This window comes from Bacillus sp. ISL-57, from assembly GCF_018613135.1.
Classification (GTDB): domain Bacteria; phylum Bacillota; class Bacilli; order Bacillales; family DSM-1321; genus Peribacillus; species Peribacillus frigoritolerans.
On sequence record NZ_JAGGQV010000002.1, the window covers coordinates 1 to 115,343 of the forward strand.

General features: G+C 38.7%; 93 protein-coding genes and 13 pseudogenes (1 of these 106 running past the window's edge). 29 read left to right on the forward strand and 77 right to left on the reverse strand.

What is annotated here, in order from left to right; all coding sequences use genetic code 11:
- Positions 1-350: 350 nt before the first annotated feature.
- On the forward strand, positions 351-1,736 hold the full coding sequence (locus tag J7I90_RS03260) for a cytochrome P450 (protein WP_214768415.1): 1,386 nt from the start codon (positions 351-353) through the stop codon (positions 1,734-1,736).
- A gap of 225 nt (positions 1,737-1,961) precedes the next feature.
- Here J7I90_RS03260 and J7I90_RS03265 read toward each other — a convergent pair whose 3' ends face one another.
- Positions 1,962-2,513 (reverse strand): GNAT family N-acetyltransferase, encoded by a 552-nt coding sequence (locus tag J7I90_RS03265; protein ID WP_214768416.1) that lies wholly within the window; start codon positions 2,511-2,513, stop codon positions 1,962-1,964.
- A gap of 234 nt (positions 2,514-2,747) precedes the next feature.
- The gene (locus J7I90_RS03270; protein ID WP_214768417.1) at positions 2,748-3,299 is read right to left on the reverse strand and encodes a hypothetical protein; all 552 of its coding nucleotides are present in this window, start codon (positions 3,297-3,299) and stop codon (positions 2,748-2,750) included.
- 390 nt (positions 3,300-3,689) lie between these two features.
- Here J7I90_RS03270 and J7I90_RS03275 point away from each other — a divergent pair, with 390 nt between their 5' ends.
- Positions 3,690-4,760, forward strand: a complete 1,071-nt coding sequence (locus J7I90_RS03275; RefSeq protein ID WP_214768418.1) for an SDR family oxidoreductase — start codon at positions 3,690-3,692, stop codon at positions 4,758-4,760.
- A 34-nt stretch (positions 4,761-4,794) separates the two neighbouring features.
- Here the strand turns inward: J7I90_RS03275 and J7I90_RS03280 are convergent, their stop codons facing one another.
- Together J7I90_RS03280 and J7I90_RS03285 are read right to left on the reverse strand one after the other, a co-directional pair.
- Positions 4,795-5,175: a winged helix-turn-helix transcriptional regulator gene (locus J7I90_RS03280; RefSeq protein ID WP_214768419.1), complete on the reverse strand. Its 381-nt coding sequence runs from the start codon at positions 5,173-5,175 to the stop codon at positions 4,795-4,797.
- 640 nt (positions 5,176-5,815) lie between these two features.
- Positions 5,816-6,213: pseudogene (locus J7I90_RS03285) on the reverse strand (heavy metal translocating P-type ATPase); the annotation flags it as partial.
- A gap of 163 nt (positions 6,214-6,376) precedes the next feature.
- Between J7I90_RS03285 and J7I90_RS03290 the strand changes: the two are divergent.
- A pseudogene (locus J7I90_RS03290) lies at positions 6,377-6,791 on the forward strand (DDE-type integrase/transposase/recombinase); the annotation flags it as partial.
- 255 nt (positions 6,792-7,046) lie between these two features.
- Here the strand turns inward: J7I90_RS03290 and J7I90_RS03295 are convergent.
- Both J7I90_RS03295 and J7I90_RS03300 read right to left on the reverse strand, forming a co-directional pair.
- Positions 7,047-8,237, reverse strand: a complete 1,191-nt coding sequence (locus J7I90_RS03295) for a M20 metallopeptidase family protein (protein WP_214768420.1) — start codon at positions 8,235-8,237, stop codon at positions 7,047-7,049.
- Between the two features lie 210 nt (positions 8,238-8,447).
- Positions 8,448-9,704, reverse strand: coding sequence for an MFS transporter (locus J7I90_RS03300; RefSeq protein WP_214768421.1), 1,257 nt, complete (start codon positions 9,702-9,704; stop codon positions 8,448-8,450).
- 223 nt (positions 9,705-9,927) lie between these two features.
- Between J7I90_RS03300 and J7I90_RS03305 the strand changes: the two genes are divergently transcribed.
- The gene (locus J7I90_RS03305; RefSeq protein WP_214768422.1) at positions 9,928-12,036 is read left to right on the forward strand and encodes a helix-turn-helix domain-containing protein; all 2,109 of its coding nucleotides are present in this window, start codon (positions 9,928-9,930) and stop codon (positions 12,034-12,036) included.
- 355 nt (positions 12,037-12,391) lie between these two features.
- Here J7I90_RS03305 and J7I90_RS27175 read toward each other — a convergent pair.
- From J7I90_RS27175 to J7I90_RS03320, 4 genes and pseudogenes are all read right to left on the reverse strand, one after another.
- Positions 12,392-12,552 (reverse strand): annotated as a pseudogene (locus J7I90_RS27175) (IS6 family transposase); the annotation flags it as partial.
- A gap of 157 nt (positions 12,553-12,709) precedes the next feature.
- Positions 12,710-13,315: pseudogene (locus tag J7I90_RS03310) on the reverse strand (IS110 family transposase); the annotation flags it as partial.
- 141 nt (positions 13,316-13,456) lie between these two features.
- Positions 13,457-14,521, reverse strand: coding sequence for a sulfite oxidase (locus J7I90_RS03315; RefSeq protein WP_214768423.1), 1,065 nt, complete (start codon positions 14,519-14,521; stop codon positions 13,457-13,459).
- 189 nt (positions 14,522-14,710) lie between these two features.
- Positions 14,711-14,926, reverse strand: a complete 216-nt coding sequence (locus J7I90_RS03320; protein ID WP_214768424.1) for a hypothetical protein — start codon at positions 14,924-14,926, stop codon at positions 14,711-14,713.
- Positions 14,927-15,472: 546 nt separating this feature from the next.
- On the opposite strand from J7I90_RS03320, the gene J7I90_RS03325 reads away from it, so the two are divergent.
- Both J7I90_RS03325 and J7I90_RS03330 read left to right on the forward strand, forming a co-directional pair.
- Positions 15,473-15,943: a hypothetical protein gene (locus tag J7I90_RS03325; protein WP_214768425.1), complete on the forward strand. Its 471-nt coding sequence runs from the start codon at positions 15,473-15,475 to the stop codon at positions 15,941-15,943.
- Between the two features lie 213 nt (positions 15,944-16,156).
- Positions 16,157-16,609 carry a hypothetical protein gene (locus tag J7I90_RS03330; protein ID WP_214768426.1) on the forward strand — a complete coding sequence of 151 codons (453 nt, stop codon included), beginning with the start codon at positions 16,157-16,159 and terminating at the stop codon, positions 16,607-16,609.
- A gap of 266 nt (positions 16,610-16,875) precedes the next feature.
- On the opposite strand, the gene J7I90_RS03335 is transcribed toward J7I90_RS03330, so the two are convergent.
- From J7I90_RS03335 to J7I90_RS03345, 3 genes and pseudogenes are all read right to left on the reverse strand, one after another.
- On the reverse strand, positions 16,876-17,190 hold the full coding sequence (locus J7I90_RS03335) for an MTH1187 family thiamine-binding protein (protein WP_057276246.1): 315 nt from the start codon (positions 17,188-17,190) through the stop codon (positions 16,876-16,878).
- Between the two features lie 341 nt (positions 17,191-17,531).
- Positions 17,532-18,700, reverse strand: a pseudogene (locus J7I90_RS03340) (MFS transporter).
- A 263-nt stretch (positions 18,701-18,963) separates the two neighbouring features.
- The gene (locus tag J7I90_RS03345; protein WP_214768427.1) at positions 18,964-20,340 is read right to left on the reverse strand and encodes an aminotransferase-like domain-containing protein; all 1,377 of its coding nucleotides are present in this window, start codon (positions 20,338-20,340) and stop codon (positions 18,964-18,966) included.
- A gap of 160 nt (positions 20,341-20,500) precedes the next feature.
- Between J7I90_RS03345 and J7I90_RS03350 the strand changes: the two genes are divergently transcribed.
- Complete coding sequence (locus tag J7I90_RS03350) at positions 20,501-21,403, forward strand: DMT family transporter (RefSeq protein WP_214768428.1); 903 nt, start codon at positions 20,501-20,503, stop codon at positions 21,401-21,403.
- A gap of 444 nt (positions 21,404-21,847) precedes the next feature.
- On the opposite strand, the gene J7I90_RS03355 is transcribed toward J7I90_RS03350, so the two are convergent.
- Both J7I90_RS03355 and J7I90_RS03360 read right to left on the reverse strand, forming a co-directional pair.
- Entirely contained in the window at positions 21,848-22,060 is a 213-nt protein-coding gene (locus tag J7I90_RS03355) for a hypothetical protein (protein ID WP_214768429.1), read from the reverse strand.
- A gap of 293 nt (positions 22,061-22,353) precedes the next feature.
- Positions 22,354-23,013, reverse strand: coding sequence for a GyrI-like domain-containing protein (locus J7I90_RS03360; RefSeq protein WP_251025090.1), 660 nt, complete (start codon positions 23,011-23,013; stop codon positions 22,354-22,356).
- A gap of 520 nt (positions 23,014-23,533) precedes the next feature.
- On the opposite strand from J7I90_RS03360, the gene J7I90_RS03365 reads away from it, so the two are divergent.
- On the forward strand, positions 23,534-24,625 hold the full coding sequence (locus J7I90_RS03365) for a GerAB/ArcD/ProY family transporter (protein ID WP_214768430.1): 1,092 nt from the start codon (positions 23,534-23,536) through the stop codon (positions 24,623-24,625).
- Between the two features lie 217 nt (positions 24,626-24,842).
- Here J7I90_RS03365 and J7I90_RS03370 read toward each other — a convergent pair.
- The 5 genes and pseudogenes from J7I90_RS03370 to J7I90_RS03390 form a co-directional block, all read right to left on the reverse strand.
- A pseudogene (locus J7I90_RS03370) lies at positions 24,843-25,221 on the reverse strand (transposase); the annotation flags it as partial.
- Positions 25,222-25,230: 9 nt separating this feature from the next.
- A complete protein-coding gene (locus tag J7I90_RS03375) occupies positions 25,231-25,647 on the reverse strand; it encodes a hypothetical protein (protein WP_214768431.1) in 417 nt (138 codons plus the stop codon).
- A gap of 648 nt (positions 25,648-26,295) precedes the next feature.
- Positions 26,296-27,444 (reverse strand): serine hydrolase domain-containing protein, encoded by a 1,149-nt coding sequence (locus J7I90_RS03380; protein WP_214768432.1) that lies wholly within the window; start codon positions 27,442-27,444, stop codon positions 26,296-26,298.
- Between the two features lie 641 nt (positions 27,445-28,085).
- Entirely contained in the window at positions 28,086-29,420 is a 1,335-nt protein-coding gene (locus tag J7I90_RS03385) for an erythromycin esterase family protein (RefSeq protein ID WP_214768433.1), read from the reverse strand.
- An 826-nt stretch (positions 29,421-30,246) separates the two neighbouring features.
- Positions 30,247-31,610 (reverse strand): annotated as a pseudogene (locus J7I90_RS03390) (erythromycin esterase family protein).
- A gap of 475 nt (positions 31,611-32,085) precedes the next feature.
- On the opposite strand from J7I90_RS03390, the gene J7I90_RS03395 reads away from it, so the two are divergent.
- Both J7I90_RS03395 and J7I90_RS03400 read left to right on the forward strand, forming a co-directional pair.
- Positions 32,086-32,664, forward strand: a complete 579-nt coding sequence (locus J7I90_RS03395) for a sensor domain-containing protein (protein WP_214768435.1) — start codon at positions 32,086-32,088, stop codon at positions 32,662-32,664.
- A 138-nt stretch (positions 32,665-32,802) separates the two neighbouring features.
- Entirely contained in the window at positions 32,803-34,596 is a 1,794-nt protein-coding gene (locus J7I90_RS03400; RefSeq protein WP_214768436.1) for a helix-turn-helix transcriptional regulator, read from the forward strand.
- A gap of 655 nt (positions 34,597-35,251) precedes the next feature.
- Here the strand turns inward: J7I90_RS03400 and J7I90_RS03405 are convergent.
- Both J7I90_RS03405 and J7I90_RS03410 read right to left on the reverse strand, forming a co-directional pair.
- Complete coding sequence (locus tag J7I90_RS03405; protein WP_214768437.1) at positions 35,252-35,818, reverse strand: RBBP9/YdeN family alpha/beta hydrolase; 567 nt, start codon at positions 35,816-35,818, stop codon at positions 35,252-35,254.
- 1,040 nt (positions 35,819-36,858) lie between these two features.
- Positions 36,859-37,393: pseudogene (locus J7I90_RS03410) on the reverse strand (GNAT family N-acetyltransferase).
- Between the two features lie 487 nt (positions 37,394-37,880).
- Here J7I90_RS03410 and sda point away from each other — a divergent pair.
- The 3 genes from sda to J7I90_RS03425 all read left to right on the forward strand — a co-directional run bounded on the left by sda (position 37,881) and on the right by J7I90_RS03425 (position 39,790).
- Positions 37,881-38,030 carry a sporulation histidine kinase inhibitor Sda gene (gene sda / locus J7I90_RS03415; RefSeq protein WP_214768438.1) on the forward strand — a complete coding sequence of 50 codons (150 nt, stop codon included), beginning with the start codon at positions 37,881-37,883 and terminating at the stop codon, positions 38,028-38,030.
- 290 nt (positions 38,031-38,320) lie between these two features.
- Complete coding sequence (locus tag J7I90_RS03420) at positions 38,321-38,635, forward strand: hypothetical protein (RefSeq protein ID WP_214768439.1); 315 nt, start codon at positions 38,321-38,323, stop codon at positions 38,633-38,635.
- 33 nt (positions 38,636-38,668) lie between these two features.
- Entirely contained in the window at positions 38,669-39,790 is a 1,122-nt protein-coding gene (locus tag J7I90_RS03425) for a type II asparaginase (RefSeq protein WP_214768440.1), read from the forward strand.
- Between the two features lie 190 nt (positions 39,791-39,980).
- Here J7I90_RS03425 and J7I90_RS03430 read toward each other — a convergent pair whose 3' ends face one another.
- The 4 genes from J7I90_RS03430 to J7I90_RS03445 form a co-directional block, all read right to left on the reverse strand.
- Positions 39,981-41,417, reverse strand: a complete 1,437-nt coding sequence (locus J7I90_RS03430; protein WP_214768441.1) for an amino acid permease — start codon at positions 41,415-41,417, stop codon at positions 39,981-39,983.
- 135 nt (positions 41,418-41,552) lie between these two features.
- Positions 41,553-43,004: an aldehyde dehydrogenase family protein gene (locus tag J7I90_RS03435; protein WP_214768442.1), complete on the reverse strand. Its 1,452-nt coding sequence runs from the start codon at positions 43,002-43,004 to the stop codon at positions 41,553-41,555.
- Between the two features lie 59 nt (positions 43,005-43,063).
- Positions 43,064-44,104: a homoserine dehydrogenase gene (locus J7I90_RS03440; protein ID WP_214768443.1), complete on the reverse strand. Its 1,041-nt coding sequence runs from the start codon at positions 44,102-44,104 to the stop codon at positions 43,064-43,066.
- Positions 44,105-44,141: 37 nt separating this feature from the next.
- A complete protein-coding gene (locus J7I90_RS03445; RefSeq protein ID WP_214768444.1) occupies positions 44,142-45,359 on the reverse strand; it encodes a cystathionine gamma-synthase family protein in 1,218 nt (405 codons plus the stop codon).
- Between the two features lie 532 nt (positions 45,360-45,891).
- Between J7I90_RS03445 and J7I90_RS27185 the strand changes: the two genes are divergently transcribed.
- Entirely contained in the window at positions 45,892-46,536 is a 645-nt protein-coding gene (locus tag J7I90_RS27185) for a GntR family transcriptional regulator (RefSeq protein WP_214770033.1), read from the forward strand.
- A gap of 291 nt (positions 46,537-46,827) precedes the next feature.
- Here J7I90_RS27185 and J7I90_RS03455 read toward each other — a convergent pair whose 3' ends face one another.
- From J7I90_RS03455 to J7I90_RS27190, 3 genes and pseudogenes are all read right to left on the reverse strand, one after another.
- Entirely contained in the window at positions 46,828-47,055 is a 228-nt protein-coding gene (locus tag J7I90_RS03455) for a hypothetical protein (RefSeq protein WP_214770214.1), read from the reverse strand.
- Positions 47,021-47,602 (reverse strand): type 1 glutamine amidotransferase family protein, encoded by a 582-nt coding sequence (locus J7I90_RS03460; RefSeq protein WP_214768445.1) that lies wholly within the window; start codon positions 47,600-47,602, stop codon positions 47,021-47,023. The genes J7I90_RS03455 and J7I90_RS03460 overlap by 35 nt, the downstream gene beginning before the upstream one ends.
- 636 nt (positions 47,603-48,238) lie before the next feature.
- Positions 48,239-48,618: pseudogene (locus J7I90_RS27190) on the reverse strand (alpha/beta fold hydrolase); the annotation flags it as partial.
- Between the two features lie 283 nt (positions 48,619-48,901).
- Between J7I90_RS27190 and J7I90_RS03470 the strand changes: the two are divergent.
- Entirely contained in the window at positions 48,902-49,618 is a 717-nt protein-coding gene (locus J7I90_RS03470) for a vanadium-dependent haloperoxidase (protein ID WP_214768447.1), read from the forward strand.
- Positions 49,619-49,776: 158 nt separating this feature from the next.
- On the opposite strand, the pseudogene J7I90_RS03475 reads toward J7I90_RS03470, so the two are convergent.
- Positions 49,777-49,978 (reverse strand): annotated as a pseudogene (locus tag J7I90_RS03475) (IS3 family transposase); the annotation flags it as partial.
- 486 nt (positions 49,979-50,464) lie between these two features.
- On the opposite strand from J7I90_RS03475, the gene J7I90_RS03480 reads away from it, so the two are divergent.
- Complete coding sequence (locus J7I90_RS03480) at positions 50,465-51,160, forward strand: exosporium glycoprotein BclB-related protein (protein WP_214768448.1); 696 nt, start codon at positions 50,465-50,467, stop codon at positions 51,158-51,160.
- A 192-nt stretch (positions 51,161-51,352) separates the two neighbouring features.
- Here the strand turns inward: J7I90_RS03480 and J7I90_RS03485 are convergent, their stop codons facing one another.
- Complete coding sequence (locus tag J7I90_RS03485) at positions 51,353-52,102, reverse strand: hypothetical protein (RefSeq protein ID WP_214768449.1); 750 nt, start codon at positions 52,100-52,102, stop codon at positions 51,353-51,355.
- A gap of 1,453 nt (positions 52,103-53,555) precedes the next feature.
- On the opposite strand from J7I90_RS03485, the gene J7I90_RS03490 reads away from it, so the two are divergent.
- A complete protein-coding gene (locus J7I90_RS03490) occupies positions 53,556-54,401 on the forward strand; it encodes a helix-turn-helix domain-containing protein (RefSeq protein ID WP_214768450.1) in 846 nt (281 codons plus the stop codon).
- Positions 54,402-54,773: 372 nt separating this feature from the next.
- The gene (locus J7I90_RS03495) at positions 54,774-54,971 is read left to right on the forward strand and encodes a hypothetical protein (protein WP_214768451.1); all 198 of its coding nucleotides are present in this window, start codon (positions 54,774-54,776) and stop codon (positions 54,969-54,971) included.
- 164 nt (positions 54,972-55,135) lie between these two features.
- Here J7I90_RS03495 and J7I90_RS03500 read toward each other — a convergent pair whose 3' ends face one another.
- Positions 55,136-57,070, reverse strand: coding sequence for a peptidase G2 autoproteolytic cleavage domain-containing protein (locus tag J7I90_RS03500; RefSeq protein ID WP_214768452.1), 1,935 nt, complete (start codon positions 57,068-57,070; stop codon positions 55,136-55,138).
- A gap of 369 nt (positions 57,071-57,439) precedes the next feature.
- Here J7I90_RS03500 and J7I90_RS03505 point away from each other — a divergent pair, with 369 nt between their 5' ends.
- The 4 genes and pseudogenes from J7I90_RS03505 to J7I90_RS27200 form a co-directional block, all read left to right on the forward strand.
- Positions 57,440-57,766 carry a hypothetical protein gene (locus J7I90_RS03505; protein ID WP_251025091.1) on the forward strand — a complete coding sequence of 109 codons (327 nt, stop codon included), beginning with the start codon at positions 57,440-57,442 and terminating at the stop codon, positions 57,764-57,766.
- Positions 57,767-58,334: 568 nt separating this feature from the next.
- A complete protein-coding gene (locus tag J7I90_RS03510; RefSeq protein ID WP_214768453.1) occupies positions 58,335-58,511 on the forward strand; it encodes a YolD-like family protein in 177 nt (58 codons plus the stop codon).
- Between the two features lie 9 nt (positions 58,512-58,520).
- A complete protein-coding gene (locus J7I90_RS28025; protein ID WP_396020143.1) occupies positions 58,521-58,679 on the forward strand; it encodes a YolD-like family protein in 159 nt (52 codons plus the stop codon).
- 54 nt (positions 58,680-58,733) lie between these two features.
- Positions 58,734-58,886: pseudogene (locus J7I90_RS27200) on the forward strand (site-specific integrase); the annotation flags it as partial.
- Between the two features lie 116 nt (positions 58,887-59,002).
- Here the strand turns inward: J7I90_RS27200 and glnA are convergent.
- The 4 genes from glnA to hflX all read right to left on the reverse strand — a co-directional run bounded on the left by glnA (position 59,003) and on the right by hflX (position 63,509).
- On the reverse strand, positions 59,003-60,337 hold the full coding sequence (gene glnA / locus J7I90_RS03520) for a type I glutamate--ammonia ligase (RefSeq protein ID WP_034313424.1): 1,335 nt from the start codon (positions 60,335-60,337) through the stop codon (positions 59,003-59,005).
- Positions 60,338-60,373: 36 nt separating this feature from the next.
- Entirely contained in the window at positions 60,374-60,778 is a 405-nt protein-coding gene (locus tag J7I90_RS03525) for a MerR family transcriptional regulator (RefSeq protein ID WP_034313425.1), read from the reverse strand.
- Positions 60,779-60,974: 196 nt separating this feature from the next.
- Complete coding sequence (locus J7I90_RS03530; RefSeq protein WP_214768455.1) at positions 60,975-62,243, reverse strand: methionine gamma-lyase family protein; 1,269 nt, start codon at positions 62,241-62,243, stop codon at positions 60,975-60,977.
- A 12-nt stretch (positions 62,244-62,255) separates the two neighbouring features.
- Positions 62,256-63,509 (reverse strand): GTPase HflX, encoded by a 1,254-nt coding sequence (hflX, locus tag J7I90_RS03535; protein WP_214768456.1) that lies wholly within the window; start codon positions 63,507-63,509, stop codon positions 62,256-62,258.
- 168 nt (positions 63,510-63,677) lie between these two features.
- On the opposite strand from hflX, the gene J7I90_RS03540 reads away from it, so the two are divergent.
- A complete protein-coding gene (locus tag J7I90_RS03540; protein WP_214768457.1) occupies positions 63,678-64,286 on the forward strand; it encodes a trimeric intracellular cation channel family protein in 609 nt (202 codons plus the stop codon).
- Positions 64,287-64,323: 37 nt separating this feature from the next.
- Here the strand turns inward: J7I90_RS03540 and spoVK are convergent, their stop codons facing one another.
- The 3 genes from spoVK to miaA form a co-directional block, all read right to left on the reverse strand.
- Positions 64,324-65,280, reverse strand: coding sequence for a stage V sporulation protein K (gene spoVK / locus J7I90_RS03545; RefSeq protein WP_034313433.1), 957 nt, complete (start codon positions 65,278-65,280; stop codon positions 64,324-64,326).
- A 397-nt stretch (positions 65,281-65,677) separates the two neighbouring features.
- Positions 65,678-65,911: an RNA chaperone Hfq gene (gene hfq, locus J7I90_RS03550; protein WP_034313436.1), complete on the reverse strand. Its 234-nt coding sequence runs from the start codon at positions 65,909-65,911 to the stop codon at positions 65,678-65,680.
- Between the two features lie 3 nt (positions 65,912-65,914).
- Positions 65,915-66,835, reverse strand: coding sequence for a tRNA (adenosine(37)-N6)-dimethylallyltransferase MiaA (gene miaA / locus J7I90_RS03555; RefSeq protein ID WP_251025135.1), 921 nt, complete (start codon positions 66,833-66,835; stop codon positions 65,915-65,917).
- A 512-nt stretch (positions 66,836-67,347) separates the two neighbouring features.
- Here miaA and J7I90_RS03560 point away from each other — a divergent pair.
- A pseudogene (locus tag J7I90_RS03560) lies at positions 67,348-68,338 on the forward strand (transposase).
- A 160-nt stretch (positions 68,339-68,498) separates the two neighbouring features.
- Here the strand turns inward: J7I90_RS03560 and J7I90_RS03565 are convergent.
- The 7 genes from J7I90_RS03565 to J7I90_RS03595 all read right to left on the reverse strand — a co-directional run bounded on the left by J7I90_RS03565 (position 68,499) and on the right by J7I90_RS03595 (position 76,131).
- Positions 68,499-69,749, reverse strand: a complete 1,251-nt coding sequence (locus J7I90_RS03565; protein ID WP_251025092.1) for a sensor histidine kinase — start codon at positions 69,747-69,749, stop codon at positions 68,499-68,501.
- A gap of 609 nt (positions 69,750-70,358) precedes the next feature.
- The gene (locus J7I90_RS03570; RefSeq protein WP_214768459.1) at positions 70,359-72,293 is read right to left on the reverse strand and encodes an FtsX-like permease family protein; all 1,935 of its coding nucleotides are present in this window, start codon (positions 72,291-72,293) and stop codon (positions 70,359-70,361) included.
- On the reverse strand, positions 72,271-73,047 hold the full coding sequence (locus tag J7I90_RS03575) for an ABC transporter ATP-binding protein (RefSeq protein WP_214768460.1): 777 nt from the start codon (positions 73,045-73,047) through the stop codon (positions 72,271-72,273). Before J7I90_RS03575 ends, J7I90_RS03570 begins: the two co-directional genes overlap by 23 nt.
- Before the next feature lie 98 nt (positions 73,048-73,145).
- The gene (locus J7I90_RS03580; RefSeq protein ID WP_214768461.1) at positions 73,146-74,207 is read right to left on the reverse strand and encodes a sensor histidine kinase; all 1,062 of its coding nucleotides are present in this window, start codon (positions 74,205-74,207) and stop codon (positions 73,146-73,148) included.
- A complete protein-coding gene (locus J7I90_RS03585; RefSeq protein ID WP_214768462.1) occupies positions 74,204-74,911 on the reverse strand; it encodes a response regulator transcription factor in 708 nt (235 codons plus the stop codon). The genes J7I90_RS03580 and J7I90_RS03585 overlap by 4 nt, the downstream gene beginning before the upstream one ends.
- Positions 74,912-74,983: 72 nt before the next feature.
- Positions 74,984-75,439 (reverse strand): SMI1/KNR4 family protein, encoded by a 456-nt coding sequence (locus tag J7I90_RS03590; protein ID WP_214768463.1) that lies wholly within the window; start codon positions 75,437-75,439, stop codon positions 74,984-74,986.
- A 398-nt stretch (positions 75,440-75,837) separates the two neighbouring features.
- Complete coding sequence (locus tag J7I90_RS03595) at positions 75,838-76,131, reverse strand: hypothetical protein (RefSeq protein WP_214768464.1); 294 nt, start codon at positions 76,129-76,131, stop codon at positions 75,838-75,840.
- Between the two features lie 301 nt (positions 76,132-76,432).
- Between J7I90_RS03595 and J7I90_RS03600 the strand changes: the two genes are divergently transcribed.
- On the forward strand, positions 76,433-76,858 hold the full coding sequence (locus tag J7I90_RS03600; protein WP_214770042.1) for a helical membrane plugin domain-containing protein: 426 nt from the start codon (positions 76,433-76,435) through the stop codon (positions 76,856-76,858).
- A 38-nt stretch (positions 76,859-76,896) separates the two neighbouring features.
- On the forward strand, positions 76,897-78,078 hold the full coding sequence (locus tag J7I90_RS03605) for an NAD(P)/FAD-dependent oxidoreductase (RefSeq protein WP_214768465.1): 1,182 nt from the start codon (positions 76,897-76,899) through the stop codon (positions 78,076-78,078).
- 72 nt (positions 78,079-78,150) lie between these two features.
- Here J7I90_RS03605 and chbG read toward each other — a convergent pair whose 3' ends face one another.
- The 5 genes from chbG to J7I90_RS03630 are packed head-to-tail and all read right to left on the reverse strand — an operon-like array spanning position 78,151 to position 82,245.
- Complete coding sequence (gene chbG / locus J7I90_RS03610) at positions 78,151-78,882, reverse strand: chitin disaccharide deacetylase (protein ID WP_214768466.1); 732 nt, start codon at positions 78,880-78,882, stop codon at positions 78,151-78,153.
- A complete protein-coding gene (locus J7I90_RS03615; protein ID WP_214768467.1) occupies positions 78,879-80,222 on the reverse strand; it encodes a 6-phospho-beta-glucosidase in 1,344 nt (447 codons plus the stop codon). The genes chbG and J7I90_RS03615 overlap by 4 nt, the downstream gene beginning before the upstream one ends.
- Positions 80,219-80,566 carry a PTS sugar transporter subunit IIA gene (locus J7I90_RS03620; RefSeq protein ID WP_214768468.1) on the reverse strand — a complete coding sequence of 116 codons (348 nt, stop codon included), beginning with the start codon at positions 80,564-80,566 and terminating at the stop codon, positions 80,219-80,221. Before J7I90_RS03620 ends, J7I90_RS03615 begins: the two co-directional genes overlap by 4 nt.
- 16 nt (positions 80,567-80,582) lie before the next feature.
- The gene (locus tag J7I90_RS03625) at positions 80,583-81,932 is read right to left on the reverse strand and encodes a PTS sugar transporter subunit IIC (protein WP_214768469.1); all 1,350 of its coding nucleotides are present in this window, start codon (positions 81,930-81,932) and stop codon (positions 80,583-80,585) included.
- A 4-nt stretch (positions 81,933-81,936) separates the two neighbouring features.
- Positions 81,937-82,245: a PTS sugar transporter subunit IIB gene (locus J7I90_RS03630; protein ID WP_048684685.1), complete on the reverse strand. Its 309-nt coding sequence runs from the start codon at positions 82,243-82,245 to the stop codon at positions 81,937-81,939.
- A gap of 281 nt (positions 82,246-82,526) precedes the next feature.
- Here J7I90_RS03630 and J7I90_RS03635 point away from each other — a divergent pair, with 281 nt between their 5' ends.
- The gene (locus tag J7I90_RS03635; RefSeq protein WP_251025137.1) at positions 82,527-83,243 is read left to right on the forward strand and encodes a GntR family transcriptional regulator; all 717 of its coding nucleotides are present in this window, start codon (positions 82,527-82,529) and stop codon (positions 83,241-83,243) included.
- A gap of 399 nt (positions 83,244-83,642) precedes the next feature.
- A complete protein-coding gene (asnB, locus tag J7I90_RS03640) occupies positions 83,643-85,526 on the forward strand; it encodes an asparagine synthase (glutamine-hydrolyzing) (RefSeq protein WP_214768471.1) in 1,884 nt (627 codons plus the stop codon).
- An 83-nt stretch (positions 85,527-85,609) separates the two neighbouring features.
- Here asnB and J7I90_RS03645 read toward each other — a convergent pair whose 3' ends face one another.
- The 5 genes and pseudogenes from J7I90_RS03645 to J7I90_RS03660 form a co-directional block, all read right to left on the reverse strand.
- A complete protein-coding gene (locus tag J7I90_RS03645; RefSeq protein WP_214768472.1) occupies positions 85,610-86,218 on the reverse strand; it encodes a methyltransferase domain-containing protein in 609 nt (202 codons plus the stop codon).
- Between the two features lie 110 nt (positions 86,219-86,328).
- Positions 86,329-86,637: an SDR family oxidoreductase gene (locus tag J7I90_RS27205; protein ID WP_251025093.1), complete on the reverse strand. Its 309-nt coding sequence runs from the start codon at positions 86,635-86,637 to the stop codon at positions 86,329-86,331.
- 79 nt (positions 86,638-86,716) lie between these two features.
- Positions 86,717-87,004 (reverse strand): annotated as a pseudogene (locus tag J7I90_RS27210) (SDR family oxidoreductase).
- Positions 87,005-87,271: 267 nt separating this feature from the next.
- Positions 87,272-87,637, reverse strand: a complete 366-nt coding sequence (locus J7I90_RS03655; RefSeq protein ID WP_214768473.1) for a PqqD family protein — start codon at positions 87,635-87,637, stop codon at positions 87,272-87,274.
- Positions 87,627-89,519 carry an OPT family oligopeptide transporter gene (locus J7I90_RS03660; RefSeq protein WP_214768474.1) on the reverse strand — a complete coding sequence of 631 codons (1,893 nt, stop codon included), beginning with the start codon at positions 89,517-89,519 and terminating at the stop codon, positions 87,627-87,629. Before J7I90_RS03660 ends, J7I90_RS03655 begins: the two co-directional genes overlap by 11 nt.
- A 332-nt stretch (positions 89,520-89,851) precedes the next feature.
- Here J7I90_RS03660 and J7I90_RS03665 point away from each other — a divergent pair, with 332 nt between their 5' ends.
- Positions 89,852-90,505, forward strand: a complete 654-nt coding sequence (locus tag J7I90_RS03665; RefSeq protein ID WP_214768475.1) for a cupin domain-containing protein — start codon at positions 89,852-89,854, stop codon at positions 90,503-90,505.
- A gap of 513 nt (positions 90,506-91,018) precedes the next feature.
- Here the strand turns inward: J7I90_RS03665 and mutL are convergent.
- The 21 genes from mutL to yfmH all read right to left on the reverse strand — a co-directional run.
- Positions 91,019-92,959, reverse strand: a complete 1,941-nt coding sequence (gene mutL / locus J7I90_RS03670) for a DNA mismatch repair endonuclease MutL (protein ID WP_214768476.1) — start codon at positions 92,957-92,959, stop codon at positions 91,019-91,021.
- Between the two features lie 22 nt (positions 92,960-92,981).
- Positions 92,982-95,585 (reverse strand): DNA mismatch repair protein MutS, encoded by a 2,604-nt coding sequence (mutS, locus tag J7I90_RS03675; protein ID WP_214768477.1) that lies wholly within the window; start codon positions 95,583-95,585, stop codon positions 92,982-92,984.
- 217 nt (positions 95,586-95,802) lie between these two features.
- Positions 95,803-96,342: an outer spore coat protein CotE gene (locus J7I90_RS03680; protein ID WP_034313495.1), complete on the reverse strand. Its 540-nt coding sequence runs from the start codon at positions 96,340-96,342 to the stop codon at positions 95,803-95,805.
- Between the two features lie 213 nt (positions 96,343-96,555).
- Complete coding sequence (locus J7I90_RS03685) at positions 96,556-96,984, reverse strand: YlbF/YmcA family competence regulator (protein WP_034313499.1); 429 nt, start codon at positions 96,982-96,984, stop codon at positions 96,556-96,558.
- 1 nt (position 96,985) lies between these two features.
- The gene (gene miaB / locus J7I90_RS03690) at positions 96,986-98,530 is read right to left on the reverse strand and encodes a tRNA (N6-isopentenyl adenosine(37)-C2)-methylthiotransferase MiaB (protein ID WP_048684706.1); all 1,545 of its coding nucleotides are present in this window, start codon (positions 98,528-98,530) and stop codon (positions 96,986-96,988) included.
- 342 nt (positions 98,531-98,872) lie between these two features.
- Positions 98,873-99,913 carry an L-threonine 3-dehydrogenase gene (gene tdh, locus J7I90_RS03695; protein ID WP_214770045.1) on the reverse strand — a complete coding sequence of 347 codons (1,041 nt, stop codon included), beginning with the start codon at positions 99,911-99,913 and terminating at the stop codon, positions 98,873-98,875.
- A 242-nt stretch (positions 99,914-100,155) separates the two neighbouring features.
- Positions 100,156-100,431 (reverse strand): hypothetical protein, encoded by a 276-nt coding sequence (locus J7I90_RS03700; protein ID WP_214768478.1) that lies wholly within the window; start codon positions 100,429-100,431, stop codon positions 100,156-100,158.
- A gap of 155 nt (positions 100,432-100,586) precedes the next feature.
- The gene (locus tag J7I90_RS03705; RefSeq protein ID WP_096338178.1) at positions 100,587-101,453 is read right to left on the reverse strand and encodes a 2-oxoacid:ferredoxin oxidoreductase subunit beta; all 867 of its coding nucleotides are present in this window, start codon (positions 101,451-101,453) and stop codon (positions 100,587-100,589) included.
- Positions 101,440-103,200 carry a 2-oxoacid:acceptor oxidoreductase subunit alpha gene (locus J7I90_RS03710; RefSeq protein WP_214768479.1) on the reverse strand — a complete coding sequence of 587 codons (1,761 nt, stop codon included), beginning with the start codon at positions 103,198-103,200 and terminating at the stop codon, positions 101,440-101,442. The genes J7I90_RS03705 and J7I90_RS03710 overlap by 14 nt, the downstream gene beginning before the upstream one ends.
- Positions 103,201-103,415: 215 nt before the next feature.
- Positions 103,416-104,348, reverse strand: a complete 933-nt coding sequence (locus J7I90_RS03715; RefSeq protein ID WP_214768480.1) for a dipeptidase — start codon at positions 104,346-104,348, stop codon at positions 103,416-103,418.
- Between the two features lie 132 nt (positions 104,349-104,480).
- Positions 104,481-104,741: a stage V sporulation protein SpoVS gene (gene spoVS / locus J7I90_RS03720; RefSeq protein ID WP_029281188.1), complete on the reverse strand. Its 261-nt coding sequence runs from the start codon at positions 104,739-104,741 to the stop codon at positions 104,481-104,483.
- Positions 104,742-104,914: 173 nt separating this feature from the next.
- On the reverse strand, positions 104,915-105,712 hold the full coding sequence (locus J7I90_RS03725; RefSeq protein ID WP_063591644.1) for a TIGR00282 family metallophosphoesterase: 798 nt from the start codon (positions 105,710-105,712) through the stop codon (positions 104,915-104,917).
- A 152-nt stretch (positions 105,713-105,864) separates the two neighbouring features.
- Positions 105,865-107,424, reverse strand: a complete 1,560-nt coding sequence (gene rny, locus J7I90_RS03730; protein ID WP_063231807.1) for a ribonuclease Y — start codon at positions 107,422-107,424, stop codon at positions 105,865-105,867.
- 352 nt (positions 107,425-107,776) lie between these two features.
- Positions 107,777-108,823, reverse strand: coding sequence for a recombinase RecA (recA, locus tag J7I90_RS03735; RefSeq protein ID WP_034313522.1), 1,047 nt, complete (start codon positions 108,821-108,823; stop codon positions 107,777-107,779).
- A 347-nt stretch (positions 108,824-109,170) separates the two neighbouring features.
- The gene (locus J7I90_RS03740) at positions 109,171-110,403 is read right to left on the reverse strand and encodes a competence/damage-inducible protein A (RefSeq protein WP_214770048.1); all 1,233 of its coding nucleotides are present in this window, start codon (positions 110,401-110,403) and stop codon (positions 109,171-109,173) included.
- 22 nt (positions 110,404-110,425) lie between these two features.
- Positions 110,426-111,010 (reverse strand): CDP-diacylglycerol--glycerol-3-phosphate 3-phosphatidyltransferase, encoded by a 585-nt coding sequence (gene pgsA, locus J7I90_RS03745; protein WP_034313524.1) that lies wholly within the window; start codon positions 111,008-111,010, stop codon positions 110,426-110,428.
- A 164-nt stretch (positions 111,011-111,174) separates the two neighbouring features.
- Complete coding sequence (locus J7I90_RS03750) at positions 111,175-112,074, reverse strand: RodZ domain-containing protein (RefSeq protein ID WP_214768481.1); 900 nt, start codon at positions 112,072-112,074, stop codon at positions 111,175-111,177.
- 17 nt (positions 112,075-112,091) lie between these two features.
- The gene (locus J7I90_RS03755) at positions 112,092-112,883 is read right to left on the reverse strand and encodes a DUF3388 domain-containing protein (protein WP_034313530.1); all 792 of its coding nucleotides are present in this window, start codon (positions 112,881-112,883) and stop codon (positions 112,092-112,094) included.
- Positions 112,884-113,125: 242 nt separating this feature from the next.
- Entirely contained in the window at positions 113,126-113,383 is a 258-nt protein-coding gene (locus tag J7I90_RS03760) for a DUF3243 domain-containing protein (RefSeq protein WP_214768482.1), read from the reverse strand.
- 80 nt (positions 113,384-113,463) lie between these two features.
- Positions 113,464-114,189: an elongation factor P 5-aminopentanone reductase gene (gene ymfI / locus J7I90_RS03765; RefSeq protein WP_214768483.1), complete on the reverse strand. Its 726-nt coding sequence runs from the start codon at positions 114,187-114,189 to the stop codon at positions 113,464-113,466.
- Positions 114,190-114,207: 18 nt separating this feature from the next.
- On the reverse strand, positions 114,208-115,343 hold the 3' portion of the coding sequence (yfmH, locus tag J7I90_RS03770) for an EF-P 5-aminopentanol modification-associated protein YfmH (RefSeq protein ID WP_214768484.1). The gene runs 151 nt beyond the window's last position; the window shows 1,136 of its 1,287 coding nt (coding positions 152-1,287); its start codon lies beyond the right edge, outside the window — the gene reads right to left on this strand; its stop codon occupies positions 114,208-114,210.

A 115,343-nucleotide genomic window follows, 5' to 3' on the forward strand; every position in this document is an offset into this window, starting at 1 on the left:
AAGTCTATTTTCATGGTAGTTGCATAAGAAATGGAGCTGTTTCCAACCCCATTTTTGTTAGTTCAACAAGATAATAACTTTTGTAAGGTAGTTCCATACATACCTGCTTTCATTAGTAAAAGAAAGTGACAACCAGGGATGGGTGCCTTTACAATTTCATAAACACTTTGATTTCGTTTATTAATAGTATTCCTTTATACACACTTATAATTTCATTAAAATTGATTAACTATCTTTTTAAAAATATATTGTATTTGTTAGTCGTCTTATTAACAACTTGTCCAAACCAATCAATACTTTCCTCATAGAATGAATACATGTAATTATACCGAAATGGAGGAAACAAACCAATGAGTGACACAAATTTTTCAAATGATTCTCCTGGCCCAAAAGGAAAGTTAATTACTGGCCATTCAAAGGAGTTTATTTCAGATACACTTGGTTTTCTTACCCGTTTAGCAAAAGAATATGGAGAAGTTGCTAAAATTCGTTTTGGACCTTTCCATAATGTTTACCTTATTTCAAATTCAGATTTAATTAAGCAGGTACTTGTAACAAAACAAAAATCCTTCTTGAAATCAAAGGACTTCTCTGCTTTAAAACCAGTACTCGGAGAAGGCCTTCTTACAAGTGAAAAAGAAATTCACATGCGCCAAAGAAGGCTTATTCAACCCTCTTTCAAAAAGTCTCATATTAGCAATTATGGTCAGGATATGATTGATATAACAATGGACTATATTTCCACTTGGAAAAACAGAGAAGAAAGGATTATTACGGAGGATATGATGAGCCTTGCACTGGGTATTATCAGCAAGACCATGTTCAGCATGAACCTCAAAGAAGGATATGGCATGCTCGGGGAACCTATAGAAGCCTTCATGAGAATTGCCGTTAAAAGAATGCGAACACTTCAAATGCCACTATGGGTTCCAACTAAAAACAACCGTGAATATAAAATTGCGAAACAGAGACTTGATAAGGTGATTTATAGCTTTATTGAAAAACGTAGAACAGAGGCAGAGAGACATGAGGATATGCTTGGGATTCTAATGGATGCTCGAGATGATGAGGATGGCTTAGCTATGACAGACAAGCAGTTACGTGATGAGTTAATGACCATTTTCCTTGCCGGTCACGAAACAACAGCAAATGTGCTTTCCTGGACCTTATACTTGCTTTCCCAACACCCTGATGTGGAAACTAAACTTTTCAATGAAATAGATAGCGTAATCGGCAACCGTAATCTAACAACTGGCGATTTTATGAAATTAACATTCACACAAAATGTTATCTATGAATCAATGCGCATATACCCGCCTGCCTATATCATACAACGGGAAGTGGCGGAGGATGTGGTAATTGGAGGGTATCTTTTTAAAAAAGGCGATATGATCCTGTTGAGTCAGTATGTGATGCACCACAAGCCTGAGTATTTTGATAATCCAGATTCCTTTAAACCTGAGCGATTTGAAAACAACTTTATGAAAACCCTACCTCCGTTCGCTTACTTTCCATTTGGCGGAGGTCCGAGAGTTTGTATCGGTAATCATTTTGCAGTGATGGAAGCTGTGCTTGTCCTAGCATGCATTGCTCAACGATATCGGATAAGGCTGGCGCCTGACCATCATGAAGTAAAGCCACTTCCGTCTATTACACTCAGACCGAAGCGTGGATTGCGCATGGTAGTCGAAGATAGAAATATAGGAGGTTTCCAACCAGAAGCTTCTGAAATTTAAATGAATATAAGTATTAATGAACAAAATTGTCACTCTACACCTAAGGTAGATCCTCCTTTAGTTCCATAAAAAAGGCTGCCTCACTCAACCTTCCTTATTGAAGTAAAGCACCCTTTAGTAAAATAAGTTCAGCCAGATATTTCTGGTTGAACCCATTAATTCACCGTCGGTCCACCATTGGCGAATAATTCAGCATATCTCCACCCGAAAAATAAGCAGTTTAAACTATAATTCTTCTGAGTTAATAAATCCATAATATACTAGATCTTCAAATCGATTTTCTTTCCTCACATGGTCAATTAATACCCCTTCTTTTTTCAAGCCTAATTTTTGCATCACTCTTCCTGAAGCTGAATTTGAATTAAAGTAACGGGCAAATACTTTATGGTATTGCTTTTCTTCAAATGCAAAATGTAATATAACTTGCGCTGCCTCTGTAGCATATCCATTTCCCCAAAATTTTTCACCAATCCAATAGGCTATTTCACCATTATTAAACTTTTGGTTGTTAGATAGCGCTATAGCCCCATATAATTCTCCACTTTCCTTATCTGTTATAGCAAATTCATATGATTTATTAGCATTAAAATTATCAAGATGATGCTCAATCCATGATAAAGCATCATCTAAAGAGTATGGATAAGGTAGGTACAATGTATTTTTATAAATATTATAATTATTACATAGTTTAGTAACAGCTACTGCATCAGATTTTTGAAACAGTCTTAATACTAGCCTTTTAGTGGTAATTGTTTTATTTAGATTATCATATATCATAAGCCCCCCCTAATCGATACTAATTCTTACATATATTTACTATAATCACACAAAAGTTCTTATTCAACTATCCTGCCCCGATAGTTCCATAAGAAAAAGCTGCCTTAAAGACAGCTCCAACCTTCAGCTAACGCACCCGTTAGTTCTATAAGAAAAGCGAAACCTCTTCCAGAATCGCTACCCTTTAGTTTAATAAGGAATGAAATTTAATCACCCTTACTTTTAACAATTTAATTATTCCATGTTTGAATCATCCAATCGAATTTCAGCTACTTTTCCATCTTCTACGAGCCAGAATTCAAGAGTCACATGTTGTTTTTGATCAACATAGCCAATGATATCTACTCCTTGTTCAGTTCGTTTATAGTAATGCGACCCATAAACAGAAAGAACATCCTGTTTAGTACTGCCAATTATTATTCCTTTAGCAGTCTGGAGATTGTTTTTCTTCACATATTCTTCGACTTCTCCTATGATTAAACGAACAATTTCCCCTTTCTCTTTTCCAGTGATGATTGAAGCCGTCTCTATTCCGTTTCTCCAATGATAATAATCATACAAATTGTTGTCTTCCCTGTTCAGGGGCACTCCATATCGTTCTAAAAAAGATGGACTATGAATGTTATCGTGGAGTCGTACCTTCCCGAAGGATTCGTTAGAAAGGTCCGTTGAATTTGTATGTTTAAAGTAAAAGCTTCGTCCCTCTGTAAAGAAAGAAATGGTTCGAAAGCTAATAAATCCTACTAAGATAATAGAAACAAGCAAAATAATATATTTGATTTTCATTTTTTCTCCTAATTTATGTATTGTCATTGGAAGTTTATATTTTACCGATTTTTTAAATTGTATTTGTAGAATTAAATGAAACTCATATAGCCTAGAGAAGATGCATCCTTCTTCAACTATCCTGCCCCGTTAGTTCCATAAGAAAAAGCTGTCTTAATGACAGCTCCGATCTTCAGCTAAAGCACCCGTTAGCGTAAGAACGAATAAGAGAAGTGATAGGATTATTTAAAAATTTAGTTTTTGACGTTTTAATACAAAATATTTTTCTTAAGAGCACTGCTGGATTACAAAAAAGTGCTTATAGTACTCCAAAGTGCGTACTTCTCAAGCGTGATTTCTTGATGCAAAATAACAGTGAACAAAGCATATTACAGAAGGAGCTGAAACACTATGAATAATGAATCTCTATCAACACGCAAAGTCGCCTTGGTCGTAGGCGCAAATGGTGTTATCGGACGCAACCTTATTGATCACCTCATTACTCTCCCTGACTGGGACGTAATCGGCGTATCGCGTCGAGGCGGAGAGTCTGTCGGCCGTGTCCGGTATGTGGCTGCGAATCTACTCAATATAGACGACACCCGCGAGAAGCTAAACAGTTTAACTGAGGTAACACACATCTTCTATGCCGCATATCAGGACCGTCCAACTTGGGCCGAACTTGTTCCTCCCAACCTCTCCATGCTAGTGAATACCGTAGAGGCGATAGAACCAATCGCGCCGGGTTTAAAACATGTCAGTTTGATGCAGGGATACAAGGTATACGGCGCACATCTCGGCCCATTCAAGACCCCTGCTCGTGAGACAGACGCTAACCATATGCCACCCGAGTTCAATATTGATCAGCAAGAATTCTTAGAACAAAGGCAAAAAGGAAAGGCTTGGACTTGGTCGGCGCTCCGTCCTTCTGTAGTCTGCGGTTTCTCGCTTGGAAATCCGATGAACCTCGCCATGGTTATTGCGATCTACGCCTCAATTTCGAAGGAGCTTGGACTTCCGCTACGGTTTCCGGGCAAACCAGGTGCCTATGACAGCCTCTTGGAGATGACAGATGCGGGGCTTCTCGCGAAGGCAACAGTATGGGCGGCGACTGAAGAGCGTTGTGCTAATCAGGCATTTAACATCACGAACGGCGATCTTTTCCGTTGGAATGAATTATGGCCGAAAATCGCTCACTACTTCGGCTTGGAGACGGCTCCTCCGCTGCAGATGTCACTGGACGTTGTCATGGCGGACAAAGAGCAACTTTGGAACAAAATGGTCAAGAACCATGGGCTTGCTCGGCATTCCTATCAAGACGTATCCTCCTGGCGATTCGGTGATTTCGTGTTCTCTTGGGATTACGATTTCTTCGCCGACGGAACTAAGGCCCGTCGCTTAGGTTTTCACGAATACGTCGATACCGAAGCGATGTTTATAAATATCTTCGACGACTTCCGCAAACGTAAAGTTATCCCATAAACAAAAAGCCGGCCTAGTATATCAGGTCGGCTTCTTATTTGTTATGTACGTCTTCAAGCTGTGGATTGGCTAGAACGGTAGCCCTTCCCCCGTACTTTCTCTCTAAATGCGAATCCCCCCACCTACACATCAGATGCAGCATCTCCTTTAGACTCCAGCCGTAGTCTGTTAACTCATATTCGACTTTTGGTGGAACCTGATTGTAAGAAATGCGCAAGATGACGTCTTCCTCTTCAAGCTCCCGAAGTTGCTGCGTTAACATTTTTTGAGTAATTGCGGGTATTAAGCTTTTCAATTCATTGTTGCGTTTCTTTCCAAATGTTAGATGAAAGAGAATTGCGGGTTTCCACTTTCCTCCAATCACCTCCAAAGTTGCCTCTACCGCAGTGTTGTAAATCTTATTAGGATCCTTCATTACACACCTTACCTCCCTTTTAAGAATATTCCGACACAGATCACTGGTATACATCATATGAATTGGAGCCATTAAATATCCGTTTTTGAACATTATAACTGCCAGCAAAATATTGCGCTATCCTGCCCCCGTTAATTGAATATTCTTACGATTGATCTCTTCTCTTATTCAAGAATATGGCCCAATTTTGAACAAAGGTCAAACAGCACTTTTTAACTCCCTCAGTTTGATACGAATATTTCTCGAATGCTCACTTATTCGCAGGATTTCATAACCCTTGTAATTAGTCTTACGGTAAATGAAATGAGTTCAAATCAGTTAGGCTTCGTGAAGGCATAGTTAAATAAAGGAGCCAGCTTCCACGCCATATTTTTCTATGTAATGTACATCTCCACGCCACTCCTGGAGGCTTTCCCTCCATGTCTCAACGGGTCAATTGCCCTCTCATTCCTTCGTCATGCCTATCCACGGGGTGGAAGGCCAGTTATGCTAACCTGATGGGTCACAGTGCCCTTCAAGGAACCTGTTACTTCGTAGATATTCTACGAATAAGACAACATTCAAAATTAAAGTTAACTATTTTAAAAGGATACATTTCATATAACTAATGTTTTCTGTTTCATGATTGATTTCATTTTCCTTCGAATAGTTTTAGTTTTCCAGCGTAAAAGATATCTCCTTGAATTGTTGCTTGAACGCCTTTTCCCACGATATTTTTGAATAACTTGCCATTTTTAGGCTGAATTCCTTTTTCCTTTGCATATCCAACAATCGCTTTGGCTATAGAAAATGCAATGGCAGTAATGGCACCTGCTTTTTCTAAGAACGTGCCACTTTTAATTAAGACTCCATTCTCCGCAAGCGTTCCCAATGGCTGATACGATCGCAACAGGCGTAGAAATTACCAAAGCACAAGGACAAGCTACAACTAATAGTTCGAATCCCTTATAAAACCAGTCTCCCCAAGTGCCGAATCCAAGAAGTGGAAGGCAGCACCTTAATTGCCAAAGCTAAAATAAATACGGCTCTGGTGCAAACCTCTAATATTGTCAAAATATAAACAAAAATATAAGTTAAATTACCACATTATAGTCTTACATTCCATAAAAATTTTGAATATTTCTTACTCGAAAAAAAACTGCTCGCATATTAGGTAATATTAATTTTGAGTTAGCTGTCCAAATCATTTTACACCAGAACCCTGTATCGCGCTGTGGATTCTGAAGGAAAAACAATTTACTTTTATTTAAGTAAATCAAGAGATACCAAAGCAGCCAAGCGCTTTTTTCAAAAAAGCCTTGGCTGTTTGTCATTCTACAACACCACGTGTCGTTAGGGTAAATAAAAATCCAGCGTATCCTTTAGCCATGAGCCAGTTAAAAGAGGAAAAGATGATGCCTGAAGGTGTTAAAATCAGACGAATTCGGTAACTTAACAATCTAGTGGAACAAGATCACATAAAGAAGCGAGTCCGTTCTATGCTAGGATTAAAAAAGTTTCGACAGCTAAACAAATCATCTGTGGAGTGGAGATGATGCAAAGGACAACTTCAACAAGGGGTGAAGTCTGTTCAAAGCGTTGAATTCATACATAAATTATTTCGAGCAGCCTCATAATTCATAGATGAAAAGGATATTGAGATTCTAACAGGTCATATTTGCACCGGAACCATCTGTTGGAAGTTCATTGGTTCCAATCAGCAATCCCAAAAAGATATTTTCTTTACTAAGTATTCATTTTCTAAAAAAACTATGTTATTAAGATACTGTATGTTAAATCAATAACACTATTTTTAAAAATCATTAAACCAGTAAAAATATCCTGAAAGTAGGGAAACTTACTAGAAGAAAAGTGATAAATTGTTTCTACCTTTATACTTGTACTTGATCAGGTTTTACTTTCCCATCAGTGAGATAATGAAATGCAGATGAAATAAACAACTTCCCAATTTGCAGAATAGATTTTTCTTCTACATCAAACATTGGATGATGATGCGGATACTCATGTCCCCCGCCAACATGGAAAAAAGTACCCGGCACTTTTTGTAAATAATAAGCAAAATCTTCACCACCCATTGCCTGTGGAATATGGATTACTTTTTCTTGGCCAAAAAGATTATTCGCGAGTTCCTCCACTCTTTTCGATTCTTCTGGATGGTTCCAAAGGGCAGGATAACCTCTACGATAATTATATTTTGAGGTTGCACCAGCCCCTTCACATGTTGTTTTAGTTATTTCTCCAATCGTTTTTTCTATTAAGTCTCTAACATCTTCATCAAATGTTCGAACTGTTCCAGTAATTTTTCCCGTTCCGGGAATAACATTAAATGTTTGCCCACTATTAAATGAACCGATAGTCAATACAGCTGGTTTTATTGGGTTCACACGGCGACTTACAATTTGTTGTAAGTTCAACACTAGCTGGCAGCCTGTTACAAGAGGGTCCACACTTAAATGCGGCATTGCCCCATGTGCGCCTTTTCCATAGATCTCAATTTCAAAAGAATCGTAAGCAGCCATCGAATAACCCTCACGTACACCTACGGATCCTGTTGGAAACGTGGCTGCTACATGAGCCCCATAAATGACATCCACCCCTTCCAGACAATCGTCTTCAATCATGAATTTCGCTCCTCCTGGAAGCTGCTCTTCAGCAAATTGATGGATAAATACAACATTTCCTTCGATTTTGTCCTTCACTTCACTTAATACTTTCGCTACTCCAAGCAAAGCAGCTGTATGAATATCATGTCCGCAAGCGTGCATGACGCCGGGAATTCGAGATTTATATTCTACTTCTTTTTCATCTTGAATTGGAAGAGCATCAAAATCTGCCCTTAATGCTACTGTCTTGCCCCGTTTGCCTCCTTTTAGAAACCCGACTACACCTCTACCACCTACACCTATTTTTACTTCTATTCCTAAAGTTGATAAAAAGGCAGCAATCTTTTTTGGTGTGTTTTCTTCCTTAAAGGATAGTTCAGGATACATATGTAAATCTCTTCTAAAGTTCACTAGGTCTGGATACAGTTCTTCCAATCTGTCAAATAAGTTTTCTAGCATGTTAAAAGCACCCCTTTATATCATAAAATTAATAAGACGGTTTTATAACTACCATTTTGAATGAAAAAGTATTATGTTTTAAAAAAAGCTGATTTATGAAATGGGCTGGATCGAAGCCATTTTCCCTTGCTTAAAATGCTATTCCAGCATATTTTTTCAATTTGCTAGGGGTATATTTCACTTTGCTTTAACCCTTTTCCTTAATAATAGTTATTGGACTGTTGCATTTCTATCTGGGTATTGTTTCGAATGATTATTGGTATTAAGCGTTAGTCCGACAAGTCCTGCAAAAATAGTTGATGCAATCAAGAACCAGAATGCCGCATCATAGGAACCATTGAAAGCACCGATTAAAAATCCAATAGCAAGAGGAGCTACAAACCCTGCAATCTGACCTCCAAAATTAATGGTTCCGATCGCCGTTCCAATTACTTCTGTTGGAAGCAATTTATGAGGGAGAGCAAAAACTGTCGCTAATACAAATGATTTAACGACACTTATCAAGATTGAAAAAGTAATGACAAGGGAAACTGTTGGAGCCTTAAACATAAAATAAAGAAAGACAGCCGTTAAGACGGAACTTGCAACTAAAAAAATTTTTTCACGCCCAGTTATCTTATCTAAAATCCAACCGCCCATAATAGTTGCAAATCCCCCAACAATGGCAGGCAATGCCAATAGCATACCTGATGACATCAAATCAATATTTCGTACTTTAACTAAATAAGTTGGCATCCAGGAAGCAAGTCCCCAGTTAACAATACCGATTCCAAACCAAATGACGATTAACTTCCATACTACTTGCATTTTTAATAAGTCTCTTACTGGTATTACTTTATTTTTAGAAATTTGCACTTTTTCCACTTTTGCTTCTTTTAATTCTTTTACTTCAGAGCGTGGGCGAATAAACAACCAAAATAGAACAGCAACGACAATCCCAAGTACACCGGTAATAAAAAACATGTTTCTCCAGCCATGTGCAACAATTAGTGGTGTCGCAAGAATCGGTGCCAGCGCCCCGCCAAAATAATTCGAAGACATAATCGATGACGATGCCCTTGCCCTTTGCTCCTTCGGAAACACTTCAGCAACTGTCTTTTGACTGGCAGCAGGATAGCCTCCTTCACCTAGTCCAAAAAGAAACCGGATCACGATTAAAGAAAGCATCGACCACGCAAATCCTGTTAAAATGGTGAATAAAGACCATAAGACGACCGACCAAATGAGCACTTTCCTAGAACCGAACTTATCTGCCAACCATCCGCCAGGAATTTGCATGAGTGCATATCCTGCGAAAAAAATGCTAAGGACAGTCCCGTAAGCTTCTGGGCCCAACTGAAACTCTTCACCAATTTGCACCATTGCAATGTTAATTGAAACTCGATCAAGATAAGAGACCATCCAACCAAGAAATAAAAGTGCAAGAATTATTATTTTGTTTTGTCCATTTCCCACTAACCGTTCCATTTTTGACCTCCCATTGCTTTTTAAATAATAGTAGCCTCTGGTTACAATCTAAGAAGAATCTATTTTGAAACGGTTGATTTGCGACAAAGTGCTAAATAAAAATTCGCAGCACAACTCACGTATTGAAATTTTATATTATTCAGAATATTATTACAATGTAGGTTTCTAACGTTTATATTTATGATATGTGTAAATTTTTACACAAAAGGAGGGAAGGAATAAATTGAATATATATGAAAAGATACTTGCCTTTTTCAATACTAAATATATAGACACTTCTTATCAGATTTGGATACGCAAACCACTAGAGGAGAATTTCAATTTAGCTTATAAACAGGGTAAAGAGGATATTGAAAAATTGCCATTAACTGAAATAGATTATGAGCAATCTAAGCTTTTGTATGAAGGGGGAGATACCTATCTGTCATTTTCCTATTTGGAAGATTATCAGGTGATCGTTTGTGTGTTAGATAAAGAGTGTTTTTTCAATGTTAATGAGCTCGACCATTTATATCTGCTTTTTTACTATTTTTTCACACATGAGATGTTCCAAGTAAGAGAGAACGAACTTGAAAAACTAATGGAAGGCATGCAATCTATTAGCTCATCTCTTGATCTGGATGAATTGCTGACAAAAATAGTCGGGAATGCTCTTGCAGTTATTACTGCTGTAGATGCAGGATATTTACAACTTTATGATGCTGAAATTGAACGGTTAGTTCCAAGTGCATCGGTTGGTTTTAACCAGCAGATTCAATATTTTAAAACAAAAATTGGTGAGGGAATTACTGGAAAAGTCTTTATGGATGGAAAAGCCAGAATTCTCAACTCTAATGAAGAAGTTATAAACGAAATGTTTGTTAACAATATGTCAAATGAAAATTTATTCTACATTTCTTCATCCGCGATAAGCTTGGATGTGAGAGCAATCATGTGTGTACCCGTTTCAATTGGGAGTAAGCGAATTGGAATAATGATTGTTCATCAATACGATACAAAAAGAAGATTGACAGAGCGTGACTTGAATTTACTACAAGGATTTGCGGATCAAGCAGCGGTCGCCATTGAAAATGCGCGCCTATACACAAAAGTGAGAATGAGTTTAGAAGAAGTTACTAAATTGAGTAATCAATTAAAGGAGAGAAATCAATTTCTTTTAAAAAGAAATGAAGTTCACGAAACGTTAACAAAGCTTTCACTGCAAAATGAGGGAGTACAAGCTATTATTATGGAATTAAATCGAATGTTAGATACCCAGATTGTTTTTGCTGATTTTTTAGGAAATGAGTTTTATTTCAATAAGCCAGATCAAATTCCTCCGTTAAGCATTGACGAAATATCAATTTTGTTCTTTGAACGTCAGTACCCTGTTTATATTGATGTATATGATCAACAAGCATACAGATATTTTATATACCCCATCATCAATAGAACCGTTTTCTTAGGTTGCTTGATCATTACTCTTCTTAAACCTCTTTCACATCTTGAGCGAATTACCATTGAGCAAGGAGGCTCAACCCTTGCATTAGAATTGGCAAAACAGCATACATTGACTGATGTGTATTACAAAAAGACACATGAATATTTTACCGAGTTATTAGAATATAAAGAGCCAGAACTACTTTTAACAAAAGGGAAAGAACTTGGTTTAAATATGAATTCTATCATGTTTGTCACCTTATTTAAAATAAGATCCTATCAAGATTTGCAAGTTTTAGAAGCTATTATTCATCGATTGGTCTCGATTATTAAACAACAAATGGCTAGAACCGAAAAGATCGTTTATGGCTTTCATAATAAAGTTACACTTCTAATTTCTTTATCAAGTGCAGATCATATTTCTTCAATTACTAAACTGCTTGATTCAATCATTAAAGAATGGAACAGAAAAGACGGACCGACATTGAGTGCCGGAATCGGTAATTCTTATTATGGTGTTGAAAATATCCGGAAAAGCTATGATGAAGCTGGTAAAGCTCTAACGTATTTAACAGAACAGAACAGGCCTGGTATGATAAGATATGGAGAAATTGGACTTAATCGCTTTTTCTTAAATCAAAAGCCCGAAGAAATAGAAAGGTTTTTGAACGAAATATTTTCACCATTATGGTCTCATAAAGCAAAGAAAAATGAATTAGAAAAAACATTGTTAGTCTATACAAATTCAAATCGTTCTGCAATACAGGCAGCCGAAAAATTACATATTCATATTAATACACTGTACCAACGTCTAAAAAAAATTGAAGAAGCCTTAAATCTAAGTTTCAATAACACTGAAGATATGTTGAAAATTGAGTTAGCCTGTCACTTGAAGAGAACTTTTAATGCATAGAGATGAATTTTTTTAAAAGTTTCCTTTTAAAGTCTAAGCTTAAAACAACGTTCAAAAGGTCGGTGTTTTTCAATATATACATTAAGGGGTCCTACCGATGGAATTACCCCATGCCCTTAAAATCATACCTCTTGGGGTTCCTGTATCAAGCTAAGTTAAAATTATACCGTCAAAAAGAAAAAACGCTATGCTAATCGTAAGAAGTTTACGAGAAAGGATGGTGTTTTTATAATGAATCCTATCATTTCAAATGAACTGAATCTTTTCGCACAAGATCTACAATACTTTTTATGGTTCTGGTGCAAAAACTACTCGCTACAGACCTAGAGTATCAATTCCTTTGAATGGCTCTAACTTATGAAGCTAATCCAAATAATTTATGGGTGAATTTTTTTTGGTTTTGCGCAGACTTTTCCCCTTGATGTACCTGCTTCATTTTAATCATTGCTTCGCTTCTATACCACTCAATATGTAAGTAGCTGTACGAAATGATTTTAACCCTAACATCGAACGAACTTATTTGTATGCCTTCTTTTAACTCTTGAATCGCTACGAGATAGGCTGGGCATTTTTCATACCAATCACACCTCTTTTTTAGAGTAATAGTATCAGTATGTCCAAGATTTATAGATTATTGGCAATTGTCTTGAAATTTTCGCACCAGAACCGAACTTCTTATGACGCATAGTACGGCAAGATACAGAGAATGACGTAATCTGCTCGAATACGATTAATGGTTGCCGTAAACTTACCCTATGAGTGAACACTTGGATCTACTCCAGCGAAGGCATCCAGTTTTTTCGGATGATTAAATCGACCGATTTCACCAAATTCAGAGATAATCGTGGCCGCGATTTTTTCTCCGATACCGGGAATCGATTGATGATCTTATATTCTTCCAGTTCATTTGCCAGGGCAACTGTACGGTCTGCCAAATTAGAAAGGTGTCCCTGGTAATCAAAAAGTAACTCCATATACATAAGAAGATTGATTACGTGACTTTCATACACTTTTTTTTGAAATGGATTTTGAGATGCGGAGTCCATTATTTTTTTTGCTTTTTCCATGCCCATTGACCCGATCGGCTTGGACAAAACTCTATAAGACTCTCTGCTAGCTTACTTTCCCCGGCTGTTAATACCGCCTCTGAAGTTGGATATTCATTTAATATCAATAAAGAAACCCTTGAATATAGATCCCCGAAAACCTTCCTGTATTCAGGAAACACCTGATCTAAAATGGTGTGAAACTGAAGTTTGGCTTCCACATACATATTCGTTCTTATTCAGTTCTTTTTTCCATGCCAAAAAACCTTCCAAAACTCTTTTGGAAGGGTTTTATCTCTATACCAAAAAAACGTTATTTGGCTAAATCCAAAAGTTTTTTCAGCCGTTTTCATTTCCTTAAATTAAAATTAAAGTTATTCTACCTTAACCTTTATTTTATCAATGGCATTATACCCATAACCTTTCTTATTCCAAAAAGGTAAATTAGGTTGAATTTGACCAAATGAATCTGTTGCTTTGGATTTAATCGTGTACTCACCTTTTTCTGATATACTCCATTCGAAAGACCAACTAACCCATCCATAACCAACATTCTTACCAGGTAATATATCGGCATTACTCCATGTATAGCCATCATCAATACTAATTTCCACCTTGGTAATAACCCCTTTCCCTGTCCATGCAATCCCTTTGATTAAATGCACACCTGTATTAATTTTTTCCATATCCAGCGGTTTTTGGATAGTCGAATTGATATTTATTGCAGTGACAGGAAATGCATTTTGATCATTGTCTTTATTTGGATAATACATATAATCAATGGTTTGAAAAGGCCCAGTGAAAGGAGTATTAATAACACTTATCTGCTTTATCCACTTAACAGATGCCATTGCATACCACTGCGGAACGATTAATCTCAATGGATAACCATGTTTAAAAGGAATTGGCTGGTTATTATACTCATATGCAATGATTGTATCCTGATGCAGTGCTTTCTCGATAGGCAAACTCCTCGTGTAGGTGTAAACCTCATCCAGATCGGTCCTAAGGCCATAATCATATCCCTCCACGACAACTTCTTGTGCCCCTTCTCCTATTCCAGATATTTCAAGCAACGTCCGTAATGGTACACCTTTCCACTCCCCTTGACTAATGGCCCCCTTTTCCCATTGTTCTCCAAATGTTTTAGGTTCGAAGAGATTACGCTTGTCTCCCGAGCATTCAAGGACAACTTCAACCGTTTTGGATGGATATTGAAGAATATCTTGCATGGACAGCAGTAATGGAACTGATACTACTCCATTTATAGGAAGCCAATAGTTTGAATAAGAAATTGTCGGATAAGTAAAGTGGTTCCTTCTAAAAAATAATTGGTTTACCACACTATCATCATTGATGAATTGAATGGGTGTCTCCTGATTTTCCGGCAGCAAACTACGCGTAGTTAAATAGGGTCTCACTTTTTGAGGTTTTGTCATGATCCCCTCCCAATTAATATGAATCATTATTGATGTATACGTTCATTACTGCCCATTTCATCCTACACAATCTTGTTTAAATCCAGTTTGACTAATCTTACGACCGATCTTATTGATCATATTTGAATGGCTATTTGCTGTGTATTTCCTTGCAACAAATAAGGTAAGGAATCATTTAATTTCCAGTTCTTAGGATATTAATCCAATAGCACTTTTTAGCACTTTCGGTGCCTTTTTAATTCCTTCCGTTCCAATAAAACTGCTCGCACTAGCTATTATTATGCTTGAAGAAATGAATTTGACCACATAAAAAATTCCTGATCCAATAATTAGATCCAGGATTAAAAACCTTTTTATTGTTGAACCTTTTATTATATAAATAACGATTTGGTCGTTTTTCTTCATACTTAGAATTGTCACACCCTTATCTTTTTCTAAATGTTATGACAAAGAGGGGTTGTCATATTCTTCTGTATCTTGTCTTTACCATTTAATAAAACTGATTTTTGTTAGTGGCGGGCATAACAAGCTTCTAAAAAACATACCTTATTTGCTGCTATTTTGTGACGACTCCACATAAAAGGTCGATATGAATGTCTTTCATTCCACCAATCTAAAACCCTTTACGAATTGAATGGGTTCTCCGGATGTGACCCTCTTCTTCTCATTTGTTCGGAATTATGTTTTATTGACAATTAACGTTATATTCCAAGAAACGCTCTTAAAGGGCTCTGGGTTGCTGATGGTTCTATGATTTTTGAAGGAAAAAGCTTTAGCAACCTAATCCAAGTACAAAGTGGAATTCTCACTATGGAAAAATACAAAATGAACAAAACTACTCTACCCAAGTTAAGAAAGAAGAGCTATAGTATAAACTTGATGTAATTGGATAGGGGATTTTAGTGGACCCTCCCCTATAATTAGTGTGGTAATCTACATAAGGAGACAACCATGTATATTTGGAATATTAACAAACTTGTCAAGGCGTTACAGTCGGGAACAATTTCCGGCAAACAAAAGAAAAGATATCGGATAACTTTTTGGTTACTAGTTGCTCTTACAGTGTTTTCACTCCCCGGAGTTTATAACCCTTCATCTATGAATGGATATGATGTTATTGATCTAATTTTATTTTTTATTATCAATGTGATTGCAATCTATCTTTTAGTCAATATTTATAAAAAGAGAAGGAGGAAAGAATTAGATTTCTTCTTGCCCTTTTTTAGCTTAGTGATTCCACTGTTTTTACGTAACAGCTTATGGACCATTCTTTTAACTATCATTGGCTTAATTTACATTGTCTTATTTGCTCCTTATCATTTACTTGAGGAAACTAATATTATCGATGTAAGCATTAATGCTATAGTCGAAATTGTCATGAATATTATGTTTGTCCATTATTTTAAGAAGATATATAACTAGGAAGCACCTATTTGGGTGCTTTTTTTAATTGACTTCACACTTTCACTTCTTTGCTGACATCTCCATTCATGCCTTATAGGTATCAGATTTCATTCCTATTAATTAAACAAACGGGAATCAAAAATGAAAAAAATTTGTCTCTTATCAGTTTCTTAGTACTAATCTCTTTTTCTCCTAATAAACTTAATAAACTAACTATTTAGGAGGGGTGCAATGTTTAATCAAAAACTGGATAATATTAGGCCGCTTATTTGTAAAATTAATGACGTCACTTACCAAAAGTACCATCTATATAAGAAATCATATGAGCGGGAAGTTTTTGTCATAAAAGATTACGGTGAAGACCGCGGTATTACCAATAAAAGTATTGCATTATTCGAAGCAGTCAAGGATCATTTTGATCGTTTTAAAATTGCTAAAATTACTAAAGAAATTAATAAAGATAATATTTTGCTCGATAGCGATCTCATCCTTATAGACAAAAAAGGAAATGAGCTACACCTTTCTGGTTGTAGTTGCGGGTATGCTGGCACTGATTCACAGGGGAAAGTTGAAATTTTGAATAAGGCTGGATTCGAGATAGATAGAAGGTTTGTGTTTTGTTCAAAAGGATTCACTCTTTTTCATCCAAATGAAGAAAAAGAACTTTATGGCGAACGTTTATAAATTATCCGATAACGGCTAATATCTATCACTACCTAATCTCCTCAGCAATATATAAAATGGAAATGTATGAAATAATAAATAAAAAAGCCTTGGGAACTGATAAATCAGTATACCAAGGCTTTAAAGCTATTAATACATTGACATTAATTAAAGATCATTAACGAAACTCGGGATATATCTATGAAGAACAGCAATATCTCGACGAAATTCAGGATATATCCCCGAAAACAGCATTATCTACATTTCACTGTTAATTACAAAACCTGTTATTCCTCAAGCATGCCCTTCACTCGCTCTACTTTGTCTTCCATCCTGCGTTCTTTATCACGACGGTCATCGATTCGGATATTCGTACAAACTCTAGCAAGACCTTTTTCAAAAGGTACTTCGTGCATCGCTTGGATCACCTCAAACAATTTAGGCAGGTCGCCTTCAATGATTGTATTCATGGGTGTCAATTGAAAACGAATTTCCCCCTTCTCTTCATATTGCTTTAATACTCTTTGAATATCTGCCACATAGCTGCTAACACTTGGAGTTTGTGTACCGACAGGAATAACAGTTACATCAACTATTGCCATTCTTATTCACCAATCCTTTATATGTATTTCAATCAAGAAGCATCCACCCTATAGAAGGCAGATGTTTTTTACTATTATAACTCAAACTTCGCACCTGGGAAATTTGAGAGGAGCTTTGAAGTTGGCGATTCGTGAATCAAAGCACTTCTACTGGCAAGTAAAATACTGTAGAATCGGTCAATTAAAAAAGGAAGCGTTGATTTTCCAAACTTTTCCTGATGATTAGGTCATTAGCTGCTTTTTTATACCTCCCTACGAGTAGAACTGGTTGTATTCCAGTTCTACTATTTGGGTATCCAGCTAACAAATCCACCTCTATTAAAATAGAGGTGGATTTGTTTTTAAATCGATTTATTATGCCTTTTCTTTTCATTTATATAATCCTTATAGACTAAAACAGCAATCAAAATAAAACTTAGACTAACAAACCTGAAGATCATCTCTAAACTGATCCATTCTGCTAAAATACCTAATACAAACGCGCTAACTCCAACACCAACGTCAAAACTGGAAAAAAAGGTTGCGTTGGCTGCTCCTCTTTTTTCTTCACTTACCTTTTGAACAGTCCATGTTTGTAAACATGGCATAACCGTGCCATAACCTGCCCCAAATAAAATCGCCGCAACGATAAGTTGAGATTCATTTATCGTATATGACAAGATAACAAGTGAAAAGAATCCTAACACAGCCGCCATAATGATAATAAACCAAGGTCCTTTTTTGTCATACCATTTTCCGGTAAACGGGCGTAGTAAAGTTGAGACAGTTGCATTGATAAGGAAGAATAAAAAAATATGATCTACTTCCCTTTGCTTCCCAAAAAGAACCAAAAATGTGATGATAGCCCCAAAACCTAGTGTTGTAATAACCGTAAGTAACGCTTGAAACCATACGTCTTTTTCAAAAATCATATCTAAAAAGCGAAATGGCTTCTTCTCACGCTCTACAATAGTAGGTGAATAGACAAATTGAAGCGCAAGTACTGCCAATAAGCTCAATACGGCTGATGACCCTATCAATATATCGAAGGAAAAAGAGTCATAGATAAGGATACCTATACTTGGTGCAACGATAGCCCCGACCGTTGTGGATATAGAAAAATACCCTATCCCTTCTCCTAAGCGTGTCTTGGGAATAAAATCCACTACCATTGTACTGTTAGCTGTGGTTGATACCCCCATGCTGCACCATGGAAAAGCCGTAACAATAGAAGAAGCCATATCATATTAAGAAACGGATATGGTATTGTAATGACCATTAAAGCTGCACTTGCACAAATGGCCAGGCTTTTCCTCTCGTTATCCATAGAATAGTAACCTACAAAAGGCCTGATTAAAACAGCACCTACCGTAAATAATGATGTGATTAGACCAACTTGAATGGAAGATGCATTCATCCTTAACAAATGAGCAGGCAAAATAGAAAGCAACATTTCAAGCCCAATAAAAACTAAAAAGTTGCTTATAAATAAAAAAAGAAATGATTTATTAAAGATTCTTTGATTTTTCAAATAATTATTCCTCGCTTCTAAATTATTATTCTAAGTTAGAAGCGTTTGGAACACCGAAACATTTTTCAATTGCCTAAGGTTTTTAGTCAATTGACTCACCTCTCTAAACCCCTTCATATCAGAACCTACCCTTATAAACAAGCAGCTCTATTTTTCAATAACTTTATAGAAAGGAATTAAGGGAGGGACAAGTTAAAATCATTTATGGAATATTTAAAGAACTTGTGATTATTTAGGTTGTGACGGGAAAAACCCGACATTTTCTAAAGGAGTAAAAAGTTATTTGGAGCAATATGTTTTTTTCTACTGTCAATTAAAGCAATACAGTGAGCCAATCGCTCTATCCCTAGTTTAATTTGACTCTCGTTCACTTGAGAGATGCATAAACGAACGAGATTTTCCTTTTTATATTCTGCTAAAAACATTCTGGAGGCATCATCAACATATATTTGCTGCTCGTTTAGCATATGAACCACCTGTTTTGCTTTCACATTCTCGGGCAAACTGATGGAAAGATAGAATCCGGAATTCGGTTTAGAAAAAGAAGTATTAGCCGGCAGCAATAATTCACATGCTTCTTGAAGGATTTGCATTTTAGTTTGGTATACCTCTTTTACTTTTTTGAGATGACTATTAAACATTCCGCTTTTTAAATAGATTTCTAGCGCACCTTGAGAAAGTGCTGAACTATTAAAATCCGAACTGAATTTATACCGTAAAAAGTTGTTCATCATTAATGCAGGAAGAACGACAGTCCCAATCCTTAACCCTGGGAGAAAAATTTTCGAAATGCTTTTAATATAAATCACTCTCCCAGAAGGATCAAAAGAAAATAAAGGATCGGATTTTGGATTTGGATCAAGATCTCCTAAAATATCATCCTCCACTATATATACATCGTATTTTTCTGCTAACTCAACGATTTTTTTCTTTTCGCCATTTGTGTAACTATGTCCAAGTGGATTGTGAAATCTCGGGATAATATAGAAAAACTTTATTTCATTATTTCGAAAAATGTATTCCAGTCGATCAAGATCTATTCCTTCCATTGATAACTCGATCCCAAAGGTGGTCGCTTGATGCAGATTGATGGACTCGATGAATCCAAAATAAGTAGGCTGTTCAATTAGAATATTGTTTTTCCCATTTGGAAATGGCATCGAAACTAATAAATGGAGGGCTTGCTGCGAGCCAGAGACAACAACTAATCTTTCTGGTTTAGTGAAGACCTGTAAATTCTCCAAATATTTCACCAACTGCACTCGCAGTGAGTAAAGCCCTTGTTGATCAGAGTATGTAAATAGCTCTTCTTTGTATTGATCAATTGCTTGATTCATACAATGTTGAAATTCAACATAGGGCATAACATTTTTATCTGGACCGGCAGACAAAAAATCAATCACCTCATTTTCTTCCTTCGCTTTTTGATATTCATTCACAACATAGTAGCCGCTTTTAGGAACAGAATAAATTAAATGCTCTTTTTCAAGTTCTGCATATGCTTTAATTACCGTATTTTTGCTACATGAAAAATACTCAGATAATTGACGAACAGAAGGAAGTTTACTGCCTGCAATTAGCGAACCATCTTCTAGTCGAAGCTTAATGTCTTCCATTATAATTATATATTTTGAGTTCATATATTAATCCCCCTCCAACTGTACCAGGACAGATAGGTAAAAAAACGGTTTATTTTTATTGAACGTACTCATAGTATGTTAATTATATCAGAACTGCTTTTACGATAAGTAAAAAATGGTACAGATGTGGTACAAAGTATAAAGATTGGGGTTGGAAAAGATGCTGGGGGAAACAAGAGAAAAATTCGGATTATTTTTGGGATTGGTGGGTGTCATTTGTTTTAGCTTAACACTCCCTTCAACAAGTGTTGCAGTGGAGTATTTTGGGACTACGATCGTTGGTTTAGGAAGAACAGTTGTAGCCGCCATTATAGTAGCGGTGGTACTGATTGTTCGAAAAGAAAAACTACCTTCCCTTCGCCAATTCAAGCGACTACTTATTGTTGCTTTTGGTGCAGTTTTAGGATTTCCTCTCCTCACTTCTTGGGCAATGGAATCCTTGCCTGTTTCTCATGGTGCTGTGGAATTGGCTCTCTTACCGTTATCAACAGCAGGATTTGCCATATTTAGAGCAGGTGAAATCCCATCTCTCAAATTCTGGATTTCAAGTATCATCAGCTCTTTAGCGGTTATTATGTATGCACTTCATCTTGGGTTCGGCCAATTGCAATTAGCCGATTTAGCTTTACTGGCAGCTGTCATCATACTTGGACTTAGTTACGCAGAAGGGGGGGAATTATCTAAAGAGTTGGGTAGCTGGCAAGTGATTGCATGGGCCATTATGATCGGTGCTCCATTTTTCATAATTCCAGTTGGGCTGAACCTTACAACTGAAATGCTTCATGCCCCAATACATGCATGGATTAGTTTCATTTATCTTGCAGTCGTTAGTCAATTTCTAGCATATGTTGCTTGGTATAGCGGAATGGCAATGGGAGGGATAGCAAGAGTTAGTCAGATTCAATACTTACAACCATTTTTGATGATTGTATTTGCAACAGTATTTCTAGATGAATCCATCACATTTTTCACCATTGTAATAGCAGTAATTGTTGTCTTTTCTGTAATAATAGGCAAAAATGCTCCAGTATCAAAAAACGAAGCTGTATCAAGGAAAAGCTAACTGCATTTAGAACGAATTCCAATGGATGTAGAAACCGTCAGTCATGAATATGGATTCAAAATACAACAAAATAGAAGGGAAAGCTATGTTATGTCAAAATCATCCATTGTAAAGACAAAAGTTAATCGTTGATCGACTGAACGAATTTCGAATAGGGATGAGCAACAGATTTCATTATTAATGAAATCAAATCTAAAAAAATAATAGAATGTTACCGCCTAACAGGAGTGTTGATCAAATAAGGATTAACGCTCTTTTTTTTTACAAATTAGGCTTAAATCTCGCATTGTAAAATCTTTATAGTAAAATATTCCATATTCATTATATCTTACAGATACCCCGACTTAGTTTCACAAAAAATTCTTAACCGGTTTCTTCCCTTATCATGGTTCATCTTTCACACAGCCATAAAAAAGCACCCAAACCAATGGATACCTTCTCCTTTTATTCATTAATTTTGACTTCTTTCAATAGATCATTTCTATACGAAATTGCATCTCGTTCAAAAACTTTTTTAAACCTGTTTTCGTACTCTTCGCGGGTTATTAGACCTTTTTCTTCCAGTAATTCCACTAAAGCCCTAACCCTTACTCTACTCGACACTAATTCGTTTGTCATATTGGACAATAAAATACCAATTTTCTCATCATCATTCATTTTTTCATCCCCTTTGTTTAACTAATTTGACAAAGTGGACCAATTCCCTGCAAAAAAAAGCACCAAAAATAATCGATGCTAATGTTTTTCAATAGGTTAATTGAGGGTAGTGTTAGTTCCTCTTTTACACCCTCATAAAAACTATGAGCCATACTATAAAAACCATATTATAGAAACCTTATAAGGACTACTTAATTGCATCCAATGGTAATAATGCACCTTTTACTCTATGTAAACTCCTTCAATCTTTGCTACATTAAATGAATGAATGCATGTTAACAGCTAAGTTTATGCTATTCTATCGGCTTAACCTTATACCTCAAAACTGTTTTTAATTTTGAAGGTTCGACTTTTCTAAAATCTGAAAGATATATTTCCCTATGTTGTAACGACTTTATTTCAAGATTATTATTTTTAATGAATTCATTCATTACTTTAAAACTTTGAGGTTCATCATCATAAGGACCGACATGAAGCATTTGGACAGATAAACCATCATGATATGTACCGAACTTTACATCATTTAGAAATCGATGTGGTTTCTTTTTTTCTACATGTTCAAATGCTCTGTCCACTATTTCCTTTGTTACAAAATCTGGTTGTCTAATCATGATCGTATATAATAATTCATCTTTATTTAATGTATCTAATTTCTTTCCCTCTTCCGTTAAATCCCAAATCCCTTCTAATGGAAATACGGTATATTCAAAATATCCAGCTGGAGTGTATCCTTGCTTCGGCATCATCCTGACCGCATAAGCCAATGAATAAAGGACACCTATCTTTTCAGCGAATTCGTGCTGATTTGGATTTCCTTTTCCCTTTATCAAAAAAAATTTCTGTTCTGGAATTGATACAAGTTCAGGTTTTTGTTTTGGGATATATAAATTCTTCTCTCGTTTTCTCCATTCGTATTTCATTAGTTTTGATTCCCTTCTATATATTTTTTCCATTCATCAAGAAATTAAAATACAGTTTCATCTTATTAGTAAAGGACAATGGTTCCTCTAAACGTTCATCGTCAACCTTTTTATTACCCGTGCGAAAAAGATCACCATTACGATATCTACCCTTTGTCCTGAAGGTCTTTAAGATTCACTATTGGTTGATATTTCTTTTTTATCACTCATCTATCCCCCCCTCTGTTGTTCCAAGATAAGACTTTCCACCTATCTTTCGGAAAAGGATATCACGGTTCTCTATTTCGCTTTTTTGTCCGCTCACACGCTTGAACCTTCCTTTTGTAAGCCTTACCCATTGCCGTCCTCAAAGTTCTTGGGTCGTCCACATGTTTCTGTTCCGCGTCAAATGCCTCACTCAATCAGTTTCCATTAAATGTAACTAAAAATCTCAACTTACCGACAAGGATCCGTACAAAAATTCCATCCACAATTTAATCGATCTTTTTGAATAGATTTCACTTATAAAAGCCAGATTATTAAAATATATGAGTGATACAAATGAGGGTCCTACATGAATCAAGCTGGTGTTAATGAAAAATATAAGGTATCGTCATTTTATGTGTTTTTTTTAGTGCATTCCATGCAAACTGGATTAGGCGTATTGAGTTTTCAAAGAGATTTGGCTAAAGCGACGGGAACCGATGGCTGGTTATCCATACTCCTAGCTGGATTGATTGTGCATATATTAATTTGGCTAATCTATAAGATATTTAGTATTGTTCCTGGCGATATAATCTCCACTAATAATCATGCATTCGGTAAATGGATTGGTAGTTTCTTCAGTCTTTTATTTATTCTTTACTTTTTTGTCCTTGGAATGACGATCATAATCGGCTATACAAATGTCATTCATGTTTGGATGTTTGAAGAGGTACCTTCTTGGGCATTTGCTTTGGTTTTCCTTATCTTGATTTATTATATAAATACAGGGGGATTCCGAACCATTACGGGTATTACCTTCTTAACTGTAATAATTTCATACTGGCTTTTATTTGTACCTTTTTATGGTTTTAAATACTCTGATTTCACCGGTTTTCTTCCTATTTTCCATCATAATTTATTCGAAATAATGAATGGAACTAAAAGTATTTCATTATCCATGCTTGGATTTGAAATGATACTGATGTATTATCCATTCATCAAAAATGCTGAAAGATCGCAAAAGTATGCTCACGGAGGAGTTGTGCTCACTACGTTATTGAGCTTATTACTTTATTTTGTATCGGTAGTCTTTTATTCCCAGAAACAATTGACCCTTACTCTATACCCAACACTAACATTGACCAGCATTATTGAGTTGCCCTTTATTCAACGGTTCGAATACATAACTGTTTCTTGGTGGACCATCATTATCATACCCAATATGGTCATTCCTTTGTGGGCTGCCAGCAGGGGGATCAAGCGCTTATTCAATGTCCAGCAAAAGTATCCCTTATGGGGAATGTCCATAATCATACTGCTTGTGAATATACTTTTTTATGATATCGATTCCTTATATATATTAAATAAAATAATCAATCCCTACAGCGTTTGCTTCATTGTTATTTATTTGCCTCTTCTTTTTGTTTTCATAAGCATTAAAAAATGGCGGACCCGGTTATGAAAAAGTTTGAAATTCCTAGTGATACTGTATTCAGCTGTTCTTATAACGAGCCCACTATCACGAATTGTCCCCATCAGATAAATATCAATTCCTTCACCAAATAAGTTCGGGCTAGGGAAACAAAAGGGGTTCGGAATTAAAAAATCCTGAACCCCTTTTGAAATTCCCTCTGAATTTCTCCTAAAGTTAAGAGATTGGGCTCTTCGAGCCCACTAAGTTAGGCCATTTTTGGACCTCGCCATGTCCTATTTGCCATTCTCTTTAATTGATGGCAACGAAAGTAAGCAACACCTGCATTGACAATTTTTTAGTCACCTTAAAGTAGGCCAACGCATACCATACTTTTCCTTAGCATCTGCAAATACACGCTCAATCGTTTCTTTACGCTTCGCATTTATAGGTTTTACAACTTGATGATCACGCAGATGATCTGCTTCTTCCACATGTGTTTGCCAGATATGCCGTGTCACCACTTTTTGACAGTCTTTGCTTTCTGTACACCGAGATAAAAATGAGCATGTTGCACAGATGTGTTTGGGGGATTTATACTCGCGATAGCCCTCTTTATTTGTTGTTGAGTACTTTAATAGCTCGCCTACTGTTTACTATTTTACAAATCGGACTAAAGTTTTTTCACCAATTTCTATTTGGTTAATATCGAAGTTGTTTAGTTGTATAGTTAGTTCACCATATCGCTTGTCAGCTTCTTCTCCAATCCCGCAGCTATATAGTTCGAAAAAATCACCTTCTTCAAGGTAGTTGTTCATAATCTTGCAAAGTTCAGTAAGTTTCACTTTGGATTCTTCACATACTTCTTTGGTCGCCCATTCTTCTGAAATGACGATTCCCCAATCATTAGATATATCGTAAACATATGGTGTGGTGAATTGAAATTTCTGTACGTTAACTCTTTCCTCTTCATCTGAAAAACCCCAACCTATCTTAACTATATCTTCCGATTCTGAATCATAATCGTGAAGAGGTAGTTCAACATTGCAACCGATATAACTGCATAAACTCATTTCAACTGTCTCCTTTATTGTTTAATTAACTCATTCTTGATAAGGGTAACAGCAAGAATTGGGTATATAAATAAAAAGCAACAATATTTACGAAAACTGCCTTTTTTTTATGTTAAAAGCAACAATCTATAAAAAAAGAGCCTAAAACAGAAATGACTCTAGGCAAAAGTGTTCTATCTTAAAGGTAAGACAAAGTTGATTGGAACGGAAGGTACGAGACTCCTGCTTAGAAAAGCGCGTCTAGGGGAAGACCCCGCAGGCGAAAGCCGAGGAGGCTCCCCGACCGCCCGCGGAGAGCAAGTGCCCTACGTTCCAAGCAACGTCCAAATTGTACAAGCCATAAAAATAGACAAACTCGATTTTCATCGAGTTTGTCTACAGTCTGCAACAAAAAGGTTCTAGAACCTTTTTGTTGTATTTACCTTTTAAATCCACCTTCTGAATGAATCTAACTTGTAATCCAATCTGCTTCATCGCTCATTAAAAGATTTTATAGTTCTTGCAACATTTTAATGCATTAATCGTTATTTGAGAAGGAGTTAACTTTTTCTTGCCTAATAGCTAACTGTTTTTAAAAGTTAGTTGGGCTTATGAACCACAAAGATATATTTTTAACTATAAAACTATGACAAAGTTTTTCCTTTTTGCCTACTTGCTAAATTCAGCAAGTAAAATATTTTTAAAAGGATCAGGGCTATTGTTAAGGCTGTTCAAATTGACGGCCAATGTATGCTTGCCTCCAAGTGTGCCACCCGCAAATGTGGAAAACCCTGGAACGCCACCTTTGTGTCCCCATATCGAGACGCCGCTTGGAAGCTTAATTTCAAAGATTCCTAGACCAAAACCAGTTCCTTCTCTTCCTGTGGGAACTGTAGTAAGCATTTGTTTTAGTTGCTGTTCCTTCAGTAATTTGCCACTAAGTAAGTAAGAGAAGAATTTGTTTAAGTCGTCAGCAGTAGAAATCATATCTCCATCCGAGCTACCTGGGTTGGCATAAGTAACGTCTTTTAGCTCACTTGCTCCGTCTGGTTGGAAATATCCACGGGCATGCTTGGTGCCGGGAATAACGCTTGAATTGCCAGGTAGGAATGTATTTGACAGATCAAGCGGTTCAATAATCCGATTTTCAACCTCTTCCGCATAGCTGTTTCCAGTTACTTTTTCAATAAGGATCCCCAGTACTACGTATCCTGTGTTTGAATAAGACCAACCCTTTCCTGGAGCAAAGTCTGGGGGGAGAGAAATCCCCATCTTTACGAATTCTTCAGCCGTATATGATTTTTTTGTATCTATAATATCAAAGTCTTTTGACTTTACATAGTCAGCGATACCACTTGTATGATTCAGTATCTGCCGGATAGTAATCTGGTTACCATCATATCCGTTTCCTTGAATAAAACCCGGCAACCATTTTTCAATAGGGTCGTCTAGATTCAAACGGTTCTCTGCAGATAATTGAAGTAGAACTGTTGCAATAAACGTTTTCGTCACACTGCCAATGCGAAAGCGAAAATCAGTTTTCATTGGTTTCTTGGTTCTCAGATCCGCTATCCCAGCGGCATAACCCCAAGTTTTACCTCCCTTGGACATTTTAGCGAGTATTCCCGGGTATCCAAGTTGCAGTGTATCCCGCATTGCTTCCTTGACGGAAGTACGATCTCGTTGAGTACTTGTTTGTAACGAACTAGATACATTTCGCGTGGGTTCTGCTTTTGAGGTTGGTGTTATGTATAACAGGGAACTTCCAGCTATTAAAAGTGCTAGACTTGCACATGTAATTTGACCACGTGTTTTCATAAGGCATTCCTCTCCTCTATTTAAATTGTATAGATGCTTGATAGCTGTGTCATAATAACCACACAGTCATCAACTCTACCAATGACAAAAAGTCAACATTGAATTTGCAATTATCTTACTAATCATTATTCTCACAAACATCATTGTGTCCTAACAAACGGTAAATCCCTCTTTTTCCACAAGCATGTTAACCATAGAATTTACTTCTTTCCTTAAAACACTCTTGTTACTGGTTCATATATAGGTCATACCTATTTCCCCTTTACTCCTCTTTATATTTTTTTCATATACAATGAAAAACTCTTTTTCCTTACCTATTCCTTACATTCGAAATCGCTTCTATAATAGGGGTGAAGGAGCATCTGTGCCCGAAAGCGCAAAAAAAGAAACGCCCCAAAACAAAAATGAGCTGACTTCTCAAAATAACTAAAAGTAGAGACAGAAAATTTTCATTTAGGGGGTACTTCAAAACCTTATCTTGATGGCGATGTGTTCCTAACCCACATCGCCTTAAATTTGAAAACACTTATTCCATCCACTGACCCTTTAATGGAATAACATGACTGACATTTTTAAACAACTCTATTGACACTCAAAACTACCATCAATACTACACTCCGTTGAGACACATTATTACAAATTTATTGATGTAGTTGAGATGGACTCACTTTTTGAATTTGAACAAGTATATCAAACGATTTACCTAATGATATATCAACAGTTTTTGGTATATCAGGGCCTTCCATAGTTATTCCAGCGAAAATTGGATGTTGTTCGTTTAACCAAGTTTTTGTCACACCGTTCGCCTTACGTAAATCAATAAAAAATTGATCTTTTTTGACCTGTCCAAAGACGTAGTTATAACTGTTTGGATCATCTGATTTTAATGTTCCATATGGGCCAAATTCACCGTCAGTATTATAGACATTATATTGCCCTTCGTAAACTGATGTTCCAATAGATACATACCGTTTACCATAATATTCTGCTAAATGCTGCCCAGCTACCTTAGGGTATATAAAAGGAATCATATTTGTTTTCGAAACGTGTCCATTATGTCCCCAAACAATGGTTTTACCTAAATGTTCTTCAGTCCACTTCGCATTTTCATACATTGCAATATCATGTTTCAAAAAAAGGTCCGATGGTTTATCAGGTGGTGACGCTAACATTGTAGTAAATTGTTCAATAATACGGGCATTTTGTTTTATCCATGCGAACTCTTTGGATTTTCCATTTAGAGAACTTTTATTTTGTTCTAATAAAGCACTGATTTGTTTAGCATCTGAAATATACTTTTCTTTTTCTTTTTGCGGAAGGCTGCCAAAGGTATCCATATCCTTTGTTACAGGTATAAGACCTTTTGTCTTCTCTTCTACTCTAGGCACAAGATCTGAATTGTTTCTTTTTATATATTCTATTATATTATTGTAAACATTCTCGTTTACTGATTGAATATCCATCCCAATGACACGCACTTTAGATTTATGTTTTGGATTAGCATTATATTGCCGAATCCAACTAAGTAGATATAACATTTCCTTCGTCTTAAATGCAGGTGATAGATGCTGGCTTGGGTTTCCCTTACCAGTAAGAACATATCGGTCAAGTTCCAAAGCTCTATCCCATCCCTCTTCTAAAACTAAATTGATAAAGCCCTTTTCAGATACTAAATAATTAACAATGCGGTGTTTCATTGTAAAAACTTCATGAGCCCCATGCGTAGCTTCACCTAAACCTACAATTGAAGCTGAACCTACCATATTCTTAAGTGGTTTTAAATCATTAAGAGATGCAGTTGGATTAGTTGTTTTTAAAGGCTTTGCATGGGCTTCCAACCATTCCGCTATTTGATTTGTATTGTAGGGAGCTGTAACAGGAACTTCTGTTTTCGAAGAATCTGCATAAGTACTTCCTACAAAATTAGCAAGTATTATAGCAGAAGCACTAAGTGCAATAATCACTTTCTTTTTCATAAAAACCTCCTGAATACTTACTTATTGGTTTTTTTACATGACTAAAGGATTTCCGTTTAAACCATTAATTTTCTTATTACTTTTAAGATAATTCTAGTTCCTAAAACTCACTTATTTCTTAATAGATTCTAAAGATTCTGGTATATTCGCACTTAGTGAGTCTAAATTAACTCTTATTACATAATTGTCTTTACTAAATCACTAACTGTACCGATATCAAATGTGCTTCGGAATCTTAATTCTTTCTCATCTATTACTTTGATTAAATGTTTCCAAGGTTTTTTTAGACTCTTTAACTAACGTTATATCATTACGTGCAAAATCTTTAAAAAACGAAAAATTCCAATTTCTCTTATCGCCATGGTTAACTTGGAAATCGACGTTGAAATTACCTTTCTTTAATTTCATTTTTCCACTGTTACGGATAGATTTTGTCGATCAGACTGTATTTTGATAGGAGTTTGCTGTTCCAATGTAACGAACTGATTTTTTTCATGCAGTGCTACTTTTGGGTGAATTTCCAAATAACTTGTTTTTTTCTTTTAGAGACTGAGGAATTATCGTTCTTCCTTTTACAGTTATATGATTTTCAGATTTATTAGTCTCAGTCTCAAAATCAATGCCATCTGACAACGAGGGAATTTCCTTTCCTTGGTCGTTGTAAAGCTCTAATCTGACTCGATGATTTTTTCCTTCATTTGGTAATGCCACTGTGTATTAATTGCGGTTGATGCTTTCCCTTTAGTCGCATCAAAGTGAACTTTTACGTCTGCAAACAATCCCTCATCCTGGTAACATGTTTAGGGATTGTCTTTTTTATTTCATATTACTTGATATGCGAAGGGGTCGTTTTTTGGATATGAACCATAATGTCGAATTGCTCCTGAAGGGAAACATCATCATCATATTGCGATACGTTAGGATTGATCTGTGCAACGCCATCAAAGAATGGCTGCTTTTCTTTTACCCATTGCTGCGCGGATCCATTCAAATTGCGAAGATCTAACAGGAACTGATCGTAATGAACTTGTCCAAACATATGATTGGAGCTGTTCTCGTTCTTCTGAATGGTATCCGCTGCAATCTTATTTTCACTGAATGATTTATATGCTGTAAATTTGCCTTCCGTGGTGGAGGAGCCAATTGCTACATATTGATTACCTACACGTTCTATCAGAAACTCCCCGGCGACTTTAGGATACATCTTCTCAGTGATAACACCTTTAGCTATGTGAATATTGTGCCCCCAAACCATCGTTTTGCCGCCAAATTTTTCTTGAGCCCAAACAGCGTGCTCGGCTAGATACTGATCATGCAGCTTCACCATGCTCGGATAGTCAGCAGGAATCCCCATCTTCGTAAAATTCTCTATCACTATAGTCGTTCCTTTCACCCAATCTAGCTCGTGTGAATCAGTCTCATTATTCGACTTCGTTTTGTCTTCAAGTAGTTTGACTACTTTTTGAGCATTAGCCATATGCTTTTCTTTCACTTCAGTAGTCAGCTTCATATATTCCTGTAGATTACCTGCCACCGATGACAACTCGTTGTAGCTTTGCTCGACTTCCGGCAGTAAATCAGGATGATGTTCCTTTACATAGTTGATCACTTTATCGAAGACACTTTGATCCAGCATTTTTAAGTCGAGTCCGATGAATTGGATTTTCTTTTTATTTACAGGATCAGAGTTGTATTTCCGCATCCATTCTACCATAGCGACGATCTCATCAATTGGGTACAACAGCTTCAAAAACTCCCTAGGGTTGCCTTTTCCCGTTTGGATATACTCGTTCAGCTTTAAACCGTTGCCCCAATCCTCTTCATTCCCAAAATTGGTAAAGCCTAGCTCAGTGACCAAATACTTCACGAGGCGATGCTTCATCATAAAAATCTCCGAGCTTCCGTGAGTAGCCTCCCCTAAACCAACATAATTTGCATTCCCTATCATTTCTTTTAGCGGTTTTAAATCATCCAATGGTTGTTTCGGATTTAACGTCTTCATTCGCTTCGCCTGCAATTCAAGTGATTTTGCAATACTATTTGAGATGATATTTGAGCTGTCTCAACTGGTTGGGTTGTTCCTATTAGATCCGACTTTTCAGCTGGTCTCGTACTACAACCCACAGTTAGAATCGCTGCACTTTGCATTAAGGCAACTCCACCGTAAATCATTTTCCTTCTTTTGTTCATGGTATTCACCTCATGGATTTTTTTGAAGTACGACTTTCTGCATACAAGCATATTGGGTCGTCATCAGTAATCCAATTGTCACTCACTCACTATCATTTAAGCTAGTTACAAATCTTCACTATTTCATGTGACATGCACTGCTCGCTAACGTATTGATCAGCACCAACATGTCACAAAGAAAAGATGACATGTTGTCACTGGTGGAGATGACAGCTGTGCGGTTAGTATGAAGCAGTAGGCAACCGCACCAACCTATTTTTTAAAGAGGAGCTGATTCACCTATAGAAAACCGTAGTCAAATCATTAACAACTTCAGAACAGTGTTTCCGTCTATGGCGTTTACTTTCTTTGCTGAGGTTGAGCAGGTTGGATATATTCCGAAAATGTCACATAACATTTTCACACTGGTGCGGCTGACGGAAGACAAGCCAAACCATACAATACCGCTAATACACGGAGAGGAGCGATGAACCTTATGAAATCAGGTTTCATCCAAAATGGTTATTTTTTATTATTAACTTTCGTTACAGGCTTGTTTTACTTTTGCTTTTATATGGTAGCTCTGTCGTTCAGTTTAAGTCTTTCATTTATAGCAATCGGCATTCCACTATTTACACGGGTATTGCGAACTACGACAACCTTCATCCAATTCGAACGTACGCAGACGAAAATTTATACAGATATTACGACAGCACCTTACGACAAAAAAATAACAACGGATGCATCGATTTGGGTTCATGCCAAATTAGAACTTACGGATCGTCGCAATTGGCTCGCCGTCTTTTGGTTAATGCAGAAGTTGGTGATCGGACTCGTCAGTCTCGTCAGTGTAGCCGTTCTCTATTTAACACCTCTAGCATTCCTGTTGGCACCAATTTTGTATCGATACATCGATATGAATGTCATTTTCATGCAAGTAGATACTTTTGCGAAATCACTCCTTATCATGGTTCTGGGGGCGGTGCTTGCTGCAATAAGCGTCAGGTTGGGTGACCGGTTGGCGAAAACATTCGGAGGTTATACGCGAACCATGATTCAACAGCTAGACCGATAGCTATTTTTTTCCGACCTTTGTGCAGGTGACGGAGTGTAAACAGCCAATTACACTGCACAAAGGTTTGGTTTATAATACTAGTAAGAAAGAAAGAAAGAAAGAAACAAACAAACAGTAGCTGCTTAGGGGTTGAAAGAATTGTTGGAAATGGTCAAAAAATGGTTTTGGTATGATTGGATTATGCTTGGGCTCCGCCTTATTACTAGCGTTTCGCTCATTCTCACGACGATCAGATTTCAGGAAGGTCTAGCGCTGCCTTTATGGATCGTTATTTTTGGGGAGATTGCCGCTTTATCCATTCCCTGGGTTTGCTTGCAGCTCAACTACAAATATTATTTATTCACAGAGATACTGCTCTTTGGCGGGCTATGCGTACATTTAACCTCGTTGTTTCCGGAAGCTTTCCCTTCATTTCTTGTATCAGTCTTTCTGATCGCAGCGAATAGCGCTCGTCTGTCTTATCATTGGACGGCACCGGTAACAGTCTTGGTAATACCCGGAATTTTTTATGTTGTTTCGCCAAATAACAGCTATTGGTTCATGGTAATCTACTACGGACTTGCTTATGTGATGGGATTCGCCTATCATTTATTGACCGTCAACCATCGGCAAAATGAAACCATTCGCAAGCAAAACGCGGTGCTTGAGCAATATATGTCCCAAATCGAGCGTATTACGCTGGCAGAAGAGCGAAACAGGCTGTCGAGTGAGCTTCACGATACTGTCGGTCATGCTTATACTTCCATCATCATGGGAATGGAAGCGTTACGCTCCGAGCTTGCTACTGAAAAGGGTATAAAGAGGCTGGATTCCTTGCTTGAGTTGGGCCGCAAAAGTATAGAGGAAGTGAGGAGCTACTTGCATCAAATGGAGTCCCCACAGCAGTCGCTTTCCTTGGTCCAATCTCTGCAAAAGCTTGGAAATGAATTTCAGGAGCATGCCCGGGTCGAGGTAAGCTTTCGTGCTTTCGGAGAGGAGTCCCGACTGTCCCGACAAGCGAAAATGGCGTTCATTCGCTGCTTGCAGGAGTCGCTTACGAATGCGGTTCGTCACGGTCAGGCGACGGATATCACCGTTTCTTTGAAATTTGGGCACCAAGATACAAGATTGGAGGTGCATGACAACGGAAGAGGGATGGAAGAATGGCAGGAGGGCTTCGGCATGAACGCGATGAAGGAGCGGGCCATGAATTTGCAAGGTCAAGTGTTCGTCTATACGAAACCAGGGGCCGGTACGCTTGTCACCTGTACGTTGCCGCGACAAGCTGAAATGGAGAACGACCTTATTCAGCTGTTGATCGTCGACGACCAACCTTTTATTCGGGAAAGTCTGCAGGTGCTGCTCGACAAGTACCAAGACTTGAAAGTAGTCGGCTCGGCAGAGGATGGCGAACAAGCCGTCGACCTGTGCGGAAGCCTCCAGCCTCACGTAGTGCTAATGGATTTGGATATGCCACGCATGAATGGATCAGAGGCAACCAAAATGATCAAGCAGCAATGGCCGCATATTCGTGTATTGATTTTCACGACGTTTCAGGATGCGGAGCAAGCGTTGGACTTACTGCGCAGTGGTGCGGACGGCTTCCTGCTAAAATCAGCCGAACCGTTAGAGCTGGCCGATACCATCCGGCTTATTCACAGAGGAGGCACATTAATCGATCGAGGGGTGTCCCATAAAATATTCAAGAACCTCGATAAGAGCGTCAAATCTACGCAATTGAAAGCCACCAACGACTATGATCTGACTAACAGGGAAATAGAAATATTGCAGCTTGTTGCCAAAGGGCTCCGGTACAAAACGATAGCGTCCAAGCTGTATTTGTCGGACGGCACGGTCAGAAACTACGCCTCCTCGGCCTATATTAAGCTAGGAGTACACAACAAGGAAGAAGCCGTCCAGAAAGCATTGGAGATCGGAATCATCGTTAGCTAGAATTCGAAGGACAAAACTGAAAGAACAGGCAACTGATTCCGAGGGAGCCAAACAAACGCGGCAAACCACTTAGGTCGTGCGCATCATAAAATCCAATTCATAGAATAAGGGTTCTGCGAAGTAAGGGGCTGTACCAAAGGGTCACGTTAAATAGACCTTTTGGGACAGCCCCTTCATCATGAATGGAGTGTAATAAAAATATGGGATAAATAGAACTTTGTGAAGGCGACTTTATTGAATTTCAGACGTTATGGGTGCTTCGGCTCGAACATGCTTAACGCAATTGCCGTAGGTTAAGAAGATTCTGAAAAACTAGCAAACTTTGCTCGATGCCCAAGGAAAAAGAAAAAAGATGAACTAAAACTCTCCCTTAAAGGTTATATCAATTCAAAATCCTAATAAGATTATATATTGCCTGCCATCAGGGTTCACCTCATATTCTGTTTATTCCTTATTCTTTAGCTAAACTCAATAGTTATGCCTTAGTAAACTAGCCTGCCCCTTAGTTCCATAAGGGGTACCGCCAGCAAAACGCGGATTTATAACATTAAGGATATTCCAGCATTAAAAATCACAATCTATCAGTGATATAATGAGAAATTGGGAACAATTGCGCCCGATAGCGTAAGAACCGACTTAGGCTCAAATGAGTTGGTTATCTTTTTTTCATCATTTTATTTAAAATATCATAAACTAATGGGAAAGTAATAAAACCATCATCTTCTAGAAAATGACCACCCTTTTCAACAGGATAAAATGATGTATCCAATTGTTTCGATAAATTTTGACTTAATTGAAGAGGAACAATATAGTCATCTTTTGCAGTAATAACAGAACGTGAATTAGTTGCAGAAATAATTTTTTTATAATCCACTTTTTTAACTGTAAAAGGATTTAGCGAAGGGAATGACGATAATGGTTCAGAAAAGCCAGAAACCAGAATAAAACCTCCAAAGCTTGGTAAAGGCTCTAATTGTTCTAAATAGTTCAATAGTGTGATAGACCCTAAGCTATGTGTTACAAAATAAGTGTTGTTATCTATATTTTTTATATTATTAGCTAATGTTTCCAACCATTCTTCTTTCTTCGGGTCAGATGAATTTGGCATACTAAGAACCGAAACTTCATTATCATCTGCTATCAATTGTTCTTTTAACCATGGAAACCAGTGATTGGCTGGTGAAGCCCCGTATCCGTGGATAATATATACTTGTTTTCCCATTACTATTCTCCTTTCTTTTTATAGGTGTAAAAACAGTATACGTAATAAGGTTATCTTTTTGCGAAAGAATAGCCTTATTGGGCATTAGTCAACGGGATCAGGCCGAAGGGAGCATAATGAAGATAAATGCCCGTTTGTTAAATAAAAAAAGCTGCATAAACAGCTCAGTGATCTTCAAGGAAAGCGCCCATTAACGGAATAGTGTATGGAAAAACTCAAAAAGTTTTCATTTCTCTCAATATTATTATAAATATCAACAATAAGAGGAAATACTTTTACCTTTTTAATAGAACCCGCCCAATTTCGATTTAGCCCCGATAGTATAAATAGCCCTTCTTTGTTTGCAAGTGGGGCAAAAACATTATTAGAGGATCCAACATTATTTTTCTTTTGCAATTCTGAAGCTTGTTTTACATCTTACACAGGTAGTCCGATTTCACTTATACTTTTAATATCTTTAATTAAAATCCCCATGCTCGATTTCGGGAATAGCGTGGCGAGCAATAAACTCAACAACAATACCCAAAGGGTCATAAAAGAAAATTGTAAAGCTTGCTCTATTTTATTTTTTAGTGATATTAAATACGAAATGGTAGTAACGGAACTCGTACTCGCTTAATTGATTAATGTAAGTTTCGACGTGCCAGCTTTAAAGGAAATCTCTTCGTTGTTCTCTTGTATAATTGCTAATTCCAATACATCGACATAAAAATCGCTAATTCCATCTAATGAATTTGTGTACAGTATTACTTCCTTTATTTTCATGTGAATTCCCCACATTTCGGTTTAATTGACATCCTAATTACGCAATAATTCCCACAAGGTAAAACCTGGATAAAACAATATTTATGTAAAATACCCCTTTATTACTGCCTAGTCAGTACAAACCTTCACATGCTCATCTATATTATCACAAGAGTATCCAATTCAGCTTAGATGTGAACTTTATGAAACTATCCTGCCCCTTTAGTTCCAGAAGAAAAAGGTTGCCGCAGCAACCCTTTATTAAACTAACGAACCTATTGGCGGAAGAACATTAATTAGAAATTACTTTCAAGTAATGAATAGACAAAAGTATCGTGTGCTTCACCATTTTGATGCATATATTTCTTCAAAATTCCCTCTTTTTGAAAACCAATTTTGGTTAGTAAATTATTAGATGCTTCATTGTCAATAAATACCACAGCACCTATACGAGTTAAATCCATAACATCAAAGCCATATGAAAGAACTTTAGATATTGCTTCTGCAAGTATATCCTTTTCTCCACTGATCTGGATGGATTTCATATCCTATTTCTGCTCTTTTATGTTTAGGCAACCAAGCATTAAAGCCAATCGTTCCAATTATACCTTTGGTCTCTTTTCTTTCAATCCCCCAACGTATGCCTCTTTTTTCATCGTAGTTTTTTGAAAAGAAAGCCACGAACTTCTCTGCCTGTTCTATACTCTGTAATGTATCTTGTCCGTAATAACGTGTTACATTGTGGTTAGAAAAACAAGCAAAAATACCTTCTGCATCCTCTTTTGTTATTTCTCTTAGTATTAGTCTTTCTGTCTCTAATATTGGAAACATTAATAACTCTCCCTTGGTATTCTTTCTTATGTATCTTATTACACATAATACCATATATTCCATCGGGTTCCTTAATAAACTAAACTGCCCCTATAGTTCATTAAGCAAAGAGGCCAACAAATGGCAGTTCCGGGCAGTAAAAACTGGCTAACCTTATAATACGAACGCACCCGTTAGTTCATTCGGGTTTGTTGGGTTGACACAAACTGTGAGGTGAAAATTAAGGTAAAAAGGACACAAAAGATTACTCTAAATATATTGTGTTTAATGATGTCGGTATTGTTTTATGTAGATTGAAATATAGAATAAATATGAACCCTATTTGTTACAAAAAAGTTCACTCTATATTTTTAAGTTGAAGACTACCTTCGTTAATTATAAATTACTATAATTTGTCTTACTTATTATATTATTATTTAATACTTAATATTAAATACATTTCATTGTATGTTTAAACGTGGTTTTAAAGAAATAGAAGAGGGAAGATATGAAAAAAATAAATGATCAACTATTGATAGACTCATACCTTAAAGCAATTGAATTAGACTTAGAAAAAAAAATCATCCTCGTTCTAGAAGAGGAATTGAAGAAAAGAGGTCTACCCCTTTCGATCAAAAAGATAGGAGTAACTAATTAGTATATGCTTGAAACTGTAATTCTTTGCTTTCTTTTTTTTCTAATTCTTGTTCCTCATTAGTTAATTCTCTGTATAAGACTTAAAACTAACTAACTCTCAAAGATTGACTTTTAAGTGTCCAAAATATTGACTCAAATCCACTTTTAGAATTAATTAAATCTCTTACCTGAATTTCGACATAAACTTTCATTTGTCCTTTATGAACTAAACTGTATACGGATTGATACGCAAATACCATTGTTGAAGGAGACTTCAATGTATATATAATATTCGTTAAGGAGTGATGAAAGATGAAAAGCGTAACAGTAGATAAGTTAAAATTCAAGAAACAATTATCGGTGATTGAACAAATCACACTGAAAGATTTTCTGTATACCTGGGTAGGCAGCTCAAGCAAGGGATTTGATGATTTTTTTCACCTTGAGTACACGGTAGATGTATTTGCCAAAATGGAAAAAACGACGAATGACACCAATTTGTGGATTTCTGATGATGATTATTTCAGATACATAACATTGACGGAACATAATCAAATTGTGATAGGTGTTTTAGATAAGAATTCAGAATTAAAACATAGAATACTTCCATTAGATAAGATTAAATGATTACATAATTAATAAAGAAGGAGCTAGCTAGACATGAACATAAAAAAATATCTAGGAATCACATTTCTATTGGTTACACTATTATTTTCTGGATCTATCACTGCAATCCATAGCTCAGCAAATAGTAATCTAAAAGAAGAGAAAGTAGAAGCAACATCAACAAATCCAAAGTTAAACAATGTGAAAATTATAGCTACTGGTGGAACGATTGCAGGTTCTGCCACATCAAATACTGACACAACTGGTTATCAACCAGGTGCACTTGGTGTTGAAACACTAATTAAAGCAGTTCCTGAATTAAAACAAGTAGCAAATGTGAGTGGAGAACAAATCGCCAATATTGGCAGTAACAATATGGATAATAAAACCTTATTAAAGTTGGCGAAACGAATTAATGATTTATTAAAATCTAAAGACGTTGATGGAATTGTCGTAACACATGGTACAGATACCTTAGAAGAAACTGCTTATTTTCTGAATCTGGTCGTAAAAAGCAATAAACCTGTCGTGATTGTTGGATCAATGAGACCGGCTACAGCTATAAGTGCAGATGGACCTTTAAACTTATATAATGCTGTAAAAATCGCTGCTAGTAAAGATGCTAAGAACAAAGGTGTTTTAATCTCATTAAATGACCGGATAGGTTCTGCACGCTATATAACAAAAACCAATACTACCATGACAGATACATTCCAATCTGAGGAACAAGGCTATTTAGGAGCAATCGCAGGTAATAAAATATTTTTCTACAATGAACCCACTCGTAAACATACAATCAAATCGGTGTTTGATGTATCAAAACTAGATAAACTTCCTCAAGTGGACATTATTTATAGCTATCAAAATGATAGTAGATATTTTTACGATGCAGCTGTGAAAGCAGGAGCTAAAGGAATCATAATAGCAGGTGAAGGAAACGGCTTAACTTCTGATACTGCTTTTGAGGGTGCTAAAGACGCTGTCAAAAAAGGCGTGATTATTACTCGCTCTAGCCGTGTAGGAAATGGTATTGTTACGAGAGAAAAGATTGACGATGAAAATAACTTTGTTACAGCGGACTCACTTAATCCTCAAAAAGCACGTATTTTGACGATGCTTGCATTAACAAAAACAGATGATCCAAAAGAAATTCAGCAATTTTTCAACGAATATTAATCATTAAAATTAGAATTTCTTGATTAACTAAAAGTGAATGAAATTTTAAGCATACGATGGTATGAATCACCAACGTATGCTTTTATTTATTTTTGCATTAAGTTGAACTAAATTGTCCCAGTTGCATAAAGAAAAAGCTGCCTTAAAAGCTTAGATTTTCAGCTAACGCACCCATTAGCAAAAAATCTCTTTACTTAATATTCCTAATATAATCATCCGTTATATTATAAGTATTTATCTGATCCTTATTTCCTCGATTTTTCATATAGTGGAAGAGATAGCATAAAATAATAAAAGGTACTCCACAATACAGAGCAATTCTTTGGCTCGCATCAAAAGCAAGACCTATACAAGAAGCAAGACACAAAACACAAGCAGCAATGGGTACAAAAGGATAAAGTGGTGTACGGAATTTTAAATTTTTAATATCTCCACCCATTTTCAAAAAATGTTTACGGAACATGTATTGTGATAAAACAATCCCTATCCAAACTACTACTACTGCAAATCCTGATATTGCCACAAGTACTACATAAACTGTATCAGGTGCAAATACACTAGATAATAGAGATAAACAAGCTACTGCCATACTTATAACTAAAGCATTCAATGGTACTCCATTTGACGTTATCTTTCCAAAAAATGAACTTATCATTTTCTCATTTGAAAGAGACCATAACATACGAGTAGATGCATATAGACCAGAGTTCGCTACAGAGAGTAAAGCTGTAATAATAACAAAGTTCATAATATCAGCTGCATAAGGAATTCCGATGTTGTCAAAAACCATCACAAATGGACTTTCAATGACTCCTGCTTCTTCCCAAGAGATTAAACCAGATAACACAAAAATTGCACCAACAAAGAAAAACATTGTTCGCCAAATTACATTTCTAATAGATCTAGGAACGTCTTTTTCTGGGTTTTCACTTTCTCCAGCAGCAATGCCAATAAGTTCTGTTCCTGAAAAGGCAAAATTAACGGAAATCATGGCCATAAAAACTGGAAGCAGGCCATTTGGGAAAAGACTCCCATCTGCAGTGAAATTAGAAAGCATGGGGGCAGAGGCCCTATCATCCATTGGAATAAATCCAAGCATTGCAGATCCTCCAAGTACAATAAATAAGATAATAGTAATTATTTTAATACCTGAAAACCAAAATTCGGTTTCTGCAAATATTTTTACTGAAAAGGAATTAAGTAAAAATATTAGAAGCGCAAAGACGGCGCTCCACATCCAAACAGAAGTGTGAGGAAACCACCTCTGCATCAACAGTCCAGAGGCGGTAAATTCGGAACCTACCGTTACCACCCAAGTAAGCCAGTACATTAAACCAATAGTAAATCCAGTTGCAGGACCGATAAATTTGGTAGCGTAAGTTTGAAATGAACCTGTTACTGGCATAGCAACAGTTAGTTCGCCCAGGCATAACATGACAAGGTACATGATTAATCCGCCTACTAAGTAAGCGAGAATCGTACCTCCTGGTCCAGCTTGGCTAATTGTATATCCACTGCTCAGAAAAAGACCCGTTCCAATTACACCACCTAGCGAAATCATGAACAAATGCCTGCTTTTCATTGAACGTTTCAACTGGTTTTCATTGGTATTATTTGTGTTTGGCATCTAGTCTCCTCCTCGTTATTTACTACTCTGCAAGTACTTATTTTAATAGATAGCAATATACAAAGGTTACATTCTTACAGAAAAATCAGAATATTTAATATAAAGACTGACCTGCACAGGTCAGCCCTTATGTGATCATATTGTTTTATTAACTTTAAAACAAACAACTTTTGGTTCAGTCATTTCTTGAAGCGCAAACTTAATTCCCTCGCGACCTAAACCAGAACCTTTTACACCTCCGAAAGGCATCGCATCAATGCGATAATCTGAGCTATCATTTACCATAACCCCACCTACATCAAGTTTACGTATGGCTCTAAATGCCTTATCTAAATCACGAGTGAATATACCTGCTTGCAATCCGAAATCTACACGATTAGATTGGGAAATAGCCGTATCAAGGTCAGGAACATTATAAATGGTAACAACTGGGCCAAAAACCTCTTCCGTTGCCAATTTACAATCTTCTGGTACATTAACTAAAACAGTAGGTTGATAAAAAGATCCTTCCCGTTTTCCACCACAAAGCAACTTTGCACCTTTCTCAACAGCTTCATTTACCCATCTTTCAACACGTTTTGCTTCTATTTCGGAGATCATTGGTCCCATATCTGTTTCTTCTAATAATTTATCACCTACTCGATATTGTTGAGTACGATCAATAAATTTACCAATAAAGTCATGATAAATACCTTCTTGAACATATATTCTCTGTACCCCTAAACAATTTTGTCCAGCTGCCCAAAATGCTCCAGAAACAGTTGATTTCACAGCTTCTTCTAAATCGGCATCTTTCAATACAATAACGGGTGAGTTTGATCCAAGCTCCATACATATCTTTTTCAAGCCTGCTTTTTGAATAATTGCTTTGCCAGTGGCAAGTCCTCCTGTAAAAGAAATCATTCGTATAGCTGAATGAGTAATTAGGCTATCTCCCATGTCACCTGGATGACCGGTAATGACGGATAAAACTTTCGGTGGCAAACCGGCTTTTTCAAAAGCTTCTGCCAATAAGAGAGCACTTAATGGTGTTACAGTTGCTGGTTTCACAATAATAGCGTTCCCAGCAGCAATGGCAGGACCCACTTTATGTGCAACAAGATTCAATGGATCGTTAAAAGGTGTTATAGCTACAATAATTCCAATAGGAAAACGATAATAGTAACCTATGCGATCTTCGCTTCCTGGCATTTGATCAAACGGAATGGTTTCTCCATTCATTCTCCTTGCTTCTTCAGCACTTATACGAAGTGTTTCAATACAACGTAGTACTTCTTTCCTTGCTTCTTTAATTGTTTTACTTCCCTCACGAGCAATGGTAGTTGCATATCTTTCCTTATTTTCAAAGATCCAGTCCGCAGCACGATGAAGAATAGCAATTCTTTCATGTGTTGGCATATCTGCTGCTATTTTTACTCCTTTTTTTGCTTCTTCAATAGTATAAATGACGTCTTTTTCATTAGCAGCAGGAACTGTTGTGATTAAACTATGATCTTGTGGATCCAAGACTTCAATGCTTTTATCACGAGATACCCGTTCCCCAGCAAGAAACATCTTATTTTTATTTATTAAATTGTCAGTAAACATCATACAAAATCACCTCATGATAAGTAATTTTTAACTTATAACTTTAAGAATGAAATGAATTATAATTGATCACGGTTAATGTTGATTAAATCAATAAGAATCGAGAATCCTGTTTCTTTCCGTCCAGCTCCCGCTCCAATCAGGGTAATTGGGCCAGCTAAATCACAATCATAAGTAATAGCATTTTGTGCACCTAAAACTCCAGCTAGAGGATCTGTAAGAGGGATAGCTTCAGGTCCTACCTTTGCAATGGCTTTATCGCCAGCCTTTATACATTTAGCAATTAACTTCCATCTCTTACCTTCTGATTTTGCCCACTCAATGTCCTTTTCCGTAAGATGACTAATCCCTTCACATTCTACTTCTTCTCGTTTCATTGGAATGCCCATTACAATGTTAGCAAGAATGGTAGCTTTATATTGAGCATCGTATCCCTCAACGTCGCTAGTCGGATCTGCCTCTGCATAACCAAGAGCTTGGGCCTCTGACAATGCATCTTGATAACTCAATCCTTCTTCCATTTTAGTTAGGATATAATTGGTTGTTCCATTTAAAATCCCTCGTATTTCAAAAATGCTGTTCCCTGCCAATGAACTCAGAGGCATTCTTAATGCTGGGGTTCCACTCATAACTGTTCCTTCAAAGCCCCAACGAACATCATTTTTTTTTGCTAATTCAGCTAACTCTTGATAAGCAAGAGAAACCGGACCTTTATTACTCATTACTACGTTCTTTTTGCTTTCAAATGCTGCTTTACAATGATCAATGGCAGGTTGTCCTGTTTTAACATCAGTAAAGGTAATTTCAACAACTGTGTCTGCATTACTCTCACGTATTGTTTGAAAACTATCCCACCCCCTTACCAAGCTAGGGGTTTCAGGGTAACTATCTAATTTTCCTGTTTCCTTTACAGCTTGTAACGCTAAAGAAAGATCCAACCCCTTAGGATCATAAAGTGAACCTTTCATAACATCAGAGATAGCAACGATTTTTGGATCAAAGTTAAACCCACTACGTAGTGACTCACTTTTATCTTGTAAAATTTCAGCTAACCCTTGACCAACTACACCAAATCCAAGTAATGCTATCTTATGTGTCATATTTCAATACCTCTTCCGTTAGAAATATTTTATGCTCTCAATTACAGCTAACAGGGTAATTGGATTCTAAGTAAGAAAATGCTTGCTCTAAATCTGCTATAAGATCTTCTGTATCCTCGATACCTACAGAGATACGAACTAAACCTTCTGGGATACCAAGGGCTTTACGCTCTTCAATAGTACATTCAACATGGCTAGTCGTTCTCGCAGGCCCATATATAGTTTCAACGGCTCCAAGGTTTCCAGCTTTGTTTGCATATTTTAATTTTGATAATAAAATTTTGATAGCTTTCATTTCATCTTTTAATACAAAACTTAATATCCCACCGAAACCTCTCATTTGTTTCTTTGCGATATCATGATGTGGATGCGCTTCCAATCCCGGGTAATAAACTGCGTCGACTAGCTTTTTCTTTTGAAGATACTTTGCAATTTCCATTGCACTTTTTTCTTGTTGCCGTACACGAAGCTTTAACGTTTTCATCCCTCTTAAAATAAGGTAGGCTGACCACGGGTCCATAGTTGCTCCATTAATTTCACGAAAATGATAGACCTTTTTCATTAATTTTTTAGAGCCACATACTATGCCACCTAATGCATCTGCATGTCCACTTAGAAATTTAGTTGCACTATGGACTACAATATCAACTCCTAATTGAAGAGGATTTTGATTAATTGGAGTAGCAAACGTATTATCTATGATAACTAATGCCCCCACTGATTTTCCGACTCTCGCTATCCTCTCAATATCAGTAACTTTCATGGTAGGGTTAGTGGGAGACTCTAAATATAGCACTTTACACCCTTTGACCACTTCGGCTTCAATTTCGTTATGGTTTCCGGTATTACATAATGTCACATCGACATCCAGATTGGGCAAGAATTCAGTAAAAATTTTATTGGTTCCTCCATAAGTATCTTTAACGGATACAACCCGATCCCCCGGTCTTAGAAATGTATATAATGTACTACTAATAGCAGCCATTCCTGAAGAAAAACCTACAGCTTCCTCAGCCCCCTCGAGTATCCTCAATTTTTCTTCCAGGGCTTGAACAGTCGGATTCGCCATTCGATTATAGGTATAACCAGGTTTATTTCCAAGGGCAACTTCTTGCCATTCGTCTACGTCATCGTAATTGTAGGCTACACTAAGAACTACAGGAACTTGGGTTGCATTATAAGCAAGAGATTCTTTTTCTCCTGCCCATACCGCTTTTGTTCCATCTTGCACATCTTTAAAGTTATTCTCACTCATATTTTTCCACCTCTAATCTTATAACTTTGTAACAATGGTCTTATTGAAACTTGAATTTTATTTTGTATATAATATATTGTATATTTTATACTCCAAAAAAAATCCTCCTTCCATATTTCAGTTTTACCAATGTTTTCTTGGGTTTATTTCTTAATTTAAGGTATCCAAATAGTTTAAAAATCTTAAAACAAAAACACACAATATACTTTATATTGTATATTGTATATAGTACAGAATAATCTGAAAATATTTTACATACCGAATTATACAATTAACTTATCTATTTTTCAACGCTTTATTATTAAAAATTCTTTAAACCACCTTTTTTTAAGGCTATGTACTATATCAACTTGAATCACTTAAAACAAAAATTTATAAATAAATATGGATTAGGAGTCGTTTTATACCTTAAATATAATAAATAATAGAGATATTGAAGTCTTTAAAAGAAGGTGCTAATATAAAAGACAAGAATTTCTAATTATATATTGTATACTATATAATATTAATTTTTGCCTTAGGAGGAAACGCTATCAAAAATAAATATCAATCATTAAAAGATCTCGTATATGATTATATAACTGAAAGAATTCAGAACGGAACCTTACTTCCTAAGCATAAGATAAATGAATCGGTATTATGCGAAAAATTGGGAGTAAGTAGAACTCCTGTAAGGGAAGCTTTGATACAACTAGCTTCAGACAATTTGCTCGAGTATCTTCCTAGAAAAGGATTTATTGTAAAAGAACTTGATACCAAGAAAAAGCTAGATGTTTTTCGAATTGTTAGTGTATTGGATTCTTTAGCAGCCTCTTTATCTTTAGAACATATCACAGAAAGTGATATTGAACGTATGGAAGATTTGGTTAAGAAAATTGAATTTTCAATTTCAACAAAAAATTATTTAGATTATCAAAAATACCAAAATCAATTCCATAAAGTATATATTGATAAATGCAATAATCCTACATTAATAGATCTTCTTGATTCTTTACAAAATAGTTTTGTTAGACAAATTTATTTAAGCAATAATGAAGAAAAGCTTTTTGCCGTATTAGAGGAAATGAATGAAGATCATAAAGAAATTACTAATTATTTCAAAAAAAGAGATAAAGAGAATTTAGAGCAACTCATTAAGAATAAACATTGGGAAATAACTCATATAGATATGATATAGTTCATAACATAAGCTATCTTATAGGAAATACAAAACCCATAGTCTGTCTAAATCCATGGGCCATCAAGAAGATTGCCACCCATCATCCAGAATCGGATTGGTGGGTGGGAGTCGATAATCCCGTTATCTTACTCCACCTCCATATATCTTTAGAGACGTTTACATTGCATAATAGTTCCAGCCTTTAAAACTAAATTGCCCCGATAGTTCCATAAAGAAATAGCTGCATTAAAGACAGCTCTGATCCTCAGCTAACGCATCGGTTAGTTCTATAAGAAAAGCGAAACTTCTTCAAGAATCGCGCCCTTTTCTTGAAGAACTAAAATCATAAATAAGAGTTTCGAAATGGAACAGCCATTCTTCAAGATAGCTAATCCGGTAAAATAGATCATAGTAGGGTTCTCTCTCGGTGTCGCTAAAAAAGACCCGTTCCTCATCATTTGCAGGAACGATATCATTGATGATCGTCAAGATATCCAAGAAACTAACTTTTGATAAAACCTGTTTTAAATAAAGCATACCATTCTTTTAGTTCTTTACCTTCCAAAACATCCAATTTACTTAAAATATCTCTTGAAAATTCTAGTGCTCCACTTCCATTAGCTGTGATTAGACAGGCATCACTAACAGATTGTGCTTCTATATATTTTTCATCGCCTCGATAATTAGGTGCACCTTCTTTTAAATAAGGCAATGAATTACCTGTATGTTTATGATGATCAAGAAATCCGTGATTCCCTAAAAAGGTAGTTGCATCACAAATTGCTGCAACCGGGATATCCTTTCCAAAACAAAAATCCACAAGCTTCTTTGCCTGATGATTTTTTTCTTCTCTCCATCCAGTTCCGCCAGGAATAATCAACATCACAAATTCCAATTTAAAAGAAAAGTCTTGTAAGCTATAATCCGGAAGTACAGTCAATCCACCCATTGAAATTTTCGGATCCTTGTCAATCGCAATTGTCTGAACTTGAAATCCCGTCCCTGGTTTATTTAACTCTGCAGTCACATAACTTGCTTCCCAATCTGAAAAACCATCTGTAATAAAAACTAACACTTTTTTCATTTGTATGTCCTCCCTATTTCTTGATAAATGTATCCAACACACCATAAAAAACATCACTGCATATTCCGTCAGTTAAGTTTTTAAATGTTTCAAAATAATACTGATATGTTCTCACTTCGAAATCATGCAACCGTTAGTTCATTAAGAAAAGCGATTACGTGAATATCTAATCTCTAACCTGAAAAATGATTATTTTGATTATTGCTCTCATAAATTCTTGAATTACTTTCCCCAAGGATAGTATCCGTCACCTATATAAGTGAATCAATATTTTTCATAGTATGCAATGTGGTCAGTACGAAGGAAAACTTTATTGAATCCTGCTTTTTCGGCATCAGCTTTAGCACGTAAAAGTAGCTCTTTACCTTAAGACCTACCACGCTAGCTACTTTCAATATAGAGAGCACATATCCAAGGCCATATATCCAGACGACTAATAAAATCAATGCTAATAAGACCTGCGCAGTCAATAATTTCACCAGAACCCTTCATTAAATACCAGATAGGGAACGGACTATCTGTTGTTATGCTGTGGTTATACAGTCCTCATATACTTTCATATTGGTTTCGTTTGGCCATTTGCACTGAAAATATTTTATTGCTTTTCTACTGGAATCGAGCTACACCCGTTCATTAAATTAATATTGGTTCGTGTGGTATCAATATTCGTAGTTGCTCTGGGTGCCGTATGGATAAATCGAGTCCGATAACAGCACAGAGCTGCTTCCAAATACGTACCGGTTCATCAGTCAATTTAGCTAGCAGACGGTGAACGCCGTCGCTATGTGTCTTCACACGGTAATTCTCAGTTTGATGGAAGAGACTAATGCGGGAATGTCCACGGCGATCGTATGTAACCACTGTGTACCGGTTAGCAAGATTATAGCGGCTAATTAGAATTTATCTGCGTCTCCACCTCCACCATGCATTATCAAAAATAGAGGATCAGAGCCACGCACTTCATAATAGAGTATCGCCCCAGACACCGCCAATGTCCCATTCCTGATTCCAAGCATTTATAACTCCCCCCTCCTTTTTTTCTATTTCCCCTAAGACATTACCTATATAACGATGTTGTAAATCTATATATTCTTGGGTAACATTTATAATTCCTTCTTTAACTTACCGCCCGATAGTTTCAAAGTCTGCCTCTGCATCCAGGGAATTAAAGAAAAACACTTGATCTAAGTGTGTAACTCACTCTTTCTCCTCTGTTAAGGAATCAAAAAGTTAAATGGTCATACTTCATTACTCTTAATCATAAGGAACAAGGAGAACATTTATTAGGGGGGTGTCTTTATGAGAACTAGTTATAGAAGATGGACAGAGTTTCCTTACCCAGGGGAAAGTCTCCCGCCTAAAGGTTCTCCAGAGGCAGGAAATTGGCCAATGTTTTTTATTTCAAGGGGAAGAGACAATGATTTCCTGGACCCCTTTCATCAACGAATCAGTTGGCGAGTTAAAAATCCACTTGATATTGAATGGGAAACAGAGTTATTCATTGTAGAAGAGACATTAAAATCATTGACTTCCCAGCAAATACGGATCGCACAATATTGGGGAACAGGTGAATTAACGGCGAAAATTACCACTCTAATTTTCAATTTAGCTGAAAAGTATATGCTGGGTTCCCCGAATGTTGCAAGGGTTCAGAGTTATTTCCACGCGGCTATGAATGATACCTTTGTTATCACGTGGTTTTTAAAATATTATTGGGATGTTGCACGTCCAAATCAATATGGCAGAAATCTGTCTACTGTGCTGTTTACCCCTCGTTTTCCAGCTTATCCTTCTGCACACGCAACAGTGGCAGGCTGTGCAGAGACAGTATTAAGTTATTTCTTCCCCCAAGAATCTACAGAATTAAAAAAAATAATGGAAGAAAGCGCTCAATCTCGTTTGTACGCTGGGGTACATTTTAATATGGATAATAAGGAAGGTTTAAGTTTAGGCAGACAAATTGGAGAGGTAGTTGTAAGCTTTTTAAGGGCACAAAATCTAAATACGCTTCAATAATATTTTGGGTTCAGGTTGTGCTAACCTGAACCTTTATTTAAATAAAGAAAGAACTGCATAAAGTCAGCTCCGACCTTTAGCTAAAGTACCTGTTAAAGGACCAAGACTGTATTAAACCGTACCCTATGTAAAGGACATTTGGATGGTCAACACTAAATCAAATATGTAATATCAGTAAGTAATACTTTTCCTGGAATTGCTTGTTTAAACTCTCGGTTTAATAAGTACGGCAGAATGGCGTGTTCTTGAGTGGCTTTAAACATCTTCTGAAAAGGGGTTGGCTCTTCTAATTGGACAAACAATCTTGTATTTCGCCATAATCATTCGCATTCGCTTCAAGTTATATGTAATTCGAAACTGTCACCCATTTTTTTCATTATACATAAAAGTACCCTATAGGGCAGACCTTTTTAAGTGTCCACTCTATAGTAGTGCAGTTTAAATATCTGGCTGACCTTATAATACGAAAGGGCGGATTAGCTTCATAATGAACAAGTGATTTATCTATTCATCATATATGGTAATAATCAATTTATTCCAATAATACCCCTAATTTTATTCTAAAAGTAATGTTAGCATAGATTTCAAATAGTTCAATCGTCCTCATATAAATCATCGACTTTCATATCTAATATCTTGGCTACTTTAAACCCCTTATGAATTTTAGGATGATTTCCCATATTTGTCCATTACATTTATCGGAAGCCCCCATTTGGAACCATTTGAATTCTTGTTTAGGTAAAATCCGTATTAGAAAAATTTTTTCTATGTTAATTACAGTTATATGGACAAACAGCCACGCAATATTAAAAAACAAAAATATATTATTCTAAAGGAGTGAATTATATGTCATCTAATTCCAATTTTCGTTGTCCACGATGTTTCAATAGGATTTGCTGTTGTCCCCCTGTTCATCAAGCGTTCAAAGGAGATAAAGGAGATAAAGGATTTCCAGGAGCACCAGGACCCCGAGGCCCTCAAGGACCTCCTGGTCCCCCAGGGGCACCAGGGGCACCAGGGGTTCCTGGCGCAGGTGCGATCATTCCATTCGCATCCGGCATTACTCCTGCAGAATTAACTATTCTTGCAGGTGGACTCGTTGGCACTTCAAGTGCTATTGGGTTTGGAACTGCTATTCCTGGTCTTACTATTCTTGGAGCCACAATAGACCTAACGGGACTTCTTAATGAGGCATTTACGGTTCCGCGTGCTGGAACCATTACCTCGATAGCTGCAACCTTCAGCACTACAGTTGGATTAACTATTCCTGTTGGTACAGCAACGATTACAGCACAATTATTCCGAGCACCGGCAGGAAGTAACATTTTCACTGCAATTCCAGGTGCTACTGTAGTATTAGCTCCACCTCTCACAGGTTTAGTTATTCCTCCTGGTACTATTAGTCAAGGGATTACTGCAGGATTGGCAATACCAGTAAGTCCTGGAGAGCGTCTAATGATGGTTTTCTCTGTAGTAGGCACTGGAATTACTCTCGCTACTGCCGTGGCTGGTGCTGCCAGTGCGGGTGTTGCAATCAGTTAATTTCCCTCCAATTTCCATTTGTCGACACCCCCGTTGTAACAGCCTTAATCTTGTCGGTAATGGTTTTACTCACATGATTTAAAAGATGCTGTAAAAGTAAATATAGGGATTTCGTTTAGAATAAAATAATAAAGGCCTTCTTTTTTTAGAGAAGGCTTTGTTAATCAGATTAAAAACTAACATTTACGTTGCTTATGGCGCAGTATTAAAAAAATTAGTTGTAGGAGTATTCGTAGTTTCACAACGACGTTCATTTACGTCGCAAATACCACCATGTGAATCCACAATAACTGGTCGAATAACCGTAATTGTAGTGCGTAGTACAACCTTGACTAAAATGGCATCTGTAGTAATAACACCTGTACCGCTGACGAATGGAGTTCCTGCTTGAGCAAAGATTCCTTCTACTACTAGTGGGGGTTCTACTACTGTATCCTCAGGGCAAGCACCTGGAAAATCTGTATGCTCCTGGAATGGTAAACTCGTTGTAAGTGTGGCTGTTGCAGGAGTTGTTGATCCTGGTGCCAAAAATGTTACCGTAATCGTTACAGGAATAAGCCCGATGTTAACGACTTTGTCCCTTATGATTGTCGTGTTACGTGTAACACCAGCTAGATTCGGTAAAACAGATACCGAAACAATAGTGGAACCAGCTGGAATTGCTGGAGTAAACGCGGTAAAAGGAAATGTTGCTTCTGCAGCCTTTTGTACCGCTTTTGAGCCTACAACTGAATTAACTAGGACACAGTCGCTGTTTAATGGTGAAGCGAGTTCGCGGGCTGCAGCTTTAAAATCGCATTTGCAAGCAGAATCGCAAGACCCACAGGTCTTACATGGACTTTCCTGTTCAATTCTTGATTTTTTGCCAAAACAGTCGCTGTCATTAAAACAGACAGTACCCCAGTGGCTGTTTAATGGGTTTTGATTACCTAAATTCCCCACAAAATCACAATCCTTTCTTGTAACATTTTTTTGAAAATGAAATGGAGTTTAGTCTCGAACCTAACTAAAGTACTACAAAAAATTAATTTCGGAGTAGTAATTACAATGTATTAATAAAATAAATGATTTGCTTGGGCTATTACTTATTTATCTAGACTGACTATAAAAATTATAGGCAATTAAGTAATATGCCATAAGGTGTCTTCAGCGGGCTATATATTGCCCCCAGCAAATAAAACCGAACTTTTTACAGTTCGGCATAAATGTAATGAGAAGTATTTAGTGAGCACTTCGCATTCCTGAAAGGCACTTAATGTTTTCAATACGTTATTTGTATCGTTCGATAATACCAATATAGCGTAAGGTGATTGAAGGATCGGAATGATGTAAAATCCCTTGCAACATGGCACGATCCTTCGTGGCTTTTTGTAAAACCAATAGCCACACGTTTTCCGTAAGGTATGGTTGCCGACATGTTCGCCAACGAACTCTGCTACCTTATTTAAATGCAGATAGGCTTGAGTAGGGTTATGTGGCGTTCTTCTTTCCTGGGGAATAGGGATACCCTGGACCTTTTGAGCATGGATAGATCTCTTGGAAGATTCGCGATATACATGTCGCGGATTTTTTTGCGTTCCTTGACTAGAAAAATATTGTTTTGTTTGCCTTTTAGATCTAGGATTTGTCGTGTGGCCAAACGGAGATGGCCCCCGGTACGATGGCGGTTTTAACATCTACAATAAACAGATGTAACTATCCCAAGAATGGCACTTCAGCGCCCATTGTTCGGAGCGAGAACAGTCATTAAATTCACTACGTTTCTAAACAATATATTTTTGCCTTTTAATATTGCTTGAATGTTTGTCCATATATTTGAACTAAATAGAAAATAAAACTTTTACTAGTTTTCCGATATTGTTCCAGTATTAAGTTTCTCCTTGGGTAAATTGTTGGGAAGTTTCCGCAATTATCCACTTCATTTAAATAACTTGGAATTGCCCACCAAATAAAAAACCCCTGACACCAAAGGTGCCAAGGGTTTGAGATATTAATACATTGACATATATTGTTCGCGTTCCCATGGGTGAAATTGTGTTCTAAACATGCTCTTACCTTTAATATAGTGTCAAACTTTCACAAAAACGCCTATTTATAAGCATTAACTAAAATTCATTTATCATAATAACTCATAATAACTCAAGCATTATCGGGCATTTATCGGGTGTGATTTTCAGGCAGGATTTTAGTGCATTATGCTTTTTAATAAACAAAATAAAAGAGCACAGCGTGTTTAAGTCGTGTTGGTAGCACTTCTTAAACTGTCCGCCTCCTCTGAATAGGCAATCACTTGCTGTACCCTTAGGTATAGTTTTATACATTATGGGTTATACGCAACGGTTTTCCAATCAATGGTGAATCGTTGCTTTTTTGTTTCCTAAAGGAGACTTTATTAATGAAGAAACGTATCTATATATTCGCAAATGAAGAAGCATATAACAACCTATCCTCCTTCACAGATATAGAAGAATTAAATAAAACGGTACGAGTATACAGAGACACCATTCGTACGGATATTAAGCGTGCAGATGTACAATCAAGATTTATTATATTGTTGGAACTTTTGAAGCGTCACAGCTGCAAGCAAATTGGTGTGAGCTACATGTGTAAGAACACAATTGCATCCAAACTTGAAGTTTCTCATAAAACAGTTCAACGTTTAATGAAGAAACTTGAAGACCTTGGCATGATCCACCAGGTACCAATGAAGCGTAAAAAGGATATGATGCAAACAGCCAACGCTATCCTTATTCAACCTGTGAATGATGAAATGTCCGGCAAGGCCCCTGTGAAAGAGTCCAAGAAGTGTCCGACCATTAAAACAACTACTTCTTTCTTAAAACAAAATATTAAAAACAATAAACGTAAAGCCATTGCTCAATTCTCTCATGTGGATAGTTCTCTAGAAAACTCTTTAACACAAGCGAACTTTGTAGCGCATTGGGTTCCAGTTGTATTTAGTAATCTGGTAAGTTCTTTCTACGAAAAAGCTGAAACAATACAGGAATTTTGGAAGGTAATTAAACAGTGTAATAGAGTGGTTGATTATTCTACTAACAAAAGAGCATTTACAGGTAAACAGGAAATAGAAATCGGAACCAAAGCATTTAAAGAATTTGCTATGAAGGTTAAGAGTGGCGTTAAGATGCATAAAGGACAGTTTGCTTATTTTAATGGAATTGTGAACAAGCTTATGAATGAGCTTTACTTTGATGAAGAGTTTATGGACAACTTTAATTAACCTAAGTGTAAGTCTTTCTTACTTGTGGATAATCTTTTCTTTTATCCAAAATTCGTCATAGTTTATTAAGGGCTACAGAAGCAAATTTTTGAGTTCAACATTAAGTTACCATGGGGAATAATTGGTGGATTATTAGGGATTATCGGGCTAATTGTAGGTATTTATTATGCAATCTATTATGAAAAAAAACCGAAGTTAGTTTCCAGATTGTAAACGAATCAGATATTTATGTACGTAAACCCCTTAAAGATTTAGACATTTTCTTTGAGAATAAAGATATACAAAAGGCTAATTTAAACTTAAAAGTAATTAGGCTTAAAATTATTAATACAGGTCAGCAGTGGAAAGATTATTGAAATTCGACCAACTAAAATGAATTCAAATTACCTTGAAGATAATATAAATCCTGTTGTCGATGGTGATTTAGTCAAATTGGAGAAAATTATTTTAGAAAAAGAGAAATACGTTTCTTTTGAGATTTTAGTTTTACATAATAAAAATTCCCCTCCAAGTATTATTCCTGTTGGTAAAATTGCAGGTATAAATGATTTTGTTATCACTGATCTATAAATTTACAATATTTTCCCCTCGTTAAGAATTACTTTAACTAACTAAAGTAATGAGGTTAAAAAAACACGTATAAAGGACGGTTATGTAAAAAAAGGAAAACTAGTATATTTCAGTTCCCCCTTTACTCTTACTATCGTTTTTCTTAGGTCTATACAGTCGATTTATTATTTAACCAACACCAATATTTGATTAGGTCCCGTACGTTTCATTACTCTATACCCTTGATCCGCAGCAGTAGCAATTCCTTCGTTATTTGGTTTACAGTAGCCATTTACCTGGGCAGTTCCATCATCACGAACCAGCAGTTTTCCAACAATACCAACTGCTACCCATTCAGGTCTCTCAAGCCGGGAGCTGCATGGGTTTTCCGGATCCCACTCAGGATTTATTTTCTTTCTCATCTCGGTACGCTCTTCTACGAGGATATTCCCTTCATGATCTGTAACCGCAGGGATAGTAACCTCTTCGAATATAGGTCGATTCCATTCGTCAAATAGATATTTACTGCAAGCCGGTTCTTCCGTACCTGCCAGTATTCCTGGATTGGAGCTGGTAATCCCTAAAATATAGTCGTCATTTGCATTAGATTTTCTGACTTTTTCACCATCTAAAGTTACAAAATAACCGACATCAATCGGCTGACCGTCCAGCGTTTCAAACATTTCGGCAAAGTCACAAGCGAATGCACCGGGAATGAAAGCATCAGCGGATACTGCCCCTTCGAAACAACCATCTCCATTACTGAAAAGAGATATCACACGACCTGCAGGATCAAAAGGAAGCAATCCGTTTGCAACAAAGAAAGAATTAGATTGACTTGCGACTCCATTAGTTCCAACGATGAACGCACCAGGGAAACCAGCAGTACTTGTTCCTGATCCTGAGGCGTGAGAAAAAACTCCATTCGCAATTGTATTCGATCCTTCAGCATGGGAGGCAACTCCACTGGCTGTTGTATTCAGTCCTTGCGCATGAGCAGCTTGGTTGGTAGCTGCTGTTTGCAGTCCTTCCGCATGGGCAACAAATCCACTGGCTGTTGTGCTTTGCCCTTCGGCGTGGGAACCAAGACCACTTGCAGTTGTAATCCGTCCTTGGGCATGTGAATCCGCTCCACTTGCTGTTGTACTAAAACCCTCGGCATGAGCGGAGGCGGCGCTAGCTACTGTTTGAAAACCCTCGGCATGAGAAGAAGAGCCACTCGCCGTTGTGCTGCCACCTTCCGCATGAGAAACATCGCCACTCGCAACTGTATTCTGACCTTCCGCATGGGAAAAAGATCCACTCGCAATTGTGCCGCCACCTTCCGCATGAGAAACATCGCCACTCGCAATTGTATTCTGACCTTCCGCATGCGAACTAGGTCCACTCGCTAGGTTAGGAGTAGGGTTACCAAGTGAATCTACACCGCCCCCTTCCACGTGGGAAGCTCTACCACTGGCCGTATTCCCTTCTCCTTCTGCGTGCGCGTTAACACCGCTGATAGTTGTTTGTGTATTCAATCCTTCTGTGTGCGAATTAGCTCCACCTGCTGTTGTATTGTTCCCCTCAGCATGGGATGAATTCCCACTGGCTGTCGTTTCAAACCCTTCTGCATGGGACGCATCCCCATTGGCGTTGGTACTTACTCCTTCCGCATGGGATGAATTCCCACTGGCTGTCGTTTCAAACCCTTCCGTATGAGAAGCGTTCCCATTCGCCGTTGTGCTATTTCCTTCCGCGTGGGACGCATCCCCGTTGGCAATTGTTTGAAACCCTTCCGCGTGGGAAGCCACCCCATTGGCGATTGTTATAAACCCGTCCGTATGAGAAGCGTTCCCATTGGCAGTCGTAGCAGTTCCTTCCGCGTGGGACGCATCCCCGTTGGCGATTGTTTGAAACCCTTCCGTATGAGAAGTGTTCCCATTGGCAATCGTAGCAGTTCCTTCCGCGTGGGACGCATCCCCGTTGGCGATTGCTTGAAACCCTTCCGCATGGGAAGCCACCCCGTTGGCGATTGTTTGAAATCCTTCTGCATGGGAAGCATCCCCGTTGGCAATCGTATTCACCCCTTCTGCTTCTGAGCAAGCTCCAATTGGATTTTGATTACATCCATTAGCCATTATTATTCCTCTCCTTTTATATCAAATGATTAAAAACTCGTTTAGAGTTTGAACTAGTTCGAGCGTTCTCTCTCTTGTAATTAAATTATGTTTTAACCACACATTGGCTTGTACAAATTTCTTGGTGCTACAAGTAAAAAAAAAAAATGGACGTTCGCTGGTTGTTATTTACAGTTACAAGAGTGTCTAAAAGTTATAACTTTTAGACAAGTAAAAATGCCTTAAAACGCAAAATAGAGCGTTCTAAGGCACAAGTATATTCCGATTCTGAAAAGGCTTAGTTCTCTACACTATTTTCCTTATAAGCACAAACAGCTTGTCCAATATATTCATAGAATATGGTATCGAAATGCTCTTTACGAGGGACATTTGACAAAGCTCAAATTTCGCATGTTAGACATTTTAGTAGTAAAGAGAAAAGGAGGTGCAGATAAAATGACTTGTACTATAAAAGGGTTAACTCAACCAATTTGTTTAACTCTTATTTACAATTTAAGTTCTCGCTTACTTGTAGATTCTTTCATTGATTGTGGAAATTGTGAACTAGGAGCTAGTTTAGATCCTGATAATAGAAATCTAACGATTAGAGTACCTCTAACTATTGGAGGTGAAGTTACATTTACTGATAATTTACAATCAGGTTGCGTTACAACACTTGTGGAATTAACTAAACAATCAAAGAAAAAGGAAAAATGATTACAATACAATTTATAGCAGGAACTACACGTATCTCGACTGAATCCTAAGTTAACAAATAGATGCAAGAGCTAAATCTATGTATACAAAAGGTTTGGCTCTTTTCCTTGTTGCAGGAATGATTTTTAAAAATAGAATAGTAGCTTTCTAAAAGTAATATATTCTAGAGACTTGAAAAAAAACCTCATTTCCTCCTCGAAATAACCCTTCACAATGTCCGGAAGTTAGTCTGGAGTGAAATTACAGAAGTTAACAAACTTTTAGACAAATGAAAAGAGGTTATACATAATGGTGTTTATAGGGATACGGACGTGTAACTAGCATTGATCAATCATTAGATTTACTGGAAGAGTAGTTAAAAGAATATGGCTGTGAGATTTTTCTTGTGGCATTGTGCGTTAAAATGGTTTTTAACTTGGTTATGTAAAACAAGCGTAGAAGCGATAAATGCCTTATTTTCAAAAATCAACATTTCTCTAGCCCGAACTTATTTGGGGAAGGAATTTCTTTCTGTCTTTTATAAGAACAAATGTTCTTATGTAATGGATATAAAGGAGGGATTTTTCTGATGAGTACGATTCGTGATAGAGGGCTAGTTAAATGGCAAGCAGCATTGATTATGCCTGAACATAAAGCTTTAAATAAGAAAATAAATGAGGTTGATTATTTCTTAAATAAAAAACCTATCCTCGATGAATACCAGGTTGAAGAGTTTGAAAACAACATTCATTATGCAATGGAATAACATTTACCTATATGTCTTAGATTGCATAACACGGGAAAGCCTCTTGAAATATACGGACATTGTGTTTACGTACATCCAATCACGAAAGAGCTACGCATTCAGAAGAAAGATAGTTCCTTTGTGTATATTCAGTTTGATGAGATTATTGATGTAATTGTGGAGGATTAAAAATAAATCAAAACTGTGGGCGAACCTTATTAACTAACTCGGTAATGTCATTAATTAGAGGCTGGCGCAAGCATGAAATACATTCAAGAGCGTTTAGGTCATGGCAGTATGCAAATCACAGCAGATGTTTACTCACATATTAGTAAAAAAATTGAACATGACACAATGGATAAATTCGAGGAGCATATGAAAAATGTCCTTGAATAATTTTTTAAAGTTTTTTCCGGGCATTTATCGGGCAGTTGATAACTTCATAAGATTTTATGAATGAATGCCCGAAATAAAAAAAACCCTGACACCAGAGGTGCCAAGGGTTTGAGATATTAATACATGGACATATATTGTTCGCGTTCCCATGGGTGAACTTGTGTTCTAAACATATCCCACTCGATTTCTTTTGCTTCGACGAAGTGTTCAAGTAAATGTTCACCTAATGCTTCTTTGATGACTTCATCAGATTTTAATGTTTCCAATGCAGCATATAAAGTAGCTGGTAGATCAACGATACCTACTTCTTCACGTTCTTCTTTATTCATAACATAGATGTTGCGATCAACTGGAGCTGGAGGAGTCAAGTCGTTCTTGATACCGTCAAGACCAGCTTTTAGCAGAACGGCAAGTGCCAAGTATGGGTTAGCTGCTGGATCGACACTACGTACCTCTACGCGAGTACTTACTCCGCGTGAAGCTGGGATACGGATTAGCGGGCTACGGTTTTTAGCAGACCATGCAACATAACAAGGAGCTTCGTAACCAGGAACTAGACGTTTGTATGAGTTAACAGTTGGATTTGTTACCGCAGTGAAGCTTGGAGCATGCTTAATGATACCTGCGATAAATTGCTCAGCTGTTTTGCTTAATTCCAATTTACCTTCTTTATCATAAAATGCGTTTTCGTTGCCTTTGAATAGAGAAACGTTACAGTGCATTCCAGATCCGTTAACACCGAACAATGGTTTTGGCATGAATGTTGCGTGTAAACCATGTTTGCGGGCAATCGTCTTAACAACCAATTTAAATGTTTGGATGTTATCACAAGCTGAAATCGCATCTGCATATTTAAAGTCGATTTCATGTTGTCCTGGAGCTACTTCATGGTGGGATGCTTCGATTTCAAATCCCATTTCTTCAAGCTCAAGAACGATATCACGACGGCAGTTTTCTCCCAGGTCAGTAGGTGCAAGGTCAAAGTATCCGCCTTTATCGTTCAATTCCAGCGTCGGCTCGCCTGCTGCATCCAGTTTGAATAGGAAGAATTCAGGTTCAGGTCCAAGATTGAAATCCGTGAAGCCCATTTCTCTTGCTTCTGCAAGAACACGTTTTAGGTTTGCACGTGGATCTCCATCAAAAGGAGTTCCATCCGTATTGTAAATATCACAGATCAAACGTGCAACTTTACCTTTTTCGGAAGTCCAAGGGAAGATAACCCATGTATTTAGATCAGGATATAAGTACATATCAGACTCTTCGATACGAACGAAGCCTTCAATGGAAGATCCATCAAACATCATTTTATTATCAAGTGCTTTTTCTAATTGACTGACTGGGATTTCAACGTTTTTAATTGTCCCTAAAATGTCAGTGAATTGTAAACGGATGTACTTAACATTTTCTTCTTTCGCTAAACGAGTGATGTCTTCACGTGTGAACTTTGCCAATTTCTATTCCCCCTAATAATTCATAAATCATATTTTTTATTGGAAAAAACGGGACATATCCCCTTGTCTAAGAGATGTTCGATGCTTGCTTCCTTGTAAAAGCTCGGCACGCAGAAGCTTGCGAAGATCCTCGTCACTAAGGTCATGCCTTATTTTTTCCGCTTGTTCTAATTCTTGGGTTTTAGGTAAATTCTGTTCCTTTACAGTGAAAATCTTTTTAATGCCGGCCAGATTGACTCCTTGTTCGATTAAATCTTTAATCTCAAGCAGTCGATCGATGTCATTTAATGAAAAGACCCGACGATTTCCATCTGTTCTCATAGGAGTAATAAGTTGATGCTCTTCGTAATACCGAATTTGGCGTGCAGACAACTCAGTTAACTGCATGACGATTCCGATGGAAAAAAGAGGCATCGAACGCCGAATGTTGTTGCCGCTCATTCTTAGCATCCTCCTTTTGTTTATCTTAAAATAATCTTATACCATGTTATTAAACTTGTCAATATGATGTTACCTTTTATGACGTGGTTTTCTCAGAAAAATTAAATGATTTGTTACTACACAAATATTATGACTATTTCTCTTACTGGAATCCAATTGTATCTGGATTCCCATAACATACCTTATTTAATTTCAATTACAATTGGATCAGCTTTTTGTCCATTAGCGCATTCACAGCAGTCAATACAGCCATTTTAACATGGGCGTATGTCAATCCGCCTTGAACATAAGCAACATATGGAGCCCTTGTCGGACCATCTGCCGTCAGTTCAATGCTGGCCCCCTGTATAAAGGTGCCTGCAGCCATGATTACATCGTCCTCATAACCCGGCATATAGGCAGGATATGGTGTCACATGTGAATTGATTGGTGATGCATATTGGATGGCCTGACAGAAGGCAACCATCTTATCCCGTTCATCAAATTGAACGGATTGAATCAAGTCAGTTCGCTTCGCATCCCATTTTGGGGATGTATTCATACCGAGCTTTTCTAAAAAGGCAGCTGTGAACATGGCTCCTTTAACAGCTTGGCCCACGACATGCGGTGCTAGGAAGAATCCTTGGTACATTTCCTGGAGACTATAAAGCGAAGCACCTGCTTCAGCCCCTATTCCTGGTGATGTTAACCGATAAGAGCAAGCTTCAACCAGGTCCTTTTTGCCAACAATGTAACCACCGGTTTTCACTATCCCGCCGCCAGGATTTTTAATGAGTGAACCAGCCATTAAATCCGCTCCGACATGACATGGTTCTTGCGTCTCAACAAACTCTCCATAACAATTATCCACGAACACGACGATTTCCGGGTTAATGCCTTTAACAAAGGAAATCATTTCCTTTATTTCATCGATCGTAAAGGAAGGACGTGTAGCATACCCTTTTGATCTTTGTATACCGATCATCTTCGTATTAGGTTGAATGGCATGTTTGATGGCTTTGAAATCAACGGTTCCAGTTTCTGCCAACGGAACGGCCTTATAGCTGATTTGAAAATCACGTAAAGATCCAATACCCGTCCCCCGGATACCGACGATTTCTTCCAAAGTATCATACGGCTTTCCAGTTATGTATAACAATTCATCCCCTGGGCGCAAAATGCCGAAAAGAGCGGTGGAGATGGCGTGTGTGCCTGATATAATTTGGGGGCGCACCAATCCAGCTTCCGCTCCGAAAACATCTGCGTATATCAATTCCAGCGTATCGCGGCCCATATCATCGTATCCATACCCAGTAGTCGGGATGAAGTGGGAATCACTCACTTTATGTGCTTGATAACTTTGTAATACGCGAAATTGATTTTCTTCGATTCGTTCGTCCACTTGCTTATGTAATGGAGAAATCATTGATTCCACTTCCTGGGCAATGTTTTTCAAAACTTCTCCATTTGTTAACTGCTGATACATCAAAATTCCCCTTTATAATGAATATTTCTCCAGCTGCCCGGTTATTGGATGATCAGCTAGACAAAAACCTTTGCATTCATATCTTTCCGATTCTTCATTAAAGGAGAGAGTGCGCAATATGGTTTCATTTTTCAGCTGTGATAATAGTTTACCCTCACTCGATGGCAGGAAAACATGATACGGGACCATTCCTTCAATCACGTACTTTTCAATTTCTTCCATGATTTCATTCAGGTCCGATTGTTCATAGGCACTGATCATTAATGAAGCACGACTGGCTGACCTGACAAAATCAGCGTGAACCTTATCTTTCTTATTATACAACGTTAGCTGTGGAATGGAAGGAACATCTAAGTCATTTAGCAAATCCTGCACCGTTTTCTGATGATTAAAGTAATCTGTACTTGAGGAATCGACCACATGTAACAGCAGATCCGCTTCTTTCACCTCTTCCAAGGTAGAGCGGAATGCGGCAATTAAAGATGTCGGCAAATCTTGTATGAATCCAACCGTATCCGTCAGAAGCACGGTAAATCCGCTAGGAAGAATCGCCTTTCGCGTCATGGGATCCAGCGTAGCGAATAATTGGTTCTCTTCATATGAATCCGCCTCCGTCAAACGGTTGAACAGCGTTGATTTACCTGCATTCGTGTATCCCACAAGTGCTATTTGAAAGGTCTTATTACGTTTCCTTCTATCACGATAGCGTTCACGATGCTTCACTATTCCACTTAATTGCTGCTTGATTTCATCTATTTTTCCACGGATGTGGCGGCGGTCGCTTTCCAACTTCGTCTCCCCTGGCCCCCTTGTGCCGATTCCGCCTCCTAGCCTGGACATTGCCGTACCCTGTCCAACCAAACGCGGCAATAAATATTGGAGCTGAGCAAGTTCAACCTGGAGTTTCCCTTCCCTGGATCGAGCCCGCTGAGCAAATATATCCAATATTAGCTGTGTCCGGTCTATGACCCTTGCCTCCAATTGTTTCGAAAGGTTCCGAATTTGGCTCGGGGATAATTCATCATTAAAGATAAATAATTCCGGCTCCAGCTCCTCTTCCAGATTCCGGAGTTCTTCCACTTTTCCTTTTCCTATATATGTAGCCGGATCGACACTTTCCCTTTTCTGGGAGATGGTCATTAAAACCTCAGCATTCGCCGTCTTCGCCAAGGAAGCCAGTTCATCGAGTGAATATTCAAAGTGTTCACTGGTCTCAGTTGTTTGACACCCAATCAAGACAGCCTTTTCCTTTATTGCGTCTTCCAAATCACATGCACCACCTTCTGGTAGATTTCAGTTAATCATAACAAAAAAATTGAATATATAAAAATTTCCTCAAAACGAAGCTTTTAACCGTTTTAAAAATTACGATACCATGCTAAAATCAAATTTGGCTTTACCATCAAAATCAAAAAGACATAGAGGGACATTCATATGACATGGGAAGTATTAAGCTTAATAGGTACGATTGCATTCGCTATAAGCGGAACCATCATCGCCATGGAAGAAGAGTATGATATTTTAGGAGTTTATATTTTAGGAATCATTACCGCATTTGGCGGCGGGGCAATCCGCAATCTGTTGATCGGCGTCCCCGTTTCAGCTTTATGGGATCAAAGTTTCTATTTTGTCATCGCATTAGTATCCATCACCATCGTTTTTGTTTTTCCTACAAACCTATCAAAGCACTGGGACAGATGGGGAAACCTCAGTGATGCCATTGGCCTCTCAGCCTTTGCCATCCAAGGGGCGATGTATGCCGTGGAACTTAATCATCCAATAAGCGCCATCATAGTATCAGCTGCATTAACCGGATGCGGCGGCGGGATACTCCGTGACGTGCTGGCCGGAAGAAAGCCATTGGTCTTCAGGAAAGAAATCTACGCAGTATGGGCCATCATTGCAGGCTTGGCTTTAGGCAGTGGTGCATTATCCCAGTCATGGCAGCTTTATACGCTCTTTGCCGTCATAACGATATTGCGAGTCCTTTCTTACACCAATAATTGGCATCTTCCTAATAAAAAATGGGTGCCTAAAACATAAATTTGAAAAGCCCGCCAACTTGGTGGGCTTTTCCATGTCATTCTTTCTCTTCATCCTCGAAAATCAAATCTTGGCTGGTAAGCGTCAATAAATCGGATTTTTCAAATGAATCTTCCAGTAAAAGCCGCATCGCCTGCGCCCTTATTGACTTTTCTATTATATTGCGGATATAACGACCGTTGGAGAATGAAATAGGTCCCCGGAATGAACGTAATATGATTAAATGTTCCCTTAATTTCCTTTCGGCATCCCGATTCATTAGATACTCCTTTTCCTGCAGCATCCGATCGGCTATTTCCATTAACTGTTCAATCGTATAATCCGGAAAATCTATAACAAGCGGGAACCTGGAATGAAGGCCAGGATTAAGACTTAGGAAATATTCCATTTCCCTCGAATACCCAGCAAGGATCAAAATGAATTCATGCTGCCGATCCTCCATATGCTTGACAAGGGTATCTATGGCTTCTTTTCCGAAATCCTTTTCGCCGCCTCTTCCCAATGAATATGCTTCATCAATAAATAAGATTCCGCCAATGGCCTTCTTAATTAAATCCCTGGTTTTTTGGGCAGTATGGCCAATGTATTCCCCGACTAAATCTGCCCTCTCCGCTTCAATTAAATGCCCTTTCGAAAGTACATTCATTTTTTGAAACAACTTCCCGATTAAACGTGCAACCGTTGTTTTCCCTGTTCCGGGATTTCCTTTAAACATCATATGCAGCGCTTGCCGGCCAGTCTTCAGCCCCTTTGCCTCACGTTGTTTATTGATGTAAATCCAGGCATATATCTCTTTTATCATCCGTTTCATTTCTTCCATTCCAACCAGCGATTTCAGTTCATCTTCAATCTCTTTCAATGCAACATGCTGGTGGGGGATTTCCTGCACCAAAATTTCTTTTATCGGCAGATCCTTTTGTAGCGCTTTTCTGTTTTCCGCATTAAACACAATATTGATTTGCCCGTTATTTTTCATACGGATCGGTTGTTCCATTTCATTCACCTCTCCATCTTGGACCCTGACTCTAACACCACAATTTTTTATGATGGCATGGCAAATGCTGCATAGCCAAAATTATCCCATCGGAAAACTCGTTTATTCCTTTCGTGATTAAGCCCCATTCCCTTCTGAAAAGCGACTTATTCTGACAAGATTTTTTCATTGGAGGATTAATTACGACAAATCCCATTTCAATTCACCAATATATTAGGGGTAATGTCATTTCCTGCGGTTTCCCGGAAAATAATCCGTCCCTTGATATATATTCAAATAAGGTACGTAAAATTATCGATTCTTTGAAAAAGGACAGAGAAGGGCATGTAAAAAAAAAAAAAAAAAAAAAACAGGTCGCTATTAGCTAAACCTGTTTTTTACATTCATATATATATGATTATTCCTTCACTTCGTAATCAATCTGAACATTACGTTGTGGAGCAAATGTAGAAATCGCATGTTTATAGACTAATTGCTGCTTGCCCTCAGATTCAAATAAAACGGTAAAATTATCGAACCCTTTCACTTGTCCTCTAATCTGGAACCCGTTTAATAAAAATACCGTCACATACGTACCATCTTTACGTAATTGATTAAGAAACTGATCTTGAATATTTACTGATTGTTTCATGTATTAGTCCTCCTCTTTTCTCTCTAAATTTATGTATTCGCCTTCACTGAAAAGCTTTCCTGCTATAAATCCAGATATTTCATGTATTTTTTTTGGAAAACCCTCGAGATCGGTCATATCAAACCAAATTACGTCCATTTTATTCCGGAACCAGGTCAATTGCCTTTTTGCGTATCGACGGGAGTTTTGCTTTAATGCCTCAACAGCTTCATCCAGTGAAGCCCTTCCATCAAAATAATCATAGATTTCTTTATAGCCTATAGCCTGGATCGATTGGCAATCCCTCAAACCTTTTTCATGAAATGACTCCACCTCTTGAATCAGCCCTTGTTCTACCATGACATCAACACGTTGATCGATGCGTTGATATAACTTTTCACGTTCCATTGTCAACCCAATGATGCACGTATCATATTTGAATTCTGTAGGCTGTTCATTCAGCTGCTCACTCATCGTTTTACCAGTACAATGATAAATCTCTAGTGCCCTGATCACCCTTCTTACATTATTAGGATGAATCCGATTCGCGCTTTCCGGGTCAATGCTGCGTAATTGTTCAAAAACAGGATCTATTCCTGACTCCCTTACCTGTTTTTCAAGTCCCTCCCTATAAACAGGGTCGGATGGCGCCTCCGAAAATTGATAATCATAGATGACTGATTGTATGTATAATCCTGTTCCACCGACGATAATGGGAAGCTTACCTCTGCTTTGGATATCCTCGATACAAGCATTGGCTCTCTCCTGGAACTCTGCCGCACTAAAAGGTTCATCAGGTTCTTTAATATCAAGTAAATAATGAGGAATTCCTTCTGTTTCTTCCCTCTTGATTTTTGCAGTACCAATATCCATCCCCTTATAAACCTGCATGGAGTCTCCGCTAATAATTTCACCATTAAATAACTTTGCCATCTCAATGCTCATCTTTGTCTTCCCAACAGCAGTCGGTCCAATGATGACGAGAAGTTTTCCTTTTTGTTGTTTCACAATCTCACTGCCTTATATGATTTTTTCCCTATCTTATCATAATCTCGTTGAGAGCAGCTAAACATCTACCCATTATGTCCAATTGAGGTACTTTTATTCAATTTTCCACTTGTAATAATCGTCATCTTTATTTCTCTTGTATCGGCAGGGTGTCATATAATCGAATCGTAAAAAGGTATGATCCCTTTAGGGTTTGGACGTTGACTTCCACTCCAGGCACTCGCTTTCCGCGGGCGGTCGGGGAGCCTCCTCGGCTTTCGCCTGCGGGGTCTCCCCTAGACGCGCATTTCCCCCAGGAGTCTCGTACACCCGCTCCAATCAACTTTGTCTTACCTTTTAGATAGAACCTTTTGCCTGGAGTCATTTTTGTTTTAAAATAGAAGTATTAAAACTTGAGGTGATGAGAATGCTTTCTAAACCATGATTCTATTCAGCGAGATCAACTTGAAATGATTACTTTAGATCAACTGGTGTGGTGCCACCGAACCATTTGGTTCGCAAAATAGAGGCTGCCATTGACTTCACTTTCATTTATGACTTGGTGAAAGATATGTATTCAGAGATAGGACGCCCAAGTATTGATCCCGTTATTTTAGTTAAACTGACTTTCATTCAATATACCTTCGGTTTTCGTTCTCATGCGTAAAACGATTGAAGAAGTTGAAACCAATATGGCTTACCGTTGGTTCTTAGGCTATGGTTTCCAAAGTACAACGGATTCGAGAGTGGTTACTATGTGAAAGATGAACGAACAAAACAGTTTGCCTATTCATTCCACGCGGCCGCAGACCGTAACGGTTTTGTATTGGGAACGATTGTAACACCTGGAAATATACATGACAGCCAGATCTTAGAGCCACTAGTTAAGTGATTGAAAAAGTTAAACCGGAAGCCGATGCCGCAGATGCAGCTTATAAAACACCAGCGATTACAAGCTACCTATTTAACAAAGAAATCATACCGGCTTTACCTTATACACGTCCTCGCACTAAAGAAGGATTTTTCCGCAAACAGGACTATGTATACGATAAACATTTTGATTGTTACCTTTGCCCTTCGGGCGAGCTATTAAAGTACTCAACAACAAATAAAGAGGGCTATCGCGAGTATAAAACCCCCAAACACATCTGTGCAACATGCTCATTTTTATCTCGATGTACAGAAAGCAAAGACTGTCAAAAAGTGGTGACACGGCATATCTGGCAAACACATATGGAAGAAGCAGACCATCTGCGTCATCATCAAGATGTAAAACCTATATATGCGAAGCGTAAAGAAACGATTGAGCGTGTATTCGCAGATGCAAAAGAAAAGCATGGTATGCGTTGGACTACTTTAAGGGAACTTAAAAAATTGTCGATGCAGGCGATGCTTACTTTCGCTGCCATTAATTTAAAGAAGATGGCCAATTGGACATGGCGAGGTCCAAAAATGGCCTAACATAGTGGGCTCGAAGAGCCCACTATGTTAGGCGAAAATTAAAGGGAATTTCAAAAGGGGTTCAGAATTTTTTAATTCCGAACCCCTTTTGTCTACAAACTGAGGTATGATCCCTTTAGGGATCATACCTTTTTATCAAATGTGTTTCCTTTGGATCAATTTAGCCCATTTTTCCATTTACGGGAATGATCATCGTAACGGTCGTTTCTTTTTCAGAGGACTGTACATGAATCTCTCCATCATACCTGTTCACTAAGTCGTCGACGATGAACAATCCTTGTCCGCGAACTTTGCCCTTTTGTGCCTTTTTGGTTGAAAAACCGCTGGCGAATATATTCTCCAGATCTAATTCCGAAATCATGGGTCCAGTGTTCGTTACCATAAACGTATACTTTTCATCATCAGCTTTACAGGCAATGTTCATTCGGCGTTCTTGCTCTGGCAATTCAATTGTTGCCTCAATAGCATTGTCGATAACATTTGATAATAATTTTATCAAATCGATTGTTTTGATCCGATTGAAGGATTTGGGTGAAACATCAATTTCGATATCGATATTATAATTCTGGGCCGAGAGCCTTTTAGTCTCCAACAGGACAGATAAGCCCGGATGAATCACATCCAATTTCATCGATTCAATTGAATGCACTTCTTTTGAAAGCCCTGTTAAGTATTCGAGTGCTTTTGCGTTCTCCTCTAATTTAAGCAGTCCATGTATCACCTGAATATGATTGGAAAAATCATGCCTTAATGAGCGGACTGAAGCAAATAGAGATTGAAATTCCGATTGATACGTATCTTCCGTATCCCCTACTTCACGTGTCAGTTCCTTTTGATACCATTTTTGAATGACAAAAAAGGTAACCAGCAGCATGATGACAAATCCACCATTATAAACAAGAATGGCAATGCTGCTTTTCAATACCTTGCCGTTAATGGCGTTAATATCTTCAGCGCTCACATCAATGCCCAAAAAACCAATAATGTCGCCATCATTATTTTTCATTGGCACTCCCACAGACAAATACTCACCATACACCGGATCTTCTAGAATCCCGGTAATGAAGCTTTTGCCTTCATACCCCTGTTTGACCTGCTCCGGCGGAACAGTACATGCACCACCGATAGGAAAATCCCCTTTATGATCTTTAGAAAACCCCGTAATCATGCACTTGGATACTGTAGGATTATCAATCATGATGGTATAAACATATAATGCTCCTATTTTTTCACGTGCATCCTCTAAGTAAGCTTTTATATCCATATAATCCCGGCTCTTTACTTGGTTATTGAAAAATCGCTGATAGGCCTCCATATCCATCGAGTCGGCTATAGATCTAGCAGCTACCAAGTTTTGATTAGCAACGGATTTTTGCACAGAATTTTTAATGCTTAAATATGTTGAAAACATATTTAGAAGAATGAAAACAATCAATAAAAGTATGGTCAAATAAAGAAGTGCCCTTAACTTTTTATTTTTCATAGGATTAAACTTACCTCATCTCTAGCAGCTAAAAGTTAACGAACCTATTCTGAGTTTACTATATTAAGGGATAAAGAAATAGGGAAAAATCTAATGTTCTCTATAATCCCAGGCATATAATACTATAATAAATCAAGTAATTAACAGATCACCCACTATTTTTTTGATCATATGACTTTTATATTTTAATCTAAAACAATTTGATTATTAATATTTTCCAATAAATCATTTTATCTCCACAAATAATTATTTTAATATAATTTTTCATAGGAAAACGATAAAAATAAAAGTTGTGGGGTTTGATATTTCTGCTTCAAATAAATAATTTTACCCTTTATATGAAAATATTACAAGAATACAGAGGATTGAGTTGTAAAATCATACCTTAATCCATAGGATTTGTGCAAAATAGTGATTAATTCTCTTTCAATAGTACATATTGACTAATTTATCATCAATGAAAGGCCGTTTCAATGAGAAGACTCCTGAATAAAAAAATGGAATCTGGGACTCAACCCCAGATTCCATTTATAGCTTTTATTTAATCGAATTGATGACTGCCCGCTCATACATCTTTTTAGTTACTTCATAGTATAGCAGTTGAAAAAGAAAATACGTTGCGATGACCATGGCCGAGTAGACAAACAAATTCGACCCCAATAAATTGCTTAATGCCACGTAGGCGACTATGGCATGAATCACCCCTATCAGAAAAGGAGCGAAAAAGAGGATGCGTATTTCCGCACTTAAAATTTTCCGTATTTCTTTTTTTGTCAACCCCAATCGATGAAGGGCATGGATTTGGATTTTTTTATCTTCTAAATTCGTAAAAACTCGCAGATACATCATGCTCCCTTGGACGATAAAGAATAATAGACTGACAAACAAGCCTATAAAAAGAATCAATATGCTTCCCTGTTTCATTTCTTGATAAATCGGAGCTCTTGTTTGCACTTGATTAGGATTATTAGACATTTGTTCGATTTCAATGGATGTTTCCATTGATTCTTCCCAATCTTTAACTTCATACCCCCGTACTCTTGCCATCTCTTTTAATGGCACATCGGCAGTGATTTCATGATACAGCTGATCATCGACCACCATCAGGGTGGTTGCTGCTTTTATGGGTGCGACTATCGATTGATTGCGCTGACCAATCATTGTTACTTGAATGGTTCGATTGCCAAAGTGCAGTTCCTTTTGTTCTCCCTTGTGGACAAATTGATAGTCCAGTCCTCCATAAGGAAAAATATATAATGCTTCTTTTCCTGATAACTTTGCTGGTTCAATTTTTCGCAATGCAGCCGCATTGTTATAATCACTTTCCGAGATTAATAATGACCTATTTTCATTGGATTCCCCCGTTCTCATATCGGGTAGCATGTGGGTAATGGGGACACCAGTCATATTTACTTCGTAAAGGATCTTGAATCCATCTTCCTTTAATGTTTTCTCCACTGCGGATGGTTCAATAACCGAATAAACGGAAGCGTCATTTTCAACCCAGCCAATTGATTGCGGTATGTTATCCACCCCTTGCTTTTTTAAATCTGCACTGAACATGAAAAGTGTTCCAGCAGCTGTCAAAATCACGGCTGTAATGATCGAGGTCAAAAAGAATAACCTGGAATAGTCCTTAATATTGAATATCAGGTTTGTTTGAGTAATTAAATTCGTTCCGCCATATAAGCTTTTCTTCTTCCGGTAAAGCCTGCTGCTTAGAGAGACAATGCTTTGGCTGAATAAAAAATAGGTGCCGATCAGTACGAAGAATACTATGGGCAATACTCGAATATAAGAATTGTTCAACGACATCGTACCTGCCAGATAATAAGAAATGCTTAAGCAAACTGCTGATAATGCAACTAACCACTTTGAAACGAAGGGAGTCTTTTTTGGTTTTTGTTTATCTTTTAGTAAATCGACTACCTCCGTATTTCCTATGTGGAACAATGAAAGGAGCGATAATAGCTGAAATAGCAAAATGAAACCAACAATGGTATAAATAAAGGCCTCGGGGACAATGACAAACGATATTGGTTGCTCTACAGCCAGTAACCAAGAAACTGCCATTAAGAATAACTTTGAGAACAAAAACCCTAAGCCAACTCCAATCAGGATAGATATGAGGGAAACCATCGTTTGCTCCAGGTAAATCAGTTTTCTAAGTTGGGATTTGGACATTCCAAGCAGTGTCAGCAGCCCAAACTCTTTTTTTCGCGGCTGTATAAATGCTGCATTCGAATAAGCGATAAAAAAAACTGAAAATATGATGATCACTATTTCAGCTGCAATGAGTCCCCTGCTAATTAACTGTCCCCCTGGAATATTCGCATGGACCACATCAGGATGAAAGATAAACGATGCATAAATAAAAAAGATTGAGACGGAAAGGACAATACTGAAAAAATAAGCTAGATAACGTTGTGCATTTCCTTGAATATTCCTCTTAGCGAGAAGTCGGATGTTCATGATAGACTCCTCCCAAAACACTTAACGTATCTAAAATCCTTTGATGGAAGCTCTGTCTTTCCCCTCCGCTATGAACCTCCGAAAAGAACCTGCCATCCTTTATGAATAGAATCCGGTCACAGAAGCTGGCGGCAGTTGGGTCATGAGTGACCATGAGGATGGTTGCTCCCTTTTTCTCCTGAAGTGTCGTGAGGGTATCCATTACCTGCTTGGCAGATTTGGAATCCAAATTACCAGTAGGTTCATCCGCTAAAATAATGGAAGGTTCATGAATCATCGCTCTTGCACAAGCCGTTCGTTGCTGCTGACCTCCAGAAATTTCAAAAGTCCTCTTTTCTAAAATCCCTTCTATACCAAGAAGGCTTGCCAACTGATTTACCCTATATTCCATTTCCTCCAGTTTATAATGATCTAACGCTAGAGGAAGGAGGATATTTTCGCGAACGGTAAGTGTATCAAGAAGGTTGAAGTCTTGAAAAACAAATCCAATTTCCCTTCTGCGAAACAATGCCAGGTCCTGATTGTTTAATTCATTAGGATTTTGATCATTTAGAATGACTGTACCTGTGGTGGGTTTATCAATCGTGGCCATTAAGTTAAGTAGAGTGGTTTTCCCGCTGCCGGATGGACCCATCACTCCGACAAATTCCCCTTTCTGTACATTCATGGTGAAATTATGTAACGCCTTATGAAATAAATTCCCCTGCTTTTGAAAATAAGTTTTGGATAGTTGTTCCGCTTTTAAAATCGACATCTTTAAATACCTCCCTTTCTTACCGTAAGTATAATGAATAAAGCGGGAGGCTCCCATCGAAGTTTATTACATAATCGTTTAGCACCCTTACAATTCTGTCACCTTTCATGTAAGGTATTTGTCTTAAAGAGAAACTCCACAGTAGTCCCTTCGGATACAGTCGATTGGATGGTAACGACATGCCCGAGTCTGTTAACGATTTCTTTCACTAGATATAGTCCCATTCCGGTTGATTCTTGTTTGACTCGCCCGTTCTCACCAGTAAAGAATGGTTCAAACACCCGCTTTACATCATGTGGGACGATTCCAACTCCCTGATCTGTTATCCTAAGGAAAATCTCCGACTCTTTTTCAATGATATTGAACGTTATGCTGTCATGTTCTTCCTGCCTTGAATACTTCAGTGCATTAAAGACCACCTGACTAATGGCGAAGTGGAGCCACTTACGATCCGAATGTACATATACATTCTCATGCTCCGTTTCAAGCCTGGGATATATGAACCGTTTGATGAACTGTTTTTTTTCCTCGTTAATTACTTGCTTGACAAGATTAATTAAGTCAACCCGCTCCGATTTTACATCCTCCGAAAAACGCTGCAGCCTTGCTCCATGCAATATAATTTCCAACCCTCTGCGAAATCGATCATTTTCTTCTTCTATCTCTTTAAGATAATCCTTCATTGGCTCATTCGAAAATGTCCTTTTGCCTTCTTGAATCAGTAAGGAAATGACTGAAACAGGTGTCTTCATTTGATGAACCCATTGATGAATCAATAGCTCATATTGCTCCTTCTGTTTGATTTGTTCTTGTAATTGCCCAATGGTTACCTTGTTCATTTGTTGAAAAAGCTCCATCCACAACTTTTGTTCATTTGTCAAAGGTTCCCTAAAGGCTTCGACATATTCAAACGACAGGCTCGGTTCTTGCTTCATCCTTGCTATTTGATTAAGGAAACGGTATTGCCTTATGTAATCGGCGCCTAAAAATATAAGCATCATAAAAAACGCGAGAATAATTAAATAGATGATATTTGAAATCGATATGTGATTCCCCGCTTCCAGAACGGCTAATGCATAAGCAATAATAAGCAGGCCTACCAGTAGAACGGTATAAAATATAAAATAAAGACGGTCTTTTATAAAGGATTTCAGATTCACTTTTCTTCACCTTGCACTATTTTTAGTCGATATCCTTTCCCCCTGCTAGTTGTTATAGCATGCTTGATGCCAATATCCTCAAGTTTTCTTCGTACCCTTGTGACATTGACGGTCAATGTATTGTCATCAACAAATGAATCGTCATTCCATAATGCTTCAAGTAACTCTTCACGAGAGACGATGGTGTCATACTGTCGTAGTAAACAACTTAATAATTTCAACTCATTTTGAGTTAACGTTACCTGATTGTCTTGATATTCGATCATCGCCTTTTCCGTATAAAGAGTTAATCCTTCCATTTCCTTTACTTGCTGATGGAATGAAGATATATCAGCATATTCACCATACACCCTACGTAGGACACTCTTTATTTTCGCTAATACCACTTCCAAATGAAACGGTTTTGTTAAATAGTCATCTCCCCCATATTCAATGGCCATGACTTGGTTCATTTCATCTGTCCTTGCAGAGATGAATATAACGGGAACCTTCGAAACCGTCCTTATTAGCCGGCACCAATGGAAACCATCATAATAGGGCAGATTAATATCCAATAAAACCAAATCTGGCTTTATTTCTTGGAACTCCGCAAAAACTTGGTCCAACTGCTTCACTTCAAAAACCTCATACCCATACCTTTTTAAATAATTGACCAAGATTCCAGCTATTTTGAGATCGTCTTCAACCAATAATATTTTATACATTATTATCTCCTCATTAATATGACAATAAAAAACCTTGAATGGCATGAGCCAATCAAGGGGATTACAATAAAATTAGATTTCCTCCGGGACTTTCAAACCCTCAATGAAGGATTTAAAACTCGATGCAACTTTATAAATGTTTTCATCCTGGCTTGATGGATCCGAATACCAACCCTGATCCCAGAAGTAAACTCCCTTTTCTTCTTCATTATTTATCAGCAAGATTTTACCTGCACATGTATCATTACCTATTATAATGCAATTCTTATGTAAGTCTTCTCTGTTTTCTTCATGCGATTTCTGTAAATCCAGTTCTTTATCTTGAAGCTCTAATCCATAAAGTGCTTGCAAGCATACGAGTGTGTCTAATCCATCTACATAAAACTTACAGTTTTGAACCGTAGTTGTGCCGCCATTATGCTTAAGGAGAAATTGTTTATAGTCTTCAGGAATTTCAAAACCCACAAACTTCTGAAAATTATTCACTGCTTCTTCTGTCGCTTTGCCATATCCAGTAATACTCACCATTGTATCGACTCCATTTCACTTTTTGTAGTAAAATCAATAGAACTAATTGCGGTTTATTAATACCTTTTCTTAATGGAGAACCTTAAATATAAATTATTCATTATTACTTTAGAAAATAATCCTTTTTTTAAATATATTAACATAATTTTACTATCCTTTTCAGTATTTTCTGATATATTTTTTGACAATTTCGTTGCTTTTCACTAAGAAAATAGCTTTTTTTAATCGAAGTTTTGTCGAAAAATCGATAAATTTTATACTTACGCAGATATATCAGAAGTTTTCGATGAAATATCTCCATTTCCGAAAATATATTCCCGATTTCGCAGATAAATATATTATTCTATAAAAAAAGGCGCCCACTTCATCTTCAATATTGGGCGCCTTTTCTCTATTTATCATACAATTTTATAGTCTTCATACGTAATTAATAACCTGCTCATAGAAACTGTCTCAGCACGAAGCTTATTCTTGTCACGACAATAAGCAATGATGGAACTATTAGGAACTTTAGCTGTACAATTCCATTTACTATATTTTTCATTATACCTAGAGGATATTTCGATAATCTCACCACGTACCTTTAACATCCTGCGTTCTACCAAGGGCATCAACTCCAATTCCGATAATAGTATATACCCTAAATCAGATAAAATATTCTTGAAGCTCATTCCGTCAAAGATTATGGACATTATAGCAAACAAAAAGGTGTCTGCTATTGATTTATTACTATAGGAAACGCAAGGTAGAATGTCTCTAATCCCCTCTTTATTTAAGGTATTATAACCAGAATAATCTTAATATTCTTTTGGAATATTAAGATAAATCAAAAAAACCACCAAATAACTCTTAATTATTACGATAAAATTATATTCGTATCACAAAAGAAATATTTGAAATTAAGAGATTAGAGTCGTATGATTAGTAGTATCGGCGGAAAAAACATTAATCAAAATAATTAAGTTTAAAGGGGAATTAGATATGGTAGACGTAATGTCAAAACCTGAACATGAAGCACTTAATATTTCTGCAAACCAAGAGCAATTGGATATCTTAGATCAGCTTTTAAAGCCTGAGGTTCAGGAATCATTGAACACTTTAGTCGAGCAGTTACCAAAACTGACTGAGTTAGTGAATATTTTAACAAAGTCTTATGATTTCGCTCAATCGGTTGCGACTGATGATGTGTTGAAAAATGATACGGTCAGCGCCATTTCGGAGATCGCCACACCTGTAGTCCATTCAGTGAAAGAGCTTGCGGCAAATGCCATCGAAGCTAAGGATCGTGCAGAAGCGAATAATGATGTGATCGGTCTTTTTGGTCTGTTAAAAATGATGAAAGATCCGCAAGCACAAAAGCTTTTCCGTTTCGCCCAAGCTTTTCTTGAAGTCTCTTCAGAACGTAAAAACCAAAAATAATTTGATAACTTTCAATCAGTAAGGACGGGGGATTAACTATGTCAAAACAAATCGTCATCTTAGGTGCAGGTTACGCAGGATTACTATCTGCCTTATCCGTACGTGAATATTACAATAAAGATGAAGTGCAGGTTACAGTGGTGAACCAATTTCCAACGCACCAAATCATCACCGAATTGCACCGTCTTGCAGGCGGATCCATTTCTGAACAAGCCGTTTCCATTCCTTTGGAAAAGCTTTTCAAAGGAAAAGATATCGACCTTGTCATTTCCAAAGTGGAGTCATTCTCGGTCGATAATAAAAAAGTGAAACTTGCCAATGGTTCCACATTATCTTATGATGCCCTGGTTGTTGCTTTGGGAAGCCAAACAGGATTCTTCGGCATTCCGGGACTTGAGGAAAACAGCATGGTCTTGAAATCCGTAAATGATGCTAACAAGATTTACAAACATATCGAAGATCGCATCCGCGAATATTCTCAAACGAATAATGAAGCGGACGCAACCATCGTGATCGGCGGCGGCGGATTGACGGGCGTTGAGTTAATCGGTGAAATCGTGGATCATTTCCCTAAAATCGCCAAAAAGTTCGGAGTGGACTTCAAGGACTTGAAAATCAAGCTTGTGGAAGCTGGTCCAAAAATCCTTCCGGTCCTGCCTGACCACTTAATCGAACGTGCCATGACAAGCTTGGAGGCACGCGGCGTGGAATTCTTGACAGGCCTGCCTGTAACGGGTGTTAAAGGAAATCAAATCGAATTGAAAGACGGACAAACGATAACGGCCAATACGCTTGTTTGGACAGGCGGAGTTGCGGCTCTTCCTATCGTAGGCGAATCAGGCCTTGAAGTGGATCGCGGCAAAGCAACCGTCAATGAGTATCTGCAATCCAAATCCCATAAAGACGTATTCGTTGTCGGTGACAGTGCCGTTGCCTTCCCTCCAGAAGGCGGCCGTCCATATGCTCCAACTGCACAAAATGCTTGGCAAATGGGTGAGCTTGTAGGATACAACCTATATGCAGCATTTGAAGGCAAGAAACTTGAAGAATTCTCACCTGTAAACTCAGGTACACTTGCGAGCCTTGGCCGTAAGGATGCAGTGGCAACCGTCGGGGCCAATAACACGTCCCTTAAAGGCCTGCCGGCTACATTGATGAAAGAAGCAAGTAATGTTCGTTACCTATCACACATCAAAGCCCTATTCAGCCTGGCTTATTAATTTTAACAATAAAAGAGGACCATTCATCTTTTGATGAATGGTCCTCTTTTGATGAATGGTCCTCTTTTGAAATCAAATCTTTACTTGGTTGATGCTGAATCTAAGGGAAAATCCCTCAGGTAATTTTGCCTTTGTCAATATCCTGGTTTCTTTCAAGCGTTTATCATTATAAGAGGAGACTTTCATCAATTCTTCATCCATATAAGCAGGATGGGTCATTATCTCCACACTCGCCCCATCCATTACTCTCCCTTTCAAGTTTTGAAAGTAATCTTCAACCACCATTTCTCCATAAAAATCATCAAGGAATACATCTGTAACGGTTTGAATCCCTGAAAGGTGGCTTCCGGCATTACGGACTGGCAATCCATATTTATCTGACAGCTTTTTAATAACCGGTAGAAATGCTTTGATCCCGTGTACATGATGGTGGCTGTCGAAATGAGTCGGGAATAGGCCAAATTCCAAAAATCTTTCGATTTGTGCTGACCACTCCCTCTCCAATTCGCTCAAGGAAATGCCGGCAGGATCCCCATATACCGTACCTTGCTTCTTAAAGAAACCAGATTCGTCAACCAAACTCGGAACATCACTCAACAAAGGTTTACCCCATGTCAGGACTAAGTGAATACCTACCTTCAACGAGGGTGTTTTCTTGGCGATTTCAATCGCATGCTCCGTTGCTTTCGCATTCATCATGATCGTTGCCGAATTGACAATTCCATATTTATGGCTATCCAAAATCCCATAATTTACCGCTTTAGTTAACCCGAAATCATCTGCATTTACAAGCACTTCAATCATGATAAATTATCCTGCAACTCCTTTTTTTCAAAAAACTGCGGCAAATAATCTTTATGTGCCTCCAGCATTTCGTCCAAGATAAGTTTTGCAACCCGGTCGCTTGGAACGAGTGGATTGATCGTCATGGCAAGCAACGCAGTATCATAGTCCCCCGAAATTGCAGCTTCGATGGCTACCCTTTCAAAGGATTTGATTTGCTGAATTAATCCGCGGACAGCGACAGGAAGCTCTCCCACATTGATTGGTTTAGGTCCATCCTTAGTTATCACGCAACTGGTTTCAATCGCCGATCCGTACGGGATGCCTTCAATCGTACCATGGTTGACCGTATTCACCGCTTGAATATCTCGCTTATCCGTATGCATCGAGCAAATCAACCGCACAGCCGCATCACTGTAATAGGCACCTCCGCGCTCTTCAAGCTGCGGCGGCTTGATAGCCAGATCTTGGTCTTTGTATAGTTCGAATAAACCTGCTTCAAGCCTTTGAACGACCTCTGCACGTGTTTCCCCTTTTTCCGCATCCTTCAATTCTTGGGCCAGCACATCACCCGTTTTATAATAGTAGTTGTGGTAAGGACATGGAAACAGGTTTAACGCTCTAAGAAATTCCGGCTCCCAGCCCATTGCATGGATATTCTTCATCGTGACGGCTTTAGCTGGATCCGTAATCAAATGGATGATTTGATCTTTGACACTCTCGCCATCAACGAATACATCCAAGCCGTAAACCATATGGTTCAAGCCGGCAAAGTCGATCCGGACCCTTGATGGCTCTACATCCATCAAATCCGCAACACCCCGTTCCATCCCAATCGGTACATTGCAGAGTCCGATGATTTTGGAAATATTACTGTGACGCAGAACTGCTTCCGTTACCATTCCTGCAGGATTCGTGAAGTTAATCAGCCATGCTTCCGGACATAACTCCTCCATCTCATGAGCAATATCCAGAATGATGGGAATCGTCCTAAAGGCCTTGAACAGCCCGCCTGGTCCATTCGTCTCCTGCCCGATCACTCCGTGTTTCAATGGAATCTTTTCATCAAGAGCCCTGGCTGCGAGTTGCCCCACCCGAAGCTGGGTTGTTACATAATCAGCGCCTTTAAGCGCTTTCTTTCTATCCAGCGTGAGATGGACTTCAATATTCACTCCAGCCTTTTCAATCATCCTTCTTGCCAAATTCCCGACAATTTCAAGCTTTTCCTTTCCCGCTTCGATGTCCACGAGCCAAATTTCACTCACAGGAAGTTCTTCATGATATTTGATAAAACCTTCGATCAGTTCAGGCGTATAGCTCGAACCTCCGCCAATCGTGACGATCTTCAACCCCTTGCTCATTCAGCAGTCCTCTCCTTCACAGCATCTGCATGTAAGAATTCTTCGCGTAGATCGATCATTTCAATTGCAAGATCCTTCATAGTCATCGCTGTCATTAAATGATCTTGTGCATGCACCAGGATAATCGGAAGATCAAAAGAGTCCCCCCCTGCCTCAGCATGGATTAATTGGGTTTGGTATTTATGGGCTTGCAGTAATTCCGTTTCGGACTCGGCTATTTTAACCCGGGCAGAATCAAAATTCCTTTTCTTTGCTTCCTGCATCGCTTCCATTGCAAAGCTTCTCGCATTCCCGCTATATAAAATCAATTGAAATGATAGTTGATATAATTCTTCTTTTTCCATTTTCATCACTACTTTCTTAAACGTTTAACGATTCTGAATCTCTTGTAAGCTCTGTTTTATTTTTGGTGTCTATCTTCACTTGGGCATAAACGAATGGTAAATAAATCGCTGTTGAAATGACTAAGTTGATTGCAGCTAGGACCGCTCCAGACACATGCCCGCCTGTGGCCAGGAATCCACCCACAATCGGAGGGGTTACCCATGGAATCTTAGCAACGATCGGGAAAACCATTCCGCTGCTTACTGCGATATAAGATATCACCGTTGTAATTACCGGGCCGAGAACAAATGGGATGAACCACATTGGATTCAGAACGATAGGCAATCCGAAAAGAATGGGTTCGTTTATCTGGAACACCCCTGGCGCCCCTCCGAGTGCAATCATCTGTTTATACCGTTTCCGACCGGCAATGATCATTGCAATGATCAGGCCCAATGTTGCACCAGATCCGCCTAAATAAACAAATGCATCCAGGAAAGAACCCGCCAATACCCCATATTGGTCCATGTCTTTGACACCTTTTGCATATAAATCGATATTTTTCACTCCCGAACTTTCAAAAAGCGGTGTCGTTATCCCGCCAAGGATATTAGGTCCATGCAAACCGATCATCCATAATAAATGAACAAGAAAAACTAGTAAAATAGCGAATGGCAATGAATCTACTGCACTTTGTAATGGAGATACAATCACTTTACTCAGCCAGTCATTCAGTACCTGCCCATCCGTAGCTTTACGGAATAGCAGTCCGAATACGCCAGCGATAAAGATTGTTGCCATACCCGGCACTAATTTTGCAAATGAACGGGCTACCGCTGGGGGTACTCCATCTGGAAGCTTGATGACTAAATATTTCACCCGGGATAGTCTCACAAAGATTTCAGTGGCTATTAAGGCAACGACAATTCCTGTAAATAGGGCTGTAGCATTAAAATAGTTCACGCTTACAAAACCCCATGCCCCGCCTGTAACATCCTTATCATCGATAGTTAAAGTGACATTTCCGATTTGAGGTAATAATAAAAAGAAACAGGCTGCGGAAACCAGCATCGCTTCAAAACCATCGTCACCGTATGACCGGGCCAATTTATAAGAGATGCCGAATACAGCGAATACCGTCATGAATGCAAAGGTTCCAAACCAAATATCACCGCCAAGCGTATTCCATGCAGGACCGAAGATGGCCTCCATCATTCTTCCGTAAGGCTTGATGACTTGCCCAAGATTATTAAAGAGGACGGCGAATGAACCGATCATTGTAATCGCTATCATTCCAATCAATGCGTCACGAATCGCAAGCAAATGCCGGTTATTTCCTACCTTTACCGCCCCAGGCATAATATACTTATCAATAAAAGTCATCATATCCTTATTCTCCTTTTATTAAAGTAGTGGCTTGTTTTAGCACTTCTTCACCATTACATAGTCCATAGAACATTGGATTGATGGTTGCTACTGGAATTCCCTTTTCTTTCCCCGCTTCCTGTAACTTGGATAGCAGATATCTTACCTGCGGGCCTAATAAAATCACATCAGCTTTATCTATTTCATTGTTCACTTCTGTAGAACCGACAGCCCATATATGACATTCTACCCCTTGTTTTTTAGCGCTTTCCTCCATCTTGGTAACTAATAAACTAGTAGACATCCCTGCAGAACAACATAATAAGATATTCATTGAAATTACCCCCCTTTTTAATGATTGATTATTCAGTATTTTCAAGTGATTTGAAACCGTTTCCTTATAAATAACCGATGTTACTTCTTTATCACTTCCCCTTGAATGAAATGGGTATTATTGCCTCCATACATACATTGTAGTTACAAATTGGAAAAATATCAACACAAATTTAAATTTGTTACTACAAATTTGTGAATTAAAGTTGATTATTGTACTTATCCGAGATAATCTATATGTATATATTGGGAATGAACATAGGAGGAATCACTGTGGAGACCATGAATAAAGAAGCGGCATTGCATTCCATAGTCAAGGAATCGATTATCAATCTCATAAAAAATGGCGAATATCAAACAAATACAAAATTACCGACTGAAGCTGAATTCTGTAAAATATACGGAGTAAGCAGGACAACTGTTCGCACGGCCTTACAGCAATTGAACGTCGAAGGCTATATTTACCGTGTCCAAGGCAAAGGCACTTTCGTTTCGGAGAATAAAGTGAAGCAATTTCTTACAAGCACGGTTGAAAAATTCTCTGAGCAAGTCACAATGCAAGGTAAAAACCCTTCAACAAAGGTCATTAGCTTAAAAGTGATTGAAGCAAATGCTACACTTGCCAAGCTTTTCAAACAAAATATTGGAGACCCCGTAAATAAACTGGAACGGATACGTTACGTGAACGACATCCCGCTTCAATATGAAATTGCCTTTCTCCCTTGGTATAAGACACCCGGGCTAAATATCGAAGCCTGTGAAAAATCACTCTTTAAAGTACTTGAAACACAATTCGATTTAAAAGTAAAAAAGACGGTCGAACACTTGGAGTTTTCACTTGCAGACGATTCCATTTCTGATAAATTGGATGTTCCGAACGGTTCACCTTGTTTTTCTTTGGAAACTTACACATATGAGAATGATGGATCTGTTATTGAATTCTCTAAAACTCTCTTTAGAGGCGATCGTGCTCACTTTATCATCGAGCGAAACTATTGAAATAAGACGGATGCCTTATTAATTAAGGCATCATAGTCTGTAGACAAACTCGATTCTTTTAAGTGTTTGTAAGATTGGAACGTTGAAATCCACTCCAGGGACCCCCTACAATCAACGGAACGTTTTTTAAATAATAACTGCATGCAAACTTATTTTTCTTCTAGAGGCAATCATAACTGGTTGCCTCTTTTTGTTATGCATCTGTTATGGATTTACATAATTACAAATAGATGCATTTTATGAGTAAAATTGACAAATATATCATAATCACCTAATCTAGAAGACTAAGAGATTCCATTCCACTTACATTGGCATTCAACTTTATACCTATTATTTAAAAATATTCATAAAAGTTACTAGGGAATCTCTTACTATTAATTAATTAGGCAGGTGGATTTTATGTGCGGTTTTGTTGGATGTATTCACGAATATCCGAAAGCCATAAATTCAAATATGAAAGAAACGATTCAAAAGATGAACACGATCATTACCCATAGGGGTCCGGATGATGAAGGATATTTCTTTGATGAGTTTGTGAATTTTGGATTTAGGAGATTAAGCATAATCGATATAGATAATGGAAACCAACCCCTTTCATATGAAAATGAAAAATATTGGATCCTTTTCAATGGCGAAATCTATAATTATATTGAACTAAGAAAAGAACTTATTGATGAAGGATATGAGTTTACGACAGATTCCGATACAGAAGTAATATTGGCCCTCTTTAGTAGCCAAAAAGAGCAAACTGTCCAGAAATTGCGGGGCATGTTCTCTTTTGTCATTTGGGATAAAATCGAGCTAAAGCTTTTTGGTGCAAGGGACCACTTTGGAATCAAGCCTTTTTTCTATTGTGAGCAAGATGATGTTACTTATTTTGCATCAGAAAAAAAGAGTATTTTGACAGCCATGAATGAAGAGCTGGATATGAATTCATTACAGCATTTTCTCAGTTTTCAATATGTTCCCGAACCATCGACCCTATCCAAGAATATTGAAAAGTTATTACCTGGACATTACTTCACTAAAGAACCAGGAAAGAAAATGGATATAAAAAGGTTCTGGAAACCTATTTTTCATCCTTCCAATATAGACGATTCAACGGTCATAAAAGAAATACAAGACACTCTGATGGATTCCGTAAACGTCCATATGAGAAGTGATGTTCCAGTTGGATCTTTTTTATCGGGCGGGATTGATTCATCATTTATCTGCTCCATCGCAAAAGAGATTAACCCTAAGTTCAAAACTTTTTCTGTTGGGTTCGAAAGAGATGGATATAGTGAAATAAACGTTGCGCGGGAAACAGCAGCCGCACTGAATGTAGAAAATATAAGTTATATCATAAGTCCTGAAGAATTTTTGGCGGAACTGCCGAAGATCATCTGGCATATGGATGACCCTTTAGCGGACCCCGCTGCCGTTCCACTATATTTTGTCGCCCGGGAAGCTAAAAAGCACGTCAAGGTCGCCTTGTCCGGTGAGGGGGCAGATGAGTTATTCGGCGGATACAATATATACCGGGAGCCCCATTCCCTGCGCATGTTTTCCTATTTTCCAACACCATTGAACAAAGTGTTGAAGGCGATTTCCTCTGTTTTGCCAGAAGGTATTAGAGGAAAGAGTTTTATAGAGCGTGGAGTGACACCTTTAGAAAACCGATATATTGGGAACGCAAACATATTCGGAGAGAAAGAGAAAAAACTAATACTTGTGAATTATCTCAACGGTTTAGAAAATGAGAAAGTGACAAATCCCATCTACTCAAGTTCTTTAGGGTATGATCCTATAACCCAAATGCAAAACATTGATATTCAAACTTGGCTAAAAGGTGATATTTTATTGAAGGCAGATAAAATGTCCATGGCGAATTCCCTAGAGGTGAGAGTTCCCTTTTTGGATAAATGCGTTTTCAATACGGCTTCAAAACTTAATATGGATCAAAAGGTGAGAAATGGAACGACCAAATACATGCTCCGAAAAGCTGCCCGCGGGATAGTGCCGGAACATGTATGGAGCAGAAAAAAGCTAGGCTTTCCTGTTCCGATACGACATTGGCTGAAGGATGAGTTATACGATTGGGCAGTAAGGTTAATCCAAGAAAGCCCGACTGACTACCTTTTTAATAAGGCGCAAATTATAGAATTACTTGAAAACCATGTAAATAATAAAGCGGACAACAGCCGGAAGCTCTGGACCATTTTGACGTTTATGACTTGGCATCAAATTTATATAGAAAAACAATATGAGCCCCAAAAGAATTTACAATCCGCTTTATATTAAACACCTTTTGGCTTCACTCTTTGCACCCAAGCATCCATGAAAGATTGCTTGGGTGTTTTTATCGCCGAAAAACGAATTTCCATTCAATATACCAATTGGTATATGACGAATTTTTCAAAAGGATTAGATTCAGTCATGCCAGGTAACATCACTTCTTTTTTCAGCTCGAAGGCGGTTTGATTTTCGAGGAAAAAAATATAATCCTGTGAAGCATAATATAATATCAGTTCGATTTGGCGCGGTTCTTTTTCAAAGGAAAGCAAAATGTTATTGATGATTTTCATGAAAATCTGTACCGAGAACGGATTAAAGAAATAAAAATGATTGTCTTGCGCATCAATATCATATTCTTCTGCCAAGCAACAGTGGAATTCTATATTGTTATTGTCGTTTTTCCTTTTCTTCATGTAGCCATTCAGATTCTCGATCGCTTCTTTATAGAAATTTTCGTTCATCTCCACGCCAACCACATACGATTGATAGAAGTGATGGATCAAAAAATTCAAGCGTCCTTTACCGCATCCAAAGTCCACAATGCGATCATTTCTTTTCAGTGGATATTCTTTGAATAACTGTTCTAATGCGCTGTATGGCGTAGGTTCGTATCGGTGGTAATGCAAAGAATCATTGAAATTTTTTTGTTCACCTTCCGTCCTGATATTCAGCATTTCATCATAATTCATTACTTCCATATGTTATATGCACCTGCTTCATGTTTTTTAAATAAAGGGCTTCCTACTAAAAACCCCGGAATGGGTTGATCTTATCCAGGGTAAGGTTTTGTTATATGAATGTCCAATAATTAATTGGATTTTGCTTTCGTTACATAATCATTGAAATCGGAGATGCTTGGGTTGGCTATATAATGACCGCCTTCCACTTGGATCGTCTGACCTGTACTGAATTTGGACTCGTCAGATGCAAGGAATAGTACTGTATAACCGATATCATCCGCTTCACCATGATATGGCAATGCATTGAATTTGGCAAAAATATCGAGTACGGCCTGAGGCATATTATTTTTCGCTGCAGGAGTTAAAATAAGGCCAGGTGCCACTCCATTACAACGAATATGATCTATGCCATACTGTGCAGCGATATAACGAGTCAAATTTCACTACCTCCGTTTTGGACGCAACCATATGCGGATTGTACGGAGTCACCTGTAAATCCAGCCATTGAGGCCGTATTTATATCGAACCTGCTCCCAATAGCACACTTTTTAAATTCACGTCCATAAGTCGGTCCCATTCTTCCAAATCTAAGTTCACGACATCCAGACCTTTATGCAGGTTAGTTAAACCCACATTATTAACAATTAACGTATCCGTTCCATATTGTTCAATGGTAAAGTCGACTGTTGCCTGAATGGATTCTGCTTGTCCAGCATCCAAGAATACCTTTTATGTTTTGGCCGCTTCTTTTGCTCCTGCTTCATTAAAATCAGCAATCACGACTTTTGCGCCTTCTTTAGCCATTAGTGTCGATAAGGATAACCCTATACTCGAAGCTCCACCTGTCACTAATGCTTCTTTACCTTGACTCTTCCCATGATAACCCGTCTGCTCTTCAAAATATGTATAGTTTTGCTTTATTAATCATGACTAACAGTACAAGAATACAATGTATATAAAGTTATCACAAATAATTATACCTATAGTCCAATTACATAAAATGCAGATGTGGTAAATCTTGTTTACCAAAACAGAAAAAAGCTGAAGCAACCAAAAGTGCTTCAGCTTTTTTCATTTTTCTTCTTCATCATCCCATATGATCCAATCATGAACCTCAAGAATTTCCAGGAATTTCATCAACCTCGGTAAGGCCGGTTCCGCTTCCTCACCAAAATGTTCACTCATCGCTCCAGAGATCTGATTTACATTCCTTTGTAACTCCATCTGTTTAATGGCATATGCTCCAAACTTATCAAGCTTGATTTTACGGACTGATGGCTGTTTAAAGAAACGAACGGTCATTCGTTCCACAAAATTGGTCCTTTGAATGACCAAAAAAGTTGCTTCCGAAGATTCTTGTACCATAGTGACACGTCTTTCCAAAAGGGGAACCATGGTTAACAGGTTCCTCTTTTTTGATTGGCGTTTACGAAGCATCTTCTTTTTTCCCTTTGCTGGATACGAACCAAAGCAATCCAGCTAAAGCAAGGAATAATAAGAATGGCAGCAAATTGCTGGCTAATTTAGCTGCAGCCGGAACTTGAACACCTGCCGCGATCAATATGGCAATAAGAACACCAATCAATGATTCACCCGCTATTAAACCAGAGGCAAATAATACACCTCTGTCAACCCGTTCTTTAAGCGCTTCTTTTGTTTTCGAGAAGAACTCAACGAAGAATCGAATAAATCCACCGATCATGATTGGCGCACTAGTATGAACCGGCAGGTAAATGCCCACTGCAACAACAAGTGAATTCAGACCGAAAAACTCTAATGTAATGGAAATAGCCGCACCGATAAAAATCAGAGTCCAAGGTAAATCTCCCCCTAGAACACCTTCGGCAAGTATTTTCATAAGTGCCGCTTTCGGTGCGGGCAGGTCTGCAGACCCCATCGTATATGCGTTATCCATAAGAACCAGGATAAAACCAATGACAGAAGCCGATGCGACAACACCGATCATCATGGCAACTTGTTGTTTCCATGGTGTTCCGCCAACGATATATCCTGTTTTTAGATCTTGAGAAACATCGCCTGAAACCGCAAGCGCTGTACAAATGATCGCAGCGACCGTTAAAGCGGCTACCATTCCAGTCGTACCAGTAAAACCAGTTGCCTTATAGACAATCGCTACAATCAATAGTGTGGCGATTGTCATTCCAGAAACAGGGGAAGAAGAACTTCCGACGATTCCAACAACCCTTGAAGCCACTGTCACGAATAAAAATCCAAAAATCGCGATTGCAATAGCACCGATGATTCCCACATCTGTTATAGGTGTGAAAGCAATGATTAAAATTACGATGATCGTACCCAACCAAACGTATTTAGCCGGCATGTCTTGTTCTGTACGGATAGAACCCGATTTTAGTTGTCCTTTATTGGCTTTTACGCCTTTAAGAGTATCGATAACTGAACTGAAAAGTATTGGTAATGTTTTGATCAAAGTGATCAATCCGCCTGTTGCAACGGCACCAGCACCAATATAGCGAATGTAATTATCCCAGATTCCCCATGCATCCAATTCACCGATCGGTACATCCGAAGGGAAAATGGCTGTCCCATTGTTTCCGCCAAAAAAGCTGATGGCTGGTATTAAAACGACCCAGGCTAATAAACCCCCACCTAGCATTTGTCCTGCAACACGCGGTCCAATAATATACCCTACACCCAAAAGGGAAGGAAAGGCGTCAAGACCGACCACTGCATTTTTAAAATTCGTGATTCCTGTTTCAACCTCTGTCTTGAAAAGCTTGAACCCATCACCAAGCCCTTTAACAACACCGCCGATAACCAAACCTGCTCCGATTAGTTTGGCGCTTGTACCGCCCTTTTCTCCTGACTTCAGGACCTCGGCACATGCCGTACCTTCTGGATAAGGTAATGTTTCATGCTCCCTTACAATCAAAAGCTGGCGAAGGGGAACCATCATGAAGACCCCTAAAAATCCCCCAGTTAATACTACGAAAATGATGAATGCTTGACTCACGTCCATGTCCCACATGAATAATGCCGGAATGGTAAATACAGCACCGGCACCAATAGCCTCACCTGCCGTGGTCATCGTTTGCACAATATTGTTTTCTAATATTGAATCCCTGCGAAAAACCCCTCTTAATATGGCCATTGAAATTACCGCCGCGGGTATAGAAGCAGAGACAGTTAAACCAATAAGTAGGCCTAAGTATGCATTTGCCGCCCCGAATACGATTGCAAGAATGATCCCTAGAATGATTGCAGTTGCAGTCAATTCCGGTAGAGATTTAGATGCAGAAACGTACGGGACGAATTTACTCTCTTTTGAATTGTTCGACAATTTAGCCACTTCCTATGTTAAACTTTAAAATCACAGAGAATATTATATCACTGTAATTTAAAGTAACGCAATGGGGAAATTTTGCTTATTAAAAGTTTGATTATACCCAATAATCAGATTAGTAGTTTCGGTTAAAAAATATATAAAATAATATTGATATAATAACCATGACTAATGCGTTACCCGAAGTCACTGTCTATCATTCATTCAATGACAGTATCATCAGCACCCCTTATCAGCTCGATAGGCAAACACGCCTGGGTTAGTGCACATTAAAATAAGATATAACATATCCTGAAAAATCAAGTCTTAAAAAAAGGAATGATAAATTCATGGTCTCCTATATGGACTATACTTCACCATCCACACAATTCTTTTTCGATGTCAATAAAAGCAATTTCATGAAAAAAGACAATCAAAACTATATTAATGCATTAGGTGTTAAACAATTAAATACCCTCGAAAATGTTTCATTATTAGATATTTACCTTAGTACAGACAATGTGGTAGAACCGCATTATCACCAAAATGCAGCAGAGCTAGTGTATTGCATTTCTGGAGCGGCAACCGTTTCCTTACTGAATCCATTTACAAAGCAAATTCAAAATTACCCCATTAAACCCGGTCAAGTAGCCAACGTCCCACAAGGTTGGTGGCATTATGAAGTTGCTAATGCTGATAATACCCACCTGCTTGCCATTTTTAATGCACCAACACCTGAGGTGATCCTCGGTTCAGATATCTTGAAATTGACACCTCCAAATATTATGGCTCATACTTATTGCATGGATGAAAACCAATGGAAAAAAGCAATTGCACCAATTCAGCCATCAACATTCATCGGTCCGCCAGCCAACTGCCATCGAGCGGCCGAAGAAGACATGCAGCAATATCCTCAATATATTAATCACTATGATAACCAAATGTATACTGCTCCGGCTTACAACTATCAATATCAGCTCAATCCCCCGTATCATTATTATTGAAGATAGATATCGGGAGCATGATTCCCCCTGTTCGAGGGCCTATACAACTAATAAATCGTAATCGAAAAAGCAATGGAGAACCCCATTACATAAGGATTCTCCATTGCTTTTAATTACATGATCCGTTTTTCACTTCGCCACATCTTACATTATGATGGTCACCTAATGTGTTTTATGGGCTTTAAAAATCCATGATACGCTTGGATACAATTATCCGCTATACAAACTCTGTATATTCTATCGAGTTTCTTCTTATAATATAGACATTCTCAAACTGATCCCATCTATAACAACGGATCATTCACTACATTTTTGCGGTTGGCTAAATTGCTACTATAATGTTGGAGATCGGAGAAAATTCTAAAGTGGTATCAGAAAGATTAACACATTCAAAATCATGACTCTTCAGCAGAAAACTTTACAAAAGCTCCAGGAAAAAGAGATAAGTGTTTGTCATTTAACTAAAAAAAGCAATGAGAACCCCATTACATAAGGATTCTCCATTGCTTTTAATTACATGATCCGTTTGAACATTTTTTCCATTTCATATATGGAATACGAGATGATGATAGGTCTTCCATGAGGGCATGTGAAGGGATCGGTTGTACGCCTAAGTTCATCCAGAAGTGCTTGGATTTCATCATTGCGAAGATGACGGTTTGCCTTTATGGAGGCTTTACAGCTCATCATGATGGCTGCTTCTTCGCGCAATTTTTTGATGTCGACCTTTTTCATCGATAGCAATTGTTCTATCATTTCCTCAAGGATTTCCTGTTCAATTCCTTTAGGGAACCATTGTGGATGCGATCGGACAATATAGGCGTTATAGCCAAACTCCTCTAAAAAGACGCCCACTTTTTCCAACTCATGCCGATATTCATTTATCCGGATACATTGGTCCGTTGAAAATTCAAGGGTGATGGGGACCAGCATATCCTGTAGTTCGTTTTCAACTCGACCAACTTTTTCTTTAAAATATTCGTATTTGATCCGTTCCTGGGCAGCATGCTGGTCTATGATATACAAACCCTTTTCGTTTTGGGCGAATATATATGTTCCATGCATTTGCCCAATCGGGTACATCGGAGGGATGCTGCTGTCGGGTTCATTCGCCTCGATTTCCTCCTCTTGTTCGACAGTGTAGGTTGTAAACTTTTCAGCTGACTCGAAATATGGTTTGCTTCCATCATCTTGTAAGACCGGTACATAGACATCTTCCATTTGCTGCTTTTCATTGCTATAGATTATTTCCTTTATTGGTTCAAGGTTGAAATCTTCATTATGATCCACATCACTCTTTTGTTCCTGCTTTTCCCGAATCAGGGTATTCTTCAAGAGGGAAGCTTCTTTCTTGGCTTTTTCCAGGACCCGCTTGCCGCTTTCCACAACATGGTCCAATTCCAGTGTGGTTTGCTCACTTTTCACCTGTTCCGGCTTTGCTGCTGGTGTATATCCACTTGGTATTAGAGACATCTTTTTAAACGAAGCTTTAATCGTTTCCGATACTAGACTGTACAATTCCTGTTCCTTGCTGAGCCTTACCTCCATTTTGGATGGATGTACATTGACATCGACAAGAATCGGATCCATTTCGATATTCAGCAACGCGATTGGAAAACGTCCAACTGGAAGAAGTGTATGATACCCATCCAGGATTGCTTTCACGAGCGCATAGTTTTTAATGAAGCGCCCGTTTATCATGGTTGAAATGTAATTCCTTGAAGCCCGGGTGATCTCGGGCATGACGATATATCCGGATAATTTGAAATCCAAGGAGCCTGCCTGAACCGGAATCATCTTTTTGGCAATATTCGTACCATAGATTGCCGCCAGCACCTGCCTGACATCACCGTTACCATTCGTATGGAGGATACGCTTCTCATTGTGTGTTAGCCGTATAGAAACATCCGGGTGCGAAAGTGCGAGCCTGTTAGCGACATCCGTAATATTTCCTAGCTCGGTATGAATGGTTTTCATATATTTCAACCGTGCAGGGGTATTGAAAAACAAGTCGGAAACCAGGATATCCGTTCCTTTACGGCTGGATGAAGCCTCAAGTTCCTTAACCATGCCTCCTTCAAGAAGTATGCGCGTTCCTACCCCTTCGCCAGTGCTGCTTTTCATTTCAAAACGGGAAACTGAAGCAATACTGGGCATTGCTTCACCGCGGAAGCCAAGTGTTCGGATTCGGAAGAGATCATTTTCATCTTTTATTTTACTAGTGGCATGACGTTTAAATGCCGCTTCCATGTCATCCGCCAAAATCCCATCGCCATTATCCACGATCCGAATGGAACCAAGTCCAGCCTCCACCAATTCAATCTCTATAATGGTACTGTTTGCATCTATTGCGTTTTCCACAAGTTCCTTAACGACTGAGGCTGGGCGTTCAACAACTTCGCCAGCTGCGATTTTATTAGATAAAGCCTCATCAAGCTGTATGATTTTTCCCATTTTTATCGCCTCGCTTTAATTCTCATTTAAGTTTCTTTTGTAATTTATAAAGGGTATTCATTGCCTCAAGCGGCGTCATTTCAAGGATATCCAGTGATTTTATGTCATCCAGCACCTTTTTTTCCTTTGGTGAAGAATTCACCCTTCCTTTAGGAGCTTCTTCCCCAAAGAAGGAAAGCTGTGCCTCATTGAGGGATGTCACAGGAGCAACTTCGGCAATAGGTGCTTTTTCAGCAGCAGGCTGTTCATTTTCATTCTCTAGCTGGGCTAAAATAGCAGCTGCCCGAACTATTAACTGCTCCGGTAAATCAGCAAGCTTTGCCACATGAATTCCATAGCTTTTATCTGCTGGCCCTTCTTTAATTTTATGAAGGAAAACGACATTTCCATTTTGCTCAATGGCACTTACATGGATATTTTTCAATTTTGGCAGTTCCGTTGCCAATACAGTCAATTCATGATAATGCGTCGAAAAGAGTGTCTTTGCCCCAATTTCCTCATGAATATATTCAATGATGGCCTGAGCGAGCGCCATCCCATCATAAGTTGATGTTCCCCGGCCTATTTCATCAAATAATATCAAACTGTTTTCTGTCGCATTCATGATGGCATTTCTTGCTTCAAGCATCTCGACCATGAATGTACTTTGACCGGAAATCAAATCATCTGCCGCGCCAATCCTGGTAAATACCTTATCAAAAATAGGTAATTCAGCTATACTAGCGGATACGAAGCATCCAATTTGCGCTAAAATCGATGTTAGCGCAATTTGACGCATATACGTACTTTTACCCGACATATTGGGCCCGGTGATCAAGAGTAACTCCCGGTCTCCATCCATGAAGCAGTCATTGGGGACATACTCCTGTGATTGAAGGACTTTCTCAACCACTGGATGCCTGCCTTCCTTCAGTACGATTCTTCGATCTTCGGAAAAGACAGGCTTCACATAATGGCGTTCTTCACTAATCGTCGCAAAGCACTGCAGGACATCCAGTTCACTGACGCCCTTCGCCAAATCCTGTAAGCGAGGGATATAGCTTTTGACCTCTTCACGAAGATTGAGGAATAGGTCATACTCCAAACTGATGCTTTTTTCTTCTGCTTGTAAAATCAAAGCTTCCTTTTCTTTCAATTCAGGTGTGATATAACGTTCGGCATTCGTTAAAGTTTGCTTCCGTTCATAACGGCCTTCTTCAAGCAGGTGCAAATTTGCTCGTGTCACTTCAATGTAATAGCCAAAAACACGATTATATCCGATTTTCAAGGATTTGATCCCGGTGCGTTCCCGCTCTTCGCGTTCAAGCTGTGCAATCCACGTCTTTCCGTTTCTGCTGGCATCCCTGTAAGTATCCAGCTCATTATGGAAACCGTCCTGAATGATATTCCCTTCTTTCACGGACAATGGAGGGTTTTCTACAAGCGCCGTTTCAAGCAAATCCGTCACTTCTTCACAAGGATCCAATTTATCGGCCAGGATTGAAATATCCTGATTGGAGGCCATTGACTTCACGATTTCACGAATGACCGGCACCTGTTGCAAGGAACGCTTCAGCTGAATCAAGTCCCGAGCGTTTACATTCCCGAAGGCCACCCTTCCGGCAAGCCGCTCCAAGTCGTACACTTCCTTCAGGCGTTCACGTAAGTCCTGCCGTTCAAAGTATTGATTTTTCAGGGTTTCAACAAGGCTTTGTCTCCGCTCGATCTGTTTTTTATTAATGAGCGGCCTATCAATCCATTGCTTCAACATCCTTCCGCCCATCGCTGTTTTCGTTTCATCAAGCAGCCATAATAATGAGCCTTTTTTACCTTTGGAACGAATGGTTTCAGTTAATTCCAAATTGCGTTTGCTATAATAATCAATTTTCATATATTGTGATGTTTCATATGCAAGCACTGGCTGTAAATGATCCAGGCTGCGTTTTTGGGTACGGTATAGATAATTCAATAAGCGAGAGGTCGTTGTCGCCAGTTTCTGGTCTTTTAACAAATGAAGCAATGGAGCGAATGACTCGCTTTGAACCAAATTACTCTCTAGGGATAGAGCGGCTGCGCCCCGTTCTTGAAGGATTTTTTTCCATTCTTCATTGAAATCCTCGGCAATGACAACTTCACTCGCACCAAGGATGGCAAATTCATTCAGAACTTCCTCGAAACTCTCAATCAATGTAACCTTATTTTCCCCTGTTGATAAATCATTATATCCAAAGCCAAACTGACCATCCGTAAAATAAGTGATGGTGGCAATATAATTATTTTCCTTTTCACGAAGACCCTTACTATCCATTTTCGTTCCCGGGGTGATCAGCTGGACGACTTCCCTGCGTACCACACCTTTGGCTTGCTTCGGATCTTCGGTTTGTTCACAAATAGCTACTTTAAAACCTTTTTCTATCAATATATCAATATAATTAGCAGCCGAGTGATACGGAATGCCGCACATCGGAATTCGCTCTTCACTACCGCCTTCTCGGCTCGTTAATGTGATTTCGAGCTCTTGTGATGCATTCAGTGCATCGTCAAAAAACATTTCATAAAAATCGCCTAAGCGAAAAAATAAAAAGGCATCTTGATACTCTGCCTTAATTTTTAAATATTGCTGTATCATCGGAGTATATCCAGCCATTCCTTCAAAACCTTTCCAAACTAAAATCTATTACACATTTATGTCCTTCATTATAACATACGAAAATGCAACATGGCCTGTATTCGAAATTGCATGGTAAATCAATTATCCTTCACTTTTTAAGCTGGCTGTATCTGGAAAGCCATAGGGACTTGTCCCGCTTCAAATTAAATAAAACCGGATGAAGGGAATGTCATCCGGTATTAATTTCTATATTCTATTCGTCTTCGAATTCATCAAGGAAATCCGGATCTAAATCTTCGAAATCCTCATCATCGAAATCAGAGCCCCAGTCATCCTCACAGCGGCCATCTGGACTTACAGCGACACAAATTTTCGTTTCGCCGACGACTTCCACAAAGAATTCCCTTTCCACATGGACAATGATTTTTTGTCCACATGGGGAGATGCAAGCTTCTAAACAATTCGGCTGTTGGACAGCTTTTGCAACGATTTCATGGTCATCAAGACAATCGGGATCACGGTATTTCAGCGAAATAACGTCGGTATATTGCACTTTTTCAGTTACAACTTCCGTCTTTGAATTTTGGTTATAAGAATACCAGACGTTGATTTCGTAGCTGCCGTGAATTTCTACCTTTTTGCCGACTTTCTTTGCATCGTATTTATGGTTGATGATCCAACAACCTAGAATGCTAGAAGGATGATGAGCCGGGCAAATGGTGTGAGAGGACTTGGTGAATTTACGTCCTTTTGCCACCACCGCTTTAGTAATTATCTCTCTATATTGTGACATGCTAGCGAACCCTCCTCATACAGTTTCCATTCATCCTATGCGTGGTAAAAGTCTAGTGTGCGTAGAATTTTAATTGTTTGAAAACTGCTGTAATGTTTTAAACCTAGGTTATTTTATGCTCAAGTTTTGGGATATGTGTCACGAATGGGCACTGTATAAGGATTTCCGCATATTAAAAAAGCCCTTCTGAAACCAGAAGGGCTTTTTTAATATTCATGAACAGCTTCCGCCGCCTGCTTGTACCTGTGAACCTGTCTCACCGCGAAGGACATCGCCTTCGGTCGATTCAATAATCAGGTCCGTCACCTTATTCGATACCTGTGAAGAGACCATTTGTAAAAGATCATTTACATCCACTTGGGATTGTTTGAATTCTTGCACGATAGGAAGTTCATCCAATTGTTTTTCAAGTGCATCAATTTTGGCCTGAACTTGACTGTATGCTTTCTCTTTGCCGTAATGTTGGAAGTTTACAGCCTGTTTTTGCAAGCTCTTGATGCTCGCAATCATTTCACGGATTTTTTGATTTTCATTGATGTGAGCTTCTGCCCGTTTAAAGAAATCGACTTCTTCCGTGCTGGCGATCATTTCAGCAAGTTCGGCCGCTTTGTTCAGAATGTCATCTTTAGTATATTTAGTCATATTACTCCACCTCAATCGCCGTTGCTTCTTCAACCATATCCCCATTTAATGACCATGTTTTCGTTCCGGTGATTTTCACTTTTACGATTTTGCCAATAGCGGATTTTGGTCCTTTGAAGTTCACGAGCTTATTTTTCGTTGTATAACCTGCTAATACCTCCGCATTCTTCTTGCTTTCGCCTTCAACGAGCACTTCAACAATCTGTCCATCATACTCTTTCATTTTCAATGCGCACGTTTCATTTACAAGGGCATTCAAGCGTTGCAGACGTTCCTTTTTCACTTCCATCGGTACATTATCCTGCATTTTCGCAGCCGGTGTTCCCTCACGTGGTGAATAGATGTAAGTATATGCTGCATCGAAACCAACTTCACGGTATAATGACATCGTTTCTTCAAAGTGCTCTTCCGTTTCATTCGGATAGCCTACAATGATGTCCGTCGTTAGCGATGCACTTGGGATAGCTTCCTTGATTTTTTTAACTAGCTCTAAATATTGTTCGCGTGTATACTTACGGGCCATGATTTTAAGTGTTTCCGTACTTCCCGATTGAACTGGAAGATGGATATGGTCAACGAGATTTCCGCCTTTAGCCAGTACTTCAATCAAATGATCATCAAAATCACGGGGATGGCTTGTCGTAAAGCGAATACGCGGAATGTCGATTTTGCGGATTTCATCCATCAAATCGCCGAAACGATAATCGATATCCGTAAAATCTTTACCGTAAGCATTCACATTCTGTCCAAGCAGGGTTATTTCCTTGTAACCCTGTGCCGCTAAATGACGGACTTCCTGGATGATATCTCCAGGCCGGCGGCTTCTTTCTTTCCCTCTCGTGTACGGTACGATGCAGTATGTACAAAACTTATCGCAGCCATACATGATATTGACCCATGCCTTGGTTTTTCCTTTACGCACTTTCGGAAGGTTCTCGATTACATCACCTTCTTTAGACCAAACCTCAATGACCATTTCCTTGGAAAGATAAGCTTCATTAAGAATTTGCGGCAGGCGATGGATGTTATGCGTTCCGAAAATCATATCTACAAAATGGTGCTTCTCTAGAATCCGCTTTACAACTGTCTCCTCTTGTGACATACAGCCGCAAACCCCAAGCAATAAATCCGGCTTTTCCAATTTCAATGATTTTAAATGCCCCAATTCACCGAACACTTTATTCTCTGCGCCTTCCCGAATCGCACAAGTGTTAAGTAAAATGACGTTAGCATCATCCACCGAGTCTGTCGCTTGATAACCAAGTGCCATAAAGATGCCCGCCATGACTTCTGTATCATGTTCGTTCATTTGACAGCCAAAAGTACGAATGTAAAACTTTTTACCTTCTCCCATTCCGCGGAAACCTTCAGGAATGGCAAAGTCATCATGATATTCTACTTCTTCTTTTCCCCGCTTTTTCGCATCCTTTAAGGAAGGCGGAATATAAACGGCTTGAAAGTACTTACTGAAGTCCTTTTCGGATTTTTTGTCCGCTGGATTCTCAGCCTGTACTTGTTGTGATTCTAGTCGTTGTTTCTCGTTCATAGTTAATCTCCTTTCAAAATAGTTAGTTTATTTCTTTCACCAACTATTCCAAGACCTATCTTCAAATGGATTTATACGGATTCCTTTTCAAGAGTTTCCAGTAAATATTAGCTATTAAGTGTGATATATCCACATTATCATAGTATAAAGCTTTTAACAGCAAGAAACAATCATTCTGTCGTGGCTTCTTCAATTGTAAGAAAATTTTCACAAATATTGAAAATAAGAACATGAAAGAAGAGGCTATGACGAATTTAGCCTCTTCTTATCATGTTTGGAAGACGCTTTCCCCTTTCAAGATTTTTCAAATGCAGACCATGCAATTTCCACCTTTTCAGGTGTTCAAGGTATAAGGAGAACCTTACCACACTGGCCTTTGATCATCAGTTCAAATCCCTTTTCAAAATCACTTAGTGAAAACCGATGGGTAATCATTGGTTTTACATCAACCTTGCCACTTTCAAGCAGACTTGAAACCTGTTGCCAGGTTGAAAACATCTTCCTTCCAGTTATCCCTTGGACAGTAAGACCCTTGAATACGATATCCTCTGTTATATTAATCGTTACGGGCTTAGAAGGCAGACTTAGAATGGATATTCTTCCACCATTGGTCGCCATCTTGAACCCTTGTTGGATAGCTGTTGGATTACCGCTCATTTCACAAACAACATCCACCCCGTCCCCACTTGTAATGCTTTTCGTGATTTCCACTGGATCCTGATTCATTGAATGAATGAGGTGTGTGGCACCCATCTTTTTGGCTAGCTGAAGTCGATAATCATTAATATCAAGAGCGATTACTTTATCAGCACCTGCGGCCTTTGCTACAGCAATCGCCATAAGCCCAATTGGACCACAACCGATAATTGCCACCGTTTTACCCAGCACCTCGCCAGCTAGCACTGAATGGACGGCATTCCCCATCGGTTCTTGGATGGTAGCTATATCTAGTGGCATATCACTTGGATTTTTCCATAAATTCTTGGCTGGCAGAGCTATGTACTCTGCAAAGCACCCTTGTTTATCGACACCGATAATGTTTGTTTTTTTACAGATATGGAATTGTCCGGTTAAGCACTGCCTGCATGTACCGCAAACTATATGTGTCTCGGCAGATACACAATCACCAACTGAAACATTACTGACACTTGCTCCTATCTCGATTACTTCACCTGCAAATTCGTGCCCAAATACGTATGGAGGGCTCACCCTTCCTTGTGACCATTCATCCCAGGTGAAAATATGAATATCCGTTCCGCAAATCGAGGTCATCTTCACTCGAATCAAGACCTCGTCATCACGGATGTCCGGGATATCGACAACTTGTAATTGTGCCCCATAACCTCGGTGATGTTTGACGATCGCTTTCATTTTACCTCTCAACATGTACATTCCCCCTGAATAGGGCTGTGCTTTTTCATCTACCTTAATATGTAAAGATATGAAAAATCAATCACAAAAATACCATAATCACTTTTGTACCGGCCTTTTCACATTAATAATGATGATTTTTAGGCATTCGTACATTTTTGTTAAATGGGTCATGTTTCTATAGCATCTTGTCCGCTCTCGAATAAGATATCTTGTACAACAAAAACAAAAACAATGAAGGAGTGACTTATATGTCATGTGGATGCAATAATCATGATCGGGATCACGATCGGGATAGAGATCGGGACAGAGATAACAAAAGAATCGCAGACGATTTTTGTCGTGCTGTAAGGGGCTGTAATAGGCGTGACCGCGATCACCACCACGATCGCGATGACCACCACGATCGGGATCGGGACAACGATAGAATCGCAGACGATTTTTGTCGTGCTGTGAGAGGCTGTAATAGGCGCGACCGCGACCGCGACCGCGATCGGGACCGTGATCGGGACCGTGATCGGGACCGCCATTGTCACAGAAGGAACCGTTGCAATATCTTCGGCGGTGGATGTAATAACGGTTGGTGGTAAGCTAATTTAGAGAGTATAGTGATTCTCTCTACTGAGCTTTCCAGTTAATCACAAAAAAAGGTTCACCCCATCTTAAGGGGTGAACCTTTTAACTTTTACATAAATTCAGCAACAAGCTTATCAAAGTGCGCTTGATCCAGTGTCAAATCTGATTTGTTTAGCGCTTTTTCAGCATACCCTGGCACTAATTCCTGGTACGAAGGGCGTGAAGAGTCTTGATAAATGATCCCTGTCACAAGGCTGTCATGCTGCATCAAAGTCTGCATGGCCTGTTCTTTATTTGATGAATCGTAACCTTCAATCGTGTTCAATTTAGTTAAGTTTTGTTTAAACCAATCATACGTATTGATCTTATTGTATGTTACGCAAGGAGAGAAAACATTGATAAAGGAGAACCCTTTATGGTTTATCCCTGCTTCAATGATCGCCGTCAGGTCTTTCAAGTCAGTGGAAAAGCTTTGAGCGACAAACGTAGCACCAGCTGACAATGCTAATTCCATAGGTGAAACAGCCTGTTCTATCGATCCTTCTGGAGTGGATTTCGTTTTAAATCCAGCAGCAGATCTAGGAGAAGTTTGGCCTTTTGTCAATCCATAAATTTGGTTATCCATGACAATATACGTAATATCGATATTACGGCGGATCGCATGAATGGTGTGTCCCATCCCGATTGCAAAACCATCTCCGTCACCGCCTGAAGCTATAACGGTCAATTCACGGTTAGCCATTTTCACTCCTTGAGCAATTGGCAGTGAGCGGCCATGGATGCCGTGGAAACCATATGACTTGATGTAACCGGATATACGCCCTGAACAGCCGATACCGGAAACGACGGCCAAATTCTCCGGCTCCAAACCTACATTGGCTGCCGCACGCTGCATGGCAGCCTGAACGGAGAAATCCCCGCAGCCAGGACACCAGTTTGGTTTTACATCATTCCGAAAATCTTTAAACGTTGCCATATTCGAACATCTCCTTGCATTGTGTGTGAATTTCATGCGGGAGGAATGGGTTGCCATCATATTTTAGGATGCTTTTAATTTTATTAACATGTCCGACATTCATCTTGATAATATTAGCCAATTGTCCAGTCGCATTATTTTCAATAACTACTACTTTCTTAGCACTTTGCACCAATGATAGGACTTCATCAGCTGGGAAAGGATGAATCAAACGGATTTGCGCATGATTCACTTTCACTCCATCCGTTTCTAAACGGCCAATCGCTTCATCAATCGTCCCGCGTGTTGAGTTAAAACCAAGAATTAATAAATCCGCTTCTTCATGCGGTGTGTTTTTGTATACTGGTGTTTGGAATGTGTTAGTTAAATTATTCAGCTTACGCATCCGTTTATCCATTTGCAATTTGCGATTCAAGGCCGTCTCGGAAGGTCTGCCCGTTTCATCATGTTCAACACCCGTAACATGGTGAATTCCATTTTTCATACCAGGCACTACCCGTGGTGAGACTCCGTCTTCCGTTACTTCATAACGCTTGAAGTAAGATTTGTTTACAGGCTCTTCAATTTCAAAGTCCACCAATTTACCGCGTCTTATCTCCACTTTACCGTAATCAAGCGGCTGAACCGTTTGTTTACCTAATGATAGCTGTAAGTCGGATAAAACGATAACTGGACATTGATATTCCTCTGCAAGGTTGAATGCTTCTGCCGTATCATAAAAAGCTTCCTCAACAGTGCTCGGAGCCATGACGATTTTAGGTATTTCACCGTGTGTACCATAAATCATGGCCATTAAATCGGATTGCTCCTGTTTTGTGGGAAGTCCCGTAGATGGACCGCCACGTTGAGTATCGACGATGACAATTGGCGTTTCGGTAATGCCCGCTAAACCAATCGCTTCCATTTTCAAGGAAAGACCAGGTCCAGCTGAAGCTGTGATGGCACGTACACCGCCATAGTTAGCACCAATTGCCATTGTGGCTGCAGCGATTTCATCTTCAGTCTGTATGACCGTCCCGCCAAATTGAGGAAGTTTCTTAATTAAGTATTCCATAATTTCCGAGGCCGGAGTAATCGGGTAAGCTGCCATGAAGCGACAACCTCCTGCAACTGCGCCTAAAGCGATAGCATCGTTTCCGATCATGAACATTCGTTTTTGGCCGTCTGCCTTTTCCAGCTCCATCGCGCCCAGTTTTTCTCCAAGCAAAACTTCCATTGCCTTATATCCGGCAGTAATGGCATCCATATTCTTCTTAACGATTTCTTCGCCTTTACGGCCGAATATTTCATCAACCACATCGTTGAATACGGAAATTTCCATTCCGAGAACAGCACATGTCGCACCGATGGCGACCATATTTTTCATTAATGATGTTCCTAATTCGGCTGCTATTTCCGTAAAAGGAACAATATATAATTCTGCCTTTGTATCTTCTTCTGGGCAGACAGGTTTGAATTTTGCATCTGCAATTATGATGCCACCCTCATGTAATTCTTTATAATTGACGTCGATTGTTTCTTGGTCAAAAGCAACTAAGATGTCTAAATCATCAGAGATAGCACGAGTTTCCGTAGTACTTACACGAATTTTATTATTCGTGTGTCCACCCTTGATTCGGGATGAGAAATGACGGTAGCCATACAAGTAATAACCTAAGCGATTGAGGGCAATACAGAATATTTCTCCTGTACTTTCAATACCTTCACCTTGTTGTCCGCCAACTTTCCATGAAAGTTGATTGATCATGTCTTACACTCCTTTAGGACGTTCGTATATAAATGCATTTAACCGCACCTCTCTTAGAACATTCAACTATGTATATTTATCGTTCTAATTTAGGAAAGGTGTACTAAACGCTTTCAATTCTATCGGTTAAATCATCAAATTGCAACCTTTTTGCTTTTATTTTTTATATTTTCAGAATATTTATTCATATCTATATAGTAAGAATTGAAAATCACTTAAGATATTTCCTTTTCAAGCGGAAAATTACGACTGAAATTATCAAAAAGAAGACCTTTTACAAACTCACTGCTATAAAGCCTGTTCAATTCATTTATTAAGTTATGATAATCCTTATATGACGTTAACTTCTCTACCATATGATCGATTCCATCGAAGTCGGACCCTAATCCAATTTGTCTTTCCCCGCCCAAACTGCATATATGCTCTATATGTTTCAAGATATCCTTTATCGTAACCGGGCCATTTGCTAGAAATTGCGGGACAAAGGTTACGCCGATCACCCCATTTTTCTGTAAAAGGGCTTTTATCTGCCCGTCCTTTAAATTTCGCGGATGCGGACAAAGCTGATAAGCATTCGAATGGGAGGCGATTGGGAATTTCGCCAACTTTAGGGTGTCCCAAAATCCAGCTTCAGATAAATGGGATAAATCACACCAAATTGACTTCTCATTCAGTAGCGCGACCACTTCCGTTCCAAATCCTGTCAAGCCGGCCCCCCTTGTTTCTAATGCCCCATCCGCTACCAAGTTAGCGTGATTCCAAGTTAGCCCTACGGAGGATACTCCAAGATGAATAAGGGTTTTCAGTTTCAACAAATCATTCCCAATGCAATCGCACCCCTCCAAAGTTAGCATTGCACCGATTTCCTTTTCTTTTAAAGATTCGATGTCTGCCTTTGTCTTTATAAATTTCATTTCCGGCTCCGACAAAATCTTTTCATGAAATATATCCACCATCGCCAAAGCAGCTTGAAATCTCATATCAGGGTGGACCTTTTCAGGAATATATATGGCAAAACATTGGACTTTTCCTCCTTCGTCCAATAAACCCCGCTTTGTTATATGTAATTTATCACTATTTATAAAAGAAATATCCGGATCGATGAACATCTTCATCAGCACATCACAATGTGCATCAAAAATCTCCAATGTAATCCCCCTTCCTGTACCTTTTTTATGATTATATATACCATTATAAAGCGATAAGGACCTTTCGTCATTTGGAAGTCACGACAAAAAAGAGCCTGCTCGCCATCCGACAAACAGGACACCCAAACACAATTATCTTGGTTCAATGATTAGTTTTATTGCCGTTCTTTCTTCGCCATCAATAAGTATATCTGTAAAGGCAGGAATACAAATCAAGTCAACTCCACTAGGTGCGACAAACCCTCTTGCGATTGCTACTGCCTTGACGGCTTGATTTAACGCACCTGCACCGATTGCTTGAATTTCGGCTGCTCCTCTTTCCCTGAGCACTCCCGCTAGTGCGCCTGCTACAGAATTAGGATTAGATTTTGCTGAAACTTTTAATATTTCCATTCCTAGTCCTCCTTGTTTTCCCTGCCGATTCTAACTTGGCTCAATAGTTATAACACTTTCCACTGCTACTATATTCATCAAGTAAAACTTGTATGACAAAGAAAACCGGGATTGTACACCATTTATTAAAGAATGGAAAAACGGATGGCAGTTTGACTGTCCATCCGTTCGAATCAATGGTAAAAGGGATGATCTTCGTTAATCAGGATCCTTTCTATCTTCTTTGCCTTGCCAGTTTTCTCATCAATTTCAAGGAGAACCCCGCTTAGTAGGGTCCGTCCTTCTTTTGGGACTTCGAAACGAACCGGAAGGCTGGTCAGGAACCGATGGATGACTGCCTCTCTTTCCATACCAAGGATGGCATCATATGGTCCTGTCATTCCTACATCTGATATGTAAGCGGTGCCTGCAGGTAATATACGGTTATCAGCTGTCTGGACGTGTGTGTGTGTACCAACGACGGCTGTAACCTTACCATCCAGGAACCACCCCATGGCTTGCTTTTCGCTTGTCGCTTCACCATGAAAATCGACAAAGATGATCGGTGTCTTTTTTCGAGCCTCCGCCACTAGTTCTTCCGCCTTTTTGAACGGACAGTCCAAATCCGGCATGAACGTTCTCGCCTGCAAATTGATGACAGCTATTTCATGCTGGTTCAATTTTAAAAATTTCATCCCTTCTCCGGGCACCCCGTCTGGAAAGTTTGCTGGACGGACAAGATATTTCGCTTCATCAATAAAATTGAAGATATCACGATTATCCCATGTATGGTTTCCCATGGTCACTGCCTGCGCTCCCCACTCTAAAAAGCTGCGATAAATCTTTTCTGTAATCCCCCGGCCACTTGCTGCATTCTCGCCATTGATGACCGTGATATGCGGACGATACTTTTCTTTTAACTTAGGAAGGTATTCTTGGATCATGTCACGACCTGGAGATCCCACTACATCCCCTATAAATAGCAATTTCATTGTAAAACCCTTTCTGGATTCACCTGATTATATGAATTATTTAAGTATGTATTGTAACATAATTTGGGGTAATTATAGGAATTACGCTAGACGATTAATATCCGAAAAAGAAAAAACGAAGTGGTTTGCACCACTTCGTCTTTCGTTAACGATTATTTAGCATATTCCACTGCTCTTGTTTCACGGATGACCGTGACTTTAATATGACCAGGGTAATCGAGCTCTTCTTCAATCCTTTTCCGGATATCACGTGCGAGTCGATGGGCCGAAAGATCATCGATTTGTTCGGGTTTCACTAGAATCCGCACTTCTCGTCCGGCTTGAATCGCAAATGATTTTTCCACTCCATCATAGGATTCGGAAATTTCCTCAAGTTTTTCAAGTCTTCTAATGTAATTTTCAAGCGTTTCACTTCTAGCTCCCGGTCTTGCGGCTGATAATGCATCAGCGGCAGCCACAAGCACTGAAATGATGGAAGTAGGTTCCGTATCGCCATGATGTGAAGCGATGCTGTTAATGACAGTTGGGTGCTCTTTATATTTGGTTGCTAATTCAACGCCAATTTCAACGTGACTGCCTTCCACTTCATGATCGATCGCTTTCCCAATATCATGCAATAAACCTGCACGGCGGGCAAGAACTTCGTCCTCACCAAGTTCAGCGGCCAGTAAACCTGAAAGCTGTGCCACTTCAATTGAATGTTTAAGTACGTTTTGCCCATAACTGGTACGGAACTTCAAACGTCCTAGTATTTTGATGAGATCTGGATGGAGACCGTGAACGCCAACTTCAAAAGTTGTTTGTTCACCAATTTCACGAATATGTTCATCCACCTCACGTCTTGCTTTGTCAACCATTTCTTCAATGCGGGCCGGATGGATCCGTCCGTCCTGAACAAGTTTCTCAAGAGCCAAGCGTGCCGTTTCCCGTCTAATTGGGTCGAATCCAGATAAAATGACAGCTTCAGGAGTATCATCGATAATAAGGTCAATACCTGTTAGCGTTTCTAACGTCCGGATATTTCGACCTTCACGTCCGATTATCCGTCCTTTCATTTCATCGTTTGGAAGATTTACTACAGAAACGGTGGTTTCTGCAACATGATCAGCCGCACAACGCTGAATGGCAAGAGAAAGGACTTCTTTTGCTTTTTTATCAGCCTCTTCTTTGGCACGGGTATCACTTTCTTTAATCATAAGCGCTACATCGTGAGCAAGCTCGTTTTCCATTCGGTCTATAATGATTGCTTTAGCTTCTTCACGAGTTAAACCGGAAACACGTTCAAGCTCTGTTTGCTGCTTACGAACCGTCTCGTCCACTTTGCTTTCCATCTCTTCAATATGCTGTTGTCTTTGGTTTAGAGAATCTTCTTTTTTCTCCAAAAGGCTTTCACGTTTGTCTAACGTTTCATCCTTGCGGTCCAGATTCTCTTCTCTTTGCAATAACCGATTTTCTTGTTTTTGTAATTCGTTCCTTCTTTCACGGGCTTCCCGATCCGAATCGGCACGAACTTTATGAATTTCATCTTTTGCTTCCAACAAGGCTTCTTTCTTAAGTGCTTCCGCTTCACGTTTTGCATCCTCAAGGATGTGTTCAGCAGAGCCCTTTGCCCCTGCTATTTTACTCTCAAATTTTGATTTGTGAATAAAATAACCAACAACTGCACCGACGATTAGGCCAAGCAAAGTGAAGATGATTGTCATGGGTTCCATCGTTTCACCTCCCCTTGCTATGAACTTTTTACATAAAATGTTGAACTGTCGGCAAGTACATTGCACATAAATTCAATATACAGCACTTAATTTTCAAAATTTTAGTTTGAAAAATTGTAAAATATACATATTAATTGTATAGTTGAGAATTTTTATTGTCAAGCGTTTGTCCCTTATGTATCAATGATTATTCAAGTTTTCTTAATATCAACCATCATAATGTACAGCATTCTTTATGGAAGAAGTCTGTAAATCTGATTTCAATGGCATTTATTCCGCTGAAAATTTCACACTTTTCTCAAAATATATAGAAAAGGCCTAAGCGAATAACTTAGGCCTTTTCCAAATATCATTAATCAAGCAATTCAAAATGCTCTTCTGTTTCATTTTCTTCTGGTGGTAATTCATGCTCTCCATCAAGATTATAGTGATCTCTGATTTTCTGAGAAATTTCCTGAGCGATATCCTGATTTTCTTTCAAGAACAGCTTCGCATTTTCACGGCCTTGTCCGACACGCTCTTCATTGTATGAATACCATGAGCCACTTTTAAGGACGATATCAAGATCTGCACCCATATCGATGATTTCACCTTCCTGTGAAATCCCTTGACCATACATGATGTCAACTTCAGCTTGGCGAAATGGTGGAGCAACCTTGTTTTTTACAACTTTGATTTTCGTTTTATTACCGACGATTTCATTACCTTGTTTTAATTGTTCCGCACGGCGCACTTCCAGACGAACAGTTGAATAGAACTTCAATGCCCGGCCTCCCGGAGTCGTTTCTGGATTCCCAAACATAACACCGATTTTTTCACGGACTTGGTTAATGAAAATGGCAATGGTATTTGATTTATTAATGGAACCAGACAGTTTTCTAAGTGCCTGAGACATCATCCGGGCTTGAAGACCCATATGGGAATCTCCCATTTCGCCTTCGATTTCAGCTTTAGGAACAAGTGCTGCCACCGAGTCAATGACAATGATATCTACCGCTCCGCTTCGAACTAACGCTTCAGCGATCTCTAAGGCTTGTTCACCCGTATCAGGCTGTGAAAGCAGTAACTCATCGATATTCACACCAAGTTTTTCTGAATATGCTGGATCTAAAGCATGCTCGGCATCAATAAATGCAGCCGTGCCGCCAGTCTTTTGTACCTCTGCAATGGCATGTAATGCTACAGTCGTTTTACCGGAGCTTTCAGGTCCATATATCTCAATGACCCGGCCTCTTGGATATCCGCCCACTCCCAACGCTACGTCCAATGCTAAAGAACCGCTTGAGATCGTTGAAATTCTACGATCAGTCTGTTCCCCAAGTTTCATAATCGAACCTTTACCAAATTGTTTCTCAATTTGTTTTAACGCCATATCTAAAGCCGCTTGACGATCACTCACTTAATTTCCTCCTCTATATTCAACTAATCGGCTGTCCGATTAAAGGTGTACTTACGTTAGCAATTATTCGAGTTCAAGGTTTGTACCCTGTCTCAAAACCTATCTTTACTATATACTCTTTTTACTATTTTGCCAAGCAAAAAGTCGAACATTCATTCGTTTTTTCTTTCGGGATATCCTTTGTAAAAACGCGTTTTAGCTTAAGGAAATTTCCATTTCGCTTCACTTACTCCCTAAAAAATACATTTTCATTGAATTAACTTTTTTCTTTTTTCCCTATTTTTCAAGAAACAAACTTCTAAAACCAAATAAAAAGCAGAGCTGTATTAAAGCTCTGCTTATGGCGTTTATAAATCCCTTAATAGGTAATGACAGCCGTACTTCACACTCCGAATACGGTTTTGCGCCCTGCTACCGGAAAGATTCAACTCCTTGAAATGAGTGTTTCCATCGCGATAGGAAATGCCAATAAATACTGTACCAACAGGCTTGCCTTCTTGTTCATCCGGCCCTGCAACACCCGTAAAGCTTATGCCTACATCCGCATCGAGCTTACTCCGGACATTAGAGGCCATTTCCATTGCACACTCACCGCTGACCACCCCATACACAGATATGGTATCATCACTGACGCCGAGGACATCGGACTTCGCATCATTCGTATAGCAGACCATTCCGCCCTTAAAGACTTTACCGGCGCCCGGGATGGTTGTCAGCTGTTCTTGGAACATCCCCCCGGTCAAGCTTTCAGCTGCCGCGATTGAAAGCTTGCGGACCGTTAATTCTTTTACAAGTTCCTTTATTAGCGAAGTATTATCACTACCATAATGGAACTTGCCGACCCTGCTAAGAATTTCTTTTTCCGTTTCTAAAATAAGCTCTTCGCATTTTTCTTTGGAAGGGCCTTTGGCGGTTATCCTTAACGTCACTTCCCCTTCGGCTGCCAGCGGAGCGATTGTCGGATTCGTTTGATTGACAAGGAGATCTTCAATCACTGTTTCCAGTTCTGCTTCACCTATACCGTAGAACCGGAGAACCTTGGAATCGATCCGTTCATGCTTTTCCAATTTATTCATGATCTTTTCATAACCATAACTTAAAAACATCGGCTCCATTTCACTTGGTGGACCAGGCAGGAGCATATATGTAATCCCGGATTTGGACAAGACCATTCCCGGGGCCATGCCATGATCGTTTGCCAACACTTCACTGCCTTCCAAGACAAGGGCCTGCTTTTTGTTGTTTTCCGTCATCGGCCGTTCCCGTTTTTGGAAGTAAGCTTCAATGGATTGCAAAGCTTCATCATTAAAAACGAGCTTTTTCCCGATATGGCGAGCAATCGTTTCTTTCGTTAAGTCATCTTTGGTAGGACCAAGCCCACCGGTAAAAACAATCAAGTTCGCCCTCGATTCAGCGATTTCTATAGCATGTTGTAATCGGCGGTCGTTATCCCCAACCACAGTATGGTAAAAAACGTTGATCCCCATTTCCGCAAACTGCTGCGATAAGAATCTTCCATTAGTGTTATTGATTTGACCTAAAAGAAGCTCTGAGCCCACTGCAATGATTTCTGCATCCATCTTTTCAAAACCACCATTCGTTTTACTTTGAATTAACAAATACTTCTTTGTTTTTTATAAAATAATCCAAACCTGACCAGATTGTAAAGATTAATGCAATCCATAATGCTATATTGGCAAATGGAAGTGAAATGAGGGCAAATGGAAGGTTATGCAGCAATAAAGCCGAAATAGAAACAATTTGTGCCCATGTTTTAATTTTACCTAGCTGGTTCGCTGCAACCACTTCCCCTGTACCCGCTAACACCAAACGCAATCCAGTGACTGCAAACTCGCGACTTATGATCACGATGGCAATCCAAGATTGACCGTACATTAAATCTAGATCAACCAAAACGATTAAGGCAGCCGAAACCAGAAGTTTATCTGCCAATGGATCTAAAAATTTCCCTAAATCAGTAATCATATTATATTTTCTGGCAAAATGGCCATCGATCCAATCCGTAGTGGAAGCGATTATAAAGAGGATGGCTCCAGCCAGGTGTGCCACTGGCAAACTGTATTCTCCCCAAGTCAGTGTCCCCCATGAAAAAGGAACGAGCATGATGATTAAAAATACTGGTATTAAACAGATTCTTGCTACTGTAATCTTATTAGGCAGATTCAAAACTTTTACCTCCAAAATTTACGCCTGCCATTTGGGCAATGCGTCTTAGATCAAAATAATGCTTATATGTATAATTTAACTCAAAATCCAATCTTATATGCCGGGTGAACCATTTCCCGCCGCCTTACTATTATATAGAGCAAAAATAGTCATCTATAAGATGACTATTCGGCTTTCGTAAATTGTATCGTAACCAATTGCGTATTCACTTCAGTCGGTGAAATGGAATACTCCAGCTTTTCATCATTCACATATATCTCAGTTTCATATGCCCTGCCTATGTTGATGACAGCTTCTTTTTCATTGGTGAAATCAATTTCCTGGCTTTTGTCCTTTTCGATAGTGCCCTGGAAAAGTAATTTACCTTCACCATTTTTTATGCCGACCCATGGTGAGCCTTTGGAGGTCACCTTTAATTTAAAAGTATCGGTATTTTTTAATTCATAGGTACTATTTTTACCGCTGGAACTTGTGACGGCAAGATTTTGCTCTTTCTCTTCATCTTTGACTGCTGTATCATCTTCATTCTTCTTTTCAGATGAATCTGATTTATCTTCAGTCTGTTTTTGGTCTGCATTAGCTTCTTCTTTGTTAAACTCTTCACTTTTATTGTAATCCACGGCATCGCTCTGTTTTGCGTCCTTTTTGTCATCGTTATCCGGATTGCTCATATAGTTCAATACCAGAACCCAAATCAATACGGCCGCACCAATGACTAAAACGGCAGCCAAAATCTTCGGTAACAATTCCACAACCTTTGAATCTCCTGCCGGAATGGTTTTCCGGGTTTGGACCCGTGAAAGCTGTTCTGGCAATTCCTCACTATAGATCGATGGTATTTCACTCTTATATTGTTCGAAAATCTCTTCTGAATCCAATCCGACCGCTTCACAATATTGCTTTATGAATGCCCGTACATAGAACTTTCCAGGCATCATACTGTAATTTCCCTCTTCAATGCCAATGAGGTAACGCTTTTGGATCTTTGTTAATTCCTGCAAATCTTCTAAGCTAAGACCTTTGGCTTCCCTAGCTTCCTTTAATCGATTACCCAACTCAGTCAAATAAAACACCTGCCATTTTAAAAGTCAAAGGAACCAAAATCGGACCCTGAAAACTGGTCTTTTTGGTCGACAACTTCATATGTTATTTCTTCTTCAGGATTATTTCGCAATTCAATAATATAATCAAAGTCTTCGAGGGTATACTCCGTATTTTGGACAAAAACATCCGGATGTTCGATTACTTTGACAGCATCAAGCCTCATTATTTCACGAATCAACTGCCAATGACGCTCATTTGCACGGCGAGTGGAAACAATTCCATCTAAAATGAACAAATTATCATTATTATATTCATCCTCAATAAGCTGGCTGCGGATAGTCTGCTTTAGAAGGGTCGATGACACAAACAACCATCTCTTATTTGCACAAACACTCGACGCTACGATAGATTCAGTTTTTCCGACACGGGGCATCCCTCGGATCCCGATCAATTTATGACCTTCCTGTTTAAATAGCTCGGCCAGGAAATCGACAAGCAAGCCTAGTTCATCACGAACAAACCTAAAGGTGTTTTTCTCATCGGCATCGCGCTGGATATAGCGTCCATGCCTGACTGCGAGGCGATCACGTAATTTAGGTTCCCTAAGCTTAATGACCTTTATCGTATCCATCGTACGGAGAATTGACTCGAATCTTTCTATATTACGGCTGTCTTTGGCCAACAAAAGTAACCCACGCCTGCCTTCATCTACCCCGTTAATGGTGATGATATTAATGGAAAGCATACCTAGAAGGGATGAAATATCCCCTAATAAACCAGGACGGTTGACTTGAATTTCATATTCAAAATACCATTCTTTATTATCCACGATAACACTCCTTAAGCCTAAAAGCTTTTGCCCTAATCATGGGCAAAAAACTTATCCATCGTAAATTTCAAGTCTGAACACTTTAATATTAATTGTCTAGCTTCTATAATATAGCATTTCGTGATAAGTTAAAAGGAAAAACCCTATAAAAGTATTCATTTTTATATAAGAGAACAAATAGTCATCCCCCTTGAATCCAAAAGGCCCTGTTAATTAATAACAGGGCCTTTTGGATTCATATTTTACTTCGTTCCATTGTTCTCGACTAACTTGACCATGACACTTGCCATGGCATGTTTTTCTTGATCGCTTGCCACTGACCAAAGATCAGCAAGCACTTTCTCTTGATCATTCTGGGGCTCAACCTGATTAGCTAGGTAATCACCGATTTCGAAAGCCAAGTTGTTAACAGCGTCTCCTGACAAGCCTTGTTGTTCACCTTGATGTAATCTGTCGCCTAAAAAGTTTTTCCATTGATCCCAATTGTCCAGTACAGACATGAATGGTCACCCTTTCCTTCAAAATAGTACAAAGATATTTTGTGAAGGAACCGAGGAAATTATACATGTCTTTAAAAAAATCATGTGTACCATCCGCCATTTACGCCTAAAATTTGCCCGGTTATATAGGACGACTTGTCGGAAAGCAAATAGTATACGGCCTCTGCGACTTCTTTGGAATGCCCCATCCTGCCCATCGGGATATCGGCTTTGATGATTTCCAGATCTTCTGCACTGAAAGATTCGAGCATGGAAGTGGAAATCGCACCCGGGGCAACGGCATTCACCCGGATTCCATTAAGCGATACTTCTTTGCTAAGCGCCTTGATAAATGCATTTTGGCTGCCTTTGACCATTGAATATAAAACTTCACACGATGCACCTGTCTGCCCCCAAATCGATGTGACGGCAACGATTGCAGCCTGTTCTTGGTACATAAGCTTCGGAAGCAGTTCCTTTGTTAATTGGAAAGGGCTCGTTACATGCAGCTGAACCATTTCAGTAACGATAGTCTCATCCATGTCAGATATAAGCCCGTAATAGCTATTGCCACTATTAAGGACGATTGCATGGAGGGCAAAAATATTTTCCGCCAATTTCTTGTAGCCGTCCGGTGCAGCCAAATCCGCTTGTATCGGAATAAGTTCGACTTGATGAGGCTTCAGTTCTTCAATCAGGGCAAGTATGGCTTCTTCATTGTTGTTATAATGTAAATAAAGTGAGTAATTCTCCTCGGCGAGCTTTATAGCGATTTCCCTGCCGATTCCTCCACTGGCTCCTGTAATAAGGGCAAAACGTTTCCCCACTTTCACGCCCCCTTTATATTATTTCGGAAGTACCTGACAGACTGTCATCCGTTCATCGGATATTAAGTCCTTGGCGACCTCGCTGATATCTTCGATGGTTAGTTTTTCCAATACTGGTACAACATCGAACAAGTTCATATCATTGAATGCATATCTGGTGAATTGATTCGCTATATATTCCGGCGAATTCAAGGAACGAAGGAAGGAACCGATTTTTTTCTTGATTGTCCTTTGCAGGCTTTCTTCATTCAGGCCGGTACCGGCTTTTGATTTTTGCAGGATACCGAATAAAGACTCCATCAACTCATCAGGTTTGGCGCTGTCCCCGCCAATTAACGCAAACCCAAAACCTTGTTCCTGTGTGTAATCATATGAGAAGCTTTGATCGATCAACCCTTCCTCATACAGCTCCTCATGCAAAGGCGAACTCTTGCCAAACAGCATTTCCAAATAAATACTGGTCGCCAATTCCCTTTTCAAAAGCTGTAAACCGGATTGGTTTACATTGATGGCCTTGATCCCCAGCATCACTTTTGGTGTCTGGACATTCATCCTTAAGACTTCTTTATCCTTGGCAACGATTTCCGGCTCTTCGTCAAATTTACGTTCCACTGCTGGTTGTTCGTTGTAGCCTTTATCATTTTGGTTATCCCGAATCAGTTTCATGGTACTTTCGACATCTACCGGTCCTACAACGAATAGGAGCATGTTGCTAGGATGGTAAAACGTATTATAACATTCATAAAGCATATCTTTCGTAATACCTGCAATCGATTCCACAGTACCGGCAATATCGATTTTCACTGGATGCTGATGATACATATTGGCAATCGTCCCGAAATATAACCGCCAGTCTGAATTATCATCATACATGTTGATTTCCTGCCCAATGATTCCTTTTTCCTTCTCTACCGTCTTTTCCGAAAAGTAAGGATCCTGGACAAAGTCAATTAAGGTAGTTAGATTCCTCTCGAAATCAGACGTGCTGGAAAATAAATAAGCTGTACGGGTGAAAGAGGTAAAGGCATTTGCAGATGCTCCCTGCTTTGAAAATTGCTGAAAAACATCACCATCTTCCTTTTCAAATAGCTTATGTTCAAGAAAATGGGCAATCCCATCTGGTACTTTTGAGAATTCCGTTTCATTCAATGGTT

Coding starts and splice junctions, on each gene's coding strand:
- J7I90_RS03260 (WP_214768415.1), top strand. CDS start 351: ATGAGTGACACAAATTTTTCAAATGATTCTCCTGGCCCAAAAGGAAAG.
- J7I90_RS03265 (WP_214768416.1), bottom strand. CDS start 2,513: ATGATATATGATAATCTAAATAAAACAATTACCACTAAAAGGCTAGTA.
- J7I90_RS03270 (WP_214768417.1), bottom strand. CDS start 3,299: ATGAAAATCAAATATATTATTTTGCTTGTTTCTATTATCTTAGTAGGA.
- J7I90_RS03275 (WP_214768418.1), top strand. CDS start 3,690: ATGAATAATGAATCTCTATCAACACGCAAAGTCGCCTTGGTCGTAGGC.
- J7I90_RS03280 (WP_214768419.1), bottom strand. CDS start 5,175: ATGAAGGATCCTAATAAGATTTACAACACTGCGGTAGAGGCAACTTTG.
- J7I90_RS03295 (WP_214768420.1), bottom strand. CDS start 8,237: ATGCTAGAAAACTTATTTGACAGATTGGAAGAACTGTATCCAGACCTA.
- J7I90_RS03300 (WP_214768421.1), bottom strand. CDS start 9,704: ATGGAACGGTTAGTGGGAAATGGACAAAACAAAATAATAATTCTTGCA.
- J7I90_RS03315 (WP_214768423.1), bottom strand. CDS start 14,521: ATGACAAAACCTCAAAAAGTGAGACCCTATTTAACTACGCGTAGTTTG.
- J7I90_RS03320 (WP_214768424.1), bottom strand. CDS start 14,926: ATGAAGAAAAACGACCAAATCGTTATTTATATAATAAAAGGTTCAACA.
- J7I90_RS03325 (WP_214768425.1), top strand. CDS start 15,473: ATGTATATTTGGAATATTAACAAACTTGTCAAGGCGTTACAGTCGGGA.
- J7I90_RS03330 (WP_214768426.1), top strand. CDS start 16,157: ATGTTTAATCAAAAACTGGATAATATTAGGCCGCTTATTTGTAAAATT.
- J7I90_RS03335 (WP_057276246.1), bottom strand. CDS start 17,190: ATGGCAATAGTTGATGTAACTGTTATTCCTGTCGGTACACAAACTCCA.
- J7I90_RS03345 (WP_214768427.1), bottom strand. CDS start 20,340: ATGAACTCAAAATATATAATTATAATGGAAGACATTAAGCTTCGACTA.
- J7I90_RS03350 (WP_214768428.1), top strand. CDS start 20,501: ATGCTGGGGGAAACAAGAGAAAAATTCGGATTATTTTTGGGATTGGTG.
- J7I90_RS03355 (WP_214768429.1), bottom strand. CDS start 22,060: ATGAATGATGATGAGAAAATTGGTATTTTATTGTCCAATATGACAAAC.
- J7I90_RS03360 (WP_251025090.1), bottom strand. CDS start 23,013: ATGGAAAAAATATATAGAAGGGAATCAAAACTAATGAAATACGAATGG.
- J7I90_RS03365 (WP_214768430.1), top strand. CDS start 23,534: ATGAATCAAGCTGGTGTTAATGAAAAATATAAGGTATCGTCATTTTAT.
- J7I90_RS03375 (WP_214768431.1), bottom strand. CDS start 25,647: ATGAGTTTATGCAGTTATATCGGTTGCAATGTTGAACTACCTCTTCAC.
- J7I90_RS03380 (WP_214768432.1), bottom strand. CDS start 27,444: ATGAAAACACGTGGTCAAATTACATGTGCAAGTCTAGCACTTTTAATA.
- J7I90_RS03385 (WP_214768433.1), bottom strand. CDS start 29,420: ATGAAAAAGAAAGTGATTATTGCACTTAGTGCTTCTGCTATAATACTT.
- J7I90_RS03395 (WP_214768435.1), top strand. CDS start 32,086: ATGAAATCAGGTTTCATCCAAAATGGTTATTTTTTATTATTAACTTTC.
- J7I90_RS03405 (WP_214768437.1), bottom strand. CDS start 35,818: ATGGGAAAACAAGTATATATTATCCACGGATACGGGGCTTCACCAGCC.
- sda (WP_214768438.1), top strand. CDS start 37,881: ATGAAAAAAATAAATGATCAACTATTGATAGACTCATACCTTAAAGCA.
- J7I90_RS03420 (WP_214768439.1), top strand. CDS start 38,321: ATGAAAAGCGTAACAGTAGATAAGTTAAAATTCAAGAAACAATTATCG.
- J7I90_RS03425 (WP_214768440.1), top strand. CDS start 38,669: ATGAACATAAAAAAATATCTAGGAATCACATTTCTATTGGTTACACTA.
- J7I90_RS03430 (WP_214768441.1), bottom strand. CDS start 41,417: ATGCCAAACACAAATAATACCAATGAAAACCAGTTGAAACGTTCAATG.
- J7I90_RS03435 (WP_214768442.1), bottom strand. CDS start 43,004: ATGTTTACTGACAATTTAATAAATAAAAATAAGATGTTTCTTGCTGGG.
- J7I90_RS03440 (WP_214768443.1), bottom strand. CDS start 44,104: ATGACACATAAGATAGCATTACTTGGATTTGGTGTAGTTGGTCAAGGG.
- J7I90_RS03445 (WP_214768444.1), bottom strand. CDS start 45,359: ATGAGTGAGAATAACTTTAAAGATGTGCAAGATGGAACAAAAGCGGTA.
- J7I90_RS03455 (WP_214770214.1), bottom strand. CDS start 47,055: ATGCTTTATTTAAAACAGGTTTTATCAAAAGTTAGTTTCTTGGATATC.
- J7I90_RS03460 (WP_214768445.1), bottom strand. CDS start 47,602: ATGAAAAAAGTGTTAGTTTTTATTACAGATGGTTTTTCAGATTGGGAA.
- J7I90_RS03470 (WP_214768447.1), top strand. CDS start 48,902: ATGAGAACTAGTTATAGAAGATGGACAGAGTTTCCTTACCCAGGGGAA.
- J7I90_RS03480 (WP_214768448.1), top strand. CDS start 50,465: ATGTCATCTAATTCCAATTTTCGTTGTCCACGATGTTTCAATAGGATT.
- J7I90_RS03490 (WP_214768450.1), top strand. CDS start 53,556: ATGAAGAAACGTATCTATATATTCGCAAATGAAGAAGCATATAACAAC.
- J7I90_RS03495 (WP_214768451.1), top strand. CDS start 54,774: ATGAATTCAAATTACCTTGAAGATAATATAAATCCTGTTGTCGATGGT.
- J7I90_RS03500 (WP_214768452.1), bottom strand. CDS start 57,070: ATGGCTAATGGATGTAATCAAAATCCAATTGGAGCTTGCTCAGAAGCA.
- J7I90_RS03510 (WP_214768453.1), top strand. CDS start 58,335: ATGAGTACGATTCGTGATAGAGGGCTAGTTAAATGGCAAGCAGCATTG.
- J7I90_RS03525 (WP_034313425.1), bottom strand. CDS start 60,778: ATGAGCGGCAACAACATTCGGCGTTCGATGCCTCTTTTTTCCATCGGA.
- J7I90_RS03530 (WP_214768455.1), bottom strand. CDS start 62,243: ATGTATCAGCAGTTAACAAATGGAGAAGTTTTGAAAAACATTGCCCAG.
- J7I90_RS03540 (WP_214768457.1), top strand. CDS start 63,678: ATGACATGGGAAGTATTAAGCTTAATAGGTACGATTGCATTCGCTATA.
- spoVK (WP_034313433.1), bottom strand. CDS start 65,280: ATGGAACAACCGATCCGTATGAAAAATAACGGGCAAATCAATATTGTG.
- hfq (WP_034313436.1), bottom strand. CDS start 65,911: ATGAAACAATCAGTAAATATTCAAGATCAGTTTCTTAATCAATTACGT.
- miaA (WP_251025135.1), bottom strand. CDS start 66,835: ATGAGCATTGAGATGGCAAAGTTATTTAATGGTGAAATTATTAGCGGA.
- J7I90_RS03565 (WP_251025092.1), bottom strand. CDS start 69,749: ATGTTTTCAACATATTTAAGCATTAAAAATTCTGTGCAAAAATCCGTT.
- J7I90_RS03570 (WP_214768459.1), bottom strand. CDS start 72,293: ATGAACATCCGACTTCTCGCTAAGAGGAATATTCAAGGAAATGCACAA.
- J7I90_RS03575 (WP_214768460.1), bottom strand. CDS start 73,047: ATGTCGATTTTAAAAGCGGAACAACTATCCAAAACTTATTTTCAAAAG.
- J7I90_RS03585 (WP_214768462.1), bottom strand. CDS start 74,911: ATGTATAAAATATTATTGGTTGAAGACGATCTCAAAATAGCTGGAATC.
- J7I90_RS03590 (WP_214768463.1), bottom strand. CDS start 75,439: ATGGTGAGTATTACTGGATATGGCAAAGCGACAGAAGAAGCAGTGAAT.
- J7I90_RS03595 (WP_214768464.1), bottom strand. CDS start 76,131: ATGTCCATAATCTTTGACGGAATGAGCTTCAAGAATATTTTATCTGAT.
- J7I90_RS03600 (WP_214770042.1), top strand. CDS start 76,433: ATGTCAAAACCTGAACATGAAGCACTTAATATTTCTGCAAACCAAGAG.
- J7I90_RS03605 (WP_214768465.1), top strand. CDS start 76,897: ATGTCAAAACAAATCGTCATCTTAGGTGCAGGTTACGCAGGATTACTA.
- chbG (WP_214768466.1), bottom strand. CDS start 78,882: ATGATTGAAGTGCTTGTAAATGCAGATGATTTCGGGTTAACTAAAGCG.
- J7I90_RS03615 (WP_214768467.1), bottom strand. CDS start 80,222: ATGAGCAAGGGGTTGAAGATCGTCACGATTGGCGGAGGTTCGAGCTAT.
- J7I90_RS03620 (WP_214768468.1), bottom strand. CDS start 80,566: ATGGAAAAAGAAGAATTATATCAACTATCATTTCAATTGATTTTATAT.
- J7I90_RS03625 (WP_214768469.1), bottom strand. CDS start 81,932: ATGATGACTTTTATTGATAAGTATATTATGCCTGGGGCGGTAAAGGTA.
- J7I90_RS03630 (WP_048684685.1), bottom strand. CDS start 82,245: ATGAATATCTTATTATGTTGTTCTGCAGGGATGTCTACTAGTTTATTA.
- J7I90_RS03635 (WP_251025137.1), top strand. CDS start 82,527: ATGAATAAAGAAGCGGCATTGCATTCCATAGTCAAGGAATCGATTATC.
- asnB (WP_214768471.1), top strand. CDS start 83,643: ATGTGCGGTTTTGTTGGATGTATTCACGAATATCCGAAAGCCATAAAT.
- J7I90_RS03645 (WP_214768472.1), bottom strand. CDS start 86,218: ATGGAAGTAATGAATTATGATGAAATGCTGAATATCAGGACGGAAGGT.
- J7I90_RS03655 (WP_214768473.1), bottom strand. CDS start 87,637: ATGCTTCGTAAACGCCAATCAAAAAAGAGGAACCTGTTAACCATGGTT.
- J7I90_RS03665 (WP_214768475.1), top strand. CDS start 89,852: ATGGTCTCCTATATGGACTATACTTCACCATCCACACAATTCTTTTTC.
- mutL (WP_214768476.1), bottom strand. CDS start 92,959: ATGGGAAAAATCATACAGCTTGATGAGGCTTTATCTAATAAAATCGCA.
- mutS (WP_214768477.1), bottom strand. CDS start 95,585: ATGGCTGGATATACTCCGATGATACAGCAATATTTAAAAATTAAGGCA.
- J7I90_RS03680 (WP_034313495.1), bottom strand. CDS start 96,342: ATGTCACAATATAGAGAGATAATTACTAAAGCGGTGGTGGCAAAAGGA.
- J7I90_RS03685 (WP_034313499.1), bottom strand. CDS start 96,984: ATGACTAAATATACTAAAGATGACATTCTGAACAAAGCGGCCGAACTT.
- miaB (WP_048684706.1), bottom strand. CDS start 98,530: ATGAACGAGAAACAACGACTAGAATCACAACAAGTACAGGCTGAGAAT.
- J7I90_RS03700 (WP_214768478.1), bottom strand. CDS start 100,431: ATGGCGGTCCCGATCACGGTCCCGATCACGGTCCCGATCGCGGTCGCG.
- J7I90_RS03705 (WP_096338178.1), bottom strand. CDS start 101,453: ATGGCAACGTTTAAAGATTTTCGGAATGATGTAAAACCAAACTGGTGT.
- J7I90_RS03710 (WP_214768479.1), bottom strand. CDS start 103,200: ATGATCAATCAACTTTCATGGAAAGTTGGCGGACAACAAGGTGAAGGT.
- spoVS (WP_029281188.1), bottom strand. CDS start 104,741: ATGGAAATATTAAAAGTTTCAGCAAAATCTAATCCTAATTCTGTAGCA.
- J7I90_RS03725 (WP_063591644.1), bottom strand. CDS start 105,712: ATGAAATTGCTATTTATAGGGGATGTAGTGGGATCTCCAGGTCGTGAC.
- rny (WP_063231807.1), bottom strand. CDS start 107,424: ATGGAACCCATGACAATCATCTTCACTTTGCTTGGCCTAATCGTCGGT.
- J7I90_RS03740 (WP_214770048.1), bottom strand. CDS start 110,403: ATGGATGCAGAAATCATTGCAGTGGGCTCAGAGCTTCTTTTAGGTCAA.
- J7I90_RS03760 (WP_214768482.1), bottom strand. CDS start 113,383: ATGTCTGTACTGGACAATTGGGATCAATGGAAAAACTTTTTAGGCGAC.